The organism is Rhodococcus sp. PBTS 1 (assembly GCF_001620025.1).
Taxonomy (GTDB): Bacteria; Actinomycetota; Actinomycetes; order Mycobacteriales; family Mycobacteriaceae; genus Rhodococcoides; species Rhodococcoides kroppenstedtii.
In genome coordinates, this window is the sequence record NZ_CP015219.1 from 1,074,842 (window position 1) to 1,190,184 (window position 115,343).

Here is a 115,343-nt window from a genome sequence, read left to right on the forward strand (position 1 = left end):
GTCGTGCGGCCCGGATCGCCGCGGTGGGAGGCGGGTCCCGGTTACGGTGACCGCGTGAGCCAGACCCGACCGACGGGCGGCCCGTCGCTTGCGCCGGCCGCCGCGACCGCGCTGCTCGCCGACACCGGCGAGCGCGCGTCGATCGTGGTGGTCCGGGGCCCGCGCGGTGCCGGCCTGTCCTCGGCGCTCGCCCGGATGGCCACGGACCTGAACCGGGACGGGCACATCGAGATTCGGAGTGTGCGCGCCGTTCCGTGGGAGACGACGTCGCCGGGCGGAGTGTCGGCTCAGGTGGGCCCGACCGACGCCCGCGCGCCGGGGTACGTCGCCACGGTGATCGTCCTCGACGACGCGCACCATGCCGACCCCGAGTCGCTGCGCGACCTGGCGACGAGGGTGCGCCGTCACCGCGACGGCGGGATGTCGCTCCTCTGCGGCGTGCATCGAGGCGATGATGGATCGTCGGCGTCGCACGACGTGCTCACGCGCGCCGCGGACGTCGAGGTGGCGCTGTCGCGCCTGTCCGTGCAGGACGTCGCCGACATGGCGGCCGCCCGCGGTATCACGCTGTCGCACACGGCGGCTCAACACCTCACTCGGCACGCGGCCGGCCGACCGGGGATCGTCGCCGCGCTGCTGGGGGAACTGCCGACCGATACGTGGCGGACCCCTCGTCCCGCGCTGCCGGCCCCCGCCGCGGACCGTCGCCGTGTCCGGGACGTCCTCGCTGCGGGCGGGGAGTCGCTGCGCGCCGTGGTCACTGCGGCCGCGATCCTCGGCGACCGCGCGGCGCTTCCGACGGTGTGTGCCGTGGCGGCGGTGGACGATCCGTGGCCGGCGCTGGAGGAGGCCCGACGCGCGGATCTGCTCTCGGTGGTGCGCGCGGTCACCGCGGTCACCGTGGAGATCGGCGATCCGGTCGTGCGGGCGGCGATCCTGGCGACCGTCGGCGAGACCGAGCGGGCGCGTCTGCACCGGGTCGCCGCGGAGGCCGTGGAGGACCCGGCCGACGCGCTGGCGCATCTGGTCGACGCGCACGCGGTGCCGGATCCGGCCGTGTGCGATCGGCTCGACGCGGTCGCGGCTGAACGTGCCCAGCGCGGCGAATGGTTCACGGCCGCACGGCTGTACGCGTTGTCGTCGAGGTCGAGCGTCGATCCCGCCGAACGCGATGCGCGACTGGTGCGCGCGGTGGACGCCGCGATCGGCGCGGGTGACGTTCCCACCGCGGCGGGCTGGAGTGCGCAGATCGAGAGTTTCCGGGACACCCCGGCGAAGAACGCGGTGCTGGGGTACCTCGCCATTCTGCGAGGCCGTCCGCAGGACGCCGAGGCGCGGCTGCACCGGGCGTGGACGTCGGTGCGGCAGAAGCACGATCCGCGCACGGCCGCGACGATCTGCCACCGCGAGGTGCTGCACAACCTGGCTCGCTGTCGCGGGGCGGATCTGGTGACGTGGGCCGACCGTGCCGTCGAGTTGGTGGGGGAGCACGATGCGACGGCGGTGGAGGCCCGCACCATTCGCGGTCTCGGCCTGGGGGCGACGGGCCGCACCACCGAGGCGCTCGCCAGCTACGCGGAGCTGCTCACGCACGTCGACTCGGGCGCCATGGGGCAGCGAGTGCAGATGGGTGCCGGGTGGCTGCATCTGGCCACCGATCGCCCGGACACCGCGCGCGCGGAACTCGAATCCGCCTTGCCGACGGACTTTCTCGGTGGATCCACCCGCATCTCGCTGTGGGCCCACGGGTGGCTCGCTCGGTGCCACCTCGCCACCGGAGACTGGGACGCTGCGCTGCGGATCGCCGGGGCGGGACTCGACCTCGCCGAGCGGTCCGGCTCCGATCTCGTCGTCCCCCTGCTGCGGTGGACCGTCACCCAGATCCACGCGTTGCGCGGGGACTGGGACGCGGCGGACGAGAGCGCACGGGCGGGTGACGCCGGGGTGCGCGACTACGAGATCATGCGGGTGCCGGCACTTCTCGCCCGCGCGGCGGTGGCCGAGGCGCGGGCGGACTACGCGGCGGTGCTGCGCATCCTGATGCCGTTGACGGAGGAGTGGGCGCGCGGCGACGTCTCGGAGCCGGGCTTCTGGCCGTGGCCGGACGTGTTCGCGAACGCCCTGGTCGTCGAAGGCCGACTGGACGAGGCCGACGCCTTCCTCCGCGCCCACGAGGAACGCGTGCGCCTGCGCGGGCACCGGTCGGCCGGCGCTCGTCTGGCCTACGCACGGGGCCGATTGCTCGGCGCGCGTGGCGATCTCGATGCCGCGCGGGCGTCGTTCGACTCCGCCGTCGCGGCTCTCGCGGATCTGCCGCTGGTGTACGACCGCGCGCGAGTGCAGTTCGCGTACGGCCAGACGCTGCGGCGGGCGGGCAAGCGGCGCGAAGCCGACGTGGTCATCTCCGCGGCCCGCGATGCCTACCTCGCGTTGGGCGCGAACACCTACGTGGCTCGCTGTGAGCGGGAGCTCAAGGCCGGTGGGATGCGGGCCGTGCTCAAGGACCGGCCGCACGACGCGCTGACACCGCAGGAGGACGCGGTGGCCTCGCTGGTGGCGACGGGCATGACCAATCGTGAGGTGGCGGCGGAGCTGTTCCTGTCGGTCAAGACGGTGCAGTTCCATCTCACGCGGGTCTACGCGAAGTTGGGGATCCGCTCGCGCGCCGAGCTCGCCGCCCGGTCGACCGGGAGCGAATGACCGGCCCGGTCGCATCGATTGGGTGGTTCCGACAATTGAACGCTGCCCGGGTCGGCACTGGGCGATCGTCCGGTGTGATCCAGATCATGACGGGTGACGATCGTGATCTACCTCGTCCCTGCCGTTCGGTCGGCGGACGGCCCTTCGACGTCAGGATCCCCATGACCACCTCTGCCGGCGACGACCGCATCGCGGTCGCCGAGCCTCGCGCGGACGGCTGGGCGAGCGATCGCCACCGCCGCAGTGTTCTCTGGATCGTCGCCCTCGCGACGGCCGCCATCGTGTTCGACGGCTACGACCTCGTGGTCTACGGCGCAGTACTGCCCACCCTGCTGGCCGATCCCTCGGCGCTCGGATCCATCGACCCCGCCACCGCGGGAGCGCTCGGGTCCTACGCCCTGATCGGGGTCATGGTCGGCGCGCTCCTCGCCGGTGCGGTCGGCGATCGCATCGGACGTCGCCGCACCATGCTCACCGCCATCGTGTGGTTCTCGGTGGGGATGGGTGCGACCGCACTGGCCCCGACCGTCGGGGCGTTCGGCGCCCTGCGGTTCCTGACGGGAATCGGCGTGGGCGCCCTGGTGGCGACCGTGGGCGCCATGATCGCGGAATTCGCGCCGGCCGATCGCCGAAACCTGTTCAACGCCATCGTCTACAGCGGTATCCCGGCCGGTGGCGTGCTGGCGTCCCTCGCGGCGATCGTCGCCGAGGACGCCATCGGGTGGCGGGGGCTGTTCTGGCTCGGTGCTCTACCGCTGGTGACGTTGCTGCCGCTGGCGATCGTGCGCATGCCCGAGTCACCCCGGTGGTTGCTGGCCCGCGGCCGCGTTGCCGAGGCGCGCGCCGTCTGCGCGTCGACCGGAATCCCCCTGCCCGAGGCCGAGGTGTCCGCGCCCGGCGATCGGGTCGGCTTCGCCGCCCTGGCCCGCCGTCCGCTCCGACGCCCGACGCTCCTCCTCGGGTCGATGAGCTTCTGCGGACTGCTGCTCACCTACGGCCTGAACACCTGGCTGCCGCAGATCATGTCGGAGGCGGGCTACGACGCGAAGGGCTCGCTGTCCTTCCTGCTGGTCCTCAACGGCGGCGCCATCGTCGGCGGTCTGATCGCGTCGCGGGTGGCCGACCGCACCGGCCCGCAGCGCGTGGTCGCGGCGACGTTCTGTCTGGCCGCCCTGGCTCTGGTGGTGCTGACGTCCGGTGCGCCACTGGGCATTCTGTTGGTCGCGGTGGCGGGTGCCGGAATCGGTGCCATCGGCACGCAGGTGCTGATCTACGGCTTCGTCTCCGGCTACTACCCGACGTCGTCCCGGGCCGCCGGAGTGGCGTGGTGCGCCGGATTCGGCCGTCTGGGCGGTATCGGTGGTCCGCTCGTCGGCGGACTGCTGCTCGGTGCGGGCGTGACGTCGGCAACGGCGTTCCACCTCTTCGCCGGTGTCGCCCTGGTGGGCGCCGCGGTCACCCTGACGGTGCCGCGGCGCACGACGGGACCGGTGGCCCCGACCCCGGCCGGTCAGACTCGTTCGAACACCGCGGCGAGGCCCTGACCGCCGCCGATGCACATGGTCTCGAGGCCGTAGCGGGCGTCGGTGCGGACCATCTCCCGCGCCAGGGTGGTGAGGATGCGGGCTCCGGTGGCGCCGACGGGGTGTCCGAGGGAGATGCCGGACCCGTGGCGGTTGAGCCGCGGGTCGTCGGCGGCGATCTCCCACTCGCGCAGGACGGCGAGCACCTGCGCGGCGAACGCTTCGTTGAGTTCGATCACGTCCATCTCCGCGAGGGTCAAGCCGAGGCGGCCGAGGACGGCGGCGGTGGCCGAGACCGGTCCGATGCCCATGGTGGCGGGGGCGACGCCGGTCACCGCCCACCCGGCCAGGCGCACCATCGGGGTCAGCCCGAGGTCGGCGGCCTTCTCGGGGGTGGTGACCACGCAGAGCGCGGCGCCGTCGTTCTGGCCGCTGGCGTTGCCGGCGGTGACCGTCGAGTCGGGGTCGATCGCGGCGCGGATTGGGCGCAGGCGGGCGAGGGACTCGGGTGTGGTGTCGGCGCGGGGGTGCTCGTCGCGGTCGATGACGACGTCGTCGCCGCGGCGCCCGGGGACGGTGACGGGCACGATCTCCTCGGCGAAGACCCCGCTGTCCTGCGCCGCGACGGCGCGGTGGTGCGACTGCACGGCGAGGGCGTCCTGGTCGGTGCGGGTGATGCCGTACTGCGCGCGCAGGTTCTCGGCGGTTTCGATCATGCCGCCGGGGACGGGGAATGCGGCGCCGCCGGCGGTGACGCGGGCGCGGGCGAGGCGGTCGTGGAGGGCGACCGCGTCGCCGCGGACCCCGAAGCGCATTCCGGTGGAGTAGAACTCGGTCTGCGACATCGATTCCACCCCACCGGCGAGGACGAGCTCGCTCGCGCCGGACTGCACCTGCATGGCGGCGTCGAGCACCGCCTGCAGGCCGGAGCCGCAGCGGCGGTCGACCTGGCGGCCGGGGACGCCGATGCCGAGGCCGGCGTCGAGGGCCGCGACGCGGCCGATGGCGGGGGCTTCGCCGTTGGGGGAGCCCTGGCCGAGGATGACGTCGTCGATGTCGGTGCCGGACAGGCCGGTGCGGGTGAGGATCTCGGCGACGACGGTGGTGGCGAGGGTGGGGGCGGTGACGTCCTTCAGCGTTCCGCCGAAGCGGCCCACGGGGGTGCGCAGCGGGGTGCAGACGACGGCGTCGGGCATGAGGTCCTCCGGGTGGTCAGGGCTGGGTGGTCACGCCGACTCGGGTGAGATCGGCGTCGATGGCGGCCGCGGTGCGGCGCAGGGCCGGGACGAGCACGGAGTGCAGGTCCTCGTCGGTGTAGCGGGCGGCGGGGGTGCTGATGTTGAGGGCGGCGACGACGGCGCCGTCGGGCCCGTGGACGGGGGCGGCGAGCGATCGCAGGCCGACTTCGAGTTCCTGATCGACCACGACGACGCCGTCGGACCGCGCCGCCAGAATGCGGTCCCGCAGCGAGTCCGGCGTGACCGCGGTGCGGCCCGTCAGATCGGTGAAGTCGGTCCGCGCGAGGTAGGCGTCGAGTTCGTCGTCGGGCAGCGCGGCGAGCAGGACGCGACCCATCGACGTGGCGTAGGCCGGGAAGCGGGTTCCGATGGTGATCGCGACGGTCATGATGCGCCGCACCGGAACTCGCGCGACGTACACCACGTCGTCGCCGTCGAGCACCGACACCGAGGACGATTCGCCGACCTCGGTCGAGAGTGCCTCGAGGTGGGGCTGCGCGATCTCGGGGAGGCCGAGGGCCGAGAGGTAGGAGTACCCGAGCTCGAGCACGGCGGGGGTCAGGGCGAACGTGGTTCCGTCGGTGCGCACGTAGCCGAGCTCGACCAGGGTGAGCAGGAACCGTCGGGCCGTCGGGCGGCTCAGATCGGTGGCCCGGGCGACGTCGGCGAGGGTGCGGCGCGGATGCGCGGCGTCGAAGCACCGGACGACGGCCAGACCCCGCGCGAGGGACTGAACGTGATCGGGGGACGTGGTGCGCTCGTCGCTCACGAGTGCGCGAGAACGTGGTCGCGGACGAGGGCGGACACCTCGGGGGCACGCTCGACGGCCGCGAGATGCGCTGCGGGGGAGAGGACCTCGAGACGCGCCCCCGGAACGCCGTCGGCGATCACCGACAGGGACGACGGTGGTGTCGCGGGATCGCGGTCGCCGGCGATCGCCACCGTGGGAGCGGAGATCGAGCCGAGCAGCGTCCGAGAGTCGAAGCGCGACAGGGCTTCGCAGCACACGGCGTACCCCTCGTCCGGCACCGCGGACACCATGGCGACGGACCGGTCGACGACGTCGGGATGCGCGGCGGCGAACTCGGCGGTGAACCAGCGCTCGACGATGGAGTCGGCGATCGACGCGACGCCGTCGCGGCGCACGGTGTCGGCGCGGGTCGTCCACGCGTCGGGCTCGCCGAAGCGGGCGGCGGAGCAGATCACGGCGAGCGACGCGATCCGTTCCGGATACTGCGCGGCGAGGGTCTGCGCGACGGCGCCGCCGAGGGACAGCCCGACCACGTGCACGCGATCGAGTCCGAGGCCGTCGAGCAGGGCCGTCACGTCCGCGGCGAGATCGGCGACCGTCACGTCGCCGGATCCCCGGGTGTCGGTGACCGTGTCGGTGATCGGGCTGCCGCCGTGACCGCGGACGTCGACCGTGAGCACCGACGCGACGTCGGCGAGCGCGGCGACCTGTGCGTTCCACATGGAGCGGTCCGAGCCGAGCGAGCCCAGGAAGACGACCGTGGGCGCGTCGGGCCTCGGGGCCGGGGCGAGGTCGTGGGCGAGCGGGACGGTCATCGGGCGCTCCTGGGGGTCGGCGGTTCCGGTGTGTCCGCATCGCGGACTGTTGTCCGGTAAGCGTACACCGCGCTAGAGTGGCGGTCATGATGAACAAGGTGGTGGCGTCGGCACCCGACGCAGTCGCGGACATCCCGAACGGGGCGTCGATCGCGGTCGGAGGCTTCGGGCTCGTCGGTGTGCCGAACGCACTCATCGCCGCAGTGCTCGAGCAGGGCGCGACCGACCTCGAGACGGTCAGCAACAACTGCGGTACCGACGGCACGGGCCTCGGCATCCTGCTCGAGGCCGGGCGGATCCGGCGCACGATCAGCTCGTACGTGGGGTCCAACAAGGAGTTCGCGCGCCAGTACCTCGCCGGCGAACTCGAGGTGGAACTCACCCCGCAGGGAACACTGGCCGAGCGTCTGCGCGCCGGCGGCGTGGGCATCCCCGCCTTCTTCACCCCGGCGGGCGTCGGCACGCAGGTCGCCGACGGCGGGCTGCCCCAGCGCTACGACGCCGACGGCGGGGTGGCGCTCGCGTCGCAGCCGAAGGAGACCCGCGAGTTCGACGGCGTCACGTACGTGATGGAACGCGGCATCGTCGCCGACTTCGCGCTGGTCCACGCATGGAAGGGCGACCGGATGGGCAACCTGGTCTACCGCGCCAGCGCGCGGAACTTCAACCCGCCGGCCGCCGAGTCGGGCCGCATCACCATCGCGCAGGTCGAACACCTCGTCGAGCCCGGTGAGCTGCGCCCCGAGGACATCCACACCCCCGGCATCCACGTCCAGCGCGTGGTCCCCGTGGGGCCGGTCACCACAGGAATCGAACGACGGACGGTGCGCTCATGACACTCACGCGCGACGAGATGGCGGCCCGCGTCGCCGCCGAACTCGAGGACGGCCAGTACGTCAACCTCGGCATCGGCATGCCCACGCTGGTTCCCGGTCACATTCCCGACGACGTGACGGTGGTCCTGCATTCGGAGAACGGCGTGCTGGGAGTGGGGCCGTACCCGCTCGAGGACGACGTCGACCCGGAGCTGGTCAACGCCGGCAAGGAGACCATCACGGTGCTGCCCGGCGCGTCGTTCTTCGACTCCGCGCAGTCCTTCGGCATGATCCGCGGCGGCGCCGTGGACGTGGCGGTGCTCGGCGCGATGCAGGTCGACGCGCAGGGCAACCTGGCCAACTGGATGATTCCCGGCTCGATGGTCAAGGGCATGGGCGGCGCGATGGATCTGGTCCACGGCGCCCGGCGGGTGATCGTCATGATGGACCACGTCTCCAAGAACGGCAGTCCGAAGATCATGCGGCAATGCACACTCCCGCTCACCGGCGCGGCCTGCGTTCAGCGCATCGTCACCGACCTCGCCGTGATCGACGTGACGCCCGAGGGGCTGGTGCTGGTCGAGACCGCGCCCGACGTCACGGTCGACGAGGTCCGCGCCGCCACCGAGGCCGACCTGATCGTGCGCTGACCCTGCCCCGCCGTTCCCGCGCTGCGTGTTCGTTCGCGCGCTGGTCGTTGCCAGCGCGCGAGTACATCGGCAGCGCGGGAACCCCGGGCCGCACGACCCGACCCAGGCGCAGGTCACATCCCGATCGGCGCTAGCGTTCGGACCATCATGAGCGCGCTCGAACCCACCTCACTCTCCACCGGACTCAAGGTCCGCCATCTGACGATGATGGGCCTCGGGTCCGCCATCGGTGCGGGACTCTTCCTCGGTACCGGCGCGGGCATCGTCGCCGCGGGTCCGGCGGTGCTGTTGTCCTACGCGCTGGCCGGCCTGCTGGTCGTTCTCGTCATGCGGATGCTGGGGGAGATGGCGGCGGCGTCCCCGTCTTCGGGATCGTTCTCCACGTACGCCGAGATGGCGTTCGGCCGCACCGCGGGCTTCGCGATCGGCTGGCTCTACTGGTTCACCCTCATCATGGTGATGGGTGCGGAGATGACCGGCGCCGCCGCGTTCATGGGCCGCTGGTTCGGCGTCGACCCCTGGATCCCGGCGTTGATCGCGATGGTGTTCTTCGCCGCGGTCAACCTGGCCCGCGTCGCCAACTTCGGCGAGTTCGAGTTCTGGTTCGCCGCGGTCAAGATCGCCGTGATCGTCGGCTTCCTGGTCATCGGTGGGTTGCTCGTCTTCGGCCTGCTGCCGTCGTCGGACCCGGTCGGCTGGACCAACTTCACCGGGCTCGGCGGATTCGCCCCGAACGGCGTCTCGGGCATCGCCGCCGGCTTGCTGGTGGTGGCCTTCGCGTTCGGCGGGATCGAGATCGTCACCATCGCCGCGGCCGAGTCGGACGATCCGGCCCTGTCGGTGGGTCGTGCGGTGCGCAGCGTCGTCTGGCGGATCAGCGTGTTCTACCTCGGCTCGATCCTCGTCATCACCCTGCTCCTGCCGTGGAACTCCCTGGGGCCGGCCGAATCCGCCGCGCAGAGTCCGTTCGCTCTGGTCCTGGAGCAGGCGAACCTGCCGGGGGTGGTCGGGTTCATGGAGGCGGTGATCGTCCTGGCCCTCCTCAGCGCGTTCAACGCGCAGATCTATGCCACCAGCCGCATGATGTTCTCGCTGGCAGACCGCGGCGACGGCCCCCGTGTGCTCGCGCGAGTCACCTCGTCGGGGGTTCCTCGCGCGGCGCTCCTGGTGTCGGTGTTCTTCGGCTTCGTCGCGGTCGCCCTGAACTACCTCGACCTCGACGGGCTGCTGACATTCCTGCTCAACGCGGTGGGCGCGTCGCTCCTCGCCATCTGGGCGATGACCGCGGCGGCCCAGCTGAAGCTCCGGCGTCGGCTCGAGGCCGCCGGGCCCCTGCCCGTCCGCATGTGGGGCTTCCCCTACCTGAGCTGGTTCGCCTTGGTTTTGCTGGCCGGTCTGACCGTGCTGATGCTGACCGACCCCGGCGCCCGGCAGCAGGTTCTCGCGATGGCGATCGTGGTCGCCGGGCTCGCGGTGGTCGGTGCCGTCACCGCGCGGCGCTCCGAGCGGGTGCAGCCGGCTCGGTGACCGCGATCCGGTGCGGGTGGCTGTAGACGTTCATCCCGTCACCGCGCAGGAACCCCACCACGGTCAGACCCGTCTCCTCGGCCAGATCGACCGCGAGCGACGACGGCGCCGACACCGCGGCCAGCACGGGGATCCCGGCCATCACGGCCTTCTGCGCCAGCTCGAACGACGCGCGGCCGCTCACCATGAGGACGGTCCCGGTCAGGGGGACCCGACCCTCGGACACCGCCCACCCCACGACCTTGTCGACGGCGTTGTGTCGGCCGACGTCCTCCCGCGCGACGAGCAGTCGGCCGTCGGCGTCGAACAGTGCGGCGGCATGCAGCCCGCCGGTGGTGGAGAACAAACGCTGGTGGTCGCGCAGCGTGCCCGGCAGTGACGACAGAACTTCGGTGTCCACCGTCACCGGGTCCCCGGCCGGGGCGTGACGGGACGTCAGGCGTACCGCGTCGAGCGACGCCTTCCCGCACACGCCGCACGACGACGTCGTGTAGAAGTTCCGTTCCACGCCCGGATCCGGCGCCGGGACGCCCTCCGCGAGAGCGATGTCGAGCACGTTGTAGGTGTTGCGACCCTCGTCGTCCACCCCGTCGCAGTACCGCGCGACGGCGACGTCCTCGCGGCCGGCGATGACGCCTTCCGTCAGCAGGAACCCGTGGGCGAGCTCCACGTCGTGCCCCGGTGTGCGCATGGTGACCGCGAGAGCCCGACCGGCGACGCGGATCTCGAGCGGTTCCTCGACGACCAGCGTGTCCGGTCTCGACGAGTGGTGCGGACCCCGGATACGGAGTACCGGACGACGGACCGACGCGCGGCCCATCAGAGCCGTCCGGACGATCGGTGAGGGCGGGGGGTGGCGCTGGGCATGACTCCATAGTGGACCCGCGTCCGTCGTGACGGCCACGCACGTCCGCCACCTCGCGTCGCGGATGTCGAGCGACGCAAGTTAGCCTAACCTGCCTACTGCCCCGGTCGTGTCGCTCACGGCCGTCTCCCGAAGGGACTGCTTCACCATGGCCTCGTCGCCCCGCGTGTCACGTCGGTCGTTCCTCCTCGGTGCCTCCGGCGCCCTCGTCGCGCTCGGCGCCGCCGCGTGCGGCTCGGGTTCCGACGGCGGGTCGTCCGACGAGGCCGGCGCCACCGTCACCACGAAGTACGGCGAGATCACGGTGCCGGCCGACCCGCAGCGCGTCGTCAGCGTCGGTTACAACGACCAGGACACCCTCCTCGCGCTCGGCGTGGTCCCGGCCGGCGTCTTCGACTGGTACGGCGACTACCCGGGGGCGACCTGGCCGTGGGCGCAGTCGTTGCTGGGCGGCGCCACGCCGGAGATCGTCGGGACGGCCGCCGAGGGCATCGACGTGGAGAAGGTCGCCGCCGTCGGCCCGGACCTGATCGTCGGCACGTACGCCGGCATCACGCAGGGCCAGTACGACCAGCTGTCGGCGCTCGCCCCGACCGTCACCGCGCCGCCCGGAGTCGCCGACTTCGGCATCTCGTGGCGCGACCAGACGCGCCTGCTCGGCGCCGCCGTCGGCAAGTCCGCCGAGGCCGACACGCAGATCGCCGGCGTAGAGGAGAAGTTTGCCTCGGTGATCGCCGCCAACCCGTCGTTCGCCGGCAAGACGGTGCTGGTGGGCGCTCTGCAGGGCCCCGGACAGTTCGGCGTCTACGGCGCGCAGGACCCGAAGGTGCGGTTCCTCAACGACCTCGGTTTCGTGAACCCGCCGGTCGCCGATCAGGTGGGGGAGGCCAACTTCGCCACCATCAGCACCGAGCAGCTCTCCCTCGCCGACGTCGACCTGCTGGTCTGGTACGCGGGCGGCGGATTCGGGGACAAGCTCCGCGCCGAGCTCGACGCGACGCCGGTCTACCAGCAGCTGCCCGTCGTGCAGGACGGGCGCGTGATCGTGCTCGAGGACGAGGCCGCGGAGGCCCTCGCCTGGAGCACGGTTCTGTCCCTCCCGTTCGCGCTGGACCAGATCCCCGGTCGCCTCGCGCCGCTGGTGCGCTGACCGCCGGGGCAGCGTTCGGTTCGAGCGGTGTCGGGGTGAGCGTCTAGGTTCACGGGCATGGTTGCCGCGCACCCGTTCGCCGATCCCGACACCTACCTCGACACCCCGCGTACGGCGGGACTGGCGTTGTCGCCGGACGGGACGCGTCTGGTCACCGTGCAGTCGACGCTGTCCGAGGACCGCACTCGGTTCGAGACGGCGCTGTGGTCGATCGACCCGGCGGGAAGGGAACCCGCGCGACGGTTGACGTACGGCGCGCCCGCATCCGATCCGGTGTTCGCGGCCGACGGCCGGCTTCTGTTCCGCCGCGCGGCCGACACCGCCGACTCCTCCCCGAAGGTGCTGTGGGCCTTGGACTTCCGCGGCGGTGAGCCGCAGCGGATCGCGCACCGAGCCGGCGGGGTGGACACCGTGCGGTGCGCCGCGCGCTCGGACCGGATCGTCGTCACCGGCCCGGTCCTCGGCGACCCCGACCGGGACGAGCAGGTGCGGGCACTGCGCGACAAGGGCGTCACCGCGATTCTCCACGCGGGGTACCCGATGCGGCACTGGGACGCCGACCTCGGACCGGCGGTCACCCACCTGTTCGACGTGGTGGGCGGCGGCGGGATCGGCGGACCCGACGGCGCGTTCACCTCGGTGACGCCCGACGCCGCCGGTCCGTCCGGCGGGGGCGTCTACCGCGACACCGAGTACGACGTGTCGACGGACGGCGCCGTCGTCGTCGCGACGCGACGCGTCTCCGGGGCCGACGGCGTGACCCGCCACGTCCTGGTGCGGATCGGCCTGCGGGACGGCGCCGGGGGCGCCGAGACTCTCGTCGACGAACCGCACGCCGACCAGTCGTCCCCGCGGATCTCCCCGGACGGCGCGCGGGTGGCCTACCTGCGGACCGAGCATCCGGAACCGGATGCGGCTCCCCGGGTCACCGCGCAGGTACTCGACCTCGCCACCGGCCGCAGCCATCGCTGGGGTGGGGACTGGGACCGGTGGCCCACCGCACTCGCGTGGACCGCCGACTCGTCGGCGTTGCTGGCCACGGCGGACGACCACGGTCACGCCCCGGTCTTTCGCGTCGACCGCGCGTCGGCGACGCGTCTGACCGACGAGGGTGCGTTCACGGACCTGCAGGTCGCGCCCGGGGGAGATGTCGTGTTCGCCCTGCGGGCGTCGTATCTGGCCCCGCCGCACCCCGTGCGCCTCTCGCTGACCGACGGCACGGTGACCGCGCTGCCGGCGCCCGCCCCGCTGCCGACGCTGCCGGGTTTTCTGGAGGACGTCGACGTGCTCGTCGCGGACGGCACCCGCGTGCGGGCGTGGCTGGCGCTCCCGGAGGGGACGTCGCCGGAATGGCAGGCGCCTCTGGTGCTCTGGGTGCACGGCGGCCCGCTGGGCAGCTGGAACACGTGGTCGTGGCGGTGGAACCCGTGGATGCTCGTCGCCGCCGGTTACGCGGTGCTGATGCCCGACCCGGCACTCTCCACCGGGTACGGGCAGCAGTTCGTCCAGCGCGGGTGGGGCCGCTGGGGCGCCGAGGTCTACACCGACCTGACCACCATCACCGACGCCGTGATCGACCGGCCGGACATCGACAGCACGCGCACGGCCATGATGGGCGGCTCGTTCGGCGGGTACATGGCCAACTGGATGGCGGGCCACACGGATCGGTTCCGCGCCATCGTCTCGCACGCGGGGCTGTGGGCGCTGGATCAATTCGGGCCGACCACGGACGAGGCGTCGTACTGGGCGCACGAGATGACGCCCGAGATGGCCTTCGAGAACTCCCCGCATCTGTCGGTGGCCGAGATCATCACGCCCATGCTGATTACACACGGCGACAAGGACTTCCGCGTCCCGATCGGCGAGTCGCTCCGGCTGTGGTGGGAGTTGCTCTCCGAGTCCGCCTCGCCCGCCGACGAGAACGGGGAGACCGTGCACCGGTTCCTGTACTTCCCGGACGAGAACCACTGGATCCTGAAGCCACCCCACATCGCCGTCTGGTACGGCGCGGTGCTGGCCTTCCTCTCGACGCACGTGCTCGGTCGTGAGCTGCCCATGCCCGCGGCGCTGGGCGTCCGACCGGGCAGAACCGGCGCATCGGACGAGAACTAGAATCGACCGAGTGACCGATACTGCGTCGACTGCGTCCGACCCGACTCCCGCCGACCGCCTGCCGAAGGCGTGGAACCCCGGCGACGTCGAGGCCGACCTCTACCAGGGCTGGGTCGACGCCGGATACTTCACCGCCGATCCGGACAGCGCGCGACCCGGCTACTCGATCGTGCTGCCGCCGCCCAACGTCACCGGCAGCCTGCACATGGGCCACGCGCTCGACCACACGCTGATGGACGTGCTCTCGCGACGCAAGCGGATGCAGGGCTACGAGGTGCTGTGGCTGCCCGGCATGGACCACGCCGGCATCGCGACGCAGTCGCTGGTGGAGAAGCAGCTCGCGGCCGAGGGCACCACGCGCGACGAGCTGGGCCGCGAGGCGTTCGTCGAGCGAGTGTGGAAGTGGAAGCGCGAGTCCGGCGGCACCATCGGCGAGCAGATGCGTCGGCTGGGTGACGGTGTCGACTGGAGCCGCGAGCGGTTCACCATGGACGAGGGTCTCTCGCGTGCGGTGCAGACCATCTTCAAGGAGCTCTACGACCGCGGACTCATCTACCGCGCCGAGCGACTGGTCAACTGGTCGCCCGTGCTGCAGACCGCCATATCCGACATCGAGGTCAAGTACGAGGACGTCGACGGCGAGTTGGTCTCGCTGCGCTACGGCTCGCTGAACGACGACGAGCCGCACGTCGTCGTCGCCACCACCCGCGTGGAGACGATGCTCGGTGACACCGCCGTCGCCGTGCATCCCGACGACGAGCGGTACCGCGACCTCGTCGGCACCACGCTCCCGCATCCGTTCCTGGACCGCGAGATTCCCGTCATCGCCGACGACTACGTCGACCCCGAGTTCGGTACGGGCGCGGTGAAGATCACCCCCGCACACGACCCCAACGACTTCGAGATGGGCGTGCGGCACTCGCTGCCCATGCCGTCGATCATGGACACCGAGGGCCGCATCACCGGCACGGGAACGCCGTTCGACGGCCTCGACCGGTTCGAGGCCCGTGTGAAGGTCCGCGAGGCGCTCGCCGAGCAGGGCCGCGTCGTCGCCGAGAAGCGGCCCTACACGCACAGCGTCGGCCACTCCGAGCGCAGCGGCGAGCCCATCGAGCCGCGTCTGTCCCTGCAGTGGTGGGTGGACGTGTCCTCGCTCGCCGCCGCGGCCGGTGACGCCGTGCGCTCGGGGGAGACCACGATCCACCCGACCAGCCAGGAGCCGCGCTGGTTCTCCTGGGTCGACGACATGCACGACTGGTGCATCTCTCGCCAATTGTGGTGGGGCCACCGCATTCCCATCTGGTACGGCCCCGACGGCGAGACCGTCTGCCTCGGTCCGGACGAGACCGCGCCCGAGGGCTGGACACAGGATCCCGACGTGCTGGACACGTGGTTCTCGTCGGGCCTGTGGCCCTTCTCGACCATGGGATGGCCCGAGCGGACCCCGGACCTCGAGAAGTTCTATCCGACCTCCGTCCTGGTCACCGGCTACGACATCCTGTTCTTCTGGGTGGCCCGGATGATGATGTTCGGCACCGCGATCGCGGACTCGGTGCCCGGCCCCGTCCCGTTCCGAGACGTGTTCCTGCACGGGCTCGTTCGCGACGAGCATGGCCGCAAGATGAGCAAGTCCAAGGGCAACGGCATCGATCCGCTCGACTGGGTGGACCGGTTCGGCGCCGACGCCCTGCGCTTCACGCTCGCCCGCGGCGCGCACCCCGGCGGTGATCTGTCGGTCGGCGAGGACAACGCACAGTCCTCGCGCAACTTCGCCACCAAGCTGTTCAACGCGACCAAGTTCGCGCTCATGAACGGCGCGACGGTGGGGGAGTTGCCCGCGCGGGACACGCTGACCGACGCCGACCGGTGGATCCTCGACCGTCTCGCGACGGTCCGCGCCGAGGTCGACGACGCCTTGGACCGGTACGAGTTCGGCAAGGCCTGCGAGGCGCTCTACCACTTCGTCTGGGACGAGGTCTGCGACTGGTACCTCGAGCTGGCCAAGGTGCAGTTCGCCGGGCCGGCCGGGACTGCCGCCGACACCGAGGACCGGGCCGCGGCGACCCGGCTCGTGCTCGGCACCGTGCTCGATTCCGTGCTGCGCCTGCTGCATCCGGTGATCCCGTTCGTCACCGAGACGTTGTGGACCGCCCTCACCGGCGGTGAATCCGTCGTCGTCGCGGAGTGGCCCAAGGAGACCGGCGTGGGCGCCGATCCGGTGGCGCAGCAGCGCGTCGCCGACGCCCAGAAGCTCATCACCGAGGTGCGGCGCTTCCGGAGCGACCAGGGCGTCAAGCCCAAGCAGCGGGTGCCCGCACGCCTGGTGGGAACGGACGACGCGGAGCTGACCTCGCTGGTGCCGGCCGTGCAGGCGCTCGCGTTCCTCACCGAGCCCGAGGCCGACGCCGGGTTCACCGAGTCCGCGTCCATCGAGGTGCGACTGTCGCGGGCGACCGTGACGGTGGCCGTCGACACGTCCGGCACCGTCGACGTCGCGGCCGAGATCAAGCGCGCGGAGAAGGATCTCGCGGCCGCGCGCAAGGAGCTCGAGACCACCACGGCGAAGCTCGGCAACGAGGCGTTCGTCGCCAAGGCTCCCGAGGCCGTCGTACAGAAGATCACCGCCCGGCAGCAGCTGGCGCGCGACGAGGTCGAGCGGCTGACCAAGCGCCTCGGCGACCTGGGCTCGGCGTGAGCGGCCCGGTCGACGGCGCGGCGGACGGCACCCCTGCCGCCCCGTCGCCGGTGGACCTCGCCGAGTTCACCCTGGTGGAGTCGGAGCTGGACCGCCGCTGGGGCGAGACCACCATCGAGCCGTCGCTCACCCGCATTCGGGCTCTGATGGACCTGCTCGGCTCGCCGCAGGCGAGCTACCCCGCCATCCACGTCGCCGGCACCAACGGCAAGACGTCGGTCACGCGCATGATCGAGTCCCTGCTGCGGGCGTTCCACCGCCGGACGGGCCGGACCACCAGCCCACATCTGCAGCTCGCCACCGAACGCATCGCGATCGACGGGGTGCCGCTGACGCCTCGCCAGTACGTCGACACCTACCGCGACGTCCTGCCGTACGTGGAGATGATCGACGAGCGCAGCCAGGCCGCCGGCGGACCCGCGATGAGCAAGTTCGAGGTGCTGACCGCGATGGCGTTCGCCGCGTTCGCGGAGGCACCGGTCGACGTCGCCGTCGTCGAGGTCGGACTGGGCGGGACGTGGGACGCCACCAACGTCGTCGACGCGCAGGTCGCCGTCATCACCCCGGTCGGGATGGACCACACCGAGTACCTCGGTGACGATCTCGCGTCCATCGCAGGGGAGAAGGCGGGCATCGTCAAGCGCGCGCCCGAGCGGCTCGACCCCGTCGACACCGTCGTGATCGTCGACGAGCAGCAACCCGAGGCGATGGAGGTGATCCTGCGCCGCGCCGTCGAGTCCGACGCCGCCGTCGCCCGCGCCGGGTCGGAATTCGTCGTGCTCTCGCGCCGCGTCGCCGTCGGCGGTCAGCAGCTCGAACTCCGCGGGCTCGGCGGGGTCTACGGCGACATCTTCCTGCCGTTGCACGGCGCTCATCAGGCCCGGAACGCGTCCGTCGCCCTCGCGGCCGTCGAGGCGTTCTTCGGGGCGGGTGCCGACCACGGCCTCGACCTCGACACCGTCCGCGAGGGATTCGCCACCGTCGTCAATCCGGGTCGGCTCGAGCGGGTGCGGAACGCCCCCACCGTCTTCGTCGACGCCGCCCACAACCCGCACGGCGCCGCGGCGCTCGCGACGACGCTCGGCGAGGAATTCGATTTCCGCAAGCTCGTCGGCGTCGTCGCCGTCATGAAGGACAAGGACGTCGACGGCATTCTCACCGCCCTCGAACCGGTCTTCGACGAGATCGTCGTGACCACGAACGGCTCGCCCCGCGGCCTCGAGGTCGACGCTCTCGCCGACGCGGCCGTCGCCAAGTTCGGCGACGAACGCGTCGTGGTCGCCGAGACCCTGCCCGACGCCCTCGAGATCGCCATCGGCATCGCCGAGGACGTCGCGGACGAGGGGGAGGCGGTGTCCGGTGCGGGAGTCGTCGTCACCGGGTCTGTGGTCACCGCCGGAGCCGCGCGCACTCTCTTCGGGAAGGACCCAGCATGACCTCCGCTCCGACCCCCGAGGGCGGGTCCGTTCCGCCGCCCGCGCGCGATCCGTGGAAGGGGTTCCGCGGCGTCTGCGCCGGCACCCTGGTGCTCGAGGCCATCGTCGTCTTCCTGGCGTTGCCCGTCGTCGCGACCGTCGGCGGGGGGCTGTCCTGGATCAGCGGGACCTACATCGTCGGACTCGGCATCGTCATGCTGCTCGGTGCCGGCCTTCAGGGGCGACCGTGGGCGTTGCAGTTCGACGTCGCCCTCCAGGTGCTGGTGATCGTGGGATTCCTGGCCCACCCGTCGATCGCGATCGTCGGGCTGCTCTTCTCCTGCGTCTGGGCGTACCTGATCTACCTCCGCCGCGATCTGCGCAAGCGCATCGCGGAGGGACGCCTGCCCAGTCAGCGCGAATGACCAGGACGCTAGGCTCTGCCGCGTGACCGAACGCACTCTCGTACTGATCAAGCCCGACGGCGTCGCCCGCAAGTTCGTCGGAGAGATCCTCGGCCGGGTCGAACGCAAGGGCCTGGACATCGTCGCCCTGAAGCTGCTCACCGTGTCCGAGGAGGACGCGACCGCGCACTACGCCGAGCACGCCGAGAAGTCCTTCTTCCCCGAGCTCCTGGGGTTCATCACGTCGGGCCCCCTGGTCGCCGCCGTGCTCGAGGGGCCGCGCGCCATCGCCGCGTTCCGGCAGATCGCCGGCGGAACCGACCCGGTGGCCAAGGCCGTGCCCGGCACCATCCGTGCCGACCTCGCGCTCGACGGCCAGCAGAACCTGGTGCACGGATCGGACTCGCCGGAATCCGCCGCCCGGGAGATCGCCATCTGGTTCCCCGAACTGGGCTGATGCCGCCGGCCCGCGAACGGTCGACACCTCGGGCGACCGTTCCGGGCCACGGGTGGCGTGGGTGAACGTATCCGTGTGGGATACTGACGGAGGTCGCGGCGCGCACCACGCGCAGGCGACCGGATGACATCCACGGCACCCGGTGCCCGTCATCGCGGACCGCGCGTCGGTCGTCGTGCCCCCCGGCACCTCGACGGACGGTGACGCTGAGGACGAGGCGCTCGGACCGGCCATCCGCCCAGGCATTCGCGGTACCCGTCGGCGACCGTTCCGGTCGGCGACGGGCCGAGATGCGACCCGACCTCGTCGAACCCGCCCGGGTTCCGCGAACAGACCAAGGCACCCGCGTGGCCGCGGTTCGTGTCGACGGACGACGCCCCCACCAGGGGCCGACCGTTCGCGACGACCGCGCCCGGGGCCCCGAGGAGAACACGTGGCCGATCACGAGCCGCCCAGAACCTTCCCCGAGCGCATCCGCGTTCACGCCCTGGCCAAGCTCCTCGGAGTGACCAGCAAGCAGGTCGTCGCCCAGCTCGCCGAGATGGGCAAGGACGTCCGCAGCGTGCAGTCCAGCGTCGTGCGTGAGGACGCGGAGACGGTGGCCAACGCGCTCGACGCGCCGGCCGGCGAGGCGGCTGCCGTCGACCCGGCCGACGTTCCCGCCGAGGAGCAGGCCGGAGCCTCCACTGCCGACGAGAGCCCGGCGTCCGTCACCGAGCCCGACCTCTTCACGTCGGCCCCTGCGCCGACGACGCCGGACGAGTCCGAGGCGCCCGCTCCCGAGGTGCGGCCGGCGGACGTCCCGCTCTTCCTCCAGCCCGAGCCCGCACCGGAGGCGCCGCGTCGGCGTCGTGCGTCCACGCGCAAGGCTGCCCCGGCCGAGCCCGCCGCGCCGGAGCCGGTGGCCGATGCCGAGCAGGTCGACGCCGCGACGGCCGAGGCCGGACAGGCGGACTCCGCACCGGCCGATGCCGCGCAGAAGGACGCCGCGCCGATCGACGGTCCCCGCAGCGAGTCCGATCAGGACGACAGCGAGTCCGGCAGCGGACCGCGTCGCCGTCGTCGCGGACGGCGAGGCCGTGGCCGTGGCCGTGGTGACGCCGGGAACGACGACACCGGTGAGAACGGCGGAGAGTCGGGCGACGACGCCACCGACACGCCGACGACCGGCGGGGCGGACACCGCCACCGACACGACGTCCGACGAGTCCGCTGCCGACGGCAGTGGAGCCGACGACGATGCAGCGGCCACCGAGGGTGCCGACTCGACCGACGCCCCCAAGCGTGGCCGTCGCCGCAGCCGCCGCGGCGGGCAGAAGAATGCCGACGCCGCAGACACTGCCGACACCGCCGAGGAGTCGACCGGCAGCACCGACGCCGCGTCCACGGAGACCGCCGACACGGCAGCGTCCGACGAGTCCGACAAGTCCGACGATTCGCAGGACGGCACCGCCGAATCCGACGAGACCGGCGGGGAGTCGGCCAGCCGTCGTCGACGCCGTCGGCGCCGCCGCAAGAGCGGCGGTGGCGACGGAGACGACACCACCAGCGAGGACGATCCGCCGAACACGGTCGTCCACGAGCGCGAGCCGCGCCAGCGGGCCAAGAAGGACGAGGTTCAGGGCATCTCGGGGTCGACCCGACTCGAGGCCAAGCGGCAGCGTCGTCGGGACGGACGGGACGCGGGACGTCGCCGTCCGCCGATTCTCACCGAGTCCGAGTTCCTCGCGCGTCGGGAATCGGTCGACCGCACCATGGTCGTCCGGGAGAAGTCGCTCGCCGGCCACCCCGATCTGACGCAGGTGGGGGTGCTCGAGGACGGCGTTCTGGTCGAGCACTTCGTGACCAGTACGTCGTCGGGCTCGATCGTCGGCAACATCTACCTGGGGCGCGTGCAGAACGTGCTGCCCAGCATGGAAGCGGCGTTCATCGACATCGGCAAGGGGCGCAACGGCGTGCTCTACGCCGGCGAAGTCGACTGGGACGCAGCAGGTCTGGGCGGCAACAGCCGCAAGATCGAGCAGGCGCTGAAGTCGGGCGACCAGGTGCTGGTGCAGGTCTCCAAGGACCCGGTGGGTCACAAGGGTGCCCGCCTCACCACGCAGATCTCGCTGGCCGGTCGTTTCCTGGTGTACGTGCCGGGCGGGTCGTCCACGGGCATCAGCCGCAAGCTGCCCGACAACGAGCGCAAACGGCTCAAGGACATCCTGCGCGACATCGTTCCCGCCGATGCCGGGGTCATCATCCGCACCGCGTCCGAGGGCGTCAGTGCCGAGGAGCTCGAGCGCGACGTCACCCGGCTGCAGTCGCAGTGGGCGGCCATCCAGGAGCGGTCGTCGAACGCCGAATCGAGCAAGGGATCGTCGCCGGTCACCCTGTACGAGGAGCCGGATCTTCTGGTCAAGGTCGTGCGCGACCTGTTCAACGAGGACTTCTCGGGTCTGGTCATCGAGGGCGAACGTGCGTGGTCGACCGTGCAGAGCTACATCGAGGCCGTGGCTCCGGACATGCTGCCGCGGGTGACGCGCTACGAGTCGACGTCCAAGGACGTGGACGTCTTCGCCGCGTACCGCATCGACGAGCAACTGGCCAAGGCGCTCGACCGCAAGGTGTGGCTGCCGTCCGGCGGCACCCTCGTGATCGACCGCACCGAGGCGATGACCGTGGTCGACGTCAACACCGGCAAGTTCACCGGCGAGGGCGGCAACCTCGAGGAGACCGTCACGCGGAACAACCTGGAGGCGGCCGAGGAGGTCGTGCGCCAGATGCGGCTGCGCGACATCGGCGGCATGATCGTCGTCGACTTCATCGACATGGTCCTCGAATCCAACCGTGACCTGGTTCTGCGTCGCCTCACCGAGGCGCTCGGCCGGGATCGCACGCGCCACCAGGTGTCCGAGGTGACCTCCCTCGGCCTGGTCCAGATGACCCGCAAGCGCATGGGCACCGGACTGATCGAGGCGTTCTCGACCACCTGCGAGCACTGCCACGGCCGCGGCATCGTCGTCCACCAGTTCCCGGTCGAGACGGCCAAGGACGACGGCGGGCGCGGATCGCGCGATCAGCAGGGTGGGTCGCGACGCAAGCGTGGCGGCCGGTCCGCCGACCGCGACAAGTCGTCGGACACCGAGAGCGACACCACCGGCGAGACCGACTCCGGTGACGCCGCGGAGTCGGCCGCCTCGGAGGCGAAGGTCGCGCCGCGCCAGCCGCATCCCGTCGCCCTCGCGATGGCCGCTCACCACCACCAGGACGAGCCGGCGGGTGACCCCGTCGCCGTCGTACATGGCGACCCCGTCGCCGAGGCGGAAGGCGACCCCGTCGCCGAGGTGGCGGGCGACCCCGTCGCGGATGCCGAAGCAGCCGTCGAGGCGGTGCGGGAGGCCGAGACCGCTGCATCGGTCGAGCCGGTGCAGGCCGACGCCGAGCAGCCCGTGGCGCCGGCGGAGCCCGAGCAGCCCGTAGCGCCGGCAGAGCCCGAGCAGCCCGCTGAGCCCGAGAAGCCGGCAGCCCGCCCGCGTCGCGCCCGCCGGGTCGCACGGGCGGCGGCCGCGCCGGCCGGGGATTCGGCCGGCACCGTGATCGTCGTCCCGGCTCAGGATGCGGCCGTGGGTTCGGCTGGGGGCCCGGTCGCGGGCTCGTCGGCCGACGGATCGGCGTCGGAGAACTCGGATACTGCAGCGTCCGGGGAGTCCGCGCCCGAGGCGTCGGTCACCACCGGGGGAGCGGCGTCCGCCTCGGCGGCCACGCCGGTGCGTCGTCCCCGACGTCGCGCCGCAGGTCGCCCCGCCGGTCCGCCGGTGGAGGAGTAGGGAAGGGTAGGTCCGGGAGGTGGGGCGTCACCGGTTTGACCCGGCACGACGCTCTCCCGTAATCTTGGACGGTCGCTGTCGGCGACGCGGTCGTGTCGTGCCCATCTCTCGGGTGGGTCCCGCCCGCTGTGCCGGCCAGCAGATCATCACTGGATGCGACGGCCCCCCGGTTCGCCGGAGGTCGTGTCGCGCCGAGAAACCAGTCGCCCCCACACGGGGAGCGAACACGTTCGACAAGCAAGGGGTAGCCGTCCGATGGCAACGTACGCGATCGTCAAAGCCGGCGGAAAGCAGTACAAGGTCGCAGTGGGTGACCTCGTCAAGGTCGAGAAGATCGAGGGAGAGCCCGGCACGGCCGTCTCGCTTGACCCGGTTCTCGTCGTCGACGGCGCCGAGCTGACCACCGACGCCGACAAGCTGGCCACGGTGTCGGTCGCCGGCGAGATCGTCGAGCACACCAAGGGCCCGAAGATCCGCATCCACAAGTTCAAGAACAAGACCGGCTACCACAAGCGTCAGGGACACCGGCAGAAGCTGACCGTCCTCAAGGTCACCGGCATCAACTGACGTCGTCCGACGTTCTGATCTCTCTACCGACCCCGGAGGGTTTCTCATGGCACACAAGAAGGGCGCGTCCAGCTCACGCAACGGTCGCGATTCCAACGCTCAGCGACTCGGCGTCAAGCGCTTCGGCGGCCAGGACGTCAACGCAGGCGAGATCCTGGTCCGTCAGCGTGGCACGCACTTCCACCCCGGCGTGAACGTCGGCCGTGGTGGCGACGACACGCTCTTCGCCCTGGCTGCGGGCTCGGTCCTGTTCGGCACCAAGCGTGGCCGCAAGACCGTCAACATCGTTCCGGCCGCCGCAGAGGTCTGATCCTCCTGCGGCACCGCGGGGAGCACGCTCCCCGCTGACCGACACGTTCCCGGCAGGGGCGGCTCGGAGGGCTAGCGCTCTCCGGCCGCCCCTGTCGGCGTTTCACCACTCACCACCTGCGTCACCCGCTCGGAAGGACCTCTCCCATGTCGCGCTTCGTCGACCGCGTCACTCTGCACGTCAGTGCAGGAAAGGGCGGCAACGGATGCTCGTCCGTGCATCGGGAGAAGTTCAAGCCCCTCGGCGGCCCCGACGGTGGTAACGGTGGTCGCGGCGGCAACGTCGTGCTCGTCGTCGACTCCGGCGTGCACACCCTCCTCGACTTCCACTTCCACCCGTACGCGAAGGGCGGCAACGGCACGCAGGGCGCCGGGAGCAACCGTGACGGGGCCATCGGCGAGGACCTGATCCTGCGCGTGCCGGACGGCACCGTCGTGCTGGACAAGGACGGTCGGATCCTCGCCGACATGATCGGGGAGGGCACCCGGTTCGAGGCGGCGGCCGGCGGTCGCGGTGGCCTCGGGAACGCCGCTCTCGCTTCGCGCGCCCGCAAGGCCCCCGGCTTCGCCCTGCTCGGCGAGGACGGCGAGGAACGCGACCTGGTTCTCGAACTGAAGTCCGTCGCGGACGTCGGCCTGGTCGGATTCCCCAGCGCCGGGAAGTCGTCGCTCGTCTCGGTGCTGTCGGCGGCCAAGCCGAAGATCGCGGACTACCCGTTCACCACGTTGGTGCCGAACCTCGGCGTCGTCTCGAGCGGCGAGACCACCTTCACCGTCGCCGACGTGCCGGGTCTGATTCCGGGTGCCAGTCAGGGCAAGGGGCTCGGCCTCGACTTCCTGCGTCACCTCGAGCGGTGCGCCGTGCTGGCCCACGTGGTCGACTGCGCCACCCTCGATCCGGGGCGTGACCCGGTGTCCGACGTGGAGGCGCTGGAAGCCGAGTTGGCGGCGTACGTGCCGGCGCTGTCGGGCGACGCGAGCCTGGGCGATCTGGCGGACCGGCCGCGCATCGTCGTGCTGAACAAGGTGGACGTGCCCGAGGCCGCGGAACTGGCGGACATGGTCCGCCCCGACTTCGAGGCCAAGGGCTGGCCGGTGTTCACCATCTCGGCGGTGAGTCGAGAAGGCCTGCGCCCGTTGACCTTCGCGCTGGCCGAGCTGGTGGCGCAGTACCGGCGCGACCACCCGAAGGCGGCGCCGCGTCGGCAGGTCATCCGACCCGTCGCGACGGATCGTGCGGGCTTCAGCGTCATCGCCGATCCCGACGAGCCGGGCGGCTTCATCGTGCGCGGCGAACGGCCCGAGCGGTGGGTCAAGCAGACCGCGTTCGACAACGACGAGGCCGTGGGCTACCTCGCGGACCGGCTCGCGCGGCTCGGTGTCGAGGACGAGTTGGTCAAGCAGGGTGCGCAGCCCGGCGCTCCCGTCACCATCGGTGACGTCAGCTTCGACTGGGAACCGCAGACCCCCGCGGGTGTCGAGGTCACCCTCACCGGTCGCGGCACCGACTCGCGTATCGACCAGGTGGAGCGTATCGGCGCGGCCGAGCGCAAGCATGCGCGTCGGGTCCGCCGTGGTCTGGAGACCGACGAGCAGTGACAGGAACGCGGGAGACCATCGCGGCCGCACGGTCCGTGGTGGTGAAGATCGGATCGTCGGCGCTCACCTCGATGGCCGAGGGCCTCGACGTCTCTCGTCTCGACGCCCTGGCCGACGCCATCGAGGCGCGAATGCGACGCGGCTCGGACGTCGTGGTCGTCTCGTCCGGTGCGATCGGGGCGGGTATGGCCCCGCTGGGGTTGCGACGACGCCCGCAGGATCTGGCGACGAAGCAGGCGGCGGCCAGTGTGGGGCAGTTGGCGTTGGCGCATGCGTGGGGAACGTCCTTCGCCCGGCACGGGCGGACCGTCGGCCAGGTTCTGCTGACGGCCGAGGACATCGCCCGCCGCGCGAACCACCGCAACGCGCAGCGGACGCTCGACCGATTGCGTTCGCTCGGCGCGGTGGCCGTGGTCAACGAGAACGACACCGTGGCGACCACCGAGATCCGCTTCGGCGACAACGACCGGCTGGCGGCGCTGGTCGCACACCTCGTGGGTGCGGACGCGTTGGTTCTGCTCTCCGACGTCGACGGGCTCTACGACGGTGACCCCCGCAAGGATCCCGCCGCGAGGCTGATCCCGGAGGTCGACGGACCCGAGGACCTGGACGGGGTGGTCGCCGGATCGGGTGGCGCGCTGGGGACCGGCGGAATGGCCTCCAAGCTGTCCGCGGCGCGGCTCGCGGCGGACGCCGGCGTTCCCGTCCTGCTGGCCGCGGCGTCGGACGCGGCCTCCGCGTTGGCCGGTGGGCCGACGGGCACCGTGTTCGCCGCGCGACCGACGCGGCTGTCGGCGCGACGATTCTGGGTGCGTCATGCCGCCGACACCAGTGGGGGACTCACCCTCGACGCCGGTGCGGTCGAGGCCGTCGTCGGGCGTCGGCGATCGCTGCTGTCCGCCGGAATCACCTCTGTCACAGGCACATTCGATGCCGGGGACGTGGTCTCGCTGCACGCCGACGACGGCACCCCGGTCGCGCGCGGGGTGGTCGCCTACGACTCGGCCGAGCTGGTCGGGATGCTCGGCAAGTCGACGTCGGATCTGGCGCCGGACGCGCGGCGCCCCGTGGTGCACGCCGACGACCTCGTTGCGGTCTGACCGGCGGTCGCGTCGTCGGCTCGGTTTCGTGTCGGACCCCTGTCGTGGTGTCGGTGACACGAATTCGGACCTGCCGCACCCCGTGGTGCGATGCCCCCATCCGCCGGGCAACGGGTGGGTGACTACCAGAACCGACGCCCCCGACGTGCACACGGTGGAGTTCCGTACCCCCACCGGCCGCACCTACCGATCGACCCCACCGTCGCAGCCGCTACCCCTGCGGCACGCGAGTTGACGTGCGCCTTCGCAACACGGTGGCCAGGGCGGCGACGGTGAGGCCCGCCACCACCATGGACCAGAGCGCCCAGCCGTATCCGAGCTGCCCGGCGAGGGTGCCGAATCCGATCGGGGCCACGAGGATGCCGATGCGGGCCACCAGCGAGACCACCGACAGCGCGGTGCCCGCAGCGATGCCGGGGAGCCGACCCGCCATCCCGAAGACCGCCGGGAAGATCGGAGCGGCACCGAGGCCGGCCACCGCGAACATCACCACCGCCACGGTGGGGGAGGTGACCCACGGTGCGGCCAGGAAGGCCGAGGCGATGGCCACGGACCCGCCGATCAGCACGCGATGGCGACCCACGCGATCCACGACGGCGTCGCCGACGAGGCGGCCCACGAACATCGCCGTCGAGAACGCGACCACGGTGAGTCCGGCGGCTCCGGGCGTCGCCCCGAGGTCGGTCGCGTACAGCGCGCCCCAGGACTGGGGGAGGTCCTCGACGAGCGAGGACACGAACACGAGTGCGCCGAGCAGAGCGAGGGCCGCGGCCGGACCCGACCGGCGCGGGAGGACCGAGCGACGCCGCGGTGCCGAGAGGTCGGGCTGCCCGCCGCTGTCGTGGCTGTCGGGTTCGCGGTGCCCGGCGTCCGGCTCGAGGTGCCGCGCGGTGACCGCGGTGAGGGCGAGGAGGACGGCCGCGAGCACGGCGAAGTGCACCACGACGGGCACGGCGAGCGCCGCGGCACCCGCGCCGACCAGCCCACCGGTGACGGCGCCGGCGCTCCATCCCGCGTGGAGACGGTTCAGGATCGACCGGTCACGTCGTTTCTCGACCAGGACGCCCTGCGCGTTCATCGCGACGTCCATCACGCCGTCGGCGGCACCGAGAACCATCACGGCGAGGCCGAGCGACCACCAGGTACCCGCCAGTGCCGGCAGCACGATGGCGACGGACAGCAGCGTGGCCGAGGCCACCGTGGTCGAGCGGCTGCCGCGGGCGCGAATGGCCAGCGCCGCGAGCGGGGTGGCCAGCAAGCCGCCCGTGCCCATCCCGGCCAGCGCGAGGCCCAGCGTGGCCGCGTCGAGGGAGAGATCGGCCGCGATCGCCGGAATGCGCGGGCCCCAGTTGCCGAGGACGGCGCCGTTGACGAAGAAGACCGCGGCGACCGCCGTCACAGGTACGACGTCAACACCTCCGAGCACCCGGCGTGCAGGGTGTCGTCCGCGAACTCGTCGCCCCGGGTGGTGCCGCGATTGACGATGACGACGGGCTTGTCGTGCTTCGCCGCGTGGCGGACGAAGCGCAGGCCCGACATGACTGTCAGGGACGATCCGAGAACGACCAGTGCGGCGGCGTCGTCGACCATGTCGTACGCCGCGCGCACGCGGGGCTTGGGCACGCTCTCACCGAAGTAGACGATGTCCGGCTTGAGAATGCCGCCGCACCGGTCGCAGTCGACCATGCGGAAGTGCGCCGTGCTCGAGATCTCCGCGTCCGCGTCGGGCGCGATCTCGACTCCGTCCGCACCGACGACGGACTCGGTGAACCCGGGGTTGACGGCGGTCAACCGCTCGTCGAGAGCGACGCGGGAGATCAGCGTCTCGCAGGACAGGCACCGCACCCGGCCGTAGACGCCGTGCAGGTCTATGACGTTCCGGCTGCCGGCCTTGGTGTGGAGCATGTCGACGTTCTGGGTGATGACGCCGGACACGACCCCGCGCCGTTCGAGTTCGGCGAGCGCGCGGTGGCCGGCGTTCGGCCGGGTCGCGTCCATGTGCCGCCATCCGACGTGGTTACGGGCCCAGTAGTGGCGACGGAACTCGTCGTCCCCGATGAACTGCTGGAAGGTCATGGGGTTACGGGGCGGCGAGTCGGGGCCGCGGTAGTCCGGGATTCCCGAGTCGGTGGACATGCCCGCACCGGTGAGGGCGACGACGTTCCCGCGGGACAGGACGTCGTCCAACGAGACGAGACCGCGCTGCGACGGTGAGAACGGGGAAACGGAGGTCACCTCGTCCAGGATAGGTCGCTCGCGCGGTCTCGTTCGGCGATGCCGGGGTCGGGCCCGAGCCAGAAGGCCCGTGCCGCGGGCGGTCAGGCAGGGACCTCGATGAGCGGGTAGACACCGTTCTCGTCGTGCCGCTCGTCGCCGACGACGGGCGGGTTGAAGACGCACAGCATGCGCATGCGCGTGGTGGTCTCGACGGTGTGTCGCTCGTGTCCGTTCAGCAGGTACATGCTGCCGGGCCCGAGCGGGTAGGTCTCGCCGGTCTCACGGTCGGTGAGCGTGCCTTCGCCTTCGATGAGCCAGACGGCCTCGACGTGGTTGGCGTAGTGGAAGTTGTTCACCGTGTTCGGCTCGATGGTGGTCTCGTGGAAGGAGAAGCCCACCCGGTCGCCGCCGAGGACGATGCGCTTGGACCGCCACTGGCCGTCCTCGCTGGCGATGTCCCGTTCGGTGCCGGTGATCTCGTCGGTGGTGCGCACGATCATGGAAATCGGATCCTTTCGCTGGGTCGACGTGGGTCAGGAGCAGACGGTCTCGGTGGCCTGGCGCAGGATCGACAGACCATGGTCGAGATCCTCCTCGGAGATGGTCAGCGGCGGGAGCAGCTTGACCACCTCGTCCGACGGGCCGGACGTCTCCGCGAGCAGACCCTGGTCGTAAGCCATGGAGGTCACCTTGCCGGCGAGGTCACCGTCGGCGAAGACCAGCCCGTGCACCATGCCGCGGCCGCGGGTGCTCACGCCCTCGAAGCGATGGGCGAGGTCGGTGAACGCGGCCCGGATGCGCTCGCCCTTCGCGAGAATCTCCTTCTCGAAGGTGTCGTCGGACCAGAAATGCTCGATCGCCGCGGCGCTGGTGACGAAAGCGGGGTTGTTGCCGCGGAACGTGCCGTTGTGCTCGCCCGGCCCCCACACGTCGAGGTCGGGGCGAATCAAGGTGAGCGCCATGGGCATTCCGTAGCCGCCGATGGACTTCGACAGCGTGACGATGTCCGGCACGATGCCGGCCTCTTCGAACGAGAAGAACTGGCCGGTGCGGCCGACGCCCATCTGGACGTCGTCGACGATGAGCAGGATGTCGCGGCGCTTCAGCAGCTCGGCGAGGGCCTGCAGCCACTCGGCGCGGGCGACGTTCACGCCGCCCTCACCCTGGATGGTCTCGACGATGACCGCGGCGGGACGGTTGATGCCGCTGCCGGAATCGTCGAGCACCCGTTCCATCCACTGGAAGTCGTCGGTGGCGCCGCCGAAGTAGTTGTCGAACGGCATCGGGGTCGCGTGCACCAGGGGAATGCCGGCGCCGGCGCGCTTCATGGAATTGCCGGTGACCGACAGGGCGCCGAGCGTCATTCCGTGAAAAGCGTTCGTGAAGTTGATGACCGACGAGCGACCGGTCACCTTGCGGGCGAGCTTGAGGGCGGCCTCGACGGTGTTGGTCCCGGTGGGTCCGGGGAACTGCACCTTGTAGTCGAGTCCACGCGGCGCCAGGATCTTCTCGGTGAAGGTGGCCAGGAAGTCGCGCTTGGCCACGGTGGACATGTCGAGGCCGTGGGTGATGCCGTCGCGCATGATGTAGTCCACCAGTGCGGTCTTGAGGACCGGGTGGTTGTGGCCGTAATTCAGCGCACCGGCGCCGGCAAAGAAGTCGAGGTAACGCTTGCCGTTCTCGTCGGTGATCCACGAGCCCTGCGCGGTGTCGAACACGGCGGGCCACTGGCGGCTGTAGCTGCGGACCTGCGACTCGTGGTTCTCGAACACGTCCGGGGTGGGGGTGATCTGGTTCATGAGGTCTCCTGCGAATCGGTGGTGGGGGCCGCGAAGGGGCCGACGGTGTAGAGGTCTTCCGGCTGATGCGCGTCCGGGAACGACCCGGCGGCGAACAGGTCCGAGCGGACGATGCCGGTGCCCCGCCGCCGCGCGAGCGAGGTGAACGTGGCGATCGACGCCGCGTTGTCGGGGCTGACCGTGGTTTCCAGGGTGGTGACGCCGTGCTCGGAGACGACCCGGTCGACGAGGGAGTCGAGCATGCCGCGGGCGAGTCCTCGGCCGCGGTGAGCGGCGTCGACGGCGACCTGCCAGACGAACACCGTGTGCGGGGCGTCCGGTCGGAGGTAACCGGTCACGAAACCGACGGGTCGATTGCCACCGTCGACCGCGACGACGGACGTCGCCGCGAAGTCGCGGCACCACAACAGGTACGAGTAACTGGAATTGACGTCGAGCACCTCGGAATCGCGGGCCATTTCCCAGAGGCGGACACCGTCGTCGACCGTCGGTGGACGGTATTCGTGTCGGGAGTCGAGATCGGGCGGGGTCGAGGTCGCACTCTGTAACACGGGCGTCATATGGCAATCGAACGTAACAAGGACGCCGCGGGAAGTCAGGCGCCGTGACGGAGACGGGCCGGAGGAACCCCGTCAATCCCCTGGATGCAGCGGCTGTGTGAAGGTGGTCACACGTCGGTCCGTCTTTCTCGAGCCGAATCGCGCTGCTTCCTGCGGCATGGCACCCACCTTTTCCAGCCATTTCTCGTTATCGTCCGGCCATGATGCGCGTGTCGTCCTCGCTGTCCCGCCTGGTCCCGGCGCGTTCGGGGGGTTCGCGGCCTCGGCTGCCTCTGCGGCCCTCGAGGCGGAGCCGCGCCGCGGCCGGGCTGCTGCTGGCGCTGATGGTGCCCACTCTCGCGGCGGGGGTCGTCGTCGCGGCGACGACCGACGACGACGGGTCCGCCGGCGGACCCACGCGCGTCGTTCCTGCGTCGCAGGCGAGCGACCCTCTCGCCGCGACGCGCGGCGCGCTCGGCAACACCGCGCTCCCGCTGCAGATCCTCGCCGGCGGCATGACCGAACTGACCGACGGCAGTGTCGAACTCGACGACGGCGCACATCGACTGGCCGACGGGCTCGGGCAGGCCCGCGACGGCGGCAACCAGCTGGCCGACGGCATGACCCAGCTGCGGCAGGGACTGTGGCAGCTGGGCGACGGGTCCACGCAGGTCAGCGGCGGCGTCGACCGGGTCGTCGGCGCGCTGACCGGGGTGGGCGCCGCCCAGGGGCAGATCGAGGTGATCGTGCAGCAGACACTCGACTCCGTGGCCGCGTCCACCGACCCCGCGGCGGCGGCCACGGCCGATCAGCTGCGCACGGTCCTCGACCTTCTACGGACCCAGGGCCTGAACGGCGGGGTTCTCGCCGACCTGGAACGGCTCCGCGACGGCGCCCGGCAGGTGTCCTACCAGCTGTCGGATCCGTCGTCGCCGTTCGTCGACGGCATCGTCCGGGCCACGGACGGATCGGCGCAACTGCGCGACGGTCTGGTCCAGCTCGACGACGGCGGCGTCCTGCTGGTCGACGGCACGACGCGTCTGCGCGACGGCGTCGGACCTATGGAAGGGATGTTCACCACCCTGCGCTCCAACGTCGACAAGGCGTCCTCGTCCCTCCCCGCCGCGGCGTCGACCGAAGTGGACCCGACCGGGTCGTCCTTCGTCGTGCGACCTGCAGTCGCGAACTGGCCGTACCTGACCGCGGTGTTCGCCGTCCTGGCGGCCGCACTGGTCGGGTTCCTGGTCCCGCGGGCGCGGGCCGCCGTGATCGGCGCCGTCGGTGCGGCCGCGACCATGGTCCTGGCCCTGACGTTCGTCGACACCGGTGCCTCGTTGACGGGATCGGCGGTCGCCACCGTGACCGTCGGCCTCTGGGTCGCCGCGGTGGTCACGGCGTGCCGCGCGGTGCGGCTCGTCCTCGGTCCCGTGGTCGGCGCGGCCGTGCTCGCGCTGCTCGGATTGGTGCAGGTGATCCTCGGTGGCGCGGTGCTGCGCGGCGCGAGTGGGCTGTTGGCGCAGGCGGCCGACGTCACCCCGGTCGGTCAGATCGTGCGGGCGCTGACCGATGCGGTGGGCGGAGCAGGCCTGCCGACCCTCGTCGCGGTGCTCGCGGCGCTCGCCACCCTGGCGGTGGCGTCGGTCGTCGTGCGCCGCGGTGAGACCCCGAGCGAAGCCGCGACGTCCGACGAACCCGACGCTCCGGCCGCCGAAAAGGCCGACGACGAGGACGTCGTCTCAGTACCCTGAGGCCACGATCCGCGAGAGTCCGTGTCGGGCGAGCGGGTACGAGGAGGCGACGTGCTGCTGTCCGGTGCCAACGCCGTGGTCTACGGCGCAGGTGGTGTGGTGGGCAGCTCCGTCGCGTCGGCTCTTGCCCGCGGCGGCGCGCGCGTGCACCTGGTCGGCCGCTCCCGCACCCGGTTGGACGCCGTCGTGCGGCGGATCACCGACCTCGGCGGACAGGCCGAAGCGCAGGTGCTCGACGTTCTCGACGAGGTGGACGTCGACGAGTACGTCGACGTCGTCGCGGCGTGCTCGGGGAGCATCGACATCTCGGTGGACCTGGTGGGTCCCACACCCGTCGCCGAGCGGACCCACCGCCGCGTCGACTACACCGAACTGGCCGAGCTGGAAGGTCCCGTTCTCGGGGCCTTGCGATCCCACTTCATCACCGCCCGTGCCGCCGCCCGGCACATGATGTGTCAGCACTCCGGCATCATCCTGGTGCCGCACCGGGCGGCCGTCACCGCAGGTCTGGACGGCGCATCGCTCGCGGCGGCCCTGCTGGACCGACTGGCCGAGCAATTGGCCGCGCAACTCGCGGCGTCGGGTGTCACGGTGCGCGCGGTGGACCTCGAGCAGGCGGCCGGGGGCGACGCCGCGGACGTGGGACGCCGGGTGGTGGACGCCGTCACCGGTGGGGATCCGACGCTCGCCGCCGTCTGAGCCACGTCTCGCCGCTCAGGTCGCGATCCGCAGCGCCTCCACCAGGTCGCGGTACAGGGTGTCCGACGTCAGCAGCGCCGTGTGCGAGCCCTGCGCGCGGACGCGGCCCTGCTCCAGGACGACGATCGTGTCGGCGTCGATCACCGTCGAGAGTCGGTGCGCGATGGTGACCACGGCGCCCCGAGCGGACAGGTCGCGGATCACCTCGTGGATCGCGGCTTCGGTGATGCCGTCGACCTGAGCAGTGGCCTCGTCGAGCAGCAGGATGTCGGGCGGCCGCACGATGGCCCGCGCGAGGGCGATGCGCTGACGCTCGCCCCCGGACACCGCGGTGTCCCGCAACTCGGTGTCCAGACCGGCGGGCAACGACTCCATCTTCTCGGCGAGCCGCACGCGGCGCAGCGCTGCCCAGAGTTCGTCGTCCGAGGCGTCGGGATGCGTCAGGCGCAGGTTCTGCGCGATGGTCCCCGGCAGGGTGGGCGTGGCCTGCTCGACGTAGCCGATGCGCTGGCGGATCTGCCGGTGGGACAGCGCCGCGTAGGGAACACCGCCGAGGATCAGCTCGCCGTCGCGCGGTTCGAGGAACCGGAGCAGCAGGGAGAACAGGGTGGTCTTCCCGGCGCCGGACGGGCCGACCAGCGCCGTGTGGCCGCGGGCCGCCACGGTGAGGTCGATCGCGTGGACGGCCGACCGCTCGTCGCCGTACCCGGCGGTGACGCCGCGCAGCTCCAGCGCCGACGGGGCGTCCTCGATGCGGGCGGGGAGAACGGCCACGGTGGCGGGCGCGTCGGGCTCCGGCTCCATGAGCTGCACCTCGCGGATACGGGCGGCGGCCGCGACACCGCGTTGCAGCTGGGCGACGTAGAGCGTCAACTGCGCGACCGGTCCGACGAGCTGGAACGCGTAGAGCAGGAAGGCCACCAGCGACGACACCGCGAGCGCACCGGAGGACACGCGGTACGCGCCCACGCCGAGCACGGCGATGATGGTGAGCTGGATGCCGCTGCCGGTGATGGTCCAGGCCCACGCCTCGAGTCGGACGGACCGGATGCCGAACGAGGCCGACACTCGCGCCTCGTCGACGATCCGGTCGCCCTCGCGGTCCTCGGCTCGACTGGCCTTGACGGTGCGGACCGCGCGCAGAGCACCCTCGAGCATGCCGCCCAGCCGTCCCATCGCGGCCTGCGCGTCGCGTTGCGCCGCAGCTACTTTCGGCATGAGCAGTCCGGCGGCGACACCGATGCCGGCGATGCCGAGCAGAGCCGTCCCGAGCAGGGGAAGGTCGAGCGTGGCCATGAGGATCACCACGCCGACGATCGCGATGGTGCCGTTGACGATCTCCACGAGCGCCCACGACGACGCTTCGCGCAGTAGCACCGTGTCGGACGTGACGCGGGTGAGCATCTCGCCCGCCGGGCGCGCGGTGACGGCCGGCACGGTGGCGCCGAAGAACCGGCTCACCATCGATGAGCGGGCTTCCAGGACCACCCGCTCGGCCATCGTGCCGAGCAACAGCCGCTGCGCGAAGCCGACGGCGATGCCCACCAGAAGCAGGATCACCAGCACCGTCACCGCGGACGTGGTGGCGCCGGGCACTCCGAACGAGTCGAGCAGTCGTTTGGTCACCAGGGGAGTCGCGAGCGACGAGCCGGTCGCCAGCAGCCCGAGCAGCAGGCCTCCGACGAACATGCGCCGATGCGGCCTGACGAACGTCCACAGCAGACGCAGGTTGGGCCATCGCAGCGACGCGCGATCGGTCACGCCCGCGCCGCCAGCACGAAGGGGAGGACGGCGTCCGCCCCGGCCGCGCGCAGAGCACGGGCGGCGACCGTGGTGGTCCACCCGGTGTCGGTGAGCAGGTCGAGGAGCAGGACAGGCCCGTCGTGCGCCGTCAGGTCGGGGGTGTCGAACGCGTCGACCAGGCTCGCCACCCGGAACGCGGAGTTGGCACCCGACACGGGCCGGGCGTCCGGGCGGCGACGCAGCACGCCGAGGGGCGCCAGTCGCCCGACGCGGGCGAGTCGGTCGCCGAGGTCCTCCATCAGCACGGGCCGCGACGTCTCCATCACCACGACTCCGGTGGGACGCTCCGCCCAGGTCCACCCGGCGAGGACCGCGATGCAGGCCTGCTCGAGCGCGTCGGGCGCCGGACCGTCGTCGCCGTCCACGAGGGCTCGCAGTCGCGGTCCCCACACCGGATCGGTGAGCCGGCCGAGCACGCGGCCGGGCTCGGGCCCGTCGGTGATGCGGCCCGAGAGGGACACCCCCACCTTGGCCAGCCCGGTGGGCCACTGCTTGCGCGGGGCGAGATCGAGACCGGGGCGGTCCAGCCGGGTACGGGTGCGGTCGACGGTCTCGGCGTCGACGTCCGCCGACAGCGGGGTGCCCGTGCAGTTGTCGCACTTCCCGCAGCGATCGACGTCGGCGTCACCGGTGAGCGACGGGTCGTCGAGCTGCCGCCGCAGGAAGGCCATGCGGCACTCGTCGGTGGTCTGATAGTCCAGCATGGCCTGCTGCTCGGCGGCGCGCGCCGCGTCGAGACGCTCGTAGCGCTCGCGGTCGTACGTCCACTCGGCACCCGTCGAGAGCCACCCGCCCTTGACGCGGCGCACGGCGCCGTCGACGTCGAGCACCTTGAGGACCATCTCGAGACGGGTGCGGCCGAGTTCGACGAGGGGTTCGAGCGCCGGGGTGGACTGGGGTCGCTCGGTGTCGAGCACCTCGAGAACACGGCGCACCACGTGTTCGCGGGGAAACGCGACCGAGGCGAAGTAGCTCCAGATCTCCCGGTCCTCCGGGCCGGGCAGCAGGATCACCTCCGCGCGCTCGGTGGCGCGGCCGGCGCGACCGACCTGCTGGTAGTACGAGATGGGGGAGGACGGCGCCCCCACGTGGACCACGAACCCGAGGTCCGGCTTGTCGAATCCCATGCCGAGGGCCGAGGTGGCCACCAGTGCCTTCACGCGGTTCGCCAGCAGATCCTGTTCCGCCGCTTCGCGCTCGGTGGGGTCGGTCTGGCCCGTGTACGCGGCGACGGCGACACCCCGCTCGGCCAGCAGTGCCGCGAGGTCGGTGGCGCCGGCGACGGTCAGCGAGTACACGATGCCCGAACCCGGGAGCGACTCGAGCCGGTCGGCCAGCCACGCGAGACGAGCGGTGGGGTCCGGAATGCGCACCACCGCGAGGTGGAGGGAGTCGCGGCCGAGACCGCCGCGCAGCACCTCGGTGTCGGCACCGCCCACGCCCAGCTGCGCAGCGACGTCGGCGACGACCCGGTCGTTGGCCGTGGCGGTGGTGGCGAGCACGGGAACCCCGTCACGCAGTTCGGCGATCAGGGAGCGGATGCGGCGGTAGTCGGGCCGGAAGTCGTGCCCCCAGTCGGACACGCAGTGCGCCTCGTCCACCACCACGAGACCGGCATCGGCGGACAGCGAGGGCAGCACCTGGTCACGAAAGTCCGGATTGTTCAACCGTTCCGGGCTGACGAGGAGCACGTCGAGCTCCCCGGCCGCGACGCGGGCATGCACGTCGTCCCACTCGGTGACGTTGCCCGAGTTGATGGTCGCCGCCGTGACACCGGCGTGCTCGGCGGCCGCCACCTGGTTGCGCATGAGCGCCAACAACGGGGAGACGATGACCGTCGGCCCGAGCCCCTGCTCGCGCAGCATCCGCGCGGCGATGAAGTAGACGGCGGACTTGCCCCAGCCGGTGCGCTGGACCACCAGGGCGCGTCGCTTGTGCACCACCAGCGCCTCGATGGCCGTCCACTGATCGTCCCGGAGCACCGCCGACGGGCCGGCCAGATCCGCGAGCAATTCCTGCGCGCGCTCGCGAGTGCTCACGCGAGCTCTCCCGCGGCGGCGTCGATGTCGGCGGCCGTCGGCGCAGCGATGCCCGATCGGGTGGTCGCGAGCGCGCCGCCGACGACGGCGCGTCGCAGCGCTGCCTCGGGGCCGTCCCGCCACGCGACGGCGAGGGCGCCGGTGAACGCGTCGCCGGCGCCGGTCGTGTCGACGGCGCGGACCCGGGGCGCGGGCACCTCGACGACGGCCCCGTCCGGGCCCCGATGGCGGGCACCGCGCGCGCCCAGGGTGGTGACGACGTGCGGGGTGCGGTCGACGGCGTCACCGAGTGCGTGATGTTCGCTCTCGTTGACCACGAGGACGTCGACGGCGTCGAGCAGAGCGTCGGGCACCGGCCGGACGGGCGACGGATTGAGGAAGACGGTGGTGCCGCCGCGGCGGGCGGCCTCGGCCGCGGCCACGACGGTGGGCACGGGAATCTCCAGTTGCAGCAGCAGGACGTCGGCACCCTCGATCGCCGCGACGTCGTCCGCTCCCAGCTCGGTCAGGGCGTCGTTCGCCCCGGCGACGACGACGATGGTGTTCTCGGCCGCGTCGTCCACCGTGACCACGGCGACGCCGCTGGCACCGGGCGCGGTCCGCAGAGTGGCGACGTCGACACCCTCGGTCCGCAGGCTCGCCCGCAGGTCCGGCGCGAACGCGTCGTCACCCACCGCGCCGACGAAGCGCACGCGTCCGCCGGCGCGCGCGGCGGCCACCGCCTGATTGGCGCCCTTGCCGCCGCGGCCGAGGACCAGGTCGGTGCCGGCGACCGTCTCACCGGGGGCGGGCAGCGACGGCGTCCGCGCCGAGACGTCCATGTTGATGCTGCCGACGACGGTGATGCGCGGGGGTTCCGGAGAGGCCACGACGCCGACACTAACCGTCGGTGCCGACAGCCTCGCGTCGTGCGGACCGCGGGGTGACGGCACGCCGACGGCCGCGCCGGTCGTACAGCGCGGCGACCGCGGCGCCGACCACGAGTCCCAGAGCGAGCCCGATCAGCGTCATCGTCAGCCCGTGTGCGAGGCCGGCCGACCACCGTCCGTCGAAGTAGAGGATCGCGCGGACGGCGAGGTAGACCTGGTGCATCGGCTCGAACGTCGCGAGAAACCCGAACAGTCGGGGAGTGGCCTCGAGGGGGATGGTGGCGCCGGCGGACGGCAGTCCGAGGATGACGAAGAGCACGAGGTTGATCACCAGACCCGGTGTGCCGAGGACCGCCACGACGGACATGGCCGTGATGCCGACGGCGCTGATCGCGAGCGCCCCGTAGAGCCAGAGCAGCAGGGCGTGCGGGGTGGGCATGCCCAGGGCGGCGGCGATGGCCAGGTACAGGCCGGACACGACGGCCCCGACGACGACCATGGTCAGCCACTTCGCCACCAGGGTGCGCAGACGGCTCACCGGGACCGCCGGCTTCTGCCGGAAGAACGGTCCGTACTCGAGCGGCAGGTAGCCGATGGCCCCGTCGACGAGCGCGTTGGCGATGGTGGCGCCGGTGAAGCCGGCGAGGACGAGCAGCAGCGCGTAGTAGAAGGCGGACAGGCCGAGTCCGGTGCCGTCGGGCAGGGGGTCGTACGGCGCGACCACGACGTCGATGGGCTGGGCGAGGGTGATCGCGGCGGTACCGGTCAGGACCGTTCCCTCCGGTAGATCGGCGGTGACCTGGTCGACGAGCTGTGACCCGACCGTCGAATTCGCTTCCGCGAGTGCGCGATCGGCGACGGTGCTCGCCAGCGTCGACCCCAGGGTGCCGGCGCGGGGGTTGGTCATGACGGTGACGATCGGTTTCTCGACGTCGCCCGGCACGGCCGCGGCCTCGGCGAGCACGGTGACGCGCTTGGTGAAATCGCTGGGGATCACCACGGCGGCGTAGACGTCACCGTTCGCGAGCATTTCCTGAGCCTGTGCGATGCCGACCACGCGGAGGTCGAACCGGTCGGCGTCGAGGCCCTTCTCGATGCCGTCGGCGATGGAGGCGCCGAGGTTCGCCTGCTGTCCGTTCGGCAGCACGTCGCCCTCGTCGTTCTGGACGAGCGCGAGGGGGAAGTGGCGCAGGTTCTTCTGCGGGTCCGCCACCCCGCCGAGATAGAGCGCGGCGAGCAGCGACATCAGCACCGACACGACGACGACCGGGGCGGCCCAGGTGAGGGGGCGGCGGAACGCCGACGGACGTGGTGCGATCTCGGTGGACATGGCAGGTCCCTCTCGACGGAGTCGGTGGCCGTGCTCGATTCACTTCTGTATCGGGCGGCAGTTCGATACAGTAGTGCATCGAACTCCCGACCGACAAGGACCGACTTCCGTGAGCACCGAGACAGCCCGGCCGAAACGCAGCCGCGCCGCGACGCGGGAACGTGTACTGGACGGCGCCCTGGCCGTCTTCGCCGAACGCGGTTTCGGACGCTCGACCCCGGAGCAGATCTGCGAGCGCGCCGGCTTCACCCGCGGTGCCTTCTACTCGAACTTCGGCTCGATGGACGAGGTGTTCCTCGCCCTCTGGCAACGTCAGGCGAACGCCCTCGTCGAGAGACTGCGCGCGGCGGTCGACGACGTGCAGGTGACGGCCCCCGCCGGCACGTCCGTCGACCGCGCCTTCACCGCGACCGTCGTCGACGGGCTGTCGGGACTCACCGCCGACGTCTCCTGGCACGTCCTCACGGCCGAGTTCTCCGCGTACGCCGCCCGCCGTCCCGAGGTCGCCGCGGTGATCGTCGAGCACCGCGCGGCGCTGCGCCACGCGTTGCTGCCCATGATCGTGCGCGTGCTGGCCGCGTTCGGGCGCGAACCCGCCGTCGACGAGGACACCCTGGGTCGCAGCGTCGTGGCCGTGTACGACGGCGCCATGTCGCAGGCGATGATCGAGCCCGACGACCCGACGCCGCGACGGCTCGCGCTCGAGCTCGTCGCGGCGATCGTCTGGGATCGCTCACGCCCGGTGCGAGGTCAGTAGGCCCGCTCGTACTGCGGCGGCGTCGCCGGCGTCATCGTGACCCCGAGCTCCTGCGCGGCTCGGCGCGGCCAGTACGGATCGCGCAGCAGCGCGCGGCCGAGCAGGACGGCGACCGCGTCCCCGGAGGCGACGACGTCCTCGGCCTGCTTGGCCTCGTCGATCAGCCCGACGGCGGCGGCGGGAACGGTGGTCTCGCTCTGGATCCGCCGCGCGAACGGCACCTGGTAGCCGGGCGCGACCGGAATCTCCGCCTTGGCGACGTTGCCGCCGGTGGAGACGTCGATCAGGTCGACCCCGTGATCCTGCAGCCGTTCGGTCAGCAGGATCGTCTGATCCGGGGTCCAAGCGTCGGAATCGACGCCGCGGTCCTCGCCGGTCCAGTCGGTCGCGCTGACGCGCACGAACACGGGGCGGTCGGCCGGCCAGACCTCGCGCACGGCGTCGACGACGCGCAGCAGGAACCGGGCACGGCCGTCGAAGTCGCCGCCGTACTCGTCGGTGCGGTGGTTGCTCGCAGGGGAGAGAAACTGGTGCAGGAGGTAGCCGTGCGCCGCGTGGATCTCGACCACCTCGACGCCGGCGCGGTGGGCGCGCGTCGCCGCCGCCCGGAAGTCGTCGACGACCGCATCGATGTCGTCGGCCGACATCTCCCGCGGAGCCGGGTAGTGGCCGAACGGCACCGCGCTCGGGCCGAGGGTCTCCCAGTGCAGCGGGTTGTCCGCCGGCAACGGCTTGCCGCCGCGCCACGGTGCGTCGGTCGACGCCTTGCGGCCGGCGTGCGCCAGCTGGACCGCCGGGACGCTGCCGTGAGCGACGATCTCGGCGACGACCTCGGTGAGCGCCCGCTCCTGCTCGTCGGTCCACAGGCCAAGGTCCCACGGGCTGATCCGGCCTTCGGGGGACACCGACGTCGCCTCGGTCACGATCAGCCCGGCGCCGCCCACGGCCCGCGAGATCAGGTGCGTCCGGTGCCAGGCGGTCATCGCGCCCACCGCGGCACCCTCGGCGTCGGCCGAGTACTGGCACATCGGCGACATCCAGATGCGGTTGGGGACGGTCAGCTCCTGCAGCGTCAGGGGCTCGAACAGCACGCTCATCGGTCCACTCCTCGTCTCGACTCCCTTTCTCGTTCGTGGCCAACCGGCTCGGCGGCGAACTATTCCCGGCGTTTACCCTGGGGTTCGTGACCGCTGTCTCTCCCGCACCCGTCTCTCTCGAGGAGGCCGTCCACGCCGCGGCCCGGCGCGCCCGGCTCGCGGCGCGCGTCCTCGCGCAGACCACCACGGCGGACAAGGACCGGGCGCTCCACGCCGCGGCCGACGCCCTGCTCGCCGCGGCGGACACCGTGCTCACGGCCAACGCCGAGGACGTCGCGACCGCCGCGGCGGACGGCACCCCGGATTCGGTGCTCGATCGGCTGCGTCTGACGCCCGACCGGATCGACGGCATCGCCTCCGGTCTGCGGCAGGTGGCCGGTCTGCCGGACCCGGTCGGCGTGACCCTGGAGGGCACCACCCTGCCCAACGGACTCGAGACCCGTCGGGTGAGCGTGCCCCTGGGCGTCGTCGGCATGATCTACGAGGCGCGGCCCAACGTCACGGTCGACGCCTTCGGTCTCACGCTGAAGTCCGGCAACGCCGTGCTGCTGCGCGGCTCGTCGTCCGCCGCACGCACCAACGCGGCGTTGGTGGACGTCCTGCGTGCCGCGCTGGTCGCCGTCGGGTTGCCCGCCGACGCCGTCCAGTTGCTCTCGTCGGAGGATCGCGCCACCGTCACGCATCTCATCCGTGCGCGCGGGCTGGTCGACGTCGTCGTTCCGCGCGGCGGAGCCGGCCTCATCTCCGCCGTGGTGCGGGACGCGACGGTGCCGACCATCGAGACCGGCGTCGGCAACTGCCACGTGTACGTGGACGCCTCGGCGGACCTCGACATCGCCGAGCGCATCGTCCTCAACGCCAAGACCCGCCGCGTCAGCGTGTGCAACGCGGCCGAGACCGTCCTGATCGACCGCGCGGTCGCCGACGCGGCCGTCCCGCGGCTGGTGGCGGCGCTGGAGGAGCACGACGTCCGCGTCCACGGCGACCTGCCCGGCCTGATCCCGGCCACCGCGGCGGACTGGGAGCAGGAGTACCTCTCGCACGACATCGCGCTCGCCGTGGTGGACGGTGTCGACGGGGCGATCGAGCACATCGACCGCTACGGCACCGGCCACACCGAGGCCATCGTCGCTCGCGACGTCGCGGCCGCGCGGACGTTCACCGCGCGCGTCGACGCCGCGGCCGTCATGGTCAACGCCTCGACGGCCTTCACCGACGGCGAGCAGTTCGGTTTCGGCGCCGAGATCGGCATCTCCACGCAGAAGCTCCACGCCCGAGGACCGATGGGCCTGCGGGAGCTCACCTCGTCCAAGTGGATCGTGTGGGGCGACGGACACGTCCGTCCGGCCTGACCGACCTCCACCACACCGATCCGAAGAGGCTTCCTGGTGACTTCTGCCGCTCCGAACTCCGCCGCCGCGAACATCGTGCCCGTCTTCACCGACGTCGACGACGTCGTCGCCCGGCTGGCGACCACCGGCTACCTCGCCGACAAGGCGACGGCCACCGCGGTCTTCCTCGCCGACCGGCTCGGCAAGCCGTTGCTGGTCGAGGGGCCGGCCGGAGTCGGCAAGACCGAGCTGGCGCGGGCCGTCGCGCAGGCCACCGGCGCGGAACTGGTGCGGCTGCAGTGCTACGAGGGCGTCGACGAGGCCCGCGCGCTCTACGAGTGGAACCACGCCAAGCAGATCCTGCGCATCCAGGCCGATCAGGGTTCCGGGTGGGACGCCACGCGGCACGACGTGTTCTCCGAGGAGTTCCTGCTTCCGCGACCGCTGCTCACCGCGATCCGGCGCAGCGACCCGACGGTCCTGCTGATCGACGAGACCGACAAGGCGGACGTCGAGATCGAGGGTCTTCTGCTCGAGGTGCTCAGCGATTTCGCCGTGACGGTCCCCGAGCTCGGCACCGTTACCGCGACTCGCCGGCCCTTCACCGTCCTCACGTCCAACGCGACCCGTGAGCTCACCGAGGCGCTCAAGCGGCGCTGCCTGTTCCTGCACCTCGACTTCCCCGACGCGGCCCTCGAACGCCGCATCCTCGCGAGCCGGGTCCCCGAGCTGCCCGACGCGATGGCCGAGCAGATCGTCCGCATCGTCCAGGTGCTCCGGGACATGCAGCTGCAGAAGGTGCCCTCGGTCGCCGAGACCATCGACTGGGGTCGGACGTTGCTCGCGCTGGGCGCCGACTCGGTCGACGATGCGGTCGTGAAGTCGACGTTGGGCGTGGTGCTCAAGCACCGTTCCGACACCGAGCGGGCCGTCGCCGAACTGCGCCTGGGCTGATGACGGCCGCCGCCGACGTCGCCGGAATTCCGGCGCACCTGGTCGGCTTCGTCGAGGCTCTGCGCCGTCGGGGCATCGCGGTCGGCCCGTCCGAGACCGTCGACGCCGGTGCCGTGCTCGCGGTTCTCGATCTCCTCGACCGAGAGGCCGTGCGCGAGGGACTGGCCTGCTCCCTGGTGCGACGGCCGTCGCACCGGCCCGCGTTCGACGCCCTCTTCGACCTGTGGTTCCCGGCCGCGATCGGGGCCCGCACGGCCGACGAGGATGCCGTCGTCACCCCGCCGCGGCGGGACGACGGGAGCGTCGACCTCGACGCGCTCAAGCACGTGCTGGCCGATCTCCTCGCGGACGGGTCCGACGAGGCGATGGCGGAGGTGCGACGCCTGGTCGGCGACGTCGTCGAGACCTACGGGAAATACTCCACCGCCCGCGGCGACTCGTTCTCCGAGTACCAGACATTGCGCGAGGTCGCCCCGGACACGCTGCTCGCCCGCATCGTCGAGGGCCTGCGCGGACGCACCAGCGACCCCGGCGCGCCCACGTCGGGCGACTTCGAGAGCGAGCTCGTCCGCCGCACCGCGGCGGTGCGGGTCGCGGAGTTCCGCTCGATGATCGAGAAGGAGGTACGACGCCGCACGGCCGAGGTGCTCGGCCGCGAGCGGGTGGCGTCGTACGGCGTTCCCCGCGCCGCCGAGGACGTCGACTTCCTGCGCGCGTCGGAGGCGGAACTCGCCGCGTTGCGACGATCGATGGTCCCGCTCGCCCGCATCCTCGCCGGGCGGCTGGCCGTACGTCGTCGCCGGTCCCGCGCCGGGTCGATCGACCTGCGGCGCACGCTGCGGCGGTCCATGTCGACGGGTGGAGTGCCGGTGACGCTGGTGACCAAGGCGCCGCGCCGCGCCCGGCCCGACCTGGTCGTCCTCTGCGACGTGTCCGGGTCCGTCGCCGGCTTCAGTCAGTTCACGTTGTCGCTGGTCCACATCCTGCGCGAGCAGTTCTCACGCGTACGGGTGTTCGCGTTCGTCGACACTGTCGACGAGGTCACCCGGTTCTTCTCCGGGCCCGCGTCGGCAGGGGTGACCGACGCGGTGAGCCGCATGATCGCCGAGGCCGACCTCGTCTCCTACGACGGCCACTCGGACTACGGGCACTCGTTCGAATCGTTCGCGATGCGGCACCTGTCCGTCGTGACGCCGCGGTCGTCGGTGCTCGTCCTGGGCGACGCCCGCACCAACTTCCGGGACCCTCGGGTCGAGTCCCTCGCCCGCGCGGTCGCCGTCGCCCGGCACGCGCACTGGCTCAACCCGGAACCGCGGGCCCAGTGGGGCACCGGGGACTCCGCGGCCGAGGTCTACCGCCGGGTGATCCCCATGCACGAGTGCCGCTCGGCGTCGCAACTGGCGGACGTGGTCGGGCGCCTGCTCCCGGCCACGTAGAGTCGACGCTCGTGCACCCAGCGCCGACCCCTCCGGACGGGCCCTCGCGGCCGTCCGGGTCCGAGCCGCGTCCGCGCAGGCTCGGCGTCATGGGCGGCACGTTCGATCCGATCCACCACGGCCACCTCGTGGCGGCCAGTGAGGTGGCGGATCGGTTCGATCTCGACGAGGTCATCTTCGTGCCCACGGGTCGACCGTGGCAGAAGAACGACCGCAGCGTGAGCCCGCCGGAGGACCGGTACCTCATGACCGTCGTCGCGACGGCGTCGAACCCGCGGTTCTCCGTCAGCCGCGTCGACATCGACCGGGGCAAGCCCACGTACACCGTCGACACGCTGCGTGACCTCGCACGCCAGCACCCCGGGGACGAGCTCTACTTCATCACCGGGGCGGACGCGCTGGGCAGCATTCTCGGTTGGCAGGACTGGCAGGAACTGTTCGGTCTGGCGCGCTTCGTCGGGGTGTCCCGGCCGGGATACGAGCTCGAGGCGGACCACCTGGCGGACTACCTCGCCCGGCTGCCCCGCGACGTGCTCACGCTCGTCGAGATCCCCGCTCTCGCCATCTCGTCGACGGAGTGCCGTCGGCGGTCGGCCGAGGGCCGACCCGTCTGGTATCTCGTGCCCGACGGCGTCGTGCAGTACATCTCCAAACGCAACCTCTATCGCTCGGCGGGAGCCGGGGGACGAGACACCGTCTCCGAACCGGCACCGTCGTCCACCGAACACCCGGGAGTTCCGCAGTGAGTGCCACATCCGATGCCGTCGCGATCGCGACCGTCGCCGCCCGCGCCGCCGACGACAAGTTGGCCGCCGACGTCATGGTCATCGACGTTTCGGAACAGCTCGTCATCACCGACTGCTTCGTGATCGCGTCGGCGCCCAACGAGCGTCAGGTCAACGCGATCGTCGAGAACATCGAGGAGAAGCTGCGCGAGGCGGGCCACCAGCCGGTGCGCCGTGAGGGCACCCGCGAGGGGCGCTGGGCGCTGCTCGACTACGTCGACGTCGTGGTCCACGTCCTTCATAACGACGAGCGCCACTTCTACGCCCTCGAGCGGCTGTGGAAGGACTGCCCTGTGCTCGAGATCGAGGGCGTGCGGTCCGAGGAGCGCACCACGTACGGCACCGACGAGGGCCACGACGAGCCGAACGGAAGCGCCCCGACGGCGTGAGTGCTCCGCTGCCGGTGCGTCGGCTGGTGCTGCTCCGGCACGGTCAGACCGAGTACAACGCGACCGGGCGCATGCAGGGTCACCTCGACACCGACCTCACCGACCTCGGGCGTCGGCAGGCCGACCTCGCGGCGCGCGAGCTCGCGACGTTGCGCCCGCACCGCATCGTCACCTCCGATCTGCGCCGCGCGCACGACACCGCCCGCGCCCTGGGCGCGCATGCCGAGGTGCCGGTCGAGACCGATCCGCGGTTGCGCGAGACGCATCTCGGGGACTGGCAGGGCCTGTCGCACACCGACATCGACGCGTCATCGCCCGGTATTCGGGAGACCTGGCGCAGCGACTCCGAGTTCCGTCCGCCCGGCGGTGAATCGCGCCTGGACGTCGCTGCCCGCGCCCGGCCTCTCGTCGAGGAGTTGCTGAGCGACGCGGCATGGACCGCGGACCCGGTGGTGCTCGTCGCACACGGCGGCACCATCGCCGCGCTGACGGCGTCGTTGCTCGGCCTGCCGGTGGACTCGTGGCCCGTGCTCGGCGGGCTCGGCAACGCGAGCTGGGTTCAGCTCTCCCGCTACGAGTCCGAGCCGCCCTGGCGCCTGGACATCTGGAACGCCACCGCGGCCGTCGCCGGAGACGTGCTGTGACCGAGCGGCCGGTGCTGCTGGTCCTGGCCGACTCGCTGTCGTACTACGGGCCCGAGGGCGGGCTGCCGGCGGACCACCCCCGCATCTGGCCGTCGCTGGTGGGGCGCGAGCTCGGCTGGGACGTCGAGCTGGTCGCCCGCATCGGCTGGACCTGTCGCGACGCGTGGTGGGCGCTCACCCAGGATCCGCGGGTCTGGGCGGCGATACCCCGTGCCGGGGCGCTGGTGGTGGGCACGAGCGGCATGGACTCGTTGCCCTCGCCGCTGCCGACCGCCCTCCGCGAGCAGATCAGGTACGTCCGGCCGCCGGCGTTGCGACGGGCCGTCCGCGCGGGATACGGATGGGCGCAACCCCGGTTGTCGCGACTCGGCCGTCCGGTGGCGCTGCCGCCCGCGCTGTCCGTCGACTACCTCGAGCAGATTCGGGGTGCGGTCGCCGCGGTGCGGCCGGACGTGCCGATGGTCGCGACCCTGCCGTCCGTCCACGAATGCGATGCCTACGGACGGGTGCACGCGGGCCGTGAGCCCGCCGTGCGGGCGACCACCGCGTGGGCTCGCTCGGCGAATGTCCCAGTGGTGGACCTCAAGGCCGCGGTGATCGACGACTTCCGCGCCGGCACCACCAATCCCGATGGCATCCACTGGGGTTGGGCCTCGCACGAGCGGGTCGCGGAGGCGATGCTGCGGGTGCTGCGGGGCACCTGAGTCGTCCATCCCCGGGTCCGAGGTTGTCCCCGGGTTCGTTCCGATGCGGAGGTCGCGTCGACGCCGGACCCTAGCGTCGCGGGCATGACGTCATCCGACCTCGCGTCCGATCTCGCCGACGGGCCCGGCTACGACGACCGTCCGGTGCGGCCCGAGCGACCGACGCCGCGCCCGCGGGGCGTCCGGCTCGACCTCGGCTCGCGCGGTCTCCGCGCGCTCGTGGTGGTGGGGGTCGTGCTGGTTCTCGGGACGGCCGGGCTGCTGATGCGCGACGCGCCCGAGGTGGTCGCGGTGCCGCCGCTGCCGTCCGTGGCGGGACCGGCCCTGGAGTCGGCTCCCTCTGCCGAGCCCGACCCGCCCGGGTCGATGGTCGTCAGCGTGGTCGGCGCCGTGCTGCGGCCCGGACTGGTCACCGTGCCGGTCGGCTCCCGCGTGGCCGACGCCGTTGCCGCGGCCGGGGGACATCGGCCCGAGGCCGACATGCTCACGCTGAACTGGGCCCGGCCCGTCGCCGACGGCGAGCAGGTGGTGGTGGGGGTCGGCGGTACGGCCCCGGTCGGTGGGGTGCTGCCGGCGGACGGGACGCCGCCGGCGGGCGGGACGCCGACGTTGTCGGGCGCCGGTTCCGCCGCGCCGGGAAGGATCTCGCTCAATTCCGCCACCGAGGCCGACCTCGACGCCCTGCCGGGCGTCGGTCCCGTCACCGCGGCCGCGATCGTGGCGTGGCGGGAGGAGAACGGCCCCTTCGCGAGTGTCGAGCAGCTGGCCGAGGTGACCGGCATCGGGCCGGCACGTCTGGAGAAGCTGACGGAGTTGGTGGTGCCGTGACCTCCACGCGGGACGCGGTCGACGACACCGTGGCGCAGCAGGATTCGACCGTTCCGGATCTGCGGTTGGTGCCGTCGGCGGTGGGAGCGTGGATCGCGTGCGGACTCGGAGTGGCGTCGGGGGCGTCCGCCGCGGTGGTCCTGGCGGTCGCGTTCGTGACGATGGCCGCCGGGTGCGGTCTGTGGAGCGCCGCCACGGGCTCCCGGCGGCGGGTCGTCACGGTGGCGGCGGCCGCGCTCGTGGTGACCGCCGCGTTCGCCGGGACGGCCGCGCTGCGTGTCGACGCTGTCGACACCGGGCCGGTGCGCGCGTACGCCGAGGCCGGTCGAAGCGTCGGTGTCGACGGTGTGGTCAGCGAGGATCCCCGCGAGATCGACGGCGCCGGTGCGACTCTCGTGGTGCTGTCCGTGCGGGCGCATCGGGTGGCGTCGGGCCGCGACGCGGTGACCGGCCCGGCGGATCTGACCGTTCTCGCCACCGGAGCCGAGTGGATGCGGGTGGCGTACGGGACGCCCGTGACGTTCCGGGCCCGCCTGGCCGTGCCGGACCGACCGGGCCTCGTCGCCGCCGTGGCACGCCCGACCGGCCCGCCGAGCCCGGGTATTCCGCCGTGGTGGGCGGCGGCGGCCACCGCCGTCCGGGGCGCGCTGACCGCCGCGTCGGAGCGGGCGTTGCCACCCGAGTCCGCAGGCCTGCTGCCGGGCATCGTGGTGGGCGACCGATCGGGGCTGCTGCCCGACGTCGAGGAGGACTTCACCGAGGCCGGGATGTCCCATCTGACGGCGGTGTCGGGCGCCAATTTCGCCTTTCTCGTCGGCGCGGTGGTGCTCCTGGCGCGGGCGTGCACGCTCGGACCCCGAGCGACCGTGCTGCTCGCCGGGCTCGCGCTGGTGGCGTTCGTGGTGATCGCCCGTCCGTCGCCGAGCGTGCTGCGGGCGGCGGTGATGGGGGTGATCGGCCTGCTCGCGCTGTTGACGGGGCGACGACGCCACGCGATGCCGGCGCTCGCCACCGCTGTGATCGTGCTGCTCGCGGTGGACCCGGCGTTGGCGGTGTCGTGGGGTTTCGCGTTGTCGGTCACGGCGACCGCGGCCCTGGTGCTGCTGGCACCCGTGCTCCTGCGCTGGTGGGTCGGAGATCCCGATGCGCCGGACGGTCGGCCCGCGCGGTCGCCGGTGCGGGGCGCCGTCGTGGTCGCGGTGGCCGCCCATCTGGTGACCGCGCCGATCGTGGCGGCGATGGCGGGCCGGTCGAGCCTCTACGCGGTCGTCGCGAACGTGCTCGCGGCGCCCGTGGTCGGTCCGGTCACGGTGGTGGGCGCCGCGGCGGCCCTGATCGGCGTGGTCGACATCGACGTCGGCGCGCTGGTGGCGGGGGTGACGCGGCTTCCCCTCGCGTGGCTCGTCGAGGTCGCGCGCGTGTGTGCGTCGGCGCCCGGCGCGGTGATTCCCACCCCCGACGGGCTCGCCGGTGCGCTGGTGGTGGGCGCGATCGCGGTGGGTGCGATCGGCGTGTGGTGGTGGGTCCGGGCGCGAGGGGGTCGGGAGGGTCGGGGCTGTCGGTCGCCCGTGGCACGATCGTCCGGTGAGTGCAGCGACCCGCCCCGAGCCCCTTCATCTCGTCCTGGGTGACGAGGAGCTGCTCGTCGAGCGTGCGGTCTCGTCCATCGTGTCGGCGCTGCGTCGGGCGGCCGGCGGGGGCGCGGATCTCCCCGTCGACACCATCCGGGCCGGGGACACCACCACGGCCGAGTTGGCGGAGCTGCTCAGTCCCTCGCTGTTCGCCGAGGACCGGGCCGTGATCTTCGAGGCCGCGGCCGAGGCGGGCAAGGACGCGGTCACGCTGCTGCAGGACGCGGCGTCGTCACCGATCGACGGGGTGGTGCTCGTGATCCTGCATTCGGGTGGGGGACGGGCGAAGTCGATGGTCGGGGTGCTGCAGAAGGCGGGTGCGGTGGTGCACGACTGCGCCAAGATCACCAAGGCCTCGGACCGCATCGACTTCGTGCGCGGGGAGTTCCGCCGTCACGACGTGCGGGTGGCACCGGACGCCATCGCGGCCCTGGTGGACGCCGTCGGTTCGGACCTGCGCGAGCTCGCCGCCGCGAGTTCCCAGCTGGTGTCGGACACCGGCGGAAAGGTCGACGTCGCGGCCGTGAAGCGGTACTACTCGGGCCGCGCCGAGGTGACGGGGTTCGACATCGCGGACAAGGCGGTGGCGGGGGAGAAGGCAGCGGCGCTCGAGGCGCTGCGATGGGCGATGCTGGGCGGTGCGCCGCACGTCCTGCTGGCGGACGCCCTGGCCGATGCCGTGCACACGGTCGCCCGCGTCGGGTCGGCGGGCCGCGGTGACCCGTTCCGGATGGCGCCGGAACTCGGGATGCCGCCGTGGAAGGTGAAGAAGGCGCAGGCGCAGGCCCGGCACTGGGATCCCGAGCGCATCGCCGCGGCGCTGCAGGTGGTGGCCGCGCTGAACGCGGACGTGAAGGGGCAGGCCGCCGACGCGGACTACGCGGTGGAGCGGGCGGTCACCGTCGTCGCGGGGCTGGCCGCGGCGCGGTAGGTCGGCCGGTGCTCGGTCCGGGGAACGCACCACACCCCGGCCGCCGAGGGCGACCGGGGTGTGGTGGGCACGGCACGGCGCGTCGCTCCCCGAGGGGAGCGGACCGTGGCGCGAATCAGAGCTTGTTGAACGCCAGGGAGAGCGCCGACTTCTTGTTGGCGGCCTGGTTCTTGTGGATGACGCCCTTGCTGGCAGCCTTGTCGAGCTGACGGCTGGTCGACTGCAGGAGGGTCTCGGCCTTGTCCTTGTCGCCGGCGGCAGCAGCCTCACGGAACGACCGGACGGCGGTGCGCAGCGACGACTTCACCGACTGATTGCGCAGACGCTGACGCTCGTTGGTGGCAATGCGCTTCACCTGGGACTTGATGTTGGCCACGCTGAAATATCCTTCGCTTCTACTCGGTCCGGGACGGCTGGCTCCGGGGAACGATCCTGGCCGTGACGTGCTGTGCTCGTGCTAAGCATGCGGCGGGCACGGATGACGTGCCCACGCCCGACGGTCGAGACTACCAGCGACGGACCGTGAACCCAATTCGCCCGCCGCCGGGGGACACCGTCGTCCGACGAGTGTGACGGCCGGGGCTCTTGTGACCGACGATAATTGTCGTGTCCCCCGTGCCAGGACGCACCCGGTGAGGCACCATGACGCCATGAGCCCACGGTCCACTGCGACGGAGAAGCCGGACAAGCCGGCGAAGACGACGTCGAAATCCGCGCAGTCGCAGAAATCGACCGCACGGTCGTCCCGGTCGACCGCTCGCTCGTCGACGACCGACGGGGTGTTCGGCGGGTACAGCGACGTGGGCCGGTACGGGCTCGCGTTCGACGAGATGTTCGACGGCGACGGTGGCCTGCGTGGACCGTACAAGGGCATTCACAAGGCGTTGGCTCCCTCCGACGCCGGTGAGCTCGAGGCCCGCTCGGACGCGCTCGGCCGCGCCTTCGTCGACCAGGGCATCACCTTCTCGCTGTCCGGGCAGGAGCGGCCGTTCCCGCTGGACCTGGTGCCCCGCGTCATCGCCGCGGCCGAGTGGAACAAGCTCGAACGCGGCATCACCCAGCGCGTCAAGGCGCTGGAGATGTTCCTGGCGGACATCTACGGCGACCAGGAGATCCTTCGCGACGGCGTCGTGCCCAAGCGGCTGGTGACCTCCTGCGAGCACTTCCACCGCGAGGCGTTCGGCATCGTGCCCCCCAACGGCGTGCGCATCCACGTCGCCGGCATCGACCTGGTGCGCGACGCGGAGGGCACGTTCCGCGTGCTCGAGGACAACCTCCGCTCACCGTCCGGCGTCAGCTACGTCATGGAGAACCGGCGCACCATGGCGCGGGTCTTCCCCGACCTCTTCGCGAGTCACCGGGTGCGCGCGGTGGGGGACTACGCGACCCATCTGTTGCGGGCCCTGCGCGCTGCGGCCGCCATCAACGAGGCGGACCCCACCGTCGTCGTTCTGACTCCGGGCGTCGCCAACTCCGCATACTTCGAGCACTCGCTGCTCGCCCGGTTGATGGGCGTCGAGCTTGTCGAGGGCCGCGACCTGTTCTGCCGCGACAACGTCGTCTACATGCGTACCACCGAGGGCGAGCGGCAGGTCGACGTCATCTACCGCCGCATCGACGACGACTACCTGGACCCCATGCAGTTCCGGCCCGATTCGGTGCTGGGAGTGGCCGGGCTCGTCAACGCGGCGCGCGCCGGCAACGTCGTCATCTCCAGCGCGGTGGGCAACGGCGTCGGCGACGACAAGCTCACCTACACGTACGTGCCGACGATCATCGAGTACTACCTGCACGAGAAGCCGCTGCTGGCCAACGTCGACACCTACCGCTGCTGGCTCCCGGAGGAGTGCGAGGAAGTCCTCGACCGCGTGGACGAGTTGGTGATCAAGCCGGTCGAGGGATCCGGCGGTTACGGCATCGTCTTCGGCCCCGACGCCAGTGCGAAGGAGCTGAACGCGATCACGCGCAAGATCAAGGCCGATCCGCGGGGCTGGATCGCCCAGCCGGTGGTGCAACTGTCGACGGTGCCCACCAAGATCGGCGATCAGTTGGTGCCCCGCCACGTGGACCTGCGGCCGTTCGCGGTCAACGACGGCGACGACGTGTGGGTGCTGCCCGGTGGGCTGACGCGCGTCGCGCTGCCCGAAGGGTCGCTGGTGGTGAACTCCAGCCAGGGCGGCGGCAGCAAGGACACCTGGGTGCTCGCGAGCCGGAGTTCGTCCGAGGAACGCGAACTGGGCGGTCAGGAGATCGTGAGCGAACCGCCGTCGTCACCGACGGCGCCGCAGGGTCCCGAGCTGACGTCGTCGCAGATCCAGCAGCAGCAGCAAGGGCGCACGGACACCATCGGAACGGGGGCCGAGTGATGTTGGCGCGCAACGCGGAATCGCTGTACTGGATCGGGCGCTACGTCGAGCGGGCCGACGACACCGCTCGGATTCTCGACGTCACGGTGCACCAGCTGCTCGAGGACGCCACGGTCGATCCCGACCACGCGTCCCGAGTCCTGTTGCGCGTGTTGGGTTTCGAGCTGCCCACCGAACGGCTCGACGTCTGGTCGCTGACCGAACTGGTCGCCTTCTCGCGCAACGGGACGGGATCGATCGTCGACTCGCTGTCGAGCGCTCGCGAGAATGCCCGCGGCGCACGGGAAGTCACGTCCAGCGAGATGTGGGAGTGCCTCAACACCACCTACAACGCGCTCAACGATCGCATCCGCGCCTCGAAGCGGCTCGGACCGCACGAATTCTTCAGCTTCATCGAGGAGCGGGCCGCGATGTTCGCCGGGTTGGCGGACTCCACGCTCAGCCGCGACGACGGGTACCGCTTCCTCCTGCTGGGCCGGTCCGTCGAACGGGTGGACATGACGGTGCGACTCCTGCTCGCCCGCGCGGGTGACCGGCCGTCGTCGCCGGCGTGGGTGACGGTGCTGCGCTCGGCCGGAGCGCACGACACCTACCTGCGGACCTATCGGGGCGCTCTGGACGCCCAGCGGGTGCTCGAGTTCATGGTTCTCGATCGACTGTTCCCGCGATCCATCTTCTACGCCTTGAGTCAGGCGGAGGCGTCGCTCGACGAGCTCGACCACCGGCCGGACAGTCGCGTGGGCTCGACCGCGGAGGCGCAGCGTCTGCTCGGCCGCGCCCGCAGCGAGCTCGAGTTCCTGCAGCCGGGAGCGCTGCTCGAGGACCTGCAGGATCGTCTGATGGCCCTGCAGAGCGTGTGCAGCGACGTCGGCGACGCGATCTCGACGCAGTACTTCCACGCGGCGCCCTGGGTGGCGTGGACGGATGCCGGAGCGCGCACGGACGTCGCGCAGGTGGAGGGAGAGCTGTGAGCTGGCGACTGCGCGTGGTGCACACCACGGGCTACAACTACGACGCCCCGGTGACGTCGTCGTACAACGAGGCGCGATTGACCCCTCGGAGCGACAATCGCCAGAACGTCATCCTGAACCGCGTCGAGACGGATCCGGCGACGCGCTCCTATCGCTACACGGACTACTGGGGCACGGCGGTCACGGCGTTCGACCTCCACGCTCCGCACACGTCGCTGGAGGTGGTGGGCTCCTCGGTCGTCGAGACCGACGCCTTCACTCCGCCCGCGGAACCGTCGGAGTGGGGTGACCTGCACGCGGACTCGGTGACCGACCGGTTCGACGAGCTGCTCGGCACCAGCACCTACGTGCCCGCCAACCGCCAGTTGGCGTCCGTCGCCAAGAAGCTGGCCAAGGACCGCACGCCCTACGAGGCCGTGACCGCGGTGGCCGAGTGGGTGCACGCCGAGATGGCCTACGTTCCCGGCACCACGGGTGTGCACACTTCCGCCGTCGAGGCGTACGCGGAGAAGAAGGGCGTCTGCCAGGACTACGCCCACCTGACCCTGCTCATGCTGCGCAGCATCGGGATTCCGGCGCGGTACGTGTCCGGGTACCTGCACCCGACCGCCGACGCGGTGGTGGGGGAGTCGGTGGAAGGGCAGTCCCACGCGTGGGTGGAGGCCTGGACCGGATCATGGTGGGGATACGACCCGACCAACGCCGTGCCGGTGCGCGAACAGCACGTCTCGGTGGGCATCGGGCGTGACTACGCGGACGTGCCGCCGCTCAAGGGCATCTTCTCCGGCGGCGGATCCACCGAGCTCGACGTGGTCGTGGAGATCACCCGGCTGGCGTGAGTCACCGAAACTGGTAGATCACGAGCAGTTCGAGGGTGACACGTCGTGTCATACGTCGGTCGACGACTCAGCAACACCCGTGCGGAACGTTGTTCAGAGACATGTTCCCGACGTTAGCGCTGCGAAGCACCGGCCCGGTGTATGGCAGCGTGTTCTCTCGTCGGCCTGATGCAAGCCACCGTGCCCGAGCAAACGGTTCGGCCCCCTGAGCGACGCCAACGTGGTGACGACGCTCAGGGGGCCCTCAGTCAAACGATCGTCAGACCGATACTGCTGGGTCCGATTCCGGGTCGAGTCTCAGCACCCGCCGGACTTCTTCGATGGACGCTTCACGAATGCGCGAGTAGAGAGTGTGGGGGTCGTGCAGAGTTCTGCCGAGAACGCCTTCCATCGATAGGGCATCGAATGCAGTTGCGTCCCGACCCGAATCGCGACTGCCTTCGGAGTCCAGGTTCGAAGTGAAGATGCCCGCGGCGGACTTCGGAAGAAAGTCCTCGTAGACGATCGGTTCGGCGACCACCGAGCCGGACCTCACGAGGTCGGCGATGCTCGCACCGCGATCGGCCTCCCGGCCCGTCGCCCGAACCGTGAAGTACGCCAGATCCTTGTCGAGCAATTCGATGTCGGACTCCGGCACCATCGCCGACCACAGCTCGCGTGCGCCACCGTCCGCACGTTCGGTCGCCGACATGCTGTCGAGCCGGGCGAGGAACGCGTCATACCTATCGCGGCCCGCGGGAGTTGCTGCCACACCTCGACTTTCGACCTCACCGAAGCGGACTCGAAGAGTGCCTGTCCGGATGCTGCCGTCGGACTCGCGAAACCGGCGTTCCTCGTCGAGTGCGCGGAACGAGGTCTGGCGCAGTAGAAGGTCTGTTCCGTCCGTCCGGGGCGGCCCCTGAATGGTATCGATCATCGAAATACCGCGCTGCTCCATCCGGGTGTGCAGCAGATCAATGTCGAGCACTCGGGGCGTCAGATGGTTGATGTGGGTGGTGGTGACCCCACCGATGTCGGCTGCCACGGCGGACACCGACTCGAGTTCGCGGTACCACGCCCTGTCGACGGGCTCCTCGGACAGCGCGAACGCGTTCGTGGCGAGCGTCAGAAATCGCTCGGCAGCAGCGTCGTCCAGACCGAGCTTCGCCTCCGATTCGGCAGCGAGAACCAGCAACTCGTCGGGAAACAGAGTTCTGCTGTCGAGGAATGAGGCGAGCCGTCCGCCGAGATCGTTGTCGAAGAATCGACGGTCAGATGCCACGAGCATAGACGTGAAGACCCGGAACGGGTTTGCCGCCAGCTCTTCTGCGTCGATCGGTCGAAATGCTGTCGACACGACGGGAATAGAACTCGACGCGGCTTCCCTCAAGTCGTAGAAGCCCACGGGAAACATGCCCATGGCGCCGAAAATCGCTGCTACTTGGGACATCTCGCGTTCGTTGCCCACCCGAATCGCACCGTGGCGTTCGGCGGTTACTCGATCGATGGATCCGAGCTTCTCGGCGTCGGCACCGACTCGCTCGATCGCCTCGACGTTGATGGACTCGGTCACCTCGACCAAGGTCTTGTAGGCCGGAACTTCCTGTCCGTACAGCGCCGAAAGTCGAGATGCGAAGCGGGCCCGCAATTGGGTGTGCGTCACGGTCATGCCGGTGTCTCCTCGTTGTGGGCGATCGATGTGTCCGGAAACAGAACCCCGGGGTTGAGGAGCTGATCCGGATCGAACGATGTCTTGATCTGTTTCATCAGCTCGTACTGGGCCTGCCCGCGCTGGCGGTGGAGCCACCGCTGTTTGGCGCGCCCGACACCGTGTTCGGCGCTGATCGTGCCTCCGGCGCCCAGGATCAGTGCCAGCACGGCGTCTTCGATCTCGTCCGCGACCTCTTCGCTGTACTGCGCGGTGCCCTCGGGTGGCAGCACGCTGATGTGAAAGTTGGCTTCCGCGAAATGGCCGAAAAGCGCTGTTCGAGAGTCGGGGTCGACGCTGCGGGCCGCCGCATCGACGTCGTTGCACACCGAGGCGAAGTGCTCGATGGGAACCGCGACGTCCAGTTTGACCGGCACTCCGTCCGCCGAGATGGCCTCGGACATGCTTTCGCGGAAGGCCCACACCGCGCGCTGCTCGTTGGCGGACTCAGCCACGATCACGTCGTCGGTACCGAGGTCCGCCTCCGCGATGATCTGTTCGATAACCGGTTCAGCCGCGGTCAACAGACCGGCGTCGCCCGAATCCCGTTTCGTTCGTTCGGTTTCTGCGACTTCTGCAAACACCCAGAATCCGCTGGTGTCCATCGGGGGAACGGCGTCGAGGTGGCGTGCGACCCGCAGGATGTCCTGCCCTCTGGCCCATTCGAGCGCTTCGACACCGGGAAGGCGGCGCAGCGTAGGCAGGGACGTGGCGGCATGATCGACGCTGCCGAAACGGAAAAGAATCCGGACCGTGTCGGCGTTCGGTTCGACGAGCCGCCAGGTCACGTCGGTGACTATCCCGAGAGTTCCTTCGGCACCGATGAACAGATCGACCAGGTCGTAGCCGGTGTTGTCCTTGGGAAGCGTTTGCCGACGATCGATGACGTCCCCGTTCGCGGTGACCACACGGAGCCCGGCGATCCGTGCGCGTGCGCTCCCGTACCGCATCACCCGGGCGCCGCCGGCATTGGTGGAGGCGATCCCGCCCAGAGTCGCTGACTCCGCGGACGCGATGTGGAGTCCGGTCTCGAACCCGTGCGATTGCGCCACCTCGCGTAGGGCCGACAGCGTCAGACCGGCCCCGACCGTGATCGTCGAATCTGCCGACACCTTGCCCACCGCCGTCATCGACTCGGTCGAGACCACGATGCTGCGCTCCGACGGGACCGAACCGCCGACCATTCCTGTGTTGCCTCCCTGCGGGACGATCGAGACACCGTGGCGCTGGCAGACTCGGACGATGTCGACCACTTCGTCGACGGTGCGTGGCCGCGCGACGGCGAGAGCCGTGCTCTTCCAGCGTCCGGTCCAGTCGACCGTGTAGCGGGTGATGTCGTCACCCGGCACGAGCAACCGGCCGTCGACTGTCTTGCGCAGTTCTTCCTCAAAGCTGTTCATCGAAGCACTTCCCGTGATTGCGTCGTGTATTCACATGCTCGACGTCACGCGACGTACGAGGTCTTGCCGGGCTCGCGAACAGAGTTGCTGCACAAACTGTTTTCGTAGCGAGTGGTCTCGCGGCGGCTCACTCGAGGCGCGAGGACGATGGCCGTCAGTGACGCCGCGATGAGGGCGGCGTAGAGGAACTGCACCGGCACGACGCTCCCACCGGCCGCACTCACCAGAGTGACTGCCAGTAACGGCACGAACGCGGAAACCAGGGAACCGGACAGCTGGTAGCCCAGCGAGATGCCGGTGAAGCGGAGTTCGGTGGGGAACAGTGTCGTCAAGAATCCCGACAGGGTCGAATAGTAGGCGGCGTGCCCGACGAACGAGAGAGCCACGGCGACGTAGATGAGCGTGGCGTTGCCGCTGGACACCGCGGCCAAGAGTGGGACGGGAGCGATGATCAGGTACAGGATGGTCCACCAGATCTGCGCCCGGTGCACCGTCACGCGGTCGGCGATCACTGCCGCTATCGGCGTCACGATCAGTTGGGCGAATGCGCCGGCGAGCAGAGCGTTCAGGAACAGCTGGCGCGGAATGCCTTCCGACTCGACAGCGAGGTTCAGTGCGAACACGTTCCTGATGTACACGCCGGACACGGCGAAGCACGCGACGAAGACGCAGATGTTCAGTACCGGGAACCTGCGCACCAACTCGATCACGGGAGGGGCTTCACGGCCGGCCGCTTCGCGCTTCGCCCGAGCTGCGACGAACTCCTCGTTCTCTTCGAGCTTGAGTCTGATGAGAAGACCCACGACGAGAAGCAGACCCGAAAGCAGGAACGGAATCCTCCATCCGCCGTTCAGCAGCGATTCGTCGGGGATGAGAAGGAACACGCCGGTCGAGAGGATGGTGCCCACGGGTGCTCCGAGCTGGACCATCGATGCAGCCAGTGCTTTGCGGTGCGCCGGCGCTGCTTCCGATGCGACGAGGACGGCGCCGCCCCACTCGCCGCCAACCGACAAACCCTGCACCATACGCAGGATCAGCAGGCAGATCGGCGCTGCGATCCCGATGGAGTCATACGTCGGCAACAGGCCGATCAAAGTCGTCGCCCCACCCATCATCAGCAACGTGATGAGAAGTGAGGTCTTTCGACTCACGCGGTCACCGATGTATCCGAAGAGAATGCCGCCGACGGGTCGAAGAACGAAACCGACGGCGAAGGTGCCGAGCGCCGAAAGGGTTCGAATCAGGGGATTGTCGGAGGGGAAGAACAGATCGCCCAGGACCAGAGCCGCGGCTGTTCCGAAGACGTAGAAGTCGTACCACTCGATCGATGTGCCCGCGAGGGCTGCTGCAGACGCCCGGCGCGCCTTCTTGGCGTGCTCCGGGGTCGACTTCGGGGGTGCCGATGACATGTGTGCTCCTGCTCATGCGAGGACGTCGGTGTGTTCGAGGCCACTAATTTGTAGCATGCTACGACCGGGCGCGGGATGCAAACCCGCGCGACGGGCGCTCGATTCTCGTTCTGGCCTCCGCGTCCAGCGCTGAGATGCGTCGCGCGCGAGTAAGATTCGGCCCCATGGCATCCGGTGTACTCGCGCTCGACAAGCTGGGGCCGACCGGCGGCCGACGCACCGAGCAGATCATGCACGCGATCAGATCGGCGGTCGACGACGGGAACATGGTTGCGGGTGAGCTCTACTCCGTCTACCAGTTGTCCGAGGTGTTGGGCGTCTCACGAACTCCGGTACGTGATGCCCTGCTGGTGCTCGAACAGATCGGGTTGATCAAATTCGAACGCAGGCAGGGCTTTCGGATTCTTCTTCCCGATCCCGTCGACATCGCCGAGATCTTCGACGCGCGCCTCCAGCTCGAGGTGTCGGCCGTCCGGCGCGCCGCTGTGGATGCGTCTCTACCGTTCCTGGCCCGTCTCGACGCTCAGATGGAGCAGATGCTCCGCGCAGCCGACGCCGGGGAGAGTCAGTCGTTTGCGCTCCTGGACCAGGATCTGCACGCCCTGATCCTGAATGAGGCGGGCAACAAGCGCATCGCGGAGTACGTCGGCTCCCTGCGCGAGACCACACGACTGCTGGGTGCCTCCACGATGCAGAGAACTCGGTCCCTGCGCGACGTGCACGAGGAACACAGGCCGATCATAGAAGCGATCCGCGAACGTGACGGCGACGCGGCAGGGCGAATGATGTACGAGCATCTCGTTGCGACCGGTCGATTGCTGGTTGCACAGGCAGTCGATGCTCAGCGGAGCACAGCCGATCCGGAACGAATCTGGGCGGACGTCGTGATCCCCTCTCACGTCCAGCTGTAACGGGCCTTCAGTTCTCCAGCAACATGTTCGAACCTCTCGCGCGGGAAGATCGCGCCCTCGCGCCGGATGCCGGCCTCGGGCACGTCGAGGACGCGGTCCAGGCGCAGCCAGCTGGGTCGACCCTGCGCGTCCCATGGCCCGGAACCGACGGCGAGCCAGTCACGGTCGCCGTCGTGGTTCTTGCTGGAGAGCATGAGGCCGAGCAGCGTCGCGCCGTCGCGGCCGACGACGAGCACCGGCCGGTCCTTGCCCTGCGACGGGTCCTCCTCGTAGGCGACCCAGGTCCAGACGATCTCGCCGGGGTCCGCGGCGCCGTCGAGTGCGGGGGCGTACTCGATGCGGCGGGCACGCGCCGCCGTCGGGGCGGACGTGGTGCTCACCGGACGCCCGGCGGGTGCGGACGGCGCGCTCGGGCGACGTCCCGCGAGCTGTTCCTGGACGCGGTCGAGAGCGCCGGATCGCTGCAACTGACGGAACAGGCGCGGCCCCTCCGCGACGGCTAGGCGGCCCAGCTTCTTCCCGATCTGTCCCAGCGTTGGCATGGGATTCAGATTACCGAGTCCGACGATCGTGACTCACCCACGCGAGATTAGGTTCGGCTACCCTCACCCCGTCCCGGAGGAACCGGGCGAACCGGGCGATCCAGGGAGTGATGATGAGAACCACCGAACATCGACCGCGACGACGGAGTCGTCTGCTGGTCGCCGTCGCTGCTGCGGGCCTGCTGGTCCTGACGGGCTGCTCGTCGGGTGACGACGGAGACGCGGTGGGGGAGACGACGGTGACGCACGCGTTCGGGGACACCGTCGTCCCGGCGAACCCGCAGCGCGTGGTGTCGGTGGGGCTGACCGAGCAGGACACCCTGCTGGCGCTCGGGATCGTGCCGGTCGGCGTGACCGAGTGGTACGGCGATCAGCCGTACGCCACGTGGCCGTGGGCACAGGACCTGCTCGGGGACGCCACGCCCGAGGTGCTGAGTCAGGTGGACGGCATTCAGTTCGAGAAGGTGAGCGCGCTCGAGCCGGACCTCATCATCGGTACCAACGCCGGGATGAGCGCCGACGACTACGCGCGCCTGAGCGCCATCGCCCCCACCATCGCGCACAGCGACCCCGACTCGCCGTACTTCGAGCCCTGGGACCAGCAGGTGCGGACCATCGGCGCCGCCGTCGGCAAGCCGGACGAGGCCGACGCGCTCGTCCGCGGTGTGGAGGACCGCTACCGCGACGCCGCCGCACAGCACCCCGAGTTCGCGGACACCAAGGCGGTGTTCCTGCAGAACGCGTTCTACGACGGCAACGCCATCGCCTACCAGGACGGGCTGAGCACCGACTTCCTCACCTCGCTCGGCTTCACCATCCCGGACGAGCTCGATGCGTTCGTCACCGCCCAGGACGCCCAGGCCTACATCCCGCTCGAGAACCTGTCCGTCCTCGACGCCGCCGACGTCCTGATCTGGGGCACCGAGGACACGGACGACCGCACGGCGCTCGAGGCGGACCCCGTCTACGCGTCGCTGCAGGAGGTTCGCGAGAACCGGGTGGTCTTCACCGACGGCGTCGTCGCCGGCGCCATCTACTTCACCTCGCCGCTGTCGCTGCCGTACCTGCTCGACGCGCTGGTGCCCGCGCTGTCGTCGACGCTGGCGGGGGACGGGCCCGCCACCGCGGCCGGGCCGGCCTGATCGTGACGGCCGGGCCGGCCTGATCGTGACAGCGGCGCCGGCCTGATTCGCTCGCGTGGCGGGCGTCGGTGACCACCGACGTCCGCCACGCGTCGCGGGTGCGGATATTCTGGGCGGTGCGCCGTCCGACACCTGCGGACCACGCTCGTCTCGAGGAGTTTCCCATCGCCAGTTTCGCGGACACGACGTTCACGGATCCCGCCCGCATCCGTAACTTCTGCATCATCGCCCACATCGACCACGGCAAGTCGACGTTGGCGGACCGGATGCTGCAGCTCACGGGGGTGATCGACGACCGGTCGATGCGTGCGCAGTACCTGGACCGCATGGACATCGAGCGCGAACGCGGCATCACCATCAAGGCCCAGAACGTGCGGCTGCCGTGGAAGGTGGGCGACACCGAGCACGTGCTGCACCTCATCGACACGCCCGGTCACGTCGACTTCACGTACGAGGTCTCGCGTGCGCTCGAGGCCTGCGAGGGAGCGGTCCTGCTGGTCGACGCCGCGCAGGGTATCGAGGCGCAGACCCTGGCCAACCTGTACCTGGCGTTGGACAAGGACCTAGAGATCATCCCGGTCCTGAACAAGATCGACCTGCCCGCCGCCGATCCGGACCGCTACGCCGCCGAGATCGCCCACATCGTCGGGTGCGACGCCGACGACGTGCTGCGGGTCTCCGGCAAGACCGGCGAGGGCGTCGAGGCGCTGCTCGATCGTGTCGTTCAGCGCGTGCCCGCCCCGGTGGGCGACGCCGACGGCCCGGCGCGCGCCATGATCTTCGACTCGGTCTACGACACGTATCGCGGCGTCGTCACGTACGTGCGCGTGGTCGACGGCCGTGTCGTCCCCCGCGAGAAGATCAAGATGATGTCGACGGGCACCACCCACGAGCTGCTCGAGGTGGGCATCGTCTCGCCCGAGCCCAAGGCGACGACGGGCCTCGGCGTCGGCGAGGTGGGGTACCTCATCACGGGCGTCAAGGACGTCCGTATGTCGAAGGTGGGTGACACCGTCACCACCGCCCGGCACGGCGCGACCGACCCGCTGACCGGGTACCGCGAGCCGCGGCCGATGGTCTACTCCGGGCTCTACCCGGTGGACGGGTCCGACTACCCCAATCTGCGCGATGCGCTGGACAAGCTCCAGCTCAACGATGCGGCGCTGACGTACGAGCCGGAGACGTCCGTCGCGCTCGGATTCGGCTTCCGCTGCGGGTTCCTGGGTCTGCTGCACATGGAGATCACCCGCGAGCGGCTCGAGCGGGAGTTCGACCTCGACCTCATCTCCACCTCGCCCAACGTGGTCTACCGCGTGGAGCTCGAGGACGGGAGCGAGCACGTCGTCACCAACCCGTCGTACTGGCCGGAGGGCAAGGCGCGCAACATCTTCGAGCCGATCGTCAAGTGCACGATCATCTCGCCGAGCGAGTTCATCGGGTCCATCATGGAGCTGTGTCAGAGCCGCCGCGGCGAGCTCGGTGGCATGGACTACCTGTCCGAGACGCGCGTCGAGATGCGGTACACGATGCCGATGGCGGAGATCATCTTCGACTTCTTCGACTCGCTGAAGTCCCGCACCCGCGGCTACGCCTCGCTCGACTACGAGGAGGCCGGCGAGCAGATCGCGGCCCTGGTCAAGGTGGACATCCTCCTGCAGGGCGAGGCCGTCGACGCGTTCAGCGCCATCGTGCACAAGGACGCCGCCGCGGCCTACGGCAACAAGATGACCGGCAAACTCAAGGACCTCATTCCGCGTCAGCAGTTCGAGGTGCCCATCCAGGCGGCCATCGGGTCCAAGATCATCTCCCGCGAGAACATCCGGGCCATCCGCAAGGACGTGCTGGCCAAGTGCTACGGCGGTGACATCAGTCGGAAGCGCAAGCTCCTCGAGAAGCAGAAGGAGGGCAAGAAGCGCATGAAGACCATCGGTCGCGTGGACGTCCCCCAGGAAGCCTTCGTGGCTGCGCTGTCCTCCGACGCGGCGTCGGACAAGCCGAAGAAGTAGTCCTTCCCGCGGACCGTTCCTGCGTGTGCTGACGGTGCACCGTCAGCGAACGTGGGAGGGGTCAGCGGGAAGGCCGGAGGCCGGTCGGAATTCAGCGGGAAGGCCGGAGGCCGGTCGGAATTCAGCGGGAAGGCCGGCTCGGGCGAGGGCTTTGGTGAGGATCGCGCGCAGCCGCTCCGGGTGCAGCAGGTCCTGCCAGGTCCAGCGAACCACGTGAACCCCGAGGGCCCGGAGCGCGTCCTCGCGGAGCTTCTCCTGGACCACGGTCAGGCCGCCGCCCTCGTACTTCACGGCGCCGTCGAACTCGCCGACCAGTCTGCCGTCCCAATCGAAGTCGGTGCGGGCCACGAAGAGTCCGTGCTCGTCGCGGAACTCGTGCTGCAGTCGCGGCTCGGGGATCTCGGGCCAGCCCAGCATGAGTGCGCGGGAGAAGGACTCGCCGAGACTCTCCGTGAGCGGACTGGCCCGTTCCACGGCGCGGCGGGCGAGTTGGATCCCGTGGCGGCGACCCATCCGCCTCAGGACACCCGGTAGGTCCTCGGCGCCGAGCCGGAGCGACGACTCGACGGCGCACAGTCCGTGTACGGCCGGCCGAACGCACGCGAGGTCGAGGGCGGTGCGGGCCGGCGTCGTGACCCGAACGCCGTCGACGACGGTCACGTCGACGTCGGACAGGGGCACCCGGTGTTCGACGGTCGCCGCCGTCGTCTTCCCGCCGCCACGGCCGTCGACGGTGACGTGCACTCGGTCGCGGCAGGGCGCGAGCACCGGCAGACCCAGCAGTGCGGCTGCGCTGTCGTGGCTGGCGACGGCCTGCGCGCGACAGGTCATCGCGGCGTGGACCGCGAGGCGGTACCGGTCCGCGTCGGATGCGCTGCGCCACAGCTTGCCGTCGGTGTAGGTGCCGCGCCGAACCCGCGCCAAGGAGCCGTCGCGGACGAGTCCGTGCAGTTGCCGGTCGGTGTGGTCGCCGGTGCGGCGGTGGTAGAGGGTCACGAGCACGATCCTGACCCGAGCCCCAACCCGGACGTGTCCGTCGAGCCGCGGTTGTCCACAGTCCGGGCCGCTGTCCCCACCCGTTCCCGCGGGCGTTTCCTGCGTTCGCGGACGGTGCACGGTCCGCGAACGCAGGAAGGGGCAGCGGGAAGGCCGGAGGCCGGTCGGAAGCGGCGGGAAGGCCGGAGGCCGGTCGGAAACGGCGGGAAGGCCGGAGGAAGAGTCAGGAGTGGCCGTGGGCGGGCTGGAACTGCCCCGACTGCGCCGCCTCCTCGGCCCGGATGACGTGCACCACCGCGTTGATCAGCGCGAGGTGGGTGAAGGCCTGGGGGAAGTTGCCCAGGTGGCGGCCGGTGGTGGTGTCGATCTCCTCGGCGTAGAGCTTGAGGGGGCTGGCGTACCCGAGCAGCCGCTCGCACAGGCGCTTGGCGCGGTGCAGTTCCCCGATCTCCACGAGCGCCGACACCAGCCAGAACGAGCAGATGGTGAAGGTGCCTTCCTCGCCGGACAGGCCGTCGTCGGTGGTGTCGACGCGGTAGCGCAGGACCAGTCCGTCCTGGGTGAGTTCGTCGGCGATGGCGAGCACGGTCGCGCGGACCCGCTCGTCGTCCGCGGGGAGGAATCGCAGCAGGACGACCAGGAGCAGCGACGCGTCCAGCGAGTCGTCGCCGTAACGCTGCGTGAAGACCCCGCGGTCGTCGACGCCGTGCTCGAGGATGTCGGCCTTGATCTCGTCGGCGACGGCGCTCCACTCCTCGGCGTACCCACGCTCCCCGTGCAGCAGAGCGAGTTTCGCGCCGCGGTCGAGGGCGACCCAGCACATCACTTTCGACGACGTGAAGTGCTGGGGTTCGCCGCGCACCTCCCAGATGCCGCGGTCGGGCTCCCGCCAGTGCTTCTTCGCCTCGTCCACCTGACGCTTCAGCAGGGGCCACAGCGACTCGGGAACGTGCTCACGCGAGCGGACGTGGAGGTACACCGAGTCGAGCATGGTGCCCCAGATGTCGTGCTGGCGTTGGTTGTACGCACCGTTGCCGACGCGGACGGGGCTCGCGCCGTCGTATCCCGAGAGGTGGTTCAGTTCCTCCTCCTCGAGGGTGCGCTCCCCGCCGATGCCGTACATCACCTGCAAGGGAACGGGTTCTCCGTCGGCGTTGCCGGTGACGTCGGAGATGAAGGAGAAGAAGTCGTTCGCCTCGCGATCGAGCCCGAGGGTGTAGAGACCCCAGAGGGCGAAGGTCGAATCCCGCACCCAGGCGTACCGGTAGTCCCAGTTACGGGCACCGCCGGGGGTCTCCGGCAACGACGTCGTGCTGGCGGCGAGCAGCGCGCCGGTGGGTGCGTAGGCCAGACCCTTGAGAGTCAGCGCGCTGCGCTGGAGGAAGCCGCGCCACGGGTGGTCGGGGAAGCGGCCGATGGTGATCCACTGTCGCCAGCACTCCGCGGTCTGCCACATCTTGTCGGCGGCCTCGTCGAAGGTGCGCGGCGGCTCGAGGCTCGACCACGACAGCGCGACGAAGACGTTGTCGCCCTCGCTCATGCGGGTGCGAGCACGAGCCTCCCGGCCCTCGATCCCGATGCGCAGGTTCGTCGTCAGCTTGAGCGTCGGCTGGTCACCGTTCTCGGGTCGGGCGGTGGCGGTGGCCTCCTCGTAGACGTCGCCGGTGTACTCCCAGACGGTCTGCTTGCGGTGGTAGTCGAAGGCGGGCTCGCAGCTCATCTCGAGCTCCACGGTGCCGCTGACGCATTTGACGCTGCGCAGCAGGCAGTGCTCGGCATCCCAGTCCGACGGCGCCCGCTTGTGGGTCCGGGAGCGCTCGTCGGTGTTGTGCCAGGGCCCCATGAGGAGGGCGTCGCGCACGATCAGCCAGCCCGTCTCCGTCTGCCACGTGGTCTCGACGATCAGGCCACCGGGCAGGTAGCGACGCGCGGCCGGCACGTTCTGTCCGTACGGGCCGATCCGGAAGTGACCGGCGCCGCGGTCCAGGATCGCGCCGAAGACGCTGGGGGAGTCGGGGCGCGGCACGCACATCCACTCCACCGACCCGTTCCGGGCGATCAGGCACGTCGTCTCGCAGTCCGAGAGGAACGCGTAGTCGTCGATGGGCGGGAAGGCCGAGCGATGCGGCGCCCACCCCGCCGTGGTCTGGGGGACCGCGTCGAGCGCCCCACCCTCGTCGCCCCCGTCCGGACTGGCCGGACCGAACACCGCCTCTCCGGCCGTCGCGACGCGAGGAACGGCGGACTGTTCGTCGAACGGGCTCATCGACACATCATCGGTGCGCGAGGGCCGGGCGTCCAGGTGACGCGCAGGGGCGATCCTGTCGTCGTGCCACGAGGGCTAGGCTCGGACCGATGAACGCGGTGGCCTCGTGGTGGGACGGAGTGGAACTCTGGATCGCCGGGCTGCCGTTCGTCCCCCAGGTCGCCGTCGTGCTGGCCGTGGTGGTTCCGGCCGCGGCCGTGGTCGCGGTGGTGGCCGACGTGGTGTTGTCGGCGCTGTTCGACGGGCGCCGCCGCGTGGTCGGCAAGGACAGGCCCAGCCGCGTGGTCGGCAAGGACAGGCCCAGCCGCGTGGTCGGCGAGGATCGCCCTACCGGTGCCGCCCCCGCGGCCACCGAGAGTCGAGAGTGAGAAGCGTGCCCCGCTCGCGTGTGACGTTGACCCTGATCGTGTTGGTGCTGCTCGTCGTGGTGGCCTGGCTCCTCACGCGGTGATGGCCCGCGTGGTCTGCATCACGTCGAGAACGGGCACGTAGGAGTCCTCTGCTAGATTCTCGGCTGTGTTCGACGCCGCGCCCGCACCGATCCGCCACCAGTTGGCGCTGATCGCTGTCGGCATGCTGGCCGTCGCCGACGTCGACTGTCGCTGACACTCTTCGCGTTCGGCTGTGTCCGTGCCGACGCATCCTCGGTCGCTACGCCCCCCTCCCCGTCGTGCCCCACGGTCGTCGCCGTCCGCGCGCCTCCGTGCCGTTCCCGAGAGGTTCTCACTCCGTGTTCCGATCTCGTCGCGTTCGCCTGCTCACCGTCACCGCCGCCGTCGCCGCTCTCACGCTCACCGCGTGCTCCACCGGCTCGTCGGACACCGTCGGTGAATCCGCCGCCACCACCTCCGGCCCGTCGCTCACGCTCGTCGGCTACGCCGTCCCCAAGAACGGGTGGGACGCGATCGGAGAAGCGTTCCGCGCCACCGAATCCGGCGAGAACGTCACGATCAACGCCGACTACGGCGCCTCGGGCAACCAGTCCCGCAAGGTCGCCGACGGCGCGCCCGCGGACATCGTCAACTTCTCCGTGGAGCCCGACGTCACGCGCCTGGTCAAGGCGGGCAAGGTGAGCGAGGACTGGAACGCGAGCGCCACCGGCGGCGTTCCGTTCGGTTCGGTCGTCTCGTTCGTCGTGCGCCCGGGGAACCCGAAGAACATTCGCACCTGGGAGGACCTGATCCGGCCCGACGTGTCGGTCATCAGCCCCAGCCCTCTCAGCTCCGGCTCGGCCAAGTGGAACCTCCTCGCCCCCTACGCCGCGGTGAGCAACGGCGGCCAGAACCGGCAGGCCGGCCTCGACTACATCACCCAGCTCGTCGAGCGCTTCCCGGTGCAGCCGGACTCCGGTCGCTCCGCGTCGGAAGCCTTCCTGCAGGGTCAGGGCGACGTGCTCCTGAGCTACGAGAACGAGGCGCTGCTCCTCGAGAGCCAGGGTCAGGCCGTCGAGCACTTCGTGCCCGAGCAGACCTTCCGCATCGACAACCCCGTCGCCGTCGTCGAGGGGAGTGCCAATCTCGAGCAGGCCAACGCCCTCAACGAGTTCTTGTACACCGAAGAGGGACAGCGCATCTGGGCCGAGTCCGGCTTCCGGCCGGTCGATCCCGGCGTCGCCGCCGAGTTCGCCGACAAGTTCCCGACCCCCGGCACGCTGTACACCATCGACCAGCTCGGCGGCTGGACCGCGGTCGACGCGGACCTGTTCGGCGAGAACGGTGCCATCAACGCGATCTACAAGGCGTCGAGCTGACCATGAGCACCACGGAGAGGTCCGTTGTCGGACGCCGTAGAAAACCGGCCTCCGGCCTGCCCGGAAAAAGGCGACCGGCCTCCGGCCTGCCCGGAAAAAGGCGACCGGCCTCCGGCCTGCCCGGTGGCCCCCTGACGCTCGGCACCGTCCTCCTCTGGCTCTCGATCATCGTTCTGCTCCCGCTCGCCGCGGTGGCGAGCCGCTCGCTCTCCGACGGACCGGGCGCGTTCCTGGACGCGGTGACCGACCCCCGAGCCCTGGCGACGTTGCGCGTCACGGTGCAGGTGTCGGTCGCCGCGACGGCGGTGAACGTCGTGATGGGCACCCTCATCGCCTGGGTGCTCGTGCGCGACGACTTCCCCGGCAAGGGCATCGTCAACGCCCTCATCGACCTGCCGTTCGCCTTGCCGACCATCGTCGCGTCGCTCGTCCTGCTCTCGCTCTACGGACCCATGAGCCCGGTCGGCATCACCCTGAACGCCACCAAGGCGGGCGTGATCGTGGCGCTCGCGTTCGTGACGCTGCCCTTCGTGGTGCGGGCGGTACAGCCGGTGCTGATCGAACTCGACCGCGAGGTGGAGGAGGCAGCCGCGTCCCTCGGGGCGAACAACCTCGTCGTCTTCCGGCGGGTGGTGCTGCCCGTGCTGCTGCCGTCGATCCTCTCGGGTGCGGGGCTCGCGTTCTCCCGCGCTCTCGGCGAGTTCGGCTCCGTGGTGCTGATCGGCGGGAACATCCCCGGCGACACACAGATCGCCTCGCAGCTCATCCGTGAACAGATCGAGACCGATCAGCCGGTCGACGCCGCCGCCATCTCGGTAGTGCTGCTGGCCATCGCGTTCGTGGTGTTGTTCGTGTTGCGGGTGTCCGGCAACCGCCTCGCTCGACGGGAGGCGCAGCGATGAAGCTTGCACCGGGGACACGCATCGGGCTGCGCACGGTCGCGCTGCTCTACCTCGGCATCCTCGTCGTCTTCCCGCTCGCGGCGATCCTCTACCGCACGTTCGAGAACGGCGTCGTCGAGTTCTTCCAGCTGATCACCACGCCCGCCGCGCAGTCGGCCCTGCAGCTGTCGCTGCTCATCGTGGCGATCGTCGTTCCGCTGAACGTGGTGTTCGGGGTGGTCACGGCGCTCGCCCTGGCCCGCGGCAACTTCCGCGGCAAGGGACTTCTGCACGCCGTGGTGGATCTCCCGTTCGCGGTGTCGCCGGTCATCGTGGGCGTCGCCCTCATCCTGCTGTGGGGTGCAGGCGGGTGGTTCGGCGCACTCGCGGGATGGGGCATCACCGTCATCTTCGCGCTGCCGGGCATGGTGCTGGCCACCATCTTCGTCACCCTGCCGTTCGTCGTCCGCGAGGTCGAACCGGTGCTGCACGAGATCGGCCAGGAACAGGAGGAGGCCGCCGCGACGCTGGGTGCGACGTCGTGGCAGACGTTCTGGCGCATCACCCTGCCGGCCATTCGCTGGGGCCTGACCTACGGCGTCGTCCTCACCGTCGCCCGCGCGCTGGGTGAGTTCGGCGCCGTCATCATCGTCTCGACCAACCTGCCCGGCATCTCGCAGACGTTGACCCTGTTGGTGAACGCCCGCTACGAGGACTTCAACCAGGCCGGCGCCTACGCGGCGTCGACGCTGCTGATGGCCGTCGCCGTCGTCGTCCTGCTCTTGATGACGGTCCTGGACCGGAAGCGAACCAAGGAGTGACCACCGTGAGCTCAGACTCGGCCACGTCCACCACGGCCACCACGGCCGCCGCCATCGAGATCTCCGTCCGCGACGCGCGGAAGCAGTACGGCGATTTCGTCGCTCTCGACGACGTCTCGCTGGACATCCCGTCCGGCTCGCTGACCGCGCTGCTCGGCCCGTCCGGGTCGGGCAAGTCGACGCTACTGCGGTCCATTGCCGGGCTCGAGGAGCTGGACGGCGGCGCGGTGGTGATCGCCGGTGACGACGTCACCAGCGTCAGCCCGCAGAAGCGCGACATCGGCTTCGTCTTCCAGCACTACGCCGCGTTCAAGCACCTCACCGTGCGCAAGAACGTGGCCTTCGGACTGGAGATCCGCAAGCGCCCGAAGGCCGAGATCGACGACCGGGTCGACCAGCTGCTCGAGATCGTCGGTCTCACCGGTTTTCAGACGCGATTTCCGGCGCAGCTGTCCGGTGGGCAGCGCCAACGCATGGCGCTCGCGCGTGCGCTCGCCGTCGACCCCCGAGTATTGCTGCTGGACGAGCCCTTCGGAGCGCTCGATGCCAAGGTCCGCGCGGACCTACGGACCTGGCTGCGCCGGTTGCACGACGACGTCCACGTCACCACGGTGCTCGTCACCCACGATCAGCAAGAGGCGCTCGACGTCGCCGATCGGATCGCCGTGATGAACGCCGGGCGCATCGAGCAGGTGGGGACGCCCCGCGATCTGTACGACCGGCCGGCCAACGACTTCGTCATGTCCTTCCTCGGTGACGTCTCCCGCGTGAACGGTCAGATGGTGCGACCGCACGACATCCGGGTCGGCCGGACCCCGGAACTCGCGCGAGCGCAGGAAGAAGGCACCGCCGAGAGCGCCGGCGTGCTGCGCGCCAGCGTCGAGCGCGTGGTGCACCTCGGTTTCGAGGTGCGCGTGGAGCTGCGCAACGCGGCGACGGGCGAGCTCTTCTTCGCTCAGATCACCCGCGGCGACAACGAGGCGCTCGGCCTGACCAGCGGCGAGACGGTGTACGTACGTGCCACGCGCGTTCCCACCATTGCCGGTAGCGCCGGCACCGTCTGACCCCCCAGATCGATCACCGGTTCCGCGATCGGAACCCCGCCGGCGGCGGACACCAGAGCCAGGACGTCGCCGGCGCGCACGTCGGCGGCGAGGTCGACGGCGGGGCACAGGCAGACGCCCGCGGTGCAGAGGCGGACCGGAACGGGCCGAGCGAGGGCGTGGCGCGACGCCACCCGCGCACGCGCGGGACGACTGCCGCTGGGGGTTCCGGTGGTGACCACGCGTAGCAGTCCGTGGTCGTGCACGACGGCCACCGCGCGGACGACCGCCACCAGAGTGCCCGACGCGGTCCGCACCACGGCGGCGTCGCCGGCGCGGTCGACGAGGTCCGTGAGCAGGTGGTCACCGTCCGAGCCCCGTGCGGCGAGGGCGCCGGATCGGTAGTGAACGTCGGTGGGCCACAGCGGATCCGCGGTGTCCGACAGGAGCGAGGGGAGCGTCTCACGCAAGGTCACCCCGCGAGACTGCCCGCTCGGTAGCCCGGCCGTCACCGCGCTGACGCGGTCTTGACGGCCGGGCGGCCGATCTCTACGCCAGACCCAGTGCCCGCACCGCCGCGTCGGCGTCCGCGACGTCGTGCCGCTCCACGCCCGCAGCGTCGATCTCCTGGTGGACGGCCGCCAGGACGGCCGGATCCGCGGCGTCGAGGGCGAGCACGGCCACCACGCCCGCGTCGGCGAGCAGCCGCGCGACCCGAGCGAGGTGGATCGCCGCGGAGCGGGCGTCGGGGGACAGATCGAGCGCACTGCGCAGTGCTGCGCCGTCGAGTGCGTACGCGTTGCGTCCGCGCGCGGTGAGCGCGTCCTCGATGCCGGCGGCCGGTGCGGCGACGCCGTCCGGATTCACCACCAACAGGACGGCACCGCGTTGGCCCGTACGGGCGGCACGGTCGTCGGCGGGCAGGGCCGAGGGCGTCCACGCGACCGACTCGCCTCGGTCCGCGATGTCCCGCGCGCCTTCCACGATGCCGGCGGCGACGGTGTCGTTGGTGTGTTCGTCGACGAGGATGAACGCCCCGGCATCGCGATTGTCCACGTAGTCGTCGCTGACGACGACCGCGCTGGTGCGCAGCGTGACCCGGGCGATGTCGTTGAGGGACAGCGCCGACGGGCCCGCGGTCTCGTCGAGGGTCTCCGGGTCCAGACGCGAGTGGATGCGGTGCACGGTGGCCCGCACCGTCGTCGTCGTGTGTTTGAGAGCCACGCGATCGCCGACGGCGACGGGCTGCTCACCGAGCCAACACACCGTCGCGTCGATCTCGCGGGCCAGGACGGGCAGGTGCGCGCCCTCACGGCCGCTGACCAGCACGTCGCCGCGCGCGACGTCGATGTCGTCGGCCAGTTCCACCGACACGCTCAGGGGAGCGACCGCCACGTCGCGGTTCTCGTCCAGCGTGTCCAGCGCGGTGACCACGCTGCGCGAGCCCGACGGGAGCGCGACGACCGGGTCGCCGACCTGCAGCGTTCCGGCGGACAGGCGGCCGGTGTAGCGACGGCGCTCACCGACCGTGGGACGCGAGACCCACTGCACCGGCAGACGCAGTTCGGTCGCGACCGGAGCCGGGGCGGCCAGGTCGATGCCCTCGAGATGGTCGAGCAGCGTCGGCCCGTCGTACCACGGCATCGCAGCCGAGCGGTGGACGACGTTGTCGCCCGGCTTCGCGGCGATGGGGATGACGAGGATCTCGGTGCCCAGGCGCGCGCCGAGAGCGACCAGTTCGGCCTCGACGGCGCGGAAGCGGGCTTCGTCGTAGTCGACGATGTCCATCTTGTTGACGGTGGCCACCAGCCGGTCCACCCCGACGAGCGTCGCGATGCGGGCGTGGCGGCGCGTCTGACGCAGCACTCCCGCGCGCGCGTCGACGAGCAGGATGGCGACGTTGGCGTTGGACGCGCCGGTGAACATGTTGCGGGTGTACCGCTCGTGGCCCGGCGTGTCCGCGAGGACGTAGCTGCGCGTGGGGGTGGAGAAAAACCGGTACGCCACGTCGATGGTGATGCCCTGCTCGCGCTCGGCGCGCAGACCGTCCGACAACGCGGCGAGGTCGGCGACGCCGTCCTCGTCCGTCACGGACTCGAGGTGGTCCAGCGGCAGGCTGTCGGTGTCGTGCAGCAGCCGTCCGATGAGCGTCGACTTGCCGTCGTCGACCGACCCGGCGGTGGCGATGCGCAGCAGTTGGCGCGGGGCCACGCCGCCGGAGTCGGGGGAGGCGTCGGCACCGGGCCGAACGTCGGTGACGGTCATCAGAAGTACCCCTCGCGTTTGCGATCTTCCATGGCGGCGCTGGACGTGCGGTCGTCGGCGCGGGTCTCCCCGCGCTCGGAGACGGTGGCGGCGGAGATCTCCCGGATCACGCCCGCGATGTCGGTGGCCTGCGACCGCACCGCCCCGGTGATGGTCAGGTCACCCACCGTGCGGTAGCGCACGGTCTCGACACGAGCCTGCTCGTGCTCGGTCGGGGAGGTGTACTCCGAGGTGGCGAGCAGGATGCCGTCACGCTCGAAGACCTCGCGCTCGTGCGCGAAGTAGATGGAGGGCAGCTCCAGCTGCTCGAGCTCGATGTAGCGCCAGATGTCGAGTTCGGTCCAGTTGCTCAGCGGGAACACTCGCACCTGCTCGCCGCGCTTGATCCGGCCGTTGTAGAGCGACCACGGTTCCGGTCGCTGCGCGCGGGGATCCCACTGCCCGAACTCGTCACGGAAGCTGAGGACGCGTTCCTTGGCGCGAGCGCGCTCCTCGTCGCGACGCGCGCCGCCGAACGCGGCGTCGAACTTGTTGGCCTCCAACGCGTCCAGCAACGTGCGGGTCTGCAGACGGTTGCGCGATCCGCTGGGACCGCCGATCTCGCGCACGCGCCCGGAGTCGATCGACTCCTGGACCGACGCGACGACCAGGCGATGGCCGGCCTCGGCGAGCCGCCGGTCGCGGAACTCGATGACCTCCGGGAAGTTGTGCCCGGTGTCGACGTGCATGACCGGGAACGGTACCGGCGACGGCCGGAACGCCTTCTCCGCCAACCGCAGGAGGACGATCGAGTCCTTGCCGGCCGAGAAGAGCAGCACCGGGCGCTCGAGCTCGGCGACGACCTCTCGGATGATGTGCACGGACTCCGCTTCGAGAGCGCGGAGTTCGTCGACGTGGGTGACGTCGACGACCCGTTCGGTCGCCGCGGTCATCGCGTTCCTTCCTCGGTGGAGTGCAGGCCGCACTCGGTCTTGGTGCTTCCCGCCCAGCGGCCGCTGCGCGGATCCGCTCCGGGGGCGGGCTTGGCGGTGCACGGCGCGCACCCGATGGACGGATAGCCCTCCGCCACCAGGGGATTGACGAGGATGCCGTGGCGGTCGATGTAGTCCTGCATGTCGTCGTCCGACCACGCCGCAATGGGGTTGATCTTCACCAGACCGAACGCCTCGTCGAACGAGACCAGGGGGGCGTTGGCACGGGTGGGCGCCTCGACCCGCCGGATCCCGGTGACCCAGGCGCTGTAGTTGGCGAGCTCCCGCTTCAGCGGCACCACCTTGCGGAGGGCGCAGCAGCGGGCCGGGTCGCGCGCGAAGAGGTCCTTGCCCTCGAGGCGGTCCTGCTCGGCGACCGACACGGTGGTGGACGCGTCGATGACGTTGACGCCGTAGACCTGCTCGACCGCGTCGCGCGTGCCGATCGTCTCGGGGAAGTGGTAGCCGGTCTCGAGGAACAGCACGTCCACGCCGGGGTGGATCTGCGCGGCGAGGTGCACCAGCACCGCGTCCTGCATGTTGGAGGCGACGATGTAGTCGTCGCCGAACGTGTCCTCGGTCCACCGGAGCAGATCCTCGGCCGAGGCGTCGACGAGATCACGGGCGCCGCGCTCGGCGATCTCCCGGAGTTGCTGCTCGGACAGATGGCGGTGAGTGGCAACGCTCATGACGCACCCTTTCGCGAGGAGGTGGTGACGTGGTGACGAACGCCACCCCGCGGTTCCCGATTCCCGACGCGCGTCACTGCAGGTCCGCGTCGTCCGCGCGCACGGCCCACTGGGCGAAGCGCTCGCCCTCCGTGCGGTGCTTGACGAAGTTGCGCACCACACGGTCGATGTAGTCGCCGAGCTCGGTGCTCGTGACCTTGTGCTGGCGCAGCTTGCGGCCGAACGCGCTGTCGAAGCCGAGGCTGCCGCCGAGGTGGACCTGGAAGCCCTCCACCTGGCCACCGTTGCCGTCGTCGACCAGCTGACCCTTGAACCCGATGTCGGCGACCTGCGAGCGCGCGCAGCTGTTGGGGCAGCCGTTGATGTTCACGGTGATCGGCACGTCGAGCTGCGCGTTGATGTCCGCCAGCCGCTCCTCGAGCTCGGGCACCAGCACCTGCGACCGCTTGCGGGTCTCGGCGAAGGACAGTTTGCAGAACTCGATACCGCTGCACGCCATGAGGTTTCGGCGCCATGCGGACGGCCGCGCGGGCAACCCCAGTGCGTCCATCTCGGCGATGAACTGCTCCAGCTTCTCGTCGGCGATGTCGAGGACGATGAGCTTCTGGTACGGGGTGAACCGCATGCGGTCCGAGCCGGCTCGCTCGGCGGCATCGGCCACCTTCTGCAGGATGGTGCCGGACACTCGACCCGCGATCGGGGCGAGGCCCACCGCGTTCAGCCCGTTCTTCAGCTTCTGCACGCCGACGTGGTCGATGGGGCGCGTCGGCTTCTCCGGCGCCGGCCCGTCGAGCAGCGGCCGCTTCAGGTACTCGGTCTCGAGGACCTCGCGGAACTTCTCGACGCCCCAGTCCTTGACCAGGAACTTCAGCCGCGCCTTGTTGCGGAGGCGACGGTAGCCGTAGTCGCGGAAGATCGAGACCACGCCCTCCCACACGTCGGGCACCTCGTCGAGAGGCACCCACACGCCGAGACGCTGCGCGAGCATCGGGTTGGTGGACAGTCCGCCGCCGACCCAGAGGTCGAGGCCGGGGCCGTGCTCCGGGTGGTTCACGCCGATGAACGCCACGTCGTTGACCTCGTGGACCACGTCCTGCTGGCCGGAGATGGCGGTCTTGAACTTGCGCGGCAGGTTCGAGTACTCGGGCTTGCCGATGTACCGCTCGACGATCGCGTCGATGGCGGGGGTGGGATCGAGCACCTCGTCGAGCGACTCCCCGGCGAGCGGCGAACCGAGGACGACGCGCGGGCAGTCGCCGCAGGCCTCGGTGGTCTTCAGCCCGACCGCTTCGATGCGACGCCAGATCTCGGGTACGTCCTCCACCCGGATCCAGTGGTACTGGACGTTCTCCCGATCGGAGAGGTCGGCGGTATCGCGGCCGAACTCCGTGGAGATCTCGCCGAGGGTGCGCAGCTGCTGCGCGGTCAGGGCGCCCGCGTCGCAGCGAATGCGCATCATGAAGTACTTCGCCTCGAGGAGGTCGATGTTCTCGTCGCCGGTGAACGTGCCGTCGTACCCCTGCTCGCGCTGGGTGTAGAGACCCCACCAGCGGAACCGGCCCCGCAGATCGCTCTTGTCGATGCTGTCGAAGCCCTGCTTGGAGTAGATGTTCTCGATCCGCGCCCGCACGTTGAGCGGGTTGTCGTCCTTCTTGTTCTGCTCGTTCGGGTTCAGCGGTTCCCGGTAGCCGAGCGCCCACTGGCCCTCGGACCGGCGCTTGGCCGGCCGCGGCGATCGCGCGCGGGGTGCGGGGGATGCGGTCTCAGGTGTCGTCACGAAGTTCGCGCTCCAGAGGATTCGGGGCGCGGGCGGGAGCGAGAGGGTCCGGAGGGCTGGTCCGCACACCTCGTCCCCGACCGGCCGGGAGTGTGCGGGCTGGCGGGAATGTCAGACGATGGGCCCCAGACAGCTGCAGACGCGCGCGAGATCGACGTGGCGGCGAGCCACCAGCATGATCTCCACGACGGTCATGCGCCACATTCTGCCACGGCGGGCGGACACTCCCGTCGTACGCCCCGGGACCGGGGGAGGACAATGGACACGGTGACCTCTCCACCCCTCGCCACTGCGGCGGCGCATCCGCTGCCGAGCGCGGCGTTCTCGCGGCCCGCCCACCCGTTCGGGCTCTACCTCCACGTTCCCTTCTGCGCGACGCGGTGCGGCTACTGCGACTTCAACACCTACACCGCGGGGGAGCTGGGCGGCTCCGCGTCCCCGCAGTCGTGGCTCGACGGCGTGCGCCGCGAACTGGAGTCGGCCGCGGCCGTCTTCGCGCGCGAGGCCGGGGCCGTTCCCACGGTGGACACCGTCTTCGTGGGCGGCGGGACGCCGTCGTTGCTCGGGGCGAGCGGTCTGACCGACCTGCTGGACGCGACCCGAGCCGCGTTCGACCTGGCGCCGGACGCCGAGGTGACCACCGAGTCGAATCCCGAGTCGACCTCTCCGGCCTTCTTCGACGGCATCCGCGCGGCCGGCTACACCCGCGTTTCGCTGGGCATGCAGTCCGCGGCGCCGCACGTGCTCGCCGCCCTCGATCGGGCTCACACGCCCGGTCGCGCCGTCGCGGCGGCCAGGGAGGCGGCCGACGCGGGCTTCGCGCACGTCAACCTCGATCTCATCTACGGCACCCCCGGCGAGGAGGACGCCGACCTCGACGCGTCGCTCGCCGCCGTGATCGACGCCGGCGTCGACCACGTCTCGGCCTACGCGCTCATCGTCGAGGACGGCACGGCGCTGGCTCGTCGCGTCCGACGCGGCGAGATCCCCATGCCCGACGACGACGTCCTCGCGGCCCGCTACGAACGGATCGACGCGACGCTCGGCGCGGCCGGTTTCGCCTGGTACGAGGTGTCCAACTTCGCCCGCGGCGAGGGCGCCGCCTGCCGACACAACCTCGGCTACTGGGACGGCGGGGACTGGTGGGGGATCGGCCCCGGGGCCCACAGTCACGTCGGCGGCACCCGGTTCTGGAACGTCAAGCACCCCGCCCGCTACGCCGAGACCCTGGCCGGTGGACTGCTGCCCGTCGCCGACAGCGAGGTGTTGACCGACGACGAACGCCACCTCGAGCGCGTGATGCTCACCGTGCGACTGCGTACTGGTGTCGCGGCCGAGGACCTGCACCCGGCGGAGCGCGACCGCGCCGACGACGCCGTCCGGTCCGGACTGCTCGACCGCCGCGGCGATCGCTACGTCCTCACCGACCGCGGACGACTCCTCGCCGACGGCGTCGTCCGGGACGTGCTCGACTGAGCGGGCTCGGCCGACACCTACCCCATGATCGCGTCGTAGTCGAAGACCCGGGCGTGCAGCACGGTGCGATTCCGCAGCGCCGCGCGCACGGCCCGGTGCAGACCGTCCTCGAGGTAGACGACGCCGCGGAAATGCACCGCGTGCGGGAACAGGTCTCCGTAGAACGTGCTGTCCTCGGACAGAAGCCGGTCGAGTTCGAGCACCTTGGTGGTGGTCACGATCTCGTCGAGCCGCAGCTGCCGCGGCGGGATCTTGGACCAGTCCCGAAGGGACAGACCGTGCTCGGGATACGGCTTGCCGTCGCGCACTCCCTTGAAGATCACTCACGTCACAGTAGAGGTGGTCGGCCACACGGGGTAGGGCCGCCGGCCGGCGACTAGAATCGGCTGGTCGGGCAGGACGAGCGTGAGGGAGGAACGAGTGTCGACGACCGAGGATCGACGTTTCCAGGTCCTCCGTGCTCTGGTGGCCGATTACGTCGCCACCCAGGAGCCGATCGGATCGAAGGCGTTGGTCGAGCGCCACAACCTGGGAGTGTCCAGCGCCACCGTGCGCAACGACATGGCCGTGCTGGAGGCGGAGGGTTACATCACCCAACCGCACACCAGTTCCGGCCGCATCCCCACCGACAAGGGATACCGCCAGTTCGTCGACCGCATCGCCGACATCAAGCCGCTCTCCGCGGCCGAGCGGCGGGCCATCCTGCAATTCCTCGATTCGGGCGTCGATCTCGACGACGTGCTGCGTCGGGGCGTTCGCCTCCTGGCCCAGCTGACCCGACAGGTCGCCGTCGTGCAGTACCCCACGCTGTCGGCGTCCTCGGTGCGCCACCTCGAGGTGGTCGCGCTGACGCCGGCGCGGTTGCTGTTGGTCCTCATCACCGATTCCGGCCGGGTGGACCAGCGCATCGTCGAACTCGGCGACGTCATCGGCGACGACAACCTGGCGCGCCTCCGCGCCCTGCTCGGCGGGGCGTTGGAGGGCAAGCGTCTGGCGCAGGCGTCGATCGCCGTGGCGGAACTGGCGGACAACGCCCCGGACGATCTGCGCGACGCCGTGGTTCGATCGGCGACCGTGCTGGTCGAGACGCTGGTCGAACATCCCGAGGAGCGCCTGGTGCTCGGCGGCACCGCGAACCTGACCCGCAACGCCGCCGACTTCGCCGCGCTCAGCGGATTCCCCGGCTCGCTGCGGTCCGTCCTCGAGGCGCTGGAAGAGCAGGTGGTGGTTCTCAAGCTGCTCGCCGCGACCCAGGAGACGGGGCGGGTGACGGTGCAGATCGGCGAGGAGACCAAGGTGGAGGAGATGCGCGGCGCGTCCGTGGTGTCCACCGGCTACGGTTCCGCGGGAAACATTCTCGGCGGTCTCGGCGTTCTCGGACCGACACGGATGGACTATCCCGGCACCATCGCCTCCGTGGCGGCGGTGGCCCGGTACATCGGCGAAGTGCTCGCGGAACGCTGACGCGCGCGGGTACCCGACCACGACCTGTACGACCACTGCACGCACCTAGTACGACCACGAACACGACACAGAGGACATGAGCACTCACGTGGCACGCGATTACTACGGCACCCTGGGCGTCGACAGCAAGGCCAGCGACCAGGAGATCAAACGCGCCTACCGGAAGCTCGCGCGGGAGTACCACCCGGACGTCAACCCCGACGAGGCCGCGCAGTCCAAGTTCAAGGACATCAGCGCGGCCTACGAGGTGCTGTCCGACCCGGAGAAGCGCCGCATCGTCGACCTCGGCGGCGACCCGCTCGAGAGCGGCGGCGGGGGCGCGGGCGGATTCGGCGGCGCCGGTTTCGGTGGCGGTCTCGGCGACGTCTTCGAGGCCTTCTTCGGCGGCGGAGGCGGCGGCACCCGCGGACCCCGCGGCCGGGTGCAGCCGGGCTCGGATTCGCTGCTGCGCACCACGCTGACTCTGGAGGAGTGCGCGACCGGCGTGACCAAGCACATCGCCGTGGACACGGCGATCCTGTGCGACGTGTGCACCGGATCGGGCACCAACGGTGACTCGAAGCCCGTGCGCTGCGAGACCTGTGGCGGCGCCGGCGAGGTCCAGTCGGTGCAGCGGTCGTTCCTCGGCCAGGTGATGACCGCGCGTCCGTGCCCCACCTGCCGCGGTGCCGGCGAGACGATCCCGGATCCGTGCCGCAAGTGCGCGGGCGACGGCCGGGTCCGTGCCCGTCGTGACCTGGCGGTGAAGGTGCCCGCCGGCGTCGGCAGCGGCATGCGCATCCGGCTCGCGGGCCAGGGCGAGGTAGGCCCCGGCGGCGGCCCCGCCGGTGATGTCTACGCCGAGGTGGTCGAGAAGACCCACTCGACGTTCGTGCGTGACGGCGACGACCTGCACTGCACCATCCGGGTGCCGATGGCCGAGGCGGCGCTGGGAACGCAGGTGACCATCGAGGAGATCCTCGGCGGACCCACCGAGATCTCGATCGACCCCGGAACGCAGCCGGGTGCCGTGCAGGTCCTGCGCGGCCACGGCATGCCCAAGCTGCGCAGCGGCGTCCGCGGCGATCTGCACGCGCACCTCGAGGTGGTGATTCCCGCCCGTCTCGACTCCACCGAGACGAAACTGCTCAAGCAGCTGCGCAAGCACCGCGAGCGCGATCACGCCGAGGTGGTCACCACGTCGTCCCAGCACACGGGCGGTCTGTTCTCGCGACTGCGCGACGCGTTCTCCCGCTGATCCGTGGTCGCCAGCGTCTATCACCTGGCCGACGTGCCGGCGGTCGGAGCGCGCGGGGTGTTGGCCGGTCCGGAGGCGCGCCACGCGGTGACGGTGCGGCGCACCGTCACCGGTGAGCACATCGTGCTGTCCGACGGCCGGGGAACGCTGGCCACGGTCGAGGTGACCGGGACCGCGCGCGACACCCTGGACTTCGTCGTCGACGACGTCCGGACGGTGCCCGCGCCGACGCCGCCCGTGACTGTCGTGCAGGCCCTGCCGAAGTCCGACCGGGCCGAGCTCGCCGTGGAGTCGGCCACGGAGGCGGGTGTCGACGTCGTCGTGCCGTGGCAGGCGTCGCGGTGCGTCTCGCGGTGGTCCGGTCCGAAGGCGGAGAAGGGCGTGACCAAGTGGCGCCACGCGGCGCTGGCCGCGGCCAAACAGTCGCGACGCGCCCTCTTTCCCGAGGTCACCGACCTCGCGTCGACGGCCGACGTCCTCGAACTCGTCACCGGATGCGTACGCGACGGCGGGGTGGCGTTGGCGTTGCACGAATCGGCGCGCGAGCCTCTGGCGGATGCCGGGTTGCGCGCCGCGACTCGAATCGTGCTGGTGGTCGGACCGGAGGGCGGTCTGTCGGACGAGGAGCTCGCCGCGCTGTCCGAGGCCGGGGCCCGTCCGACCGTCCTCGGACCGACGGTGCTGCGGACGTCCACGGCGGCGTCGGTGGCGTTGGGCGCGATCGGGGTGCTGACCGACCGGTGGTCGGGCAGGTCGCCTCTCGCGGTTCCGGTTCCGCCTTCGGCGCACCCCACCGAGTAATCGGAATGCGCTGTCGGTGGGCGCGGTTAGACTCGGTGTCAGTACGGACGACGCAGTTCACGAGCGCCGCAGTTCACGAGCACCGAAAGCAGGCCATACCGCACACGTGACAGACAACGTTTCTCGTTCCTCGGCCGCTCGGTCGGCTCGGGTCTCCGCCCGCCCCTTGCTCAGCGAAGCCGCTGTGCCCGCGACATCCGAGTCCTTCGAGCTCGACCCGGCCGTCATGTTCCCGCTGCTCGGATCGGCCGACGAGAACCTTCGCGCTCTCGAACAGGTGCTGTCCGCCGACGTGCACGTGCGTGGCAACGTCGTGACGCTCGACGGTGTGCCGTCGGACATCGCCGTCGGCAAGCGGGTGCTGACCGAACTGGCCGGAGTGGTCGCGGCCGGCGGTCCGGTCACGCCGGACGCGGTGCGACGCACCGTCGCGATGCTGCACGGTGGGGTCAGTGAGAGTCCGGCCGAGGTGCTCAGCCTGGACATCCTGTCGCGTCGCGGCAAGACGATTCGGCCGAAGACGCTGAACCAGAAGCGCTACGTCGACGCGATCGACGCCAACACCATCGTCTTCGGGGTGGGTCCGGCCGGTACCGGCAAGACCTATCTCGCCATGGCGAAGGCCGTGCAGGCACTGCAGGCGAAGCAGATCTCGCGCATCATCCTGACCCGGCCGGCGGTCGAGGCGGGGGAGCGGTTGGGGTTCCTGCCCGGCACGCTGCACGACAAGATCGATCCATACCTGCGCCCGCTGCACGACGCACTGCACGACATGATGGACGTCGAGGCGATCCCGAAGTTGATGCAGGCCGGGATCATCGAGGTCGCGCCGCTGGCGTACATGCGTGGCCGCACGCTCAACGACGCGTTCATCATTCTCGACGAGGCGCAGAACACCACCGCCGAGCAGATGAAGATGTTCCTGACCCGGCTCGGCTTCAATTCCAAGATCGTGGTCACCGGCGACATCACGCAGGTGGACCTGCCGGGCGGCTCGACGTCGGGCTTGCGGGCGGCGACGGAAATTCTCACCGACATCGACGACATCCACTTCGCTCGACTCGATTCGTCGGACGTCGTGCGGCACCGTCTCGTCTCGAGCATCGTCGACGCCTACGACCGCCACGACGCGGCCCGCGGGAACGCCGGACCGAATCGCGCCGCACGTCGCCGGTGATTCCGGTCGGACGCCGACGGTCGTTTACGGTGATCGCATGAGCATCGAGGTCTCCAACGAATCCGGAATGGACGTCGGCGAGGAGGACCTGATCTCCGTCGCGCGGTTCGCCATCGCGCGCATGGACGTCCACCCGGCGGCGGAGTTGTCGATGGTGCTGGTGGACTCGCCCACCATGGCCGATCTGCACATGCGGTGGATGGACCTGCCGGGACCGACCGATGTGATGTCGTTCCCGATGGACGAGCTCGAGCCGGGCGGCCGGCCCGACGCGCCGGAACCCGGACCGTCCATGCTGGGCGACATCGTGCTGTGCCCGTCGTTCGCAGCCGATCAGGCGGAGAAGGCCGGTCACTCGCTGGCGCACGAGTTGGCGCTGCTCACCGTGCACGGAGTGCTGCACCTGCTGGGCTACGACCACGCGGAGCCGGACGAGGAGAAGGAGATGTTCGGTCTCCAGAACAGTCTGCTCGAGGAGTGGTACGAGAGCCTGCGCCGCAGCGAGCGCGAGGCCGCGGCCGCCGAACGCGACAGTCGCCTCCTGGGTAAGACCGGCTTCACCTCGCCCGGTGGTGAGTCCACCCGGTGACCGACGCTCCGGCCCTCATCGTGCTGGCGGTGCTGCTGGTACCGCTGGGAGGCCTGTTCGCCGCCGTCGATTCGGCCATCAACACGGTCTCCTCGGCGCGTGTGGAGGAGATGGTCAAGGACCAACGCGGCGGCGCCGTCGAACTGCTGCGCGTGCTCGCCGACCGGCCCCGCTACGTCAATCTCATGGTGCTGCTGCGCATCCTGTGCGAGATCGGCTCGACGGTCGTCTTCGCGGGTGCCTTGCTGGACCTGCTCGAACCCGCCGTCGCACTCGGCGTCGCCGCGGCGGTGATGGTGGTGGTCGACTACGTCGTCATCGGCGTCGGGCCCCGCACGCTCGGCCGTCAGCACGCCTACTCTCTCTCCCTCGGCGCGGCCTACCCGCTTCGGGCGCTGGGCGTGCTGCTGAGTCCGATCAGCCGGCTGTTGATCCTCGTGGGCAACGCCATCACGCCCGGTCGCGGGTTCCGTAACGGGCCGTTCGCATCCGAGATCGAACTGCGGGAACTGGTCGACCTCGCTCAGGAACGCGGCGTCGTGGCCGCCGAGGAACGCCAGATGATCCAGTCCGTCTTCGAGCTGGGCGACACCTCCGCACGCGAGGTCATGGTGCCCCGCACGGAGATGGTGTGGATCGAACGCGGCAAATCGGCCGGCCAGGCCACCACCCTCGCCGTGCGCAGTGGGCACTCCCGCATCCCCGTCATCGGAGAGAACGTCGACGACATCCTCGGCATCGTCTACCTGAAGGACCTCGTCGAGCGGACCTACACGTCCTCGGACGGCGGGCGGAGCGTCCGGGTCGACGACATCATGCGGCCGGCCGTCTTCGTGCCCGACTCCAAGCCCCTCGACGGCCTGCTGGCCGACATGCAGCGCGACCGGAATCACATGGCCGTGCTCGTCGACGAGTACGGCGGCACGGCCGGACTGGTGACCATCGAGGACGTGCTCGAGGAGATCGTGGGAGAGATCGCGGACGAGTACGACACCGACGAGGTCGCGCCGGTGGATCCATTGGACGACGGCCGAATTCGCGTGTCGTCCCGGCTCCCGCTCGAGGATCTGGGCGAGCTGTTCGACATCGAGATCGACAACGACGAGGTCGACACCGTGGGTGGCCTGCTGTCCTACGAGATCGGCCGCGTCCCGCTGCCCGGCTCGGTGGTCGAGGCGCACGGTCTGCGGCTGATCGCCGAGGGTGGGCGTGACGCCCGCGGCCGCGTGCGGGTGCACACGGTGCTGGCCGAGAAGCTCACCCGTGACGACGAGGACGCCGACGGGGAGTCGGGTCGAGACAGAGGAACCCCCGGATCGGCCGACGGTGCCGAGACGCAGCGTGAGGAGCATCGGAGATGACCGGAACCGACCAGGGCGACGAGACGGAGTTCCGATCCGGCTTCGTGTGCTTCGTGGGCCGGCCGAACACCGGCAAGTCCACCCTGACCAACGCGCTGGTGGGCAGCAAGATCGCGATCACGTCGTCACGCCCGCAGACCACGCGCCACACCATCCGCGGCATCGTGCACCGGGACCACGCGCAGCTGATCCTGGTGGACACGCCCGGGTTGCACCGTCCCCGCACCCTCCTGGGGCAGCGGCTCAACGATCTGGTGCGCGACACCTACTCCGAGGTCGACGCCATCGGGTTCTGCATCCCCGCCGACGAGAAGATCGGCCCCGGCGACCGGTTCATCCTCGAGCAGGTGCGGGCCAACGCGCCGCGCACGCCGGTGGTGGGGCTGGTCACGAAGATCGACAAGGTGTCCAAACAGCGGCTCATGGAACAGCTGGTGGCCGTCTCGAACCTCCTGGGCGGCGACGCCGAGGTGGTGCCCGTCTCCGCCGCGTCGGGCGAGCAGGTCGAGGTGGTGGTCGACGTCTTCGCGTCCGTGCTGCCGCCCGGCCCGGCGTTCTACCCCGACGGCGAGCTGACCGACGAGCCCGAGGACACCATGATGGCCGAGCTCATCCGCGAGGCCGCTCTGGAAGGGGTGCACGACGAGCTCCCGCACTCCCTCGCCGTGGTCATCGAGGAAGTCCTGCCTCGCGAGGGCCACGAGAACATGCTCGACGTCCACGCCATCCTCTACGTCGAGCGGCAGTCGCAGAAGGCCATCGTGATCGGCAAGGGCGGTGCGCGCTTGCGCGAGGTGGGGACCGCCGCCCGGACCCAGATCGAGAAGCTCCTCGGCACCAGGGTCTACCTCGACCTGCACGTGAAGGTGGCGAAGGACTGGCAGCGCGATCCGAAGCAGATGGGCAAGCTCGGCTTCTGAGGGTGGTGCGCGCTGCGCGAAGTTGCGCGGGTTGTAGCCAAGTGCGCGGGTTACAACCGGTGAGGGTGACTGGACCCTGAGCGGGTTGTGGTCGCGGGACCGTTCGACGTTCGAGTCGGAGATGCGCGCTCCGAAGTTGCTCCGGTTCCAGCAACCTGCTCCTGTTGCACCCGGAGCAGGTTGCGGAAACCGAAGCAAGTAGCGAGCTGCACAGGTTGCAGCCACGTCCGCGTGTTGCAACCTGAGCGGGTTCTACTGGTCGTCGGCCACGTGCACCGGTCGCAACCTGTGTGGCTGCAACCGGTGCACCGAGGACCGCTGGGGTCAGGACAGGTGTTCGGGCTGGGGGTGGGACTTGTGCCCCTCGTCCGACCGGACCTGATCCTGCCCGTCACCCGACGCCGCGTGCCGCGCCGAGGCCGGAGTCAGGGACACCACGATGCCCTTGGAGGTGGGGCAGTTGCTCTCCGCCGCAGTGGAATCGAGCGGCACGAGGGGGTTGGTCTCGGGGTAGTAGGCCGCCGCCGAACCCTTGGGCGTGGCGTACTCCACGATGCGGAAGTTCTCCGCGCAGCGCACCCTGTCGTCGCCCTCCCATCGGGTGGTGATGTCGACGAAATCTCCGTCACGGAAGCCCAGTTCGGCGATGTCACCGCGGTGCATGAAGATCACGCGGCGACCGCCTTCGATGCCGCGGTAGCGGTCGGACAGTCCGTAGATGGTGGTGTTGAACTGGTCGTGGCTCCGGAACGTCTGCAGCAGCAGGTGTTTCGGCGGGACCTGCAGCGCCTCGATGGGGGAGACGGCGAACTGGCCGAGACCCGATTCGGTCTGGAACGTCCGCGAGTCCCGCGGCGGGTGCGGCAGAACGAAGCCACCGGGGCGACGGACGTTCACCTCGTACCCCGCACACCCCGGGACGACGCGCGAGATGTGCTCGCGGATGTTCCGGTAGTCGTCACGGAAACCCTTCCAGTCCAACCCGTACCGGTCGCCGATGGTGGCCTCCGCGATCCGGGTCAGGATTTCCACCTCGGACTTGAGGTAGGGGCTCGCCGGCTCGAGCGGACCGCGCGAGGAGTGCACCGAGCAGGTGGAGTCCTCCACCGAGATCCACTGCGGTCCACTGGCCTGGATGTCCTTCTCGGTCCGGCCCTTCGTCGGCAGGATGAGCGCCGTGTCGCCGCACACCAGGTGCGACCGGTTGATCTTGGTGGAGATGTGGACCGTCATCTTCGTGTTGCGCAGTGCCTGGAACGTCACGTCGGAGTCCGGCGCGGCCTGAGCGAAGTTGCCGCCCAGTCCCAGGAAGAAGTGCGCCTTGCCGTCCCGCATGGCCCGAATGGAGTCGACGGTGTCCAGGCCGTTCTCCCGCGGCGGGTCGAAGCCGAATTCCTTCTGGATCGCGTCGAGGAAGTGCTGGGGCGCGCGCTCCCAGATGCCCATGGTGCGGTCGCCCTGGACGTTGGAGTGTCCGCGCACCGGCAGCAGCCCGGCCCCGCGCTTACCGATGTTCCCCTGCAGGAACGCGAGATTGGTGATCTCCTTGACGGTGTTCACCGCGTTGTGGTGCTGGGTGATGCCCATGGCCCAGCAGAAGACGGTGGCCGAGGAATCGCGGAGCATCCGGGCCGCGTCGGTGATGACGGCGCGGCTCAGACCGGTGGTCGCTTCCACCTCCGCCCAGTCGAGCGTCTCGATGTGCTGCTTCCACAGGTCGAACCCGGTGGTGTGCTCGCGGACGAATTCGTGATCGACGGCGCCCCACTCGAGCAGGAGATGCCCGAAGGCCTGGAACAGCGCGAGGTCGCCGTTGATCCGCACCGGCAGGTGCAAGTCCTCGAGATCGGTTCCGGGACCGATCATCCCGCGCGGTGTCTGCGGGTTCTTGAAGTTGATCAGACCGGCCTCGCGCAGCGGGTTGATCGCGAGGATCTTCGCGCCGTTCTTCTTCGCCTTCTCGAGGGCGGAGAGCATGCGCGGGTGGTTGGTGCCGGGGTTCTGCCCGGCCAGAACGATCAACTCGGCGTCGTAGACATCGTCGAGCGTGACGCTGGCCTTGCCGATGCCGATCGACTCCTGCAGGGCGATCGACGTCGATTCGTGGCACATGTTCGAACAGTCCGGCAGGTTGTTGGTGCCGTAGGCCCGGACGAAGAGCTGGTAGACGAACGCCGACTCGTTGGACGCGCGGCCGGAGGTGTAGAACACGGCCTCGTCCGGATCGAGCGCGCGCAGCTGCGCTCCGATGAGGTCGAAGGCCTCGTCCCAGTCGATCTCCTCGTAGTGAGTTCCGCCGGGTCGCTTGACCATCGGGTGGGTGATGCGGCCCTGCTGGCCCAGCCAGTGCTCGCTGTGCGAGTCCAGCTCGGCGATGGAGTGGCGGGCGAAGAAGTCCGGGGTGGCGCGGCGGGTGTCGGCCTCCTCGGCGACGGCCTTGGCGCCGTTCTCGCAGAACTCCGCGGTGTGTCGATGCCCGGGATCGGGATCCGGCCACGCGCAACTCATGCAGTCGAAACCCTCGGCCTGGTTCAGGTCCAGCAGCGTCTTCGCGGTCCGGATCGGACCCATTCGGTCGAGCGACCGATACATCGACACCGCGACGGCGGTGGGCCCGGCAGCATGCGTCTTGGGCTTCTCGACGGACAGATCCGCTTCGTCGTAATCACGCACTCCGCGTGTACTCATGGCCACACTCTCTCTTCGGCTCGTCCCCCCGCATCGGACGTCACTCGACAGTAACCGTGGCATCGGACTGGACATCGGCGATCGGGGTCTTCGCCTTCCGAGTACCCGGCGACGCGCGCGGATACCGTGTCGGGAGTGCGCACTCGAACCGTCTCCGATTCCGTCGTCGTCGCGGCCCCGCCCGACGAGGTCTACGCCGCTCTCGCCGACCCCACCCGCATGGCCCGGTGGAGTCCCGAGAACACCGGCGCCGTCGTCGCCGATCCGCGACGCGGCGGCACCTACGTCGGGATGACGTTCGTCGGCACCAACCGCCGCGGGCCCGCGCGATGGTCGACGCGCTGCGTGGTGACGGCGGCGGACCCGGGGGAGCGCTTCGCGTTCACCGTGCAGGCCATCGGTCCGCACCGGCCGATCCTCCGCACTCCCATCGCCTCGTGGGAGTACCGTTTCGACCCCGTCGACGGCGGTACTCGGGTCACCGAGACCTGGACCGACGACCGTCCGTGGCCGGACGCGCTCGCCGCGGTCTTCGACAAGGTGGCGACGCGGGGCAGCCTCTTCGCGGACTTTCAGCGACGCAACATCGCCCGGACCCTCGCGTCGCTCCAGCGGGACCTCGGCGCGCCCTGAGCCCGTCCCGACGAGATGTGCCGACGTGCCACACTGGACGGCGTGGGTGAGTCGTGAGGTCCTACCGGGATCACGCCGTCGTCCTGCGTGAACACAAGCTCGGCGAGGCCGATCGCATCGTCACGCTGTTGACGCGGGACCACGGGCTGGTGCGCGCCGTGGCCAAGGGCGTGCGCCGCACGACCTCGAAGTTCGGCGCCCGGCTCGGACCGTTCGCGCACATCGACGTCCAGCTGTATCCGGGCCGGAACCTCGACATCGTCACCCAGGTGCAGACGGTGAACGCCTTCGGCGCCGACATCGTCGCCGACTACGCCCGCTACACCACCGGCTGCGCGATCCTCGAGACGGCGGAGCGGCTCGCCGGCGAGGAACACGCCCCCGCTCCGCGGCTGCACTCGCTGACCGTCGGCGCGCTGCGCACCCTCGGCTCCGGGGAGCGGCCACCGGAGTTGGTTCTCGACGCCTTCCTGTTGCGCGCCATGAACTTCGCCGGGTGGGCGCCGTCGCTCACCGAGTGCGCGACGTGCTCGGCGCCCGGCCCGTTGCGGGCGTTCCACGTGGCCGCCGGCGGTGCGGTGTGCACGCAGTGCCGGCCGGCCGGGGCGGCGACTCCGGGCGTCGGCGTCCTCGACCTCATGGCCGCCCTGCAGAGCGGCGACTGGCCCGCGGCCGTCGCGACGGCGGACTCGGTGCGGACACAGGCGAGCGGCCTGGTGGCCGCGCACCTGCAATGGCACCTCGAGCGGCAACTGCGAACCCTGCCGCTGGTCGAGCGCGGTGCCCCCGCGGACAGGACCGTCGGGCAGGATGAGACCCGTGATCCGTCGTCGCGAGCAGCCGACCCCGTCCGATAGTCGCGCCGTGCGCCCGCCGAGCCCGCACCCGTCGGGGGCGCGGGCGCCGATCCTGCAGCCGGAGCTGATTCCGCGCCACGTCGCCCTGGTCATGGACGGCAACGGACGCTGGGCGCAGGACCGCGGGCTGCCCCGTACGGCCGGCCACGAACGCGGCGAGGCGGTGCTCATGGACACCGTGGAGGGCTGCATCGAGATCGGCGTGCGCTGGCTGTCGGCGTACGCGTTCTCCACGGAGAACTGGCGACGCAGTCCCGACGAGGTCAAGTTCCTCATGGGCTTCAACCGCGACGTCATCCGTCGACGCCGTGACGAGATGCACGAGATGGGCGTCCGGGTGCGATGGGCGGGGCGACGACCGCGGCTGTGGCGCAGCGTGATTCGCGAGCTCGAGATCGCGGAGGAGCTGACGAAGGACAACACCGTCATGACGCTGACCATGTGCGTCAACTACGGCGGCCGCGCGGAGATCGTCGACGCCGCCCGCGAGATCGCCCGGCGGGCCGCGGCCGGGCAGCTCGATCCGGAGAAGATCTCCGAGGCCTCGTTCGCCCGCTACCTCGACGAGCCCGACATGCCGGACGTCGACCTGTTCCTCCGGCCCTCCGGCGAGCAGCGCACGTCGAACTTCCTGCTCTGGCAGTCGGCCTACGCGGAGATGGTGTTCCAGGAGAAGCTGTTCCCGGACTTCGACCGCCGCGATCTGTGGGCCGCGTGCGTCGAGTTCGCCTCGCGTGACCGGCGATTCGGGGGAGTGAAATGACCGAGCACGACGTGGTCGCGGCCCTGCAGGACCGGACGCGCGTGATCCTCGGCCAGTTCGCCGACGTCACCGTGGCCGACGACGGCTCGCTCGGCTTCACGTACGCGGGCGCCCTCTGCTCGCTGCGCGCGGTCGCGCTGGGACCGGGTCTCGAGGTGCTCGCGCTGACGTCGGTCCTCGCGTGGGACCGGCCGTCGTCGGGTGGGCTGCGCGCCAAGGTTGCCGCGCGCAACGCCGAGTCCCAGTTCGGATCGATCTCGGTGGTCGGCCACGGATCGCAGGCCGACGTGATCCTGCGCTACACCTTCCCGGCCACCGGACTCGACGACGAGCCGCTCATGACCATGCTGGTCCTGGTGCTGTCCGGCGTCGAGAAGGCGCGCGTGGGCCTGGTGCCCTGAGTCCCGTCCGGCAGTCTCAGTCCTTGGCGGCGCACTCGCTGCACAGGCCGAAGATCTCCGCCGTGTGACTGACGTCGGTGAACCCGTGTTCACCGGCCACGGACTTCGTCCACCGCTCCACCGCGGCGCCCTCGACCTCCACGGTGAAACCGCAGTCTCGACACACCAGGTGATGGTGGTGGCCGGCGGAGCAGCGGCGGTACACCGACTCCCCGGAATCGGTGCGCAGCACGTCGATGGTGCCCGCGTCGGCCATTGCCTGCAGCGTCCGATAGACCGTGGTCAGGCCGATGCCGTCGCCGCGTCGTCGCAACTCGTCGTGCAGGTCCTGCGCCGAACGGAACTCGTCGACCGTGTCGAGCAACTCCGAGATCGCGCTGCGCTGCTTGGTCGACCGGAGGCCGACGGTCTTCGTCGCGCTCATCGACCGGCACCGTCCGTCCCAGCCGCACCCTCGGTCGCCTGCGCAGACCCCTCGGTCGCATGCTCCACGGCATCGACGACGATGTGCGCCAGATGGTCGTCCACCAACCGGTAGAGCACTTCCCGGCCGGACCGCTCGCCGTTCACCACCCCGGCGGCCTTGAGCACGCGCAGGTGCTGGCTGATCAACGGCTGGGTGACGCCGAGGGCACCCACCAGTTCGTGCACACACCGCGCCGACTCGCGCAGCTGCAGCACGATCGCGATCCGAACCGGTGCGGCGAGCGCCCGCAGCAGATCCCCGGCGCCGGTCAGCACCTCCTTGGGCGGCAGATCCGTCGCCGGATGGGGAAGGGTGGAGCCGGGATCCGGCACCGCGTGCGGCACGCTCATCGAGAGAACACCCCGTCGTCGAGTCGTCGTTATTGGAAATCGTAATCATTGTGATATGCGTGATGGCGCATGTCAACCGGGGCGCGTCGCGGACGCGGTGGTCCGCGAGACCCCACCGGGCCGATAGTCTGATGTGTCGCGGCCGGACACACCACGTCCGCGCCCCGCCACCACCGACTCACGACCCGAGATGGAGAACTGGCCCCGTGGCTCCGAAGTCCAAGATCGATACCGTCGCCAACCTGGCCAAACGCCGGGGACTCGTCTACCAGTGCGGCGAGATCTACGGCGGTACCAAGTCCGCGTGGGACTACGGCCCGCTCGGCGTCGAGCTCAAGGACAACATCAAGAAGCAGTGGTGGCGCAACATGGTCACCAGCCGCGAGGACACCGTCGGCCTCGACTCCTCGGTCATCCTCCCGCGTGAGGTCTGGGAGGCGTCCGGTCACGTCGAGACCTTCTCGGACCCGCTGGTCGAATCGCTCCACACCCACAAGCGCTACCGCGCCGACCACCTTCTCGAGGCGTACGAGGAGAAGCACGGCCACCCGCCCGAGAACGGCCTCGCCGACATCCGCGACCCCGAGACCGGTGAGCCCGGCTCCTGGACCGAACCGCGTGCGTTCTCCGGACTGCTCAAGACCTTCCTCGGCCCCGTGGACGACGAGGCCGGCCTGCACTACCTCCGACCCGAGACCGCGCAGGGCATCTTCGTCAACTTCGCCAACGTGCTCACCACGTCGCGCAAGAAGCCGCCGTTCGGCATCGGCCAGATCGGCAAGAGCTTCCGCAACGAGATCACGCCCGGCAACTTCATCTTCCGCACCCGCGAGTTCGAGCAGATGGAGATGGAGTTCTTCGTCAAGCCCGGCGAGGACGAGCAGTGGCACCAGTACTGGATCGACTACCGCATGAAGTGGTACACCGACCTCGGCATCGACCCGGAGAACCTGCGTCTCTACGAGCACGCGCAGGAGAAGCTCTCGCACTACTCCAAGCGCACCGTGGACATCGAGTACCGCTTCGAGTTCCAGGGCAGTGCCTGGGGTGAGCTCGAGGGCATCGCCAACCGCACCGACTTCGATCTGTCGACGCACGCCAAGCACTCCGGCCAGGACCTCAGCTTCTACGACCAGGCCGCCGACGAGCGCTACACCCCGTACGTCATCGAACCCGCAGCGGGACTGACCCGTTCGCTCATGGCGTTCCTCGTCGACGCCTACCACGAGGACGAGGCCCCCAACGCCAAGGGCGGCGTGGACAAGCGCACCGTGCTGCGCCTCGACCGGCGCCTCGCCCCCGTCAAGGCTGCCGTGCTCCCGCTCAGTCGCAACGCCGACCTCACGCCCAAGGCGAAGGACCTCGCGGCCACGTTGCGTCAGCACTGGAACGTCGAGTTCGACGACGCCGGCGCCATCGGTCGCCGCTACCGCCGCCAGGACGAGATCGGCACCCCGTTCTGCATCACGGTCGACTTCGACACCCTCGACGACCACGCCGTGACCATCCGCGAACGTGACTCGATGGCGCAGGAGCGAATCGCCCTCGACCAGGTCGAGGGCTACCTCGCCGCCCGGCTGATCGGCAGCTGACCCCGTGCGCCTTTTGCACATCTCAGGATGTGCAAAAGGCGCACGGGGCCGGAGGCCACTCTAGAACCGGCCTCCGGAGCTCCGGCCGATCCGCCCCGAGCTGCCGGACCCACCGAAGGACCGAGGTCCGCCACCGAAGCCGCCGTAGCCACCGCTGCGGCGGTTTCCGTAGGAGCGGCCCCCACCGAAGCCGCCGCGCAGCACGCTGTCGATCAGCACCCCGGTGAGCACGCCCCCGGCCGTGGACCCGCCGCCGTAGCCGCCGGAGTGGCGCGGCCGCTGCGTCGCCTCCCAGTCGGCGACGTCGGCCTGCGCCGCGTGCGACGCCTGCGCCGACAAGGACAGAGCGGCCGCGGCGTGCTGCAGGGCGCGCGGCGCGTCCGACTCCGCGAAGTGCTGCGCGGCCTGCAGGTGCCGTTCCGCCTCCGCCAACCGTGTGCGCGCCTGGACCTTCACGGCGCCGCTGCGCGAGGCGATGAACTCGTTCGCGGCCCGGACCTGCGCGGACGCCGCCGCGAGATCGCGGGTGAGGCGGGCGCGGGCGTGCTCGTCCCGTTGCTGCGCTTCCGTGGCCGCGGCGAGGGCGTCGTCGAGCGCCGCGTCGGCGGAGACGAGGGCGTGCATCGCCCCCAGCGGGTCGGTGGCGCCCGAGCGCTCCGCACGCTCGATCGCGGCCACGGTCGCCGACCGGGCCGACGCCAACGCCTCGCCGCCGTGCGTCGCCAACCGGTCCGCCGTCGCCACGTCCTCACGGGCGTCGGCGATCGCGGCGGGCAACTGGTCGACAGCCGCCACGATGTCCTCGTCCGCGTGATCGACGGCGTCGAGCAGCGTGCGGGCCCGGGTCAGCGCACTTTCCGCCGTGCGCACGGCGGCGACCACCGGTCCCTGCTGACCGACCGGCTGCGCGGCGGCGTCCCGACCGTCGTCGATCGCCGAATCGGCCAGCGCGAGTTGCTCACGCGCCAGCGCGACGTTGTCGGCCACGGGGGCGAGCACGGACGCGTCGTACCGGGACCGCAGCGATTCCAGCGTGGCCGTACAGCCGTCGAGTCGCGCCGTCTGCTCGACCTGCCGTTGGGTCAGCGCGTCGAGCCGCGCGCCCGCGTCGATCAGCAGGTTGCGAATCTCGTCGAACTCGGCCACCTTCTCGTCCAGCACGCGGTCCGCCTCCGCACAGGAGGTGACGATGCGCTCGACCATCCGGCGTCGTTCCTCCGGAGACTCGGGGATCGCGTCGTCGAGACGTTGACGCAGTTCGTGGGCTTCGGCGAGCGCCCGACGGGCGTCGGCCAACGCCGTCGTGAAGGGGCGGGCGCCGGCCTCGCCGAGCTCGTCCGTGGCCGCGGCCAGTTCCTCGGCGCTGGCGCGGACGGCCTCGTCGGTCTCGGCGAGGATCTCGCGCGCCCGCTCGTCGAGGACGTCGGCGGGCAGAGCGGCCAGCGCGGCCGGATCGCTGCCGTCGACCGTGCGTGCCGCCTCGACCGCCGCGTGACGACGGCGGGCGGTCCGAATGCGTCCGAACGCGATCGCGCCGACGACCACCAGGACGAGGACGGCGAGAGCGACCCACAGTCCGGCCGATCCGGAGCCGGTGGTCGAGACGGCCTTGGCCAGCCCCGTCGCCGCGGCGGTGGCGGCGCCGGCCCACTGCTCCTCGCGCAGGGCGGGTTCGATGCTGCTCTGCTCGAGGTCGGAGATCTCCGAGTTCGAGATGGCGGTCTGGGCCTGCGGGACGTTCAGCGTGTAGGACCGGGCGACGGTGGCGACGGCGAGCAGGATGTCGCGGTCGCCGAAGTCGCTGGCGACGGCGGTGCGCTCACCCCACTGGGCGTACGGGACGCCGGAGAAGTCGTCGACCAGCACCACCCACAGCCGCAGACCCTGGTCGGTGTAGAGCCGATCGACAGCGGCCTCGACCTCGGCGCGGTCACCGTCGTCGAGGACGCCGGAGAGGTCCGTGACCTGCTCCGGGACGCGGAACGGCTCCTCGGCTCTCGCCACACCGCCGCCCAGCAGGGTGGTCAGCAGGATCAGCGCGGCGAGCACGGAGCGGGCCGTTCGCGTCGAGGCCGGAGTCATGGGGGGAACCTACCGCGATCGGACCCGTGACAGTCGTCATGGCGACGTCGTGACGCTCGACCCGGGGACGAGGCCGCCGCGGCGAGCATCGTCGTTCCCATGACACCGAACCCGCACACCGCACCGGCCGTCGAACTCGACGGTCTGCACAAGAGCTTCGGCTCCGTGACCGCGGTCGACGGTCTCTCCCTGACCGTCCGGCCCGGCGAGATCGTCGCCTTCCTCGGCCCCAACGGAGCCGGCAAGACCACCACCCTCGACATGCTGCTCGGATTGACCCGGCCGGACCGCGGCACGGTCCGCGTCTTCGGCGCCGCGCCGCGCGAATCGGTGGCGGCGGGGCGGATCTCGGCCGTCCTCCAGTCGGGCGGCCTGCTGCGCGACGTCACGGTCGTCGAGACCGTGCGACTCGTCGCGGCGCTGCATGCGAGTGCCCGACCCGTCGACGAGGTCCTCGAGCGGGCCGGCATCGCCGACCTCGCCGACCGCGTGGTGGGGAAGTGTTCCGGAGGCCAGCAGCAGCGGCTCCGGTTTGCTCTCGCGCTGCTGCCGGATCCCGACCTGGTGGTGCTCGACGAGCCGACCACGGGCATGGACACCCTGGGCCGCCGTGACTTCTGGGCCGCGATGCGCGCCGACAGCGCCCGCGGGCGGACCGTCCTGTTCGCCACCCATTACCTCGAGGAAGCGGACGCCTACGCCGACCGCATCGTCCTGGTCCGCGCCGGCCGCATCGTCGCCGACGGCACGGCCGCGGAAGTGAAGAACCTCGCGGCCGGACGACGGGTTACCGCCGTCACCTCCGACGTCGATCGGGCTGCGCTGCTGCGCATTCCGGGGGTGGACGACGTCCGCAGCCACGGCGATCGGATCGTCGTCCACAGCACGCGATCGGACCTCGTGGCCCGGTATCTGCTGTCCGCCACGGACGCGCGGGACCTCGAGATCGTCCCGCGCAGCCTCGAGGACGCGTTCCTGGCCCTCACCACCGACACCCGCACCCCCGACACCCGCACGACCGACACCCGCACGACCGCCGACCTCACCGACGCCGGGAGCCCCGCATGACCACCACCGTGGACCGTCCTCGATCCGTGCCCGCCCACGGCGGGTTCAGCCTCCTCTTCCTGGGTCTGGAACTGCGCCGCCTGCTGCGCAATCGCCGCACCCTCGTCTTCACCCTCGTGATTCCGCCCGTCTTCTTCGCCGTCTTCGGACTCTCCGGCGACCTCCGCACGGAGACGGTCGGCTCGGCCAACGTCACCGGCTACGTCATGGTGAGCATGGCGCTCTACGGTGCGATGCTCGCCACCACCAGCGGTGGCGCGATGGTCTCGATCGAGCGCGGCGTGGGGTGGACTCGTCAGTTGCGGCTCACGCCCCTCGATCCCGTCGCGTACGTCGCCACCAAGATCCTCGTCGCCATGGCGCTGGGACTCGTGTCGGTCACCACCGTGTTCGTCGTCGGCGCTCTCACCGGAGCCCATCTCACCGCCACCGCGTGGGTGACCTGCTTCGTCCTGGCGTGGCTCACCTCCGTCGTCTTCGCCGCCTTCGGCCTCTTCATGGGCTACGTGCTGCCGTCGGAGAACGTCATGCAGATCCTCGGGCCCGGTCTGGCGTTGCTCGCCTTCGCCGGCGGACTGTTCGTCCCCGCGAGCGGATGGTTCGCCGACGTGGCGAGGGTGGTCCCGACGTGGGGTGTCGCCACCATCGCCCGCGCTCCGATCGGGGACGTGACGGCGGCGAACCTCGGCGAGGCGATCGTCAACGTCGTCGTGTGGACGGCCGTGTTCGTCCTCGGAGCCCGGGTGATGTTCCGCCGCGACACCGCTCGTGGTTGACCACGCGCGGCCGACGGGACGCGTCTAGCGTGGCGACGATGACGGACATCGTCGCTACGCTCGTCGGGGAAGAGGACGAGCGCCGGCAGCGCCGGGGGTGGCTGTTCAGCGCCATCTGGCTGGCGTTCCTCGTCTACCCGCTGGACCGGATCCGGCAGTACCGGGGGCCGTGGGAGTGGACGCTCGTCGGCGTCGTGTCGCTGGCCGTCTTCGCCCTTGTCTTCGTCCTGGGTTTCCGAGAGTTCCGCCGCCGCCTGCACGAGGAGGACCGGCGGCCGGAACAGACTCGGCGTGCGTGGGTCGTTCTCGTCCTGCTCACTGTCCTGCTCGTCCTCGTGGTCCCGGCCGCCGGGGACTCCGTGCTCACCGGATCGGTGTACATCGCGGTGTTCGGCATCATCACGCTGCCGGGCCGCGCCGGCGTCGCCGTCGTCGCCGGCGTGGCGGCCGCCGTGGAGATCCTGCCGCGAGTGGTCGACGGATGGACGCCCGACAACTCGGCGGCCATCACGGTGGTCGCCGCGGCCATGGCGGCCTGGGGAGTGCGGACCTTGGTCCAGCGCAACGCCCAACTGCTGGAGGTACGGCGGCGCCTCGCCGACCTTGCCGTCGTCGCGGAACGGGAGCGCCTCGCCCGCGACGTACACGACATCCTCGGACATTCGCTCACCGTCGTCACCGTGAAGGCCGAGCTGGCGGGGCGCCTGATCGAGCTCGATCCCGGGCGCGCGGCCGCGGAGATCGCCGACATCGAGGCGCTCACCCGGCAGGCCCTCGCCGACGTCCGGTCGACCGTCGGCGGGTTCCGACACCTGCGGCTCGACGAGGAGGTGCTCGGGGCGCGCAGCGCACTCGACGCGGCGGCGATCGAGCTGCGCCGGATCGGACGCGTCGACGACGTTCCCGACCACCGGCGCGAACTGTTCGCCCGTGTGCTGCGCGAGGCGGTGACCAACGTGGTGCGCCACAGCGGGGCGTCGACCTGCACGGTGGACCTCGGACGCGACCGCATCAGCGTGGAGGACGACGGTGTGGGGCCGGTGGGCAGAGCCGACGACACGGTGCCGGGAGTCGACCACGAGCCCGCCGGCTCGGGACTGAGCGGGTTGGCCGACCTGGTGCGCGATGCCGGCGGGACACTGACGATCGCCCGTGGCACCCGCGGCGGGTTCCGGGTGACCGCGGAGGTGACGACGTGACCGACTCCATCAGGTTGTTGCTCGCGGACGACCAATCGCTCGTCCGTGGAGCGGTCGCTGCCCTGCTGGGACTCGAGCACGATCTCGAGGTGGTCGCCGAGGTCGGCCGCGGCGACGAGGTGGTGCCGGCCGCACGGGTGCATCGCCCGCACGTCGCGCTCCTCGACGTCGAGATGCCCGGCGGCGACGGCATCGAGACCACCGCAGCACTGCGCGCCGCCGTGCCCGATTGCCGGGTGCTCGTGGTGACCACCTTCGGTCGACCCGGCTACGTTCGTCGCGCGCTCGACGCGGGCGCGAGCGGATTCGTCGTCAAGGACACCCCGGCGCGTGCCCTCGCGGACGCGGTACGGCGGGTGCACGCCGGTCTGCGCGTCGTCGACCCGACGCTCGCCACCGAGACGCTGACGGCCGGGACGTCGCCCCTGACGGCGCGCGAGCGGGACGTCCTGGTCGCGGCGCGCTCGGGCGGGACGGCGTCGGCGATCGCGCGGGAGCTCCACCTGTCGGAGGGCACGGTGCGCAACCACCTCTCGGCCGCGATCGGCAAGACCGGGGCTGCCACGCGGGCCGAAGCCGTACGGGTGGCGCTCGACAACGGGTGGCTCTGACCGCTTCGCGCGCCGCACACGTCGGTCACAGGTGCGGCTGGCAAACTGGGTCGCGATGAGTACGGACTACTACTACGACGACCGCGACGGATACCGCGACACGGCCACCCGACCACCCCGGCTGGGGTTCGGGGGCACGCTGGCGCGGTGGATCCGTCGGCTGATCGCGGGCGTCGTCCTGGTGGGACTGCTGGTGGTGCTGGGCACGGCCGTCCGCGTGTGGCAGGTGGCGCGCATCGACGATCACACGCCGTCCGACGCCATCGTGGTGCTGGGAGCGGCTCAGTACGACGGCGTGCCGTCGTCGGTGTTCGAGGCGCGGCTCGCGCAGGCCTCGGCGCTCTACCAGGCCGGTATCGCCCCGCTGGTGGTCACCGTCGGCGGAAAACAGGTGGGGGACAACTACACCGAGGCCGCGTCGGGCCGCACCTACCTCGTCGACCAGGGGGTGCCGGCGCAGGACGTCGTCGCCGTCGAGGAGGGCTCGGACACGCTGCGCAGCATCGAGGCGGTGGCCGCCGAACTGCAGAGCCGCGGCCTGAATCGGGTGACGCTGGTGAGCGACCCGTGGCACTCGTTGCGGACGCGCACCATGGCGCAGGACGCCGGTCTGGACGCGTGGACCTCGCCCACCCGGCAGGGACCCGCGGTGTACACGCGGGAGTCGCAGATCCACGGAATCGGCCGGGAGACAGCGGCTCTGCTGTGGTACCAGCTCACCCACCACTCCGCGGACTTCTCCTACACGGCAGGACAGTGATGGCCGGCCGGCCTGCGACCGACACCTACACCGACGCCGACGTCGACCGCCGGGTTCCGGAGGCACCGAAGTCCGCCGGCCTCGCGCCGGAGTCGGCCGCCGAATCGCGCGGTGCGTTCGCCCGCGACCGCGCTCGGGTGCTGCACTCGGCGGCACTGCGCAGACTGGCCGACAAGACCCAGGTGACCGGTCCGCGGGAGGGCGACACGCCGCGCACGCGGCTGACCCACTCGCTCGAGGTGGCGCAGATCGGCCGCAGCATCGCCGACGGCATCGGGTGCGATCCCGACCTGGTCGAGCTCGCCGGGCTCGCCCACGACATCGGTCACCCGCCCTACGGCCACAACGGTGAGCGCGCGCTCGACGAGGTCGCCGCGTCCTGCGGCGGCTTCGAGGGCAACGCGCAGAACCTGCGCATCCTCACCGCGCTGGAACCGAAGGTGCTCGGCGACGACGGTCGTAGCGCCGGACTCAACCTCACCCGCGCGTCCCTGGACGCGGCCATCAAGTACCCGTGGACCAGGCCGTCGCCGGGCGCCAAGTTCGGCGCGTACGACGACGACGCCGCCACCCTGGCCTGGGTGCGCGCGGGGGCGCCGGAGCGGCGGCAGTGCCTCGAAGCGCAGGCCATGGACTGGGCCGACGACGTCGCGTACTCGGTGCACGACGTCGAGGACGGCGTCATCGCCGGGCGCATCGACCTCCGTTCGCTCGCCGATCGGGCCGAGCAGGACGCGTTGGCCGACCTCGCGATCCGCGAGTTCCGCGGCCTGGACCGCGACCTGATGTGCGAGGCGGCGCAACGACTGTCGGAGCTGCCGGTGGTCTCCGACGCCGCCGGGTACGACGGCACTCTGGTCCGCTCGGTCGCCCTGAAGCGCATGACGAGCGAGCTGGTGGGGCGGTTCACCACGGCCGCCGTCTCCTCCACCCGGGAGGCCGCCGACGGACGCGCGGTCCGGCGGTACGACGCCGACCTCTCCGTACCCGAGCTGGTCCGCGCGGAGGTGGCGTTGCTCAAGACGATGGCGCTCCGCTACGTCATGTCCGACGACGGTCACCGCCGCCGCCAGGACCGCCAACGCGACCGCATCCACCGCGTCGCCGCGTGGCTGCTGCACTCCGCGCCCGCCTCGCTCGACCCGATGTTCCTGCCGGCCTGGTCCGCCGCCGGTGACGACGCCGCCCGCACCCGCGTCGTCGTCGACCAGATCGCGTCCTGCACCGAGTCCCGGCTCGAACGCATCGACGCCGCCAGCCTCGGCGCGCAGGCGTCGTGGGGTTAGAGCGGCCCGCTCGTGGGGTCGGAGAGCGGCCCGCTCGTGGGGCTGGAGAGCGGCCCGCTCGCCCGTGCGGGGCCGTCGGACCGGACGCCTAGACTGTCCCGGTGGCCGGCCGAATACCCGAACGAGACATCGCGGCCGTTCGTGAACGGACGCGCATCGAGGACATCGTCGGCGAGTACGTCGCCCTGAAGGCGCCGCGCGGCGATTCGATGATGGGCCTGTGCCCGTTCCACGACGAGAAGACGCCGTCGTTCCACGTGCGGCCGAACCACGGCACGTTCCACTGCTTCGGGTGCGGCGAGGGCGGGGACGTCTACACGTTCCTGCAGAAGATGGAGCACATCAGCTTCGTCGAGTCCGTCGAGCAGCTCGCCGACCGGCTGAACTACCGGATCGACTACGAGGGCGGCGGTACCTCCGTCCAGCGGGACCGCGGCACGCGGGCGCGTCTGGTCGCGGCCAACGCTGCGGCGCAACAGTTCTACGCCGAGCAGCTCGGATCGCCCGAGGCGCAGGCCGCACGGGACTACCTGACCGAGCGCAACTTCGATGCGGCGGCCGCGCGGTTGTTCGGCTGCGGCTTCGCTCCCGGCGGCTGGGACACGCTGACCAAGCACCTGCTGAAGAAGGGGTTCGAGTTCGCCGAGCTCGAAGCCGCGGGGCTGGCGCGGCAGGGCAAGCGGGGTCCGATCGACCGGTTCCACCGCCGACTCCTGTGGCCCATCCGCAACCTCGCCGGCGACGTCATCGGCTTCGGCGCCCGCAAGATCTTCGACGACGACACCATGCCCGGCAAGTACGTCAACACGCCGGAGACGTTGCTGTACAAGAAGTCCCAGGTGCTGTTCGGTCTCGACCTGGCCAAGAAGGACATCGCCAAGGGGCATCAGGCCGTCGTCGTCGAGGGGTACACCGACGTCATGGCGATGCACCTCGCGGGCGTCACCACCGCCGTCGCGTCGTGCGGCACGGCATTCGGTGACGACCACCTCGCGTTGCTGCGTCGGCTGCTCATGGACGACAAGTTCTGGCGCGGCGAGATCATCTACACCTTCGACGGCGACGAGGCCGGGCAGGCCGCAGCGATGAAGGCGTTCTCCGGCGATCAGAAGCTCGCCGGACAGACGTTCATCGCCGTCGCGCCCGAGGGAATGGACCCGTGCGATCTACGGCTGCGCCAGGGCGACGCCGCCGTACGCGACCTCGTGGCTCGTCGTACTCCGTTGTTCGAGTTCGCCATTCGGGGCGCGCTCGCCGAGTGCAACCTCGATACCGCCGAGGGGCAGGTGGAGGCGCTGCGCCGCACCGTACCGATGGTCGCGCAGATGAAGGACCGCGCGCTGCGGGACAACTACGCTGCGCGCCTGTCCGGCTGGGTGGGGTGGATCGACGAGCGCATGGTGGTCGGGCGGGTCCGCGAGGAGGCCGCGAAGATCGCCAAGGGCGCCGCGCCCGCACCGTTGCGTCGCCCGTCCCGGCCGACCGAGGATTCCGCCGCGCCGGCCGGGCCGGCTCACCCGCGTCGGGACGATCCGACGTTGTGGCCCCAGCGGGAGGCGCTCAAGGCGGTGATGCAGCACCCCGGTATCGCCGGCTCGGTGTTCGACTCGCTGCCCCCGGAGACCTTCGGTCACCCGGCGTACGCCGCGGTCTCGGACGCCGTCCGGGAGGCCGGCGGCACCGCGGCGGGACTCGGGGGAGGAGAGTGGCTCGACGCCGTCGGCAAGAAGGCCGAGGCGAAGGGCCTGCGGTCCCTGGTGACCGAGCTGGCGGTCGAGCCGATGCCCATCTCGGAGGAGGCGACCCCGCGCTACATCTCGGGCGTGCTGGCTCGGCTGCAGGAAGTCTGGGTGGGCCGTCAGGTCGCCGAGCTGAAGTCGAAGCTCCAGCGCATGTCGCCGATCGAGAAGCCGGAGGACTACAACGCGCTCTTCGGCGACCTCATCGCGCTCGAGCAGTATCGCCGCAGCCTGCTCGAACAGGCGGTGGGCAGCACCACCGACGCGGAGTTCCCCGCGATCTAGAGCTGGTCGCGCGGGACGAACACCTGCGTGTCGTCGTACTGCTTCATGGGCTCGAGCTTCGGCTGGGTGTTCAGCGAATCGGACAGCTTCTGCCGGCCCGCGGTGACGATCTTCTTGGTGGCCGGGCTCGAGGCGACGGCCTTGGTGGCGCGGGAGATCTGCTCGTACCGACCGCGGCCGGCTTTGGTGCCGAGCACGTATCCGGCAGCGACGCCGACCAACAAACGCATCATGAGTGCAGCGGTCCTCTCGGTGGTCGGGTGACGGGGTGTCCATCCTGCCCGATGTCATACCCCCGTGCGTGCACCCCACCCCTCGGGCGGAGACACGAGAAAGCCCCGGACCGATCGAGCGCGATCCGGGGCTTGTCGAAAGCTCCCCCATCTGGACTTGAACCAGAAACCCTTCGATTAACAGTCGAATGCTCTGCCAATTGAGCTATGGGGGAATGCTGCAGCCGGTGCGTGACCGGCCGAGAAGAGACTCTAACTCATAGCACCCGTGCACTGCCAAATCGCCTGGTGCCACCGGCTCTCCACACTCCGACCAGGGCGAAGACGAGCAGCACGACGCCGGATCCGACACCCGCGGTCAGGTCCGTCGCGACGGCGGGTGCGCCCGCGAACGCCAGGACGAGCCCGGCCACGCCGAGGGCGGTGAGGGCCCCGCCGAGGACGTGGAAGAGCCGTAGCCGCCACAGCACCGCGAGCACCACGAAGTGCACGCCGACGACGGTGGCCACCCACGCGACCCCGGCCTGTGGGTGTCCGGCCGCTGCGACGACGCGCACGCCGACCACGATGGCCACCACCTCGGCCGCGACGACGGCCCAGTAGCCGCGCCCGAACGGGCGCACCGAGGGCGGAGTTGACGGGGCCGGACCGCGCGCGATACCCACCAGCACCAGCGCCGCGGCCGCCATCGCCGCGACGACGAGCACCACTCGGACGGGTGTCGGCGACGTCGCGGAATTCACGAGCACGAAGACGAGGCCGAACACGGCACCGATCAGCGAGCCGAGGTGCTGGGGAGCGAGGCGTCGAGGGGCCATACCCGTCAGTCTGTCTCAGGATCGGTCCGGTGACGGGGGATCACTGTCGATAGGGGCTTCGGGAGCGGAATACATTGCCCTCCGCATCGTCTTTGGGCTCGCGCGAGATGCCGAAGCGCCACATGAGCGGCCCCACGAGTCGGTCGAACACCGCCGGCACGACGGTGTAGCCCAGGGCAGCGACCTTGTTGACGTAGCCGAAGACCGCGTCCGCGTCACGCTCGCGCTGCGGCTTGCGCACCACGCGGTCGACGGCGCGGGCGATCACCTCGGGCGTCGTCACCGGCGGCGGGGGAGATCCGGCGCGCCCGACCACGGTGGCGGCCTGCTCGTAGATCGGGGTGCGGACCGCGCCGGGCGCCACCGAGCTGACGTGGATGCCGGGGTACTGCTGCATTTCCTGCTGCAGCGTGCGCGTGAGGCCGCGCAGTCCCCACTTGGCCGTGACGTACGTGCCCATCCAGGGCACGGCGATGCGTCCGAGTAGCGATCCGATGATGACGAGGTGCCCGTCGCCCTGGTCGCGGTAGACGGTCAGGATCGACCGTGCGACGTTGGCCGCGCCGATCAGATCGACGGAGATCGCGTGGTCGAACACCTCGGCGGGGGTGTCCAGGAACGTTCCGTAGGACATGACGGCGGCGCTGTGGACGCACACGTCGACTCGGCCGAACTGTTCGACGGTCTCCGTGACCATCTTGTGAACCTCGTCGCCGTCCGAGACGTCGACGGGTTTGATCGCCACGTCACCGGCGCCACGGCGACGGCACTCGTCGGCAACGTCCTCGAGGCCGTCGCGCCCGCGGGCGCAGAGGACGAGCGACCAACCGCGTTCGGCGTAGAGGTGAGCGGTGGCGCGGCCGATGCCGCTGGACGCGCCGGTGATCAGGGCGGTGCCGGGGCCGGGACGATCGACTCCGGACGGGCGGGTGGACGACATGATGCCTCGCAGACGTGCGCGGTGGGCGCACCGAGTCGGATGGAGCCGGGGGCGCCGAGGGCTGGACGCCGGGATTCGCGACCGAAAGGTGCCGCGGTGACACAGGAGATTCGTGGCGGGTCCGCGCGCTGGACTAACGCGGAGCGGAGTCGTCTCTGCCGCGCGAGAGTCGGAGCGAGCGGCCCCGCTCGACGTGCTCGGCGTCCTTCTCGGCGTTCTTCTCCGACACGCGGGTATCGCGCTCCGGCAGTTGCAGGTGCTCTTCCGCGCGCAGCCCGGCCTGCAGTTCGCGCCCTCGCTCGAGTTCGGAGTCCAGCTCCGCGCCGAACAGCAGCGCGAGATTGGTGATCCACAGCCACAACAGGAAGATCACGACGCCCGCCAGCGATCCGTACGTCGCGTTGTAGCTCGAGAAGTTGGCGACGTAGAACCCGAACAGCGCCGAGGCGACGATCCAGGTCACGATGGCCAACGCGGCCCCCGTGCTGACCCACCGAAACTTCGGCTGCTGGACGTTCGGGGTGGCGTAGTAGAGCACCGCCACCGCGATCACCACCAGGATCAGGATGAGGGGCCAGCGCACGATGTTCCAGATCATGAGTGTGGTGTCGCCGAGTCCGACGGCGTCGCCGATCGCCTGCGCCACCGGTCCGCTGACCGCCAGCATCAACGCTCCCGAGGCGAGGCAGATCAGGCCGATCAACGTCACCAGCAGCATGACCGGGCGCAGCTTCCATACCGGCCGACCCTCGTCGACCTCGTACATACGGTTCATCGCGCGCCCGAAGGCCCCGACGTAGCCGGAGGCGGACCAGATCGCACCGGCGAGACCGATGATCAACGCGAGGCCGGCCGTCGGCGTCGCGACCAACTGGGAGATCGGTTCTCGCAACGTGTCGACGGCCGACGACGGGCCGAGGTCGGAGACGATGTCGAGGACGGCGTTCACCGTGCGCTCGCCCTGGCCGAAGACGCCGAGCAGGGACACCATGGCCAGCAGCGCGGGAAAGATCGACAGAACCGCGTAGTACGTGAGAGCCGCGGCGAGGTCCGTGCACTGGTCCTTGGAGAACTCGCGCGCGGTCTTGCGGACGACGTAGAGGAACGACGGCTTGGTCAGGTCCGTGGGCGAATCCGGCTTGCGATCGTCGTCCGGGTCGTACGACGTCGACGGGTCGGCGGCGGTGGGACGCGTGGTGGCCATGCCGATCGTCTTCCCCTGCGCACGGGGGTGGAAACCGCGCGAGACCCCCCGGGTCAGGTGCGGTCGGAGAGCGGCGGGGTGGGCGCGTCGGCGACGGTGTGGACGCCTCGGACGAATTCGGCGAGCGCCTCGCGCGCCGAATGCCGCGGCGACCATCCGAGTTCGGTGCGGGCACGGTCGGTGGACATGACGGGCAGGCGCAGCACGGCGTCGAACAGGCCGGGGTCGGTGGGGACAAGACGCGCCGTGAACAGCGCGTCGAGCGCGAGTCGCACCGCCCCGGCGGGGACCGGGACGAGCCGCGCGCCGAGCACGTCGGCGAAGGTGCGCGGAGTGATGACCGGGTCGGCCGCGACGTTGAACGCCCCGGTCACCTCGGTGGTGGCGGCCGCGGCGAACGCACGCCCGACGTCCTCGGTGTGGACTCCCTGCATGACCAGCCCGGGCACGTTCGGGAACAGCGGGATCAGGCCGGGACGCACCAGCCGAGCGGGGACCAGCGGGCCGCCGAACAGCTTGCGCTGCTCGGTCGCGGCTTCCTCGCGGAAGACGAACCCGGGTCGCATGCGGACCAGGCGGATCGAGGGGTGGGCGGCCTCGAACCCGTCCAGGACGCGCTCGAGGTACGACTTCTCCCGCGTGTAGGCCGCGCCCTGCCAGCCGTGGGTGGGCCAGGACTCGTCCACCGGACGGTCCTTCGGGCCCGGCGCGTAGGCGCCGACGGACGACGCGTGGACCAGCGCCGGCACTCGGGCGGCGGCGACGGCGTCGAACACGGCCATCGCGCCGACCACGTTCGCGTTCCACGTGGCGATGGGGTCGCGGGTCGGCTGGAACTGCCACGCCAGGTGGACGACGACGTCGACTCCCGCGAACAGGGGCTCGAGGTCGTCGCGGGCGATGTCGGCCACGGCAACGCGCGTCTTCGGCGGCGACCACGCGTCGGGATCGGGCGCGCGGCGGGCGATGGCCAGGATCGCCGCGACGCGATCGTCGGCCGCGAGGGCGTCGACGACGGCGGTGCCGAGGTTGCCGGTGGCGCCGGTGACGGCGACGGTCAGGCCGGGTACAGGGGTGCTCACCGGCCTGCGGTACCCGCGAGGGGGACGCGGAAACGACTCCGGTCAGGGTCGGTCGGTCAGATACCCGCCGCCGTGGGGGAAGAACTCCGTCGCGGGAACGGTGCGGCCGTCGGCGGTGCGGACCTCGTCGACGACGAGGGCGCGATTCCGGCCGAGGTGGGCCGACGGGCCGGCGACGATGGCCATGCCGTCGCCCTCGTGAATGAACACGCGGCCGGGGGTGCCGCCGTAGCAGCAGATGGAGACGTGGGCGCGGGTGATGCCGATGCGCTCGCCGCGGTAGTGGGTCCAGGCGTCGGGGTAGGGGTCGGACTGGGCGCGGATCAGGCGGTCGATCTCCTCGGCGGGCCAGGTCCAGTCGATCCGGCTGTCGACGTCCGAGCGCTTGTGGAAGAAGGTGCGCTGGGCGAGGTCCTGGGGTGTCCACTCGGCCGTACCGCTCTCGATGGCGGCCAGCGCTTCGGTGAGCACCTCCGGGATGAGGTCGATGGTGGCCTGGACGAGTTCCGTGGCGGTGTCCCGCTCGCCGATCGGCACCGCGCGCTGGACCACGATGTCGCCGGTGTCGAGGTCGTCGTCCATCCGGTGGGCGGTCAGGCCGGTCTCCGCGGCGCCGCTGATCAGCGACCAGATGACGGGGGAGAAGCCGGTGAACCGAGGCAGCAGCGAATCGTGCAGATTCAGCGTGCCGTGCGGCGGCGCGTCGAAGATCTCGCGCGGCAGCTTGGTGCGCCAGTTGTTGGCGACGACGATGTCCGGCGCCGCGTCGCGCAGCCGGGCCGCGAGGGCGTCGTCGGGCCGTTGGGCCAGGTGGACCGCGATGCCGTGGCTCCGGGCGAGGTCCTCGACGGAGTCGGACCAGATCGACTCGTAGGAGTGCTCGCTCGGCGGATGGGTGACCACCAGGACCACCTCGTGAGGGGAGTCGAGGAGGGCCTGCAGGGTGCGGTGACCCCAGGTCTGATACCCGAACATCGCAACGCGCATGCGAGATAGATTAGCCTACCCTTTGCTGACGTTACCGCCGGGTCGCCACTGCGTGGTCAGCCCTTCAGCATCACCGGAATGCCCTGGTACGGAGCGAGTGTCAGCAGGAAGCTCCCCAACTCGTCGACCGTGCCGACTTCCTGATCGGTGAACAGATCGACCACCGTGGCCCCGCCCGGGAGGTGCTTGGACTGCACCGTCGCGGTGATCTCGTCGCCGGTGAAGTTGAGCACCGTGGCCTGGACCAGACCGTTGGCGAGCTGGTGCACCAACACCAGCAGTCCCTTGTGCGACACCGACGGCACGTCGAGCTGCGTCGCCGTGGCGATGCCGTAGCGGTTCCGCACGTCGAGGATCCGCGAGAGCTGCCGCACGAAGGACGATCCGTCCTTCATCTGCTCGGGCAGCGACCCGTAGAGGCTCCGGCCCCGCGGGATGCCGGACTCCGACCGGGTCGCGTCGGGCGCGTAGTTCATCAGATCGTGGGCGCCGCGGTTGATCCAGCGGGTGTCGCCCTCTGCGATGAGATCGGCCACCTCCTCGGCCGGTACGGGGAGCACGCCGCACAGGTCCCACCCGGACAGCGCGAAGACACCCGGCTGCAGCGCGTTGTACATCGCGAGGAGCAGGTGCGCCCGCTTCACGGTCTCGATGTCCGTCTCGTCCATGCGGTCGAGGTCCCGGATGCCGAGCGACGCCGTGATCACCGAGGCCGTGGTGCACGCGATGCCGTTGTTGGTGAAGGTGCGGTTGTACGGGGCCCACCGGCCGGTCAGTCGCTCGCACAGCTCCGCGCGAATCTGGTCCCCGAGATCGCCGCCCTTGATCACCTCGCCGCCGTAGGAGAACTCGTCCTCCTTGTGCAGAGTCGCGAAGTGCACCAGCTCGAACGTCATCTCGTCGTGGTTCTGCAGCGCGTGGACCAGCGATGCGGTGTCGACGCCGTGATCGCGCGCGAGGTTCATCGTCAGGCGCAGGAACTCGGTGTTCCCCATCACCAGCGCGTGGTGGTACGCGGGCCGGTTGATGAAGTCGTAGGACAGGTCCGCGCCGCTGCCGCCCATCGCCTTGATGTCGTCGATGGTGAGGTTCAGCTCCTGGAACGTGAACCCGCCCATCTTGCGCACCACGCTTGCGATGAGATGGTTCGCGGCCTCGGACAGCGGGTGGCCCTCCGACCATCCCGGGCCCTCGGTCCGCCGCTCGACGCCGAGAAAGCCGTTGGCGTCCAGACGCAGGGCGCCGGCGCCGAGATCGGCGATGGAATGGCACGCGTCGCCGATGACCAGGCGCATGCCGGCGAACGACGGGTCGAGCCAGTTGATCGAGGGCTGACCGGCCTTGAAGTAGTGCAGGTAGACCCACCGGCGCTCCACGCCGTCGACGCCGCGAATGATGGGCGTCGCGCTCCAGTTGGTCTCCTTCACGCCCATCTCGTAGAAGATGACGCGCTGGAGCTGGCCCACGATGTAGCCGGCGCGGGCCAGTTCGGCCTCGGCGTCGGCGTCGATGTTGACCGAGTCCCGGCCGGCGCCGACGCGCGGAAGCAGATGCCAGTCCTGCGGCTCGATCTCCACCATGTGGTAGATCCCGGGGTAATCGGAGTAGGCCATCTCCGCGAGGCGGAAGTCCGCTCCCTTGCCGGTGTGGCCGGGCACGATGTCGTCGATGACGATGCCCTCGTAGGCCGAGGCGACCACGCAGAGGCGGCGGAACTCCTCCTCGGACCCGAACGCCGGATCGATCTGCATGCTCACGCGGTCGAAGTGACCGTCGACCGACGGCGTGGCGTGCCACCCGTGCAGTCCACCGGCCTCCTTGACGGGGCCGGTGTGCACGGCGGTGATGCCGATGTCCGAGAACAGCTGCCACAGCGCTTCGTCCCCGAGGGTGGCCAGGAAGCTCTGGCCCGGCGAGGCGATGAGCGAGATGGGGTAGGCGGTGAACCAGACGGGGGCGCGCTCGACGGCGCCGCGCGGATCCGGTGAGGCGTAGGGGTTCTGCCACATGCTGCCCTTGCCGGACAGCTGCTCGGCGATGAGCTTGGCGTCCTGCAGCATGGACCGCTGCACCAGCCAGGACACGTACTCCGGGTTGTCCGCCTCCGCGTCACCGCGAGGCAGGTCCCCGGGCGACCGGTAAGCGCGCCGCACCGACGGCTTCAGCGGCCGCGGCCGCGCCGGATAGAAGTTCTCGTCGTAGGAGATCTCGCTGGGCTCGTGCTGCACTTCCGGATCCACAGTTCCTCCGTCATCGCCGACCGCCCGATTACTGCCCTCCACCGGCCACACGGCCCGTCCCCCGGGGACCGGGCGAGAGCAACCCGGCACCGACGGGACGGCTACCCGACCCGTTCGTCGTCGAAACGAGTAGTGACCGAGCACGAGCCTACGCAGCAGGAGGCCGAGTGTTCCGGCCGGTTCGCGGGCCGTGTGATCGAATATCTCCATGGACACCGAGGGGCAGGCCGGACCGAGCCTGACGCCCGGGCGGCTCGGCGAGATTCTCGCGGCCCTGGGCGGACGAATCGAGGACACCGACCAGGTGGTCGAGTTGCTGCAGAAAGCCGTCGACCTGGCGCACGACATCATCCCCGGTGCCGACAGTTGCGGCGTGACAATCGATTTCGACGGCTCGACCTACACCGCGACGTACACCGACCTGCTGACCCTGACGGTGGACCGACACCAGTACGACGCAGGGGCCGGGCCCTGCCTGCAGGCGTCGCGCACCGGCGAGAGCGTGGTGGTCGACTGCACCGACCGGGACGACCGGTGGCCCGACTTCACGGACGCCGCCCGTGCGGAGGGCATTCTGTCGGTGCTGGCGTCGCCGATCCGCACGCTCGACGGGGTGATCGGCTCCTTCAACCTCTACGGTCTGCGTGATCACGCGTTCGACGACATCGACACCGACGTGCTCGAGGGCATCACGACGACGGTGGGCCGCGCGATCGGGGAGCACACCCGCTACAGCGACGCCGCCTCCGCCGTGCGCGCCCTGCGCGAGGCCATGGAGCAGCGGGCACCCATCGAACAGGCCCGCGGCATCATGATGGCCATGGACGGCGTCGACGCCGAGGCCGCCTTCGCCGCCCTGTCGGACGAGGCGCAGCGCCGCGGACTGCGGGTGCGCGACGTGGCCGCCGAGTTCGTTCAGCGAACGTCCACGGGCCGGACCGACGCCGAGTAACTCGGCGCCGGGTCTCGCCCGGCTCGGTGTGCTCAGCCGGCCCGGCGCTCGCGCAGCATGTCCGTCATGGTCGCCGCGTCGGTCGGTTCCGCGAGCCAGAATCCCTGCGCCAGATCGCATCCGCTCTCCCGCAGCCGGTCGAACTGCGCCTGCGTCTCGACGCCCTCGCCCACGACGGTGACGTCGAACGCGTGCGCAAGGGAGACGATGGCCGACACGATGGCTTCCGGCCGTTTGCCGGGCATGGCCTGGATGTAGCTCTGGTCGATCTTGAAGGCCTCGATGACCGGGTAGCGGTTGAGGTAGGTGACCGAGCTGTGTCCGCTGCCGAGATCGTCGAGAAGTATCGACACCCCCATCCGGTGCAGCTCGGTGAGCGCGTCGCGCACCTGCGCGGTGTCGGCAAGCCAGACCGTCTCGGTGATCTCGAGGCCCAGTCGGCCGACCGGCAGTCCCGTTTCCGCCAGCACTCGGGCCACGGCCGAGACGAACCCCGGTCGACGCAGTTGCAGCGCCGAGACGTTCACGCGGACACCGACGTCGGCGATCGACTGCCACTCCGCGGCCTGACGGCACGCCGAGTGCAGCGCCCAGAGTCCCAGCCGGTCGATCTGACCGGTTCGCTCCGCGATGGCGACGAACGTCTCGGGGCTGACCGACCCCAGCGTCGGGTGCTCCCACCGCGCCAACGCCTCTACGGCGGTGATGCGGCCGGTGCCGATGTCGAAGATCGGTTGATAGGCGAGCGTGAGGTACCGGCTCTCGAGCGCCGCGCGCAGATCCGCCGACAGCGCCAACTGCAGGCGGCGGTGGTCGCGATCGTCGCGGTCGAACAGCGCGACGTGGCCCCGGCCGGTGTCCTTCGCGCGGTACATCGCGACGTCGGCTCGACGGACGAGCTCGTTGACCGGGACGTCCGTGGTGGTCACCGCGACCCCGATGCTCGCGGTGATGACCAGATCGTTCCCCTCCACCGAAACGGGGGCGCGGACGGCGTCGCCGTACACCGCCGCAGCCGCCACGGCGTCGTCCTCGTCGCGCAGGTTCTCGCACACCACGACGAACTCGTCGCCGCCGAGTCGCGCCACGGTGTCACCGGGCCGCGACGCGCGCGCGAGTCGGGTGGCCACCGCGACCAGGGCGGTGTCCCCGGCCTCGTGGCCGAGCCCGTCGTTGATGGACTTGAAGTCGTCGAGATCGATGAGCATGACCGCGGTGCACGAGCCGGCGACGAGGCCGCGTTCCACGGCGGAGCCGATGCGGTCGTGCGCCAGGGCGCGGTTGGGGAGTCCGGTCAGCGGATCGCGCAGACTGCGGTAGCGCAGTTCGCGTTCCACCCCGACGCGGTGCACCGCGGCACCGACGATGTCGGCGACCTCGTCGAGAACGGACGGCTCGGGAATCGCATCCGAGCCGGCCACCGGCGCCACCGGCGCCGCGGTTCCGTCGGCGGGACGCCCCGGATCGACGCCGAAGACGGCGAGTACACCCCACGGGCGCCCGCCGCCTTCGATCGGCACCGCGACGGCGTTCTCGAAGCCCGCGTTCCGCAGGGCGTCGGCGTCGATGCGGTGATCGAGGGTCTCGCCCCGCCACAGCAACGGCGTCCCGGTCGTCCCCACGAACGCCGGAACGGTGTCGCTCCCGCGTGCGAGAGGGGAGTCACCGCCGTCGGTGGTGGCCACCGTCTCGATGGTGGTCGGGTCGGCATGTACGCGGGAGATGGTCGCGAGCCGGGCGCCGAGCAGGTACGCGACCGTGTCGGCGGACGCGGCGAGTAGATCGCCCATGCGACCCCGCAACGCCAAGCGGGACAGTTCCGCCAGCCGATCGTGCCGCTCCTCGTCGTCGCGGGAGGCGCGGAGCACGGCCTGGATCTCGTCGGACGCGCCGCGCGGGGGATCGAGGGTGAGCTCGGGAGTGCGCAGGGTGGCGACGATCAGAGGATCCTCGTCCCGGTCGTGTACCGCGAACGCCGATGTCGACACAGGCACCCTCTTTCCGGTCGACTGCACCAACTCGGCGCGGCCGAACCACGTACCACCCGCCCGGACGATGGTCGGCGAGTCCTGCGGACCCGCCCTGCCGGGCAGTTCGAGCGTCCAGGCGCGGTCGGCCGACGCCGCGACGTCCCCGAGGCGGAGGCGGGCCGCCGGGTTGGCCCGGACCACCCGTCCGTCCGCGCGCACGAGCAGAACCGGCACGGCGGAGCGATCCACCGCGGCCCCGACGGCCCGAACCAGGGCGGTGGGTCCGTCTTCCGGTTCCTGCTCGCACGTCACTGACCGTTCCCGCGCCCCTCGACCTGCGACGCCCCACCCTCCGATCACCTGCCGGGACGAGGCGACGAGACGGCCGAGCGCCGACAAAACAAACTGGAAGTACAGAATGTAGCAGAAACGCGGACGCGGCGACCGGAGTCGAGGATCGGGCGTGGTGGGGGATGCCCCAGTGGAGTCGCGCCGCCCGGGGGCTACAAAGGTGGAGCGACGCTAGAGGTGCTCGGAGCTCACTTCGGGACAGCACCGAACACGGTGCGGC

At 70.7% G+C, this 115,343-nt stretch carries 102 protein-coding genes, 1 tRNA gene and 1 pseudogene; 62 read left to right on the top strand and 42 right to left on the bottom strand.

The window, feature by feature from the left end:
• Positions 1–54 precede the first annotated feature (54 nt).
• On the top strand, positions 55–2,700 hold the full coding sequence (locus A3Q40_RS04870) for a helix-turn-helix transcriptional regulator (protein WP_068105299.1): 2,646 nt from the start codon (positions 55–57) through the stop codon (positions 2,698–2,700).
• 161 nt (positions 2,701–2,861) lie between these two features.
• Positions 2,862–4,244 carry an MFS transporter gene (locus A3Q40_RS04875; RefSeq protein WP_068100105.1) on the top strand — a complete coding sequence of 461 codons (1,383 nt, stop codon included), beginning with the start codon at positions 2,862–2,864 and terminating at the stop codon, positions 4,242–4,244.
• Here A3Q40_RS04875 and A3Q40_RS04880 read toward each other — a convergent pair.
• The 3 genes from A3Q40_RS04880 to pcaD are packed head-to-tail and all read right to left on the bottom strand — an operon-like array spanning position 4,211 to position 7,027.
• Complete coding sequence (locus A3Q40_RS04880; protein WP_068100107.1) at positions 4,211–5,419, bottom strand: acetyl-CoA C-acetyltransferase; 1,209 nt, start codon at positions 5,417–5,419, stop codon at positions 4,211–4,213. The genes A3Q40_RS04875 and A3Q40_RS04880 overlap by 34 nt on opposite strands.
• Before the next feature lie 16 nt (positions 5,420–5,435).
• Positions 5,436–6,230, bottom strand: a complete 795-nt coding sequence (locus A3Q40_RS04885; protein WP_068100109.1) for an IclR family transcriptional regulator domain-containing protein — start codon at positions 6,228–6,230, stop codon at positions 5,436–5,438.
• Positions 6,227–7,027: a 3-oxoadipate enol-lactonase gene (gene pcaD, locus A3Q40_RS04890; protein ID WP_068100111.1), complete on the bottom strand. Its 801-nt coding sequence runs from the start codon at positions 7,025–7,027 to the stop codon at positions 6,227–6,229. Before pcaD ends, A3Q40_RS04885 begins: the two co-directional genes overlap by 4 nt.
• Positions 7,028–7,116: 89 nt before the next feature.
• Here pcaD and A3Q40_RS04895 point away from each other — a divergent pair, with 89 nt between their 5' ends.
• The 3 genes from A3Q40_RS04895 (at position 7,117) to A3Q40_RS04905 (ending at position 10,019) form a co-directional block, all read left to right on the top strand.
• Positions 7,117–7,863 (top strand): CoA transferase subunit A, encoded by a 747-nt coding sequence (locus tag A3Q40_RS04895; RefSeq protein WP_068105301.1) that lies wholly within the window; start codon positions 7,117–7,119, stop codon positions 7,861–7,863.
• On the top strand, positions 7,860–8,492 hold the full coding sequence (locus A3Q40_RS04900; protein WP_068100113.1) for a CoA transferase subunit B: 633 nt from the start codon (positions 7,860–7,862) through the stop codon (positions 8,490–8,492). Before A3Q40_RS04895 ends, A3Q40_RS04900 begins: the two co-directional genes overlap by 4 nt.
• Positions 8,493–8,636: 144 nt before the next feature.
• On the top strand, positions 8,637–10,019 hold the full coding sequence (locus A3Q40_RS04905; RefSeq protein WP_371831462.1) for an amino acid permease: 1,383 nt from the start codon (positions 8,637–8,639) through the stop codon (positions 10,017–10,019).
• Here A3Q40_RS04905 and fdhD read toward each other — a convergent pair.
• The gene (gene fdhD / locus A3Q40_RS04910) at positions 9,979–10,839 is read right to left on the bottom strand and encodes a formate dehydrogenase accessory sulfurtransferase FdhD (protein WP_068100117.1); all 861 of its coding nucleotides are present in this window, start codon (positions 10,837–10,839) and stop codon (positions 9,979–9,981) included. The two genes, A3Q40_RS04905 and fdhD, sit on opposite strands and share 41 nt — an antisense overlap.
• Before the next feature lie 193 nt (positions 10,840–11,032).
• On the opposite strand from fdhD, the gene A3Q40_RS04915 reads away from it, so the two are divergent.
• The 11 genes from A3Q40_RS04915 (at position 11,033) to proB (ending at position 26,503) form a co-directional block, all read left to right on the top strand.
• The gene (locus A3Q40_RS04915) at positions 11,033–12,034 is read left to right on the top strand and encodes an iron-siderophore ABC transporter substrate-binding protein (RefSeq protein WP_068100118.1); all 1,002 of its coding nucleotides are present in this window, start codon (positions 11,033–11,035) and stop codon (positions 12,032–12,034) included.
• A gap of 57 nt (positions 12,035–12,091) precedes the next feature.
• Positions 12,092–14,146 carry a S9 family peptidase gene (locus tag A3Q40_RS04920; RefSeq protein ID WP_068100120.1) on the top strand — a complete coding sequence of 685 codons (2,055 nt, stop codon included), beginning with the start codon at positions 12,092–12,094 and terminating at the stop codon, positions 14,144–14,146.
• Positions 14,147–14,156: 10 nt separating this feature from the next.
• Entirely contained in the window at positions 14,157–16,841 is a 2,685-nt protein-coding gene (locus tag A3Q40_RS04925; RefSeq protein ID WP_068100122.1) for a valine--tRNA ligase, read from the top strand.
• Positions 16,838–18,277, top strand: coding sequence for a bifunctional tetrahydrofolate synthase/dihydrofolate synthase (gene folC / locus A3Q40_RS04930; RefSeq protein WP_068100124.1), 1,440 nt, complete (start codon positions 16,838–16,840; stop codon positions 18,275–18,277). The genes A3Q40_RS04925 and folC overlap by 4 nt, the downstream gene beginning before the upstream one ends.
• Complete coding sequence (locus A3Q40_RS04935) at positions 18,274–18,681, top strand: DUF4233 domain-containing protein (protein ID WP_068100126.1); 408 nt, start codon at positions 18,274–18,276, stop codon at positions 18,679–18,681. The genes folC and A3Q40_RS04935 overlap by 4 nt, the downstream gene beginning before the upstream one ends.
• A 22-nt stretch (positions 18,682–18,703) precedes the next feature.
• A complete protein-coding gene (gene ndk, locus A3Q40_RS04940; RefSeq protein WP_068100128.1) occupies positions 18,704–19,117 on the top strand; it encodes a nucleoside-diphosphate kinase in 414 nt (137 codons plus the stop codon).
• A gap of 433 nt (positions 19,118–19,550) precedes the next feature.
• On the top strand, positions 19,551–22,928 hold the full coding sequence (locus A3Q40_RS04945; protein ID WP_068100131.1) for a translation initiation factor IF-2 N-terminal domain-containing protein: 3,378 nt from the start codon (positions 19,551–19,553) through the stop codon (positions 22,926–22,928).
• Positions 22,929–23,183: 255 nt separating this feature from the next.
• Complete coding sequence (gene rplU / locus A3Q40_RS04950; protein ID WP_068100133.1) at positions 23,184–23,495, top strand: 50S ribosomal protein L21; 312 nt, start codon at positions 23,184–23,186, stop codon at positions 23,493–23,495.
• Between the two features lie 46 nt (positions 23,496–23,541).
• Positions 23,542–23,805, top strand: a complete 264-nt coding sequence (gene rpmA, locus A3Q40_RS04955; protein WP_068100135.1) for a 50S ribosomal protein L27 — start codon at positions 23,542–23,544, stop codon at positions 23,803–23,805.
• Positions 23,806–23,951: 146 nt separating this feature from the next.
• Positions 23,952–25,403: a GTPase ObgE gene (gene obgE / locus A3Q40_RS04960; RefSeq protein ID WP_068100138.1), complete on the top strand. Its 1,452-nt coding sequence runs from the start codon at positions 23,952–23,954 to the stop codon at positions 25,401–25,403.
• Positions 25,400–26,503 (top strand): glutamate 5-kinase, encoded by a 1,104-nt coding sequence (proB, locus tag A3Q40_RS04965; RefSeq protein ID WP_068100140.1) that lies wholly within the window; start codon positions 25,400–25,402, stop codon positions 26,501–26,503. The genes obgE and proB overlap by 4 nt, the downstream gene beginning before the upstream one ends.
• 211 nt (positions 26,504–26,714) lie before the next feature.
• Here proB and A3Q40_RS04970 read toward each other — a convergent pair whose 3' ends face one another.
• From A3Q40_RS04970 to ectA, 5 genes are all read right to left on the bottom strand, one after another.
• Positions 26,715–27,902: an MFS transporter gene (locus A3Q40_RS04970; protein ID WP_068100142.1), complete on the bottom strand. Its 1,188-nt coding sequence runs from the start codon at positions 27,900–27,902 to the stop codon at positions 26,715–26,717.
• Positions 27,899–28,690 (bottom strand): Sir2 family NAD-dependent protein deacetylase, encoded by a 792-nt coding sequence (locus A3Q40_RS04975; protein ID WP_235606557.1) that lies wholly within the window; start codon positions 28,688–28,690, stop codon positions 27,899–27,901. Before A3Q40_RS04975 ends, A3Q40_RS04970 begins: the two co-directional genes overlap by 4 nt.
• 131 nt (positions 28,691–28,821) lie before the next feature.
• Entirely contained in the window at positions 28,822–29,220 is a 399-nt protein-coding gene (locus A3Q40_RS04980; RefSeq protein WP_068100146.1) for an ectoine synthase, read from the bottom strand.
• A gap of 33 nt (positions 29,221–29,253) precedes the next feature.
• Positions 29,254–30,519: a diaminobutyrate--2-oxoglutarate transaminase gene (gene ectB, locus A3Q40_RS04985; protein ID WP_068100148.1), complete on the bottom strand. Its 1,266-nt coding sequence runs from the start codon at positions 30,517–30,519 to the stop codon at positions 29,254–29,256.
• Positions 30,516–31,079, bottom strand: coding sequence for a diaminobutyrate acetyltransferase (ectA, locus tag A3Q40_RS04990; protein ID WP_068100150.1), 564 nt, complete (start codon positions 31,077–31,079; stop codon positions 30,516–30,518). Before ectA ends, ectB begins: the two co-directional genes overlap by 4 nt.
• Positions 31,080–31,279: 200 nt before the next feature.
• Between ectA and A3Q40_RS04995 the strand changes: the two genes are divergently transcribed.
• Together A3Q40_RS04995 and A3Q40_RS05000 are read left to right on the top strand one after the other, a co-directional pair.
• On the top strand, positions 31,280–32,806 hold the full coding sequence (locus A3Q40_RS04995; protein ID WP_068100152.1) for a hypothetical protein: 1,527 nt from the start codon (positions 31,280–31,282) through the stop codon (positions 32,804–32,806).
• 51 nt (positions 32,807–32,857) lie between these two features.
• Complete coding sequence (locus A3Q40_RS05000) at positions 32,858–33,505, top strand: SDR family NAD(P)-dependent oxidoreductase (RefSeq protein ID WP_157889511.1); 648 nt, start codon at positions 32,858–32,860, stop codon at positions 33,503–33,505.
• 15 nt (positions 33,506–33,520) lie between these two features.
• On the opposite strand, the gene A3Q40_RS05005 is transcribed toward A3Q40_RS05000, so the two are convergent.
• From A3Q40_RS05005 to A3Q40_RS05020, 4 genes are read right to left on the bottom strand one after another with little or no spacing between them, the layout of a single operon-like run.
• Complete coding sequence (locus A3Q40_RS05005; protein ID WP_308124848.1) at positions 33,521–35,266, bottom strand: ABC transporter ATP-binding protein; 1,746 nt, start codon at positions 35,264–35,266, stop codon at positions 33,521–33,523.
• Positions 35,263–37,347 carry a RecQ family ATP-dependent DNA helicase gene (locus A3Q40_RS05010; RefSeq protein ID WP_068100156.1) on the bottom strand — a complete coding sequence of 695 codons (2,085 nt, stop codon included), beginning with the start codon at positions 37,345–37,347 and terminating at the stop codon, positions 35,263–35,265. Before A3Q40_RS05010 ends, A3Q40_RS05005 begins: the two co-directional genes overlap by 4 nt.
• Complete coding sequence (locus A3Q40_RS05015; RefSeq protein ID WP_157889512.1) at positions 37,344–38,216, bottom strand: ribokinase; 873 nt, start codon at positions 38,214–38,216, stop codon at positions 37,344–37,346. Before A3Q40_RS05015 ends, A3Q40_RS05010 begins: the two co-directional genes overlap by 4 nt.
• Positions 38,217–38,226: 10 nt before the next feature.
• A complete protein-coding gene (locus A3Q40_RS05020; RefSeq protein ID WP_068100158.1) occupies positions 38,227–39,546 on the bottom strand; it encodes a DUF3533 domain-containing protein in 1,320 nt (439 codons plus the stop codon).
• Positions 39,547–39,655: 109 nt separating this feature from the next.
• On the opposite strand from A3Q40_RS05020, the gene A3Q40_RS05025 reads away from it, so the two are divergent.
• The gene (locus A3Q40_RS05025; RefSeq protein ID WP_068100160.1) at positions 39,656–40,303 is read left to right on the top strand and encodes a TetR/AcrR family transcriptional regulator; all 648 of its coding nucleotides are present in this window, start codon (positions 39,656–39,658) and stop codon (positions 40,301–40,303) included.
• On the opposite strand, the gene A3Q40_RS05030 is transcribed toward A3Q40_RS05025, so the two are convergent.
• Positions 40,297–41,400 carry an NADH:flavin oxidoreductase/NADH oxidase gene (locus A3Q40_RS05030; protein WP_068100162.1) on the bottom strand — a complete coding sequence of 368 codons (1,104 nt, stop codon included), beginning with the start codon at positions 41,398–41,400 and terminating at the stop codon, positions 40,297–40,299. The genes A3Q40_RS05025 and A3Q40_RS05030 overlap by 7 nt on opposite strands.
• Before the next feature lie 86 nt (positions 41,401–41,486).
• Between A3Q40_RS05030 and A3Q40_RS05035 the strand changes: the two genes are divergently transcribed.
• From A3Q40_RS05035 to holA, 10 genes are all read left to right on the top strand, one after another.
• Positions 41,487–42,752, top strand: a complete 1,266-nt coding sequence (locus tag A3Q40_RS05035) for a glutamate-5-semialdehyde dehydrogenase (RefSeq protein ID WP_068105306.1) — start codon at positions 41,487–41,489, stop codon at positions 42,750–42,752.
• 36 nt (positions 42,753–42,788) lie between these two features.
• On the top strand, positions 42,789–43,685 hold the full coding sequence (locus tag A3Q40_RS05040; protein WP_157889514.1) for an AAA family ATPase: 897 nt from the start codon (positions 42,789–42,791) through the stop codon (positions 43,683–43,685).
• Positions 43,685–45,121: a vWA domain-containing protein gene (locus tag A3Q40_RS05045; protein ID WP_068100164.1), complete on the top strand. Its 1,437-nt coding sequence runs from the start codon at positions 43,685–43,687 to the stop codon at positions 45,119–45,121. Before A3Q40_RS05040 ends, A3Q40_RS05045 begins: the two co-directional genes overlap by 1 nt.
• An 89-nt stretch (positions 45,122–45,210) precedes the next feature.
• Positions 45,211–45,867: a nicotinate-nucleotide adenylyltransferase gene (gene nadD, locus A3Q40_RS05050; protein ID WP_068100166.1), complete on the top strand. Its 657-nt coding sequence runs from the start codon at positions 45,211–45,213 to the stop codon at positions 45,865–45,867.
• Entirely contained in the window at positions 45,864–46,295 is a 432-nt protein-coding gene (gene rsfS, locus A3Q40_RS05055; RefSeq protein ID WP_068100168.1) for a ribosome silencing factor, read from the top strand. Before nadD ends, rsfS begins: the two co-directional genes overlap by 4 nt.
• Complete coding sequence (locus A3Q40_RS05060) at positions 46,292–46,939, top strand: histidine phosphatase family protein (RefSeq protein WP_068100170.1); 648 nt, start codon at positions 46,292–46,294, stop codon at positions 46,937–46,939. Before rsfS ends, A3Q40_RS05060 begins: the two co-directional genes overlap by 4 nt.
• Positions 46,936–47,643: a diglucosylglycerate octanoyltransferase gene (gene octT / locus A3Q40_RS05065; RefSeq protein ID WP_068100172.1), complete on the top strand. Its 708-nt coding sequence runs from the start codon at positions 46,936–46,938 to the stop codon at positions 47,641–47,643. Before A3Q40_RS05060 ends, octT begins: the two co-directional genes overlap by 4 nt.
• A gap of 84 nt (positions 47,644–47,727) precedes the next feature.
• Positions 47,728–48,471 carry a ComEA family DNA-binding protein gene (locus tag A3Q40_RS05070; RefSeq protein WP_082834080.1) on the top strand — a complete coding sequence of 248 codons (744 nt, stop codon included), beginning with the start codon at positions 47,728–47,730 and terminating at the stop codon, positions 48,469–48,471.
• Entirely contained in the window at positions 48,468–50,102 is a 1,635-nt protein-coding gene (locus A3Q40_RS05075; protein WP_068100174.1) for a ComEC/Rec2 family competence protein, read from the top strand. Before A3Q40_RS05070 ends, A3Q40_RS05075 begins: the two co-directional genes overlap by 4 nt.
• Positions 50,056–51,033 carry a DNA polymerase III subunit delta gene (gene holA, locus A3Q40_RS05080; RefSeq protein ID WP_068100176.1) on the top strand — a complete coding sequence of 326 codons (978 nt, stop codon included), beginning with the start codon at positions 50,056–50,058 and terminating at the stop codon, positions 51,031–51,033. Before A3Q40_RS05075 ends, holA begins: the two co-directional genes overlap by 47 nt.
• A gap of 115 nt (positions 51,034–51,148) precedes the next feature.
• On the opposite strand, the gene rpsT is transcribed toward holA, so the two are convergent.
• Positions 51,149–51,409 carry a 30S ribosomal protein S20 gene (gene rpsT, locus A3Q40_RS05085; RefSeq protein WP_068100178.1) on the bottom strand — a complete coding sequence of 87 codons (261 nt, stop codon included), beginning with the start codon at positions 51,407–51,409 and terminating at the stop codon, positions 51,149–51,151.
• A 454-nt stretch (positions 51,410–51,863) separates the two neighbouring features.
• On the opposite strand from rpsT, the gene A3Q40_RS05090 reads away from it, so the two are divergent.
• From A3Q40_RS05090 to A3Q40_RS05100, 3 genes are read left to right on the top strand one after another with little or no spacing between them, the layout of a single operon-like run.
• Positions 51,864–53,399 carry a circularly permuted type 2 ATP-grasp protein gene (locus tag A3Q40_RS05090; RefSeq protein ID WP_235606558.1) on the top strand — a complete coding sequence of 512 codons (1,536 nt, stop codon included), beginning with the start codon at positions 51,864–51,866 and terminating at the stop codon, positions 53,397–53,399.
• Positions 53,399–54,370 (top strand): alpha-E domain-containing protein, encoded by a 972-nt coding sequence (locus A3Q40_RS05095; RefSeq protein ID WP_068100180.1) that lies wholly within the window; start codon positions 53,399–53,401, stop codon positions 54,368–54,370. The genes A3Q40_RS05090 and A3Q40_RS05095 overlap by 1 nt, the downstream gene beginning before the upstream one ends.
• Positions 54,367–55,209: a transglutaminase family protein gene (locus A3Q40_RS05100; RefSeq protein ID WP_068100182.1), complete on the top strand. Its 843-nt coding sequence runs from the start codon at positions 54,367–54,369 to the stop codon at positions 55,207–55,209. The genes A3Q40_RS05095 and A3Q40_RS05100 overlap by 4 nt, the downstream gene beginning before the upstream one ends.
• Before the next feature lie 259 nt (positions 55,210–55,468).
• On the opposite strand, the gene hglS is transcribed toward A3Q40_RS05100, so the two are convergent.
• The 3 genes from hglS to A3Q40_RS05115 form a co-directional block, all read right to left on the bottom strand.
• Complete coding sequence (hglS, locus tag A3Q40_RS05105; RefSeq protein ID WP_068100184.1) at positions 55,469–56,857, bottom strand: 2-oxoadipate dioxygenase/decarboxylase; 1,389 nt, start codon at positions 56,855–56,857, stop codon at positions 55,469–55,471.
• Positions 56,854–58,245 (bottom strand): FAD-binding oxidoreductase, encoded by a 1,392-nt coding sequence (locus A3Q40_RS05110; protein ID WP_162269840.1) that lies wholly within the window; start codon positions 58,243–58,245, stop codon positions 56,854–56,856. Before A3Q40_RS05110 ends, hglS begins: the two co-directional genes overlap by 4 nt.
• A gap of 95 nt (positions 58,246–58,340) precedes the next feature.
• Entirely contained in the window at positions 58,341–59,705 is a 1,365-nt protein-coding gene (locus tag A3Q40_RS05115) for an MFS transporter (RefSeq protein WP_068100188.1), read from the bottom strand.
• Positions 59,706–59,869: 164 nt separating this feature from the next.
• Here A3Q40_RS05115 and A3Q40_RS05120 point away from each other — a divergent pair, with 164 nt between their 5' ends.
• Entirely contained in the window at positions 59,870–60,616 is a 747-nt protein-coding gene (locus A3Q40_RS05120) for a GntR family transcriptional regulator (protein ID WP_068100190.1), read from the top strand.
• On the opposite strand, the gene A3Q40_RS05125 is transcribed toward A3Q40_RS05120, so the two are convergent.
• The gene (locus tag A3Q40_RS05125) at positions 60,601–61,158 is read right to left on the bottom strand and encodes a type II toxin-antitoxin system PemK/MazF family toxin (RefSeq protein WP_068100192.1); all 558 of its coding nucleotides are present in this window, start codon (positions 61,156–61,158) and stop codon (positions 60,601–60,603) included. The genes A3Q40_RS05120 and A3Q40_RS05125 overlap by 16 nt on opposite strands.
• Positions 61,159–61,271: 113 nt before the next feature.
• Here A3Q40_RS05125 and A3Q40_RS05130 point away from each other — a divergent pair, with 113 nt between their 5' ends.
• The gene (locus A3Q40_RS05130; RefSeq protein WP_068105309.1) at positions 61,272–62,300 is read left to right on the top strand and encodes an ABC transporter substrate-binding protein; all 1,029 of its coding nucleotides are present in this window, start codon (positions 61,272–61,274) and stop codon (positions 62,298–62,300) included.
• A 116-nt stretch (positions 62,301–62,416) separates the two neighbouring features.
• Complete coding sequence (lepA, locus tag A3Q40_RS05135; protein ID WP_157889696.1) at positions 62,417–64,306, top strand: translation elongation factor 4; 1,890 nt, start codon at positions 62,417–62,419, stop codon at positions 64,304–64,306.
• 42 nt (positions 64,307–64,348) lie between these two features.
• On the opposite strand, the gene A3Q40_RS05140 is transcribed toward lepA, so the two are convergent.
• Complete coding sequence (locus A3Q40_RS05140) at positions 64,349–65,302, bottom strand: type IV toxin-antitoxin system AbiEi family antitoxin (RefSeq protein WP_157889515.1); 954 nt, start codon at positions 65,300–65,302, stop codon at positions 64,349–64,351.
• Positions 65,303–65,525: 223 nt separating this feature from the next.
• Entirely contained in the window at positions 65,526–67,511 is a 1,986-nt protein-coding gene (locus A3Q40_RS05145; RefSeq protein ID WP_308124853.1) for a glycoside hydrolase family 15 protein, read from the bottom strand.
• 146 nt (positions 67,512–67,657) lie between these two features.
• On the opposite strand from A3Q40_RS05145, the gene A3Q40_RS05150 reads away from it, so the two are divergent.
• Complete coding sequence (locus A3Q40_RS05150; protein WP_068100197.1) at positions 67,658–67,936, top strand: hypothetical protein; 279 nt, start codon at positions 67,658–67,660, stop codon at positions 67,934–67,936.
• 72 nt (positions 67,937–68,008) lie between these two features.
• On the opposite strand, the gene A3Q40_RS20985 is transcribed toward A3Q40_RS05150, so the two are convergent.
• Positions 68,009–68,143, bottom strand: coding sequence for a hypothetical protein (locus A3Q40_RS20985; protein WP_256365931.1), 135 nt, complete (start codon positions 68,141–68,143; stop codon positions 68,009–68,011).
• On the opposite strand from A3Q40_RS20985, the gene A3Q40_RS21100 reads away from it, so the two are divergent.
• The 5 genes from A3Q40_RS21100 (at position 68,121) to A3Q40_RS05170 (ending at position 72,084) form a co-directional block, all read left to right on the top strand.
• Positions 68,121–68,174 (top strand): Ms4533A family Cys-rich leader peptide, encoded by a 54-nt coding sequence (locus A3Q40_RS21100; RefSeq protein WP_371831230.1) that lies wholly within the window; start codon positions 68,121–68,123, stop codon positions 68,172–68,174. The two genes, A3Q40_RS20985 and A3Q40_RS21100, sit on opposite strands and share 23 nt — an antisense overlap.
• A 124-nt stretch (positions 68,175–68,298) precedes the next feature.
• Positions 68,299–69,318 (top strand): sulfate ABC transporter substrate-binding protein, encoded by a 1,020-nt coding sequence (locus A3Q40_RS05155; RefSeq protein WP_068100199.1) that lies wholly within the window; start codon positions 68,299–68,301, stop codon positions 69,316–69,318.
• 2 nt (positions 69,319–69,320) lie between these two features.
• On the top strand, positions 69,321–70,220 hold the full coding sequence (cysT, locus tag A3Q40_RS05160; protein WP_082833765.1) for a sulfate ABC transporter permease subunit CysT: 900 nt from the start codon (positions 69,321–69,323) through the stop codon (positions 70,218–70,220).
• Entirely contained in the window at positions 70,217–71,020 is an 804-nt protein-coding gene (cysW, locus tag A3Q40_RS05165) for a sulfate ABC transporter permease subunit CysW (RefSeq protein ID WP_068100200.1), read from the top strand. The genes cysT and cysW overlap by 4 nt, the downstream gene beginning before the upstream one ends.
• Positions 71,021–71,073: 53 nt before the next feature.
• Positions 71,074–72,084, top strand: a complete 1,011-nt coding sequence (locus tag A3Q40_RS05170) for a sulfate/molybdate ABC transporter ATP-binding protein (protein ID WP_068105317.1) — start codon at positions 71,074–71,076, stop codon at positions 72,082–72,084.
• Here the strand turns inward: A3Q40_RS05170 and A3Q40_RS20145 are convergent.
• The 6 genes from A3Q40_RS20145 to A3Q40_RS21065 all read right to left on the bottom strand — a co-directional run bounded on the left by A3Q40_RS20145 (position 71,976) and on the right by A3Q40_RS21065 (position 77,969).
• Positions 71,976–72,539, bottom strand: a complete 564-nt coding sequence (locus tag A3Q40_RS20145; protein WP_157889516.1) for a hypothetical protein — start codon at positions 72,537–72,539, stop codon at positions 71,976–71,978. The two genes, A3Q40_RS05170 and A3Q40_RS20145, sit on opposite strands and share 109 nt — an antisense overlap.
• 73 nt (positions 72,540–72,612) lie before the next feature.
• Entirely contained in the window at positions 72,613–74,328 is a 1,716-nt protein-coding gene (locus A3Q40_RS05180; protein ID WP_068100204.1) for a GTP-binding protein, read from the bottom strand.
• Positions 74,328–75,260, bottom strand: a complete 933-nt coding sequence (gene cysD / locus A3Q40_RS05185; protein ID WP_068100206.1) for a sulfate adenylyltransferase subunit CysD — start codon at positions 75,258–75,260, stop codon at positions 74,328–74,330. The genes A3Q40_RS05180 and cysD overlap by 1 nt, the downstream gene beginning before the upstream one ends.
• Positions 75,257–75,988, bottom strand: coding sequence for a phosphoadenylyl-sulfate reductase (locus A3Q40_RS05190; protein WP_068100209.1), 732 nt, complete (start codon positions 75,986–75,988; stop codon positions 75,257–75,259). The genes cysD and A3Q40_RS05190 overlap by 4 nt, the downstream gene beginning before the upstream one ends.
• Before the next feature lie 73 nt (positions 75,989–76,061).
• A complete protein-coding gene (locus tag A3Q40_RS05195) occupies positions 76,062–77,765 on the bottom strand; it encodes a nitrite/sulfite reductase (RefSeq protein ID WP_068100211.1) in 1,704 nt (567 codons plus the stop codon).
• 111 nt (positions 77,766–77,876) lie between these two features.
• Positions 77,877–77,969, bottom strand: coding sequence for a putative leader peptide (locus A3Q40_RS21065; RefSeq protein WP_315774186.1), 93 nt, complete (start codon positions 77,967–77,969; stop codon positions 77,877–77,879).
• A gap of 54 nt (positions 77,970–78,023) precedes the next feature.
• Between A3Q40_RS21065 and hemW the strand changes: the two genes are divergently transcribed.
• On the top strand, positions 78,024–79,241 hold the full coding sequence (gene hemW / locus A3Q40_RS05200; protein WP_068100213.1) for a radical SAM family heme chaperone HemW: 1,218 nt from the start codon (positions 78,024–78,026) through the stop codon (positions 79,239–79,241).
• A gap of 17 nt (positions 79,242–79,258) precedes the next feature.
• On the opposite strand, the gene A3Q40_RS05205 is transcribed toward hemW, so the two are convergent.
• Positions 79,259–79,564 carry a type II toxin-antitoxin system VapB family antitoxin gene (locus tag A3Q40_RS05205; RefSeq protein ID WP_068100215.1) on the bottom strand — a complete coding sequence of 102 codons (306 nt, stop codon included), beginning with the start codon at positions 79,562–79,564 and terminating at the stop codon, positions 79,259–79,261.
• Positions 79,565–79,661: 97 nt separating this feature from the next.
• Here A3Q40_RS05205 and hrcA point away from each other — a divergent pair, with 97 nt between their 5' ends.
• From hrcA to era, 7 genes are all read left to right on the top strand, one after another.
• Positions 79,662–80,705 (top strand): heat-inducible transcriptional repressor HrcA, encoded by a 1,044-nt coding sequence (gene hrcA, locus A3Q40_RS05210; RefSeq protein WP_068100217.1) that lies wholly within the window; start codon positions 79,662–79,664, stop codon positions 80,703–80,705.
• An 88-nt stretch (positions 80,706–80,793) separates the two neighbouring features.
• Entirely contained in the window at positions 80,794–81,942 is a 1,149-nt protein-coding gene (dnaJ, locus tag A3Q40_RS05215) for a molecular chaperone DnaJ (protein ID WP_068105321.1), read from the top strand.
• Between the two features lie 3 nt (positions 81,943–81,945).
• Positions 81,946–82,743 carry a 16S rRNA (uracil(1498)-N(3))-methyltransferase gene (locus tag A3Q40_RS05220; RefSeq protein ID WP_068100219.1) on the top strand — a complete coding sequence of 266 codons (798 nt, stop codon included), beginning with the start codon at positions 81,946–81,948 and terminating at the stop codon, positions 82,741–82,743.
• Between the two features lie 166 nt (positions 82,744–82,909).
• Positions 82,910–83,920, top strand: coding sequence for a PhoH family protein (locus A3Q40_RS05225; RefSeq protein ID WP_068100221.1), 1,011 nt, complete (start codon positions 82,910–82,912; stop codon positions 83,918–83,920).
• A gap of 37 nt (positions 83,921–83,957) precedes the next feature.
• Entirely contained in the window at positions 83,958–84,509 is a 552-nt protein-coding gene (ybeY, locus tag A3Q40_RS05230; RefSeq protein WP_068100223.1) for an rRNA maturation RNase YbeY, read from the top strand.
• Complete coding sequence (locus A3Q40_RS05235) at positions 84,506–85,870, top strand: hemolysin family protein (protein WP_068100225.1); 1,365 nt, start codon at positions 84,506–84,508, stop codon at positions 85,868–85,870. The genes ybeY and A3Q40_RS05235 overlap by 4 nt, the downstream gene beginning before the upstream one ends.
• Positions 85,867–86,790 (top strand): GTPase Era, encoded by a 924-nt coding sequence (gene era / locus A3Q40_RS05240; RefSeq protein WP_068100227.1) that lies wholly within the window; start codon positions 85,867–85,869, stop codon positions 86,788–86,790. The genes A3Q40_RS05235 and era overlap by 4 nt, the downstream gene beginning before the upstream one ends.
• Before the next feature lie 324 nt (positions 86,791–87,114).
• On the opposite strand, the gene A3Q40_RS05245 is transcribed toward era, so the two are convergent.
• The gene (locus A3Q40_RS05245; protein WP_068100229.1) at positions 87,115–89,478 is read right to left on the bottom strand and encodes an FdhF/YdeP family oxidoreductase; all 2,364 of its coding nucleotides are present in this window, start codon (positions 89,476–89,478) and stop codon (positions 87,115–87,117) included.
• A 135-nt stretch (positions 89,479–89,613) separates the two neighbouring features.
• Between A3Q40_RS05245 and A3Q40_RS05250 the strand changes: the two genes are divergently transcribed.
• Genes A3Q40_RS05250 through A3Q40_RS05265 form a run of 4 tightly spaced genes read left to right on the top strand, consistent with a single transcriptional unit; the run spans position 89,614 to position 92,132 of the window.
• On the top strand, positions 89,614–90,111 hold the full coding sequence (locus A3Q40_RS05250; protein WP_068100231.1) for an SRPBCC family protein: 498 nt from the start codon (positions 89,614–89,616) through the stop codon (positions 90,109–90,111).
• Positions 90,112–90,164: 53 nt separating this feature from the next.
• A complete protein-coding gene (gene recO / locus A3Q40_RS05255; RefSeq protein ID WP_068100233.1) occupies positions 90,165–90,968 on the top strand; it encodes a DNA repair protein RecO in 804 nt (267 codons plus the stop codon).
• A complete protein-coding gene (locus A3Q40_RS05260) occupies positions 90,922–91,731 on the top strand; it encodes an isoprenyl transferase (protein WP_068100235.1) in 810 nt (269 codons plus the stop codon). The genes recO and A3Q40_RS05260 overlap by 47 nt, the downstream gene beginning before the upstream one ends.
• The gene (locus tag A3Q40_RS05265) at positions 91,728–92,132 is read left to right on the top strand and encodes a hypothetical protein (RefSeq protein WP_068100237.1); all 405 of its coding nucleotides are present in this window, start codon (positions 91,728–91,730) and stop codon (positions 92,130–92,132) included. Before A3Q40_RS05260 ends, A3Q40_RS05265 begins: the two co-directional genes overlap by 4 nt.
• A gap of 16 nt (positions 92,133–92,148) precedes the next feature.
• Here A3Q40_RS05265 and A3Q40_RS05270 read toward each other — a convergent pair whose 3' ends face one another.
• Together A3Q40_RS05270 and A3Q40_RS05275 are read right to left on the bottom strand one after the other, a co-directional pair.
• Complete coding sequence (locus A3Q40_RS05270; RefSeq protein ID WP_068100239.1) at positions 92,149–92,556, bottom strand: Fur family transcriptional regulator; 408 nt, start codon at positions 92,554–92,556, stop codon at positions 92,149–92,151.
• A complete protein-coding gene (locus A3Q40_RS05275; RefSeq protein WP_068100241.1) occupies positions 92,553–92,948 on the bottom strand; it encodes an ArsR/SmtB family transcription factor in 396 nt (131 codons plus the stop codon). Before A3Q40_RS05275 ends, A3Q40_RS05270 begins: the two co-directional genes overlap by 4 nt.
• Positions 92,949–93,154: 206 nt before the next feature.
• Between A3Q40_RS05275 and A3Q40_RS05280 the strand changes: the two genes are divergently transcribed.
• A complete protein-coding gene (locus tag A3Q40_RS05280) occupies positions 93,155–94,540 on the top strand; it encodes a glycine--tRNA ligase (protein WP_068100243.1) in 1,386 nt (461 codons plus the stop codon).
• A gap of 60 nt (positions 94,541–94,600) precedes the next feature.
• On the opposite strand, the gene A3Q40_RS05285 is transcribed toward A3Q40_RS05280, so the two are convergent.
• On the bottom strand, positions 94,601–96,622 hold the full coding sequence (locus tag A3Q40_RS05285) for a TPM domain-containing protein (RefSeq protein WP_068100245.1): 2,022 nt from the start codon (positions 96,620–96,622) through the stop codon (positions 94,601–94,603).
• Positions 96,623–96,793: 171 nt separating this feature from the next.
• Between A3Q40_RS05285 and A3Q40_RS05290 the strand changes: the two are divergent.
• From A3Q40_RS05290 to dnaG, 7 genes and pseudogenes are all read left to right on the top strand, one after another.
• Positions 96,794–97,690 (top strand): annotated as a pseudogene (locus A3Q40_RS05290) (ABC transporter ATP-binding protein); the annotation flags it as partial.
• Positions 97,687–98,466, top strand: a complete 780-nt coding sequence (locus A3Q40_RS05295) for an ABC transporter permease (RefSeq protein ID WP_068100247.1) — start codon at positions 97,687–97,689, stop codon at positions 98,464–98,466. The pseudogene A3Q40_RS05290 and the gene A3Q40_RS05295, both read left to right, overlap by 4 nt.
• Before the next feature lie 38 nt (positions 98,467–98,504).
• Positions 98,505–99,665, top strand: a complete 1,161-nt coding sequence (locus tag A3Q40_RS05300) for a sensor histidine kinase (RefSeq protein WP_069973016.1) — start codon at positions 98,505–98,507, stop codon at positions 99,663–99,665.
• The gene (locus tag A3Q40_RS05305; RefSeq protein ID WP_068100251.1) at positions 99,662–100,276 is read left to right on the top strand and encodes a response regulator transcription factor; all 615 of its coding nucleotides are present in this window, start codon (positions 99,662–99,664) and stop codon (positions 100,274–100,276) included. The genes A3Q40_RS05300 and A3Q40_RS05305 overlap by 4 nt, the downstream gene beginning before the upstream one ends.
• A 55-nt stretch (positions 100,277–100,331) precedes the next feature.
• Positions 100,332–101,036: a YdcF family protein gene (locus A3Q40_RS05310; protein ID WP_068100253.1), complete on the top strand. Its 705-nt coding sequence runs from the start codon at positions 100,332–100,334 to the stop codon at positions 101,034–101,036.
• A complete protein-coding gene (locus tag A3Q40_RS05315; protein WP_068100255.1) occupies positions 101,036–102,322 on the top strand; it encodes a deoxyguanosinetriphosphate triphosphohydrolase in 1,287 nt (428 codons plus the stop codon). Before A3Q40_RS05310 ends, A3Q40_RS05315 begins: the two co-directional genes overlap by 1 nt.
• A gap of 101 nt (positions 102,323–102,423) precedes the next feature.
• Positions 102,424–104,346 (top strand): DNA primase, encoded by a 1,923-nt coding sequence (dnaG, locus tag A3Q40_RS05320; protein ID WP_068100257.1) that lies wholly within the window; start codon positions 102,424–102,426, stop codon positions 104,344–104,346.
• Here dnaG and A3Q40_RS05325 read toward each other — a convergent pair.
• The 8 genes from A3Q40_RS05325 to treS all read right to left on the bottom strand — a co-directional run bounded on the left by A3Q40_RS05325 (position 104,343) and on the right by treS (position 111,850).
• Positions 104,343–104,579, bottom strand: coding sequence for a hypothetical protein (locus tag A3Q40_RS05325; RefSeq protein WP_068100259.1), 237 nt, complete (start codon positions 104,577–104,579; stop codon positions 104,343–104,345). The two genes, dnaG and A3Q40_RS05325, sit on opposite strands and share 4 nt — an antisense overlap.
• A 142-nt stretch (positions 104,580–104,721) precedes the next feature.
• Positions 104,722–104,794 (bottom strand) — tRNA-Asn (locus tag A3Q40_RS05330).
• A 42-nt stretch (positions 104,795–104,836) separates the two neighbouring features.
• Positions 104,837–105,397: a hypothetical protein gene (locus A3Q40_RS05335; protein ID WP_068100261.1), complete on the bottom strand. Its 561-nt coding sequence runs from the start codon at positions 105,395–105,397 to the stop codon at positions 104,837–104,839.
• A 40-nt stretch (positions 105,398–105,437) separates the two neighbouring features.
• Entirely contained in the window at positions 105,438–106,337 is a 900-nt protein-coding gene (locus A3Q40_RS05340; protein ID WP_068100263.1) for an SDR family NAD(P)-dependent oxidoreductase, read from the bottom strand.
• A 133-nt stretch (positions 106,338–106,470) separates the two neighbouring features.
• A complete protein-coding gene (locus tag A3Q40_RS05345; protein ID WP_068100265.1) occupies positions 106,471–107,541 on the bottom strand; it encodes a YihY/virulence factor BrkB family protein in 1,071 nt (356 codons plus the stop codon).
• A 53-nt stretch (positions 107,542–107,594) separates the two neighbouring features.
• Positions 107,595–108,623 carry an NAD-dependent epimerase/dehydratase family protein gene (locus tag A3Q40_RS05350; RefSeq protein WP_201132947.1) on the bottom strand — a complete coding sequence of 343 codons (1,029 nt, stop codon included), beginning with the start codon at positions 108,621–108,623 and terminating at the stop codon, positions 107,595–107,597.
• A gap of 42 nt (positions 108,624–108,665) precedes the next feature.
• Positions 108,666–109,610, bottom strand: a complete 945-nt coding sequence (locus A3Q40_RS05355; protein WP_068100268.1) for a methionyl-tRNA formyltransferase — start codon at positions 109,608–109,610, stop codon at positions 108,666–108,668.
• Between the two features lie 56 nt (positions 109,611–109,666).
• Positions 109,667–111,850, bottom strand: coding sequence for a maltose alpha-D-glucosyltransferase (gene treS, locus A3Q40_RS05360; protein ID WP_068100269.1), 2,184 nt, complete (start codon positions 111,848–111,850; stop codon positions 109,667–109,669).
• Positions 111,851–112,058: 208 nt separating this feature from the next.
• Here treS and A3Q40_RS05365 point away from each other — a divergent pair, with 208 nt between their 5' ends.
• Positions 112,059–112,802, top strand: a complete 744-nt coding sequence (locus tag A3Q40_RS05365) for a GAF and ANTAR domain-containing protein (RefSeq protein WP_082833767.1) — start codon at positions 112,059–112,061, stop codon at positions 112,800–112,802.
• A 32-nt stretch (positions 112,803–112,834) separates the two neighbouring features.
• On the opposite strand, the gene A3Q40_RS05370 is transcribed toward A3Q40_RS05365, so the two are convergent.
• Entirely contained in the window at positions 112,835–115,084 is a 2,250-nt protein-coding gene (locus A3Q40_RS05370) for a putative bifunctional diguanylate cyclase/phosphodiesterase (protein ID WP_068100271.1), read from the bottom strand.
• Positions 115,085–115,343: the final 259 nt, after the last annotated feature.

Bases quoted from the DNA above. Each gene is read 5' to 3' on its own strand.
- A3Q40_RS05115 (WP_068100188.1), bottom strand. From the start codon at position 59,705: ATGTCATCGGCACCCCCGAAGTCGACCCCGGAGCACGCCAAGAAGGCG.
- rpmA (WP_068100135.1), top strand. From the start codon at position 23,542: ATGGCACACAAGAAGGGCGCGTCCAGCTCACGCAACGGTCGCGATTCC.
- A3Q40_RS05045 (WP_068100164.1), top strand. From the start codon at position 43,685: ATGACGGCCGCCGCCGACGTCGCCGGAATTCCGGCGCACCTGGTCGGC.
- A3Q40_RS05265 (WP_068100237.1), top strand. From the start codon at position 91,728: ATGACCGAGCACGACGTGGTCGCGGCCCTGCAGGACCGGACGCGCGTG.
- cysW (WP_068100200.1), top strand. From the start codon at position 70,217: ATGAAGCTTGCACCGGGGACACGCATCGGGCTGCGCACGGTCGCGCTG.
- A3Q40_RS05315 (WP_068100255.1), top strand. From the start codon at position 101,036: ATGGCCGGCCGGCCTGCGACCGACACCTACACCGACGCCGACGTCGAC.
- A3Q40_RS05275 (WP_068100241.1), bottom strand. From the start codon at position 92,948: ATGAGCGTGCCGCACGCGGTGCCGGATCCCGGCTCCACCCTTCCCCAT.
- A3Q40_RS05030 (WP_068100162.1), bottom strand. From the start codon at position 41,400: ATGAGCGTGCTGTTCGAGCCCCTGACGCTGCAGGAGCTGACCGTCCCC.
- A3Q40_RS05285 (WP_068100245.1), bottom strand. From the start codon at position 96,622: ATGACTCCGGCCTCGACGCGAACGGCCCGCTCCGTGCTCGCCGCGCTG.
- ectA (WP_068100150.1), bottom strand. From the start codon at position 31,079: ATGACGCCCGTGTTACAGAGTGCGACCTCGACCCCGCCCGATCTCGAC.
- A3Q40_RS05020 (WP_068100158.1), bottom strand. From the start codon at position 39,546: ATGTCCACCGAGATCGCACCACGTCCGTCGGCGTTCCGCCGCCCCCTC.
- A3Q40_RS21065 (WP_315774186.1), bottom strand. From the start codon at position 77,969: ATGTGGCGCATGACCGTCGTGGAGATCATGCTGGTGGCTCGCCGCCAC.
- A3Q40_RS05335 (WP_068100261.1), bottom strand. From the start codon at position 105,397: ATGGCCCCTCGACGCCTCGCTCCCCAGCACCTCGGCTCGCTGATCGGT.
- A3Q40_RS05325 (WP_068100259.1), bottom strand. From the start codon at position 104,579: ATGATGCGTTTGTTGGTCGGCGTCGCTGCCGGATACGTGCTCGGCACC.
- A3Q40_RS04920 (WP_068100120.1), top strand. From the start codon at position 12,092: ATGGTTGCCGCGCACCCGTTCGCCGATCCCGACACCTACCTCGACACC.
- A3Q40_RS04995 (WP_068100152.1), top strand. From the start codon at position 31,280: ATGATGCGCGTGTCGTCCTCGCTGTCCCGCCTGGTCCCGGCGCGTTCG.
- ectB (WP_068100148.1), bottom strand. From the start codon at position 30,519: ATGAACCAGATCACCCCCACCCCGGACGTGTTCGAGAACCACGAGTCG.
- A3Q40_RS05090 (WP_235606558.1), top strand. From the start codon at position 51,864: ATGTTCGACGGCGACGGTGGCCTGCGTGGACCGTACAAGGGCATTCAC.
- A3Q40_RS05365 (WP_082833767.1), top strand. From the start codon at position 112,059: ATGGACACCGAGGGGCAGGCCGGACCGAGCCTGACGCCCGGGCGGCTC.
- A3Q40_RS05260 (WP_068100235.1), top strand. From the start codon at position 90,922: ATGAGACCCGTGATCCGTCGTCGCGAGCAGCCGACCCCGTCCGATAGT.
- fdhD (WP_068100117.1), bottom strand. From the start codon at position 10,839: ATGGGCCGCGCGTCGGTCCGTCGTCCGGTACTCCGTATCCGGGGTCCG.
- pcaD (WP_068100111.1), bottom strand. From the start codon at position 7,027: ATGACCGTCCCGCTCGCCCACGACCTCGCCCCGGCCCCGAGGCCCGAC.
- A3Q40_RS05270 (WP_068100239.1), bottom strand. From the start codon at position 92,556: ATGAGCGCGACGAAGACCGTCGGCCTCCGGTCGACCAAGCAGCGCAGC.
- nadD (WP_068100166.1), top strand. From the start codon at position 45,211: ATGGGCGGCACGTTCGATCCGATCCACCACGGCCACCTCGTGGCGGCC.
- cysD (WP_068100206.1), bottom strand. From the start codon at position 75,260: ATGACCGCGGCGACCGAACGGGTCGTCGACGTCACCCACGTCGACGAA.
- hglS (WP_068100184.1), bottom strand. From the start codon at position 56,857: ATGACCGTGACGCACACCCAATTGCGGGCCCGCTTCGCATCTCGACTT.
- ybeY (WP_068100223.1), top strand. From the start codon at position 83,958: ATGAGCATCGAGGTCTCCAACGAATCCGGAATGGACGTCGGCGAGGAG.
- cysT (WP_082833765.1), top strand. From the start codon at position 69,321: ATGAGCACCACGGAGAGGTCCGTTGTCGGACGCCGTAGAAAACCGGCC.
- A3Q40_RS20985 (WP_256365931.1), bottom strand. From the start codon at position 68,143: ATGCCGACAGCGATCAGCGCCAACTGGTGGCGGATCGGTGCGGGCGCG.
- A3Q40_RS04935 (WP_068100126.1), top strand. From the start codon at position 18,274: ATGACCTCCGCTCCGACCCCCGAGGGCGGGTCCGTTCCGCCGCCCGCG.
- A3Q40_RS04915 (WP_068100118.1), top strand. From the start codon at position 11,033: ATGGCCTCGTCGCCCCGCGTGTCACGTCGGTCGTTCCTCCTCGGTGCC.
- A3Q40_RS05130 (WP_068105309.1), top strand. From the start codon at position 61,272: ATGAGAACCACCGAACATCGACCGCGACGACGGAGTCGTCTGCTGGTC.
- A3Q40_RS05190 (WP_068100209.1), bottom strand. From the start codon at position 75,988: ATGAGCGTTGCCACTCACCGCCATCTGTCCGAGCAGCAACTCCGGGAG.
- era (WP_068100227.1), top strand. From the start codon at position 85,867: ATGACCGGAACCGACCAGGGCGACGAGACGGAGTTCCGATCCGGCTTC.
- A3Q40_RS04900 (WP_068100113.1), top strand. From the start codon at position 7,860: ATGACACTCACGCGCGACGAGATGGCGGCCCGCGTCGCCGCCGAACTC.
- A3Q40_RS05310 (WP_068100253.1), top strand. From the start codon at position 100,332: ATGAGTACGGACTACTACTACGACGACCGCGACGGATACCGCGACACG.
- A3Q40_RS05295 (WP_068100247.1), top strand. From the start codon at position 97,687: ATGACCACCACCGTGGACCGTCCTCGATCCGTGCCCGCCCACGGCGGG.
- A3Q40_RS04880 (WP_068100107.1), bottom strand. From the start codon at position 5,419: ATGCCCGACGCCGTCGTCTGCACCCCGCTGCGCACCCCCGTGGGCCGC.
- A3Q40_RS05345 (WP_068100265.1), bottom strand. From the start codon at position 107,541: ATGGCCACCACGCGTCCCACCGCCGCCGACCCGTCGACGTCGTACGAC.
- A3Q40_RS05300 (WP_069973016.1), top strand. From the start codon at position 98,505: ATGACGGACATCGTCGCTACGCTCGTCGGGGAAGAGGACGAGCGCCGG.
- A3Q40_RS05355 (WP_068100268.1), bottom strand. From the start codon at position 109,610: ATGCGCGTTGCGATGTTCGGGTATCAGACCTGGGGTCACCGCACCCTG.
- A3Q40_RS05340 (WP_068100263.1), bottom strand. From the start codon at position 106,337: ATGTCGTCCACCCGCCCGTCCGGAGTCGATCGTCCCGGCCCCGGCACC.
- A3Q40_RS04895 (WP_068105301.1), top strand. From the start codon at position 7,117: ATGAACAAGGTGGTGGCGTCGGCACCCGACGCAGTCGCGGACATCCCG.
- obgE (WP_068100138.1), top strand. From the start codon at position 23,952: ATGTCGCGCTTCGTCGACCGCGTCACTCTGCACGTCAGTGCAGGAAAG.
- A3Q40_RS05180 (WP_068100204.1), bottom strand. From the start codon at position 74,328: ATGACCGTCACCGACGTTCGGCCCGGTGCCGACGCCTCCCCCGACTCC.
- A3Q40_RS05095 (WP_068100180.1), top strand. From the start codon at position 53,399: ATGTTGGCGCGCAACGCGGAATCGCTGTACTGGATCGGGCGCTACGTC.
- A3Q40_RS05150 (WP_068100197.1), top strand. From the start codon at position 67,658: ATGAACGCGGTGGCCTCGTGGTGGGACGGAGTGGAACTCTGGATCGCC.
- A3Q40_RS04875 (WP_068100105.1), top strand. From the start codon at position 2,862: ATGACCACCTCTGCCGGCGACGACCGCATCGCGGTCGCCGAGCCTCGC.
- A3Q40_RS05120 (WP_068100190.1), top strand. From the start codon at position 59,870: ATGGCATCCGGTGTACTCGCGCTCGACAAGCTGGGGCCGACCGGCGGC.
- A3Q40_RS05070 (WP_082834080.1), top strand. From the start codon at position 47,728: ATGACGTCATCCGACCTCGCGTCCGATCTCGCCGACGGGCCCGGCTAC.
- hemW (WP_068100213.1), top strand. From the start codon at position 78,024: ATGGACACGGTGACCTCTCCACCCCTCGCCACTGCGGCGGCGCATCCG.
- A3Q40_RS05245 (WP_068100229.1), bottom strand. From the start codon at position 89,478: ATGAGTACACGCGGAGTGCGTGATTACGACGAAGCGGATCTGTCCGTC.
- A3Q40_RS04980 (WP_068100146.1), bottom strand. From the start codon at position 29,220: ATGATCGTGCGCACCACCGACGAGATCACCGGCACCGAACGGGACATC.
- A3Q40_RS05125 (WP_068100192.1), bottom strand. From the start codon at position 61,158: ATGCCAACGCTGGGACAGATCGGGAAGAAGCTGGGCCGCCTAGCCGTC.
- rplU (WP_068100133.1), top strand. From the start codon at position 23,184: ATGGCAACGTACGCGATCGTCAAAGCCGGCGGAAAGCAGTACAAGGTC.